Genomic DNA, 114,048 nt, shown 5'->3' with positions numbered 1-114,048 from the left:
GCGAGCGCATCACGCAGTTCACTCCTGCCGAGCGGATCGGTGTATCCGAAGGCCTCGAACGGTGCGGTGCCGACCGTCCGCTTCACCGCGCGAATCCACTCGTCCCGTGGGAAGGACGACAGATCCGGACGTCCGGGACGCAGATCGTGCACCGGCGGCGGGTGCGCACCAGCCGGCCGCCGTCGTGGTCGTTCGCCCGCCAGCTCCGCCGCACGCTGCGACACTTCGGTGCCGGAACCGTGCCGCCCGGTGAGCCATCCTTCGCTGATCAGCTCCGAGTAGGCGCGTACGACGGTGTTCCTGCCCAGTTCGAGGTCGGCAGCCAGCACCCGGCTCGAGGGCAACCGCGTCCCCGGTGCCAGCCGGCCGGTACGGATCGCCTCACGGAAGGCATCCATGAGCCCGGCGCGAACGTCCCGGCCGATGTCGCCCAGGTGCAGGTCGAGGCCGGCCGCCCGGGTACCGGGCCGCACTTGATCAGTCACATCGCAGCACGATACGGGACGTCCCTGCTGGTCAGCAGGGATGTCGAGGTGGTGCGCCGCCGGTGGCCCGAACTCCGGCCCCGGCAACAGAAAGCCCACGGGCCCGACCGCGGTGATCTTGAAACACGGTGCAATTGCAGGGCTTCCACCCGCGCGTGGTTCGACCTCCGCTCGTCGCGACCCTAGAAGGCGTCCTGTTCGGGGAGCAGGACGAGCTTGCCCCGGGGGTGGCCGGACATGCTGAGCGCGACGGCGGCCCGCCACTCATGGAGTGGGCAGGTGCGCGCGATCGGGATGCGGAACGCGCCGTCGGCTGCGAGCGAGGCGTAGTGGGGCAGGAACGTCGTGGCCGGTGCTGGGTCGATGGACTCGTCGAGGTTGACGCGTGCGCCGAGTCGTCTCGCCTCGTCGTGGTTGCTGATGGTCATGACTCGGCGCGGGTCCCCGGCGATGGCGACGAGTTCGGGGATGGACCCCGCCTTCGGCGGCGGAGCGTCGAATACGAGGTCGACCGGGCCACCGGCGAGCTCGCGCACCCGATCAGCCATCCCGGTGCGGTAAGAAGTGACCTGAGCGCCCAACGCGCTGAGCTCCTTGGCGTAGGTGGGGCCGGCGGTGGCGATCACCCGTGCGCCGCGTCGAAGGGCGATCTGAACGGCGGCGAACCCGACCGTCGCACCGGCGCCGTTGACCAGCAACGTGGTTCCGGCCTCGACGCCCATCGCATCGAGGGTCCAGGTGGCGGTTTGGACGGCCATCGGCAAGACGGCAGCCCGGACCGGATCGAGCCCGTCGGGCACGCGGTACCAGCTGTCGAGAATCGCGACGTCGGCGGCGCCGGCGCTCGGCTGCCCGAGGAAGTCCGCCGTTCCGAACACGAGGTCTCCGATCGCGACGTCGTCGACGTGCGCACCCACCGCGTCGACCACCCCGGCGACGTCGTAGCCGATGCCGCGCGGCAAGCTGCCCGGCAGGAATCCACGGCAGAGTTCCCAGTCGGCCGGGTTGAGCCCGGTCGCGGCCACCCGTACGCGGACGCGGCCGGCCGTGGGATCGGCAATCTCGACATGCTCCTCGCGTAGTACGTCGGCCGGTTCGCCGTAGTCGTGAAAGCGGATTGCAGTTGCCGGAACGGGGCTCATCGGTTCTCCTTGCACCCGGACGTATCGTCAGTCACTGACTATACCACGTTACGTCAGTCGCTGACACTACGTATTCTGTGCGCACGCCCTCGCCGCACCCCTGGTGGGAGCGCGAGATCGGTCGAAGGCTCCTGCGCGCGGGACGGCCGGAGTCAGCTGACCGGGCTGCGGCGTTCGAGCAAGACGGTGTCGTGCCAGGTGCCGTCGCGTTGGGCGATGCGTTCGCGGATGCCGACGGTGCGGTAGCCGGCGGAGTGGTGGAGGGCGAGGCTGGCGCGGTTGTCGGTGAAGACCGAGGTTTGCAGGGTCCAGATGTCGGCTTCGTCGGCGGCCGTGACTTGCCTGCGCAGCAGTGCTTTGCCGACGCCGCGGCCGCGGTGGCTTTCGGCGACGTAGACCGATGTCTCGGCGACACCGGCGTAGCAGTCCCGTGTGGACACGGGGCCGGCGGCGGTCCAGCCGACGACCTGGCCGTCGGCTTCGGCGATCCAGCGGTGCCCAGGCAGCCACTTCGCGTCGAGGCTCGCGCGGGTGGGCACGGTGGTTTCGAAGGTCGCAGTGCCGGTGGCCAGCCCCTCGGCGTAGATGCGGCGCACGGCGGCCCAGTCGCCGGCTTCAAGGGCGCGGACGGTGACGTCGCCGGGCACGTCCTCTGGGCAGCAAGGGCGGGGGCCGAGCAGGCCCATGACGGCATCGGCCGCGTGCGGGAGCCCGGAGCAGCAAGCCTCGTTCACGGTGACGACGGTCGCCGTGCCTGCCTTCGTCAGGCGCACGAATCCGACGTCTGCCAGCCGGCGCACGTGGTGTGAGGTCGTGGACTGGCTGGTGCCGAGGATCTCGGTGAGCGCGCCGACGGTGAGACCGCGCGGGGTGGTCGCCACCGCGTGCAGCAGCCGCACGCGCACGGGCTCGGCCAGGCAGGCAAACCACTCGGCGTAGGTGGTGGCGTCCGTGGTGGGCAAGACCTGGGCCCGGGGCAGCGCGATCGGCATGTCCGTCAGTGTATCGATCCGAATCGATGCTTGCATCCATCGATGTCGGTCGATACTGTCTGATCGAGTTAATCGAGCGGGATCGATGGAGGTATGGGGGATGAGCGAATACCCGGTCGTGGTCGTCGGTGCAGGCCCGGTGGGGCTGGCGGCCGCAGCGCAGCTGCGGGAGCGGGACCTGGAGCCACTGGTCCTGGAACGGGGTGCGCAGGCGGGTGCGGCGGTCGCGGAGTGGAACCACGTCCGGTTGTTCTCGTCGTGGTCGGAGCTGGTCGACCCGGCCGCGGGCCGGCTGCTGGAGCCGGCGGGCTGGGTGCGCCCGGACGGCAGCGGGTATCCGACCGGGCGGGAGTGGGCCGAGTCCTATTTGCAGCCGCTCGCGGACGTTCTGGGCGAGCGAGTGCGATTCGGTGCGGAGGTTGTGGGTGTCGCGCGCCGGGGCCGGGACCGGGTGGTCGACAGCGGCCGTGACGCCGAGCCGTTCTCCGTGCACATCCGGCGCGTCGACGGCTCCGAGGAACGCATCTTCGCGCGGGCGGTGATCGACGCGTCCGGCACCTGGGCCGGCCCGAATCCGCTTGGCGGGGAAGGACTCCCGGCCATCGGCGAGGCCGCGGCGGCGGACCGGATCACGTACCGGGTGCCGGATCTCGCCGACGCAGCGACGCGGGCCCGGTATGCGGGCCGGCACATCGTGGTGGCCGGCAGCGGACATTCGGCGCTCACGGCGCTGGTGGCGCTGTCCGGGCCGGCCCAGCAGGACCCCTCGACGCGGATCAGCTGGGTGCTGCGGCGCGGCGGGCTCGGGAACACCTTCGGTGGCGGTGACGCCGACCAGCTGCCGGCCCGCGGCGCGCTGGGAAGGCGCGCGCGAGCCGCGGTGGAGGAGGGGCTGATCACCGTCCTGACCGGGTTCCGCACCGAGTCCGTCGAGCGCGACGTCGCAGGGCGGCTGACGCTGGTGTCGGCGGCCGGACAGCGACTTGAGGACGTGGACCGGATCGTGTCGCTGACCGGATTCCGTCCACAGCTGGCCTGGCTCTCGGAGATCCGGCTGGAGCTGGACCCGACGTTGCAGGCGCCGGTGCAGCTGGCCCCGTTGGTGGATCCGAACGTGCACTCGTGCGGCACCGTCCGCCCGCACGGCGCGAAGGAACTCGCACACCCGGAACGGGATTTCTACCTGGCAGGGATGAAGAGCTACGGCCGCGCTCCGACGTTCCTCGCCCGGACCGGTTACGAGCAGGTCCGCAGCATCGCCGCCGAACTGGCCGGGGACCACGAGGCCGCGGCGAGGGTGGAGCTGATCCTGGCCGAGACCGGGGTGTGCGGGGGCGCCGGCCTGTTCGACGAGCAGGGTTCCGGCGCCAGTGGCTGCTGCGGTCCCGCGGCTGTGCGGGAGGAGCTGACGCTGTCGGCGCCGCCCGCACACCGGAACTGAGCGGTGCGTTTGCCGGACAGCGGGTAGCCACGCGGAGAGTCGTCTGGCACGAAAAGCTCGGGCCTGGGAAGACGGCCATACGTCAGCTTCGCGGTCACCGGGCCGGAAGGCCGGCGCGACCCACGACCGGCTGCACACCCGGCCTACGTCTCAATACCCAGCCGTAGTTCGTGGTCCTCCTGCGCCATCAGGAATGTCGCCACCGCGTCTTGTACCTGTGGTGCGGCTGGTGTGGCGCAGTGCCCGAGCCCGGGGATGCGCACGAGCCGGCCGGTCGGCAACGCCGCGGCCAGTTCGTCGGGTGGCCCGGCGATGGGGTCGTCCTCGCCGACGACGAGCAGTACCTGCGCCTCGATGCGCTGCAGGGCCGCGTGGTCCAACAGCCGTGTCGGTCGGCGGATCACCGCGGCCAGCGCGTGCGGATCGTTGCCTGAGGTCCGCGCTTCGGTCATCAGGGTGCGGAACTCCTCCGGTGCCCCGTCGGGTGTGCCGTCCAGCAGCGCGGTCGCGATCAGCTCGGCGTTTTCCGGCGCGAAGGCGTTGTGCCCCACCCCGAGGATCACCAGCCGTCGGAACCGGCCGGGGGCATCGGCGGCGAGCCGGAGGAGCAGCTTCCCGCCAAGCGAGAAGCCGACCGCGTCCAGCGGCCGCCGCGACGGCAGCGTGGCGGACAGCTGCTCGGCGAGGTCGGCGTAGTCGCCCGGATCGTGTGAAGCGCGGCCGGGCCCGTGCCCGGGAAGGTCGACCGCGACGACCGTCCGGCCCGCGTCGACGAGCGCGGACTCCAGCAATGAGCCACGCCAGGTACGGGCGGCGGAGCCACCCCAGCCGTGGGTCAGCACGACGGGAGGCAAGCCCGGCCGATCGTCGTGCGGGCGGTTCATCGTGGCTGCCGCAGCATGACCGAGTCCGTGGCCTCGTCGAGGAAGACCGCTTCCAGGCGCCGGTGGGCGATCAGCAGCTCCGTGCCGGACCGGACGAATCGGTCCGTCACGTCGCACACGGCCTGCGGGGAGCGAAGGGGCAGTGGCGCAGTTCCGGTTCCGGCGTAGAGGACGAGGCCGTACGCCGCCTCCCACGAATCACTGGAGGTATCCCTGATCAGCAGGTTCGTCACCAGATGCCGGGACAGGCGGGCACCGGCGGCCTGGCGGGCCGCGTAGCCCGCGGCGATCTCCGCACGACCGGTCATGGTTCGTGCGGGCATCTCGCACACGCCGTCGGGCGTGAAGAACTCTTCACCGCCGAGCCCGGCTTCCCGGTCGGCGTTGTGCCAGCTGCGCAGCACGAGATCGGCGGCGATCACGTTCGGATCGGACATGGTCTGGTTGCCTTTCGACGAGGACGCACCGGCGTGCGGCGCGAGTGCGGACCGGGCTCCGCCGCGGCGTTGCGCACACCGTCGGCGCACTCGGTCTGGGGGATCGCCAACGCCCGCTCCGCCGTGCCGCGGTAGTCGGCGATGCCGATCGGGGCGTGCTCCATGTCGAGGTTCACGAAGTCGCCGCCGGCCAGTGCGAGCAGGTCGACCACGTCCGGGTGGGCGAGCTTCACCCACGTGCCGAGCGCGCACCGGCCGAACCGAGTGCGGACAACCACCATGCCGGCTGCCTCAGGAGCCCTGTGTCATGAAGGTCTGCGGCATGTTGTCGGCCCAGCCGTTCATGATCACGCCGAGCTCGTCGGGGCCGAACTCGCGGATGAACGACTCGGAGTCGTCGAACTCGCCCATGCCCGAGCTGAACTCGTTCCGGTTCCCGGTCGGGTCGAACGCGTAGGCGAACAGGTTCGTGCCGAACCCCGTGGTGTCTCGGGGCCGCGAGGCCATGTGCCGGCCCGGTCCGAACTCCCAGCTGTGCCCCGTCTCGGCCAGCCGGTCGGACAACCGGTAGTAGTGGTTGCCGTCCTCGACCGCGAAGGCGATGTGGTGCAGCCGGTCGGCGGGCCGCTGCGCGGCCATGTAGGCGAGGTCGTGGTCCATTCTGGTTGCGCGCAGCCAGGATGCGGCCCATTTGCCGGCGGTGACCAGTGCCAGCGACTGTTTGAAACCCAGCACGACGTTCATGAACTCGGAGAACTCACGCGGGTCGGTCTCGCCGAGCAGGTTGATGTGGTCGATGTCGGTCGGCCGGTAGGTGCCGTCGGACGCGGTCTCGGTCGTCCCGGCGCGGCGGTTGCCGTCGGCGACCACGAACTCCATCCGGTGGCCGGAGGGCAGGTCCAGGCCGAGGACCTCGTCGTGTCCAGGACGGTCCGGGTTGCGGTAGCGCTGGTACCCGACGCCGTTGGCGTCGAGCCGGCTCACGATCTCGTCGAGGTCGTCGGTGTGGTCGACGCCGAATGCGAAGCTCTCCAGGCTCTGCCCGCCCGCGATCAACGTTACGTCGACGGCGGTGCCCGAGCAGGCCAGCAAGGCCCGCTCCGGGTTCTTGTCCAGTACCGTCAGGCCGAGAACGCCCTCGTACCAGTCGAGGGATTCAGCCAGCTCCCGGACGCGGACGGCGGCGTGATCGATGCGGTTGATCGCCATTGCTGTCGTTCCTCCTCATTCGTGGCGGGGTGCCGCGGGGTAGCCGGCGGCTTCGAGAACCCAGCCCTCCTGCGCCGAGAAGTCCGCTCGCGGAGGGCAGAAGATGTCCCGGGATGGGAGTGCGGGGACAGCGCGCTGGTGCTGACTATGCTCCGTCTCAGCGGGCCGGGAGGCTGGTCCGGCGGCTTCCGGGTGGGGGCCGCCGTCTCGAACGCTAGGCGTGGTGGATCCGGTGTGGACCCCACGTGGCCCCATGGGAATTCGGCCCACCCGGGGGTGGCGGACGCTCTGGTTTGTGCCAGGGTGCGATCGCTGAACGGGAGGTCGGGAGACGTATGGCAGGGCCGGACGTCGCTTCCGGGCCACGCACGACGGGTGCCGCCGACCGGCCCGTCCGTAGCGCAGCCGAGGCCGATCTCGTCGAGCGGAGCGAGCAGCTCTCGGCGCTGACCCGGGTGCTCGACGAGGGGCTGGCCGGGGCCGGGCGGCTCGCGGTCGTCGAGGGTCCGGCCGGGATCGGGAAGACGCGTCTGCTCGGCGAGGTCCGGCACCTGCTGGGCACCCGGGACGTGGACGTCCTCGACGCCTGCGGCGGAGAGCTCGAGCAGGGTTACGCACTGGGGTTGGTCCTGCGGCTGCTGGAGCGCCGGCTCGCGCAGGCCGCCGAGGAGGAACGCGTCGGCATCTTCCGCGGGCAGGCCCGGCTGCTCGCGGAGATATTCACCGGTACCCGTGGTGAGGGCTCGGCGGAGTTGAACGACGAGTTCGCGCTCGTGCACGGCCTCTACTGGCTGATGGTCAACCTGAGCGAACGCCGTCCGGTCGTGATGATCGTCGACGACGCGCAGTGGGCCGACGCCCCGTCGCTGCGCTTCCTGGCCTACCTGGCGCAGCGGCTCCGGGGCCTGCCGGTCGTGCTCCTGATGGCCGTCCGCAGCGGCGAGCCGGCCAGTGACGGGCCGGAGATCTCCCGCATGCTCCTGCAGGCCGACGTGTCGGTGACGCTGCAGGGCTTGACCGTCGACGGGGTCCGTGCCGTGCTGTCGGCCACCCTGCCGCCGAAAACCCTGCCGCCGGACACGGACCTCGACGTGCTGGCCCGCGACACCTGGTCGGCGACCCGGGGCAACCCGTTCATGGTGCACGAGCTCGCCGCCGCGGCGCGCAACGGAGAGCGGTCCGCGACGGCCGTCGGTGCCGCGCCGGCCAGCGTCGCCCGCGCCACCATGTTGCGGATCTCCGCACTCGGCGAGGCCGCGGTCGCGATGGCCAGAGCCGTCGCCGTACTCGGCGGCTCCGCGACACTGACGACATCGGCCCATGTCGCCGGGCTTTCGCACGAGGAAGCGTTGCGAGCCGCCGAGCAGCTGGCCGCGGTGGAGATCTTCACCGCGGGACCGGAGCCGGCGTTCCACCATCCGTTGACCTATTCGGCGGTCTATTCGAAGATCGCCGCCGACCAACGGGCCCGAGCCCACCTCGACGCGGCGCGACTGCTGCACGACTCCCGCGCCGACCCCGAGGACGTCGCACTCCACCTGATGCGGAGCATCCCGGTCACCGACCGGTGGTCCCAGACGGTCCTGCGGGCCGCGGCGCGCAGAGCCGCGAGCAAGGGCGCCCCCGGTGCGGCGGTGGGGTTCCTGCGCAGGGCGCTGGAATGGTCGGGCGACGACGACGTCGACGCCGGTCTGTTGATCGAGCTCGGCACCATGGAGGCCGCAGCGGGGGAGACCGATTCGGTGCGGCATCTGGAACGTGCGCACCTCATCGCCCAGCCGCACGATCGGGCCGGCGCGAGGTATGCGCTGGCTCAGACGCTGTTTCGCTACGGACGGCCGGCCGAGGCGTTCACCGTCTTCCGCCGGGGCGCCGACGAGTTCGCCGACCACGACCGGGACCTGCGGCTGCGTTTCGTGGCCGGCTGTCTTGCCTCGGCGGCCTACCAGCTCACCGAGATCCACCGCGGGGACGCGGTCGCTCTCGGGCAACGGCTCGCCGCGGAGTTCGACGGTGCAGCGCAGTCCACCCCGGCCGAGCGTCTGCTGATGCTGCACCTCGCCCTGTTCCGCGCGATGTCCGAACCGGACCCGAAGGTGGTCGAGCAGACGGTGGTGGCGCTGGGGGACAGCGTCCAGCTCTGGCGGGACACCTCCGACGGGATGGCGCTGAGCCACGCGGTGCTGACCCTCACCTGGTGCGCGGCCCCGTCGGAGGCGGTCGTGGTCGCGGACACGGTGCTGGCCGAGGCCCGCAGGCGCGGCGACGCGCTGGTCTTCGCGGAGGTGTCCCTGACCCGCGGCCTCGCGATGTATGCCCGGGGCCGGGTGAGCGATGCGATGGCCGACGCGCAGGCGGCCGTGACCGGTATGAGCCGGGGATGGAACGCGACGGTCCCGGCACCGCAGGGCCTGCTCGCCTACTGCCATCTCGATCGCGGCGAGACGGACGAGGCCGGCCGGGTGCTCACCATGGCCGAGCCGTACCTGCGCGACACCAACGGCTCGGGGCTGAACGTGTGGTTCTACCTGGCGCGCGGCCGGCTGGCACTGGCCCGCCAGGACCTCCACCGCGCCCAGGACGACTTCCGGCTGGTGGGACGGCTCCTCGAGGCACACGGTTTCGGCAACCCCGGCTTCGCGTTGGTGTCCTGGCGCTCGCTGGCGGCGCTGGCCGCACACGAGCTGGGACAGGTCGACGAGGCCGATCGGCTCGTGCAGCGGGAGATCGAACTGGCCACCCGGTTGGGGCTGCCGACCGTGCTGGGTGTCGCCCTGCGGTGCCGGGCGCTGATCGCGCCGGGCGGGGTCGACCTGGAGCTTCTCCGGCGTTCGGCCGAGGTGCTCGACCATCGGGAGGCCTCGCAGCTGGAACTGGCCGCCAGCCTGATGGAGCTGGGCAGCGCGATGCGCCGCGCGGGCCGCCGCCGTGAGTGCCGGGACGTGCTCAAGCGGGCACTCGCTCTGGCTCACCAGGCGGGCGCGCTGGCAGTCGAGGCGCGGGTGCACGCGGAGCTGCTCGCGGCGGGGGCCCGCCCGCGACGACCGATGATCGACGGACCTGCCGCCCTGACTCCGAGCGAGCGGCGTATTGCCGATCTCCTGGCGGAAGGTGTGACGGCCCGGCAGGTGGCCGAGTCCCTCTACCTGACGATCAACACCGTCGAATGGCATCGGCGCAACGTCTACCGCAAGTTGGGTGTGACGTCTCGGGAGGCGCTCGCGGACGCCCTCACCGCCAGTGCGGACGACGTCTCCCGCTGAGGCGGCAACCTGATCGGCACGGGCCGGTCTGCGCTCACCCCGGCCCGGATCGGCGCGGCTGCCCCCGGGTGGACCGAATCCCCATGGGTCCGGATGGGTGCCGCCCCGGGGCCGCGGCTTCTAGCGTTTCGGATGGCGCCGCTCAGCCGAGTCGCCGGTCCGGACGGGCCAGCCGCCGGACCCTGCCGCAGGAGGAGACATGGGAGCAGAAGTGACGAAGGGGTTCCTGGAGATCGACGGCGCGTCGATCTATTACGAGCGACGGGGTGCGGGCCCCGCGCTGTTGCTCATTCCGGGCGGCGGCGGTGCTGCGGACCAGTACGCGCTGGTGGCGGACGAGCTGGCGCGTGACTACACCGTGCTGAGCATGGATCGGCGCGGCAACGCACGCAGCAAGTGGCGTACGCCGGTGCGCGAGTTCAGGCTGCAGGAGCATGCCTCGGATGCGGTCGCGGTGATCCATGCGAACGGCTTCGAGTCGGCGACGGTGTTCGGGAGCAGTGGCGGCGCCGCGATCACCCTGGCGATGATCGCCGCGTTCCCGCGGGTGGTGAACCGGGCGATCGCGCACGAGCCCCCGATCATCAGCGGGCTGCCCAACCGCTCGGAGATCTTCGATTGGTTCGATCACCTCGAGGCGCTGGGAGTCGAGGGGAAGCCGCAGCAGGCCCAGGACGAGTTCATCGAGGCCTGCGGGCTGACCGATTCGATGGCCCCCGATGCCGGCAACTCGGACCTGGCACCGCTGATCGAACACTGGGGTGACGGTGTCCCGTACTTCGTGAACGAGGAAATGCAGGGGTTCACCTACTTCCGTCCGGACTATCCGCGGTTGATCGCGTCGGACGTTCCGCTACAGGTCGCCATCGGCCAGGAGAGCGCCAACATGCACGGACCGGACAAGCCGGTGTTCTACGCGCTCGCCGCGCAGCGCGTCGCCGCACGCATCGGCGCGCCGACCGTCGAGTTCCCCGGTAACCACCTCCCGTTCCTGGTCGACCCGAAGACTTTCGTGAAAACACTCCGCGACGTGTTGAGCCGTCCGGCGGCCTGAGGCCGAAGCGGTGCCCCGACGGCAGGTGTCCGCCCGCTCGACGGCGGCCAACGGGATCGCCGGCGTGCGGTCTCCGGCCACACGCCTCGCTCGTGGCCGCCACCCGAGCCGGGGACCTCCGGCGCCGGAGCGTGCGCAGCTCTGCCGAAGACCGCGCCGGAACACCGAGAAAGTCGTTGAGCGCTGCACGGCCGACCAACGAAGGCGGAAAGTCACGTGCGTTCGAGACCTCGCCGACCGGTCCCCGCTCGGGAGATTCCAGGTCGTTCTGATCGCCGTCGGCGGAATCCTCGACATGGTCGACGGTTTCGACATCCTGGTGCTGTCGTTCGCGGCCTCCGGGGTCGCTGGACAATGGACGCTGACCGGCTCCGAGACCGGCCTGCCGCTCAGCTCGGGGCCGGCGGGCATGGCGGTGGGCTCGGCATCCGTCGCCCCTCTCGCCGACCGGATCGGGCGCCGTCCGCTGACCGTTGCCTGCCTCGAGCTGTCGACCGTCGGGATGGTCACGCGCCTTCCCGTACTGCTTGCCGAGTACTCGCCGCGGCGCAAGCGCGGCACCGTCATCGCCCGCTATTCGATGGGCCTGCCGCTTGGCGGTGTGCTGGGTGGTGCGATCGCCGCGCTGCCGGCCGCCGAGTTCGGCTGGCGGGGGCGGTTCGTGGCCGGCGCAGTGATCACGGCACTGATGCTGCTCTGGCTCGCGTTCCTCGCCATGATGGCCGGCTTCTGCTTCGCGTCGAGCTGGATGCCGCGGTTGCCGGAGCAGCAGCGGGCTCTCGGCGCAGCAGGGCCTCAGCGGTGGGGTGCTGCTCAACCTCGGGGGAGTGGTTGCCACCCTGGACTTCAGTCTGCTTGCCCTGATCACCTCCAGCCGTGTGCTGACGCTGTGCGCATTAGCCGCCGGCGGCGCGGCCGGCCTTTACGCCCTGACCCCGACCCGTGGTGAGTGCCTGCCCCTCGTCGGACAACCGGAGGAAACATCATGAGCGACGTGAGCGACGTGGCGACCGTCGTCCTGCGAGAGCGACAGGGCCGCGACCGGGGCTGGTGGGACCGGATGCACGAATGCATCCATCCCCGCGCGGTCATCCGGCTCTCCTGGTTCCGGGGCACCGGCGAAGACTTCGTGCGCGAATCCGAGACGATGGCCACCCGCGGACAGCGGGCCACCCACCGTCTGTCCCCGCCCGTCGTCTCGCTGCACGGCACCAGGGCTGTCGTGGAGATGCCCGCGAGCATCGAATTCCGTGACGTCATCGGCGGGGTGGAAGCCGACCTGGCCTCCCACACCCGCCTCGTCTACCGGCTCGAGAAGGACAACACCGGGTGGCAGGTGGTCACCCTCGACTGCATCTACGAGCGGGACAGCCTGACCCCGACGATGCCCGGTGAGACACCTCGAGTCGACCGGGACGAGCTGGCCGGCTTCCGCGAGCCCTACCGTTTCATCGGCTACTACCTCGCCTCCTCCGGCTACGACATCCCGGACGACCTCTACGCAGACGATCGCCCCGACGAGGTCGAGGCGCTGTACCGCCGGTCCTTCGACTGGCTTCGGGAGCAGACCGGCCACGACGGCTGACCCGACGACCGCACTGTCCGTGCAGATCGCCGGGGCCGTCGCCCGAACGTCATCGAACCGACCTCGCAGAGCCAGCCCGGTCGATACTGCTTCCCGGCAGCCGCGCCGATAAGACCGCACGTGAGTACTCGCCGGTCGACGGCAGAACGCCGCAGTCGACACCATCCTTTTCGCCCTGCCGCGGACGGTGTCCGGCAGCAGCCGGGACCGGCCGATCAACCCGACCTCACTCATTCTGTCCAGTACCGCGCGGTGAAGACGGAACCCCCGCCCTTGCCCAGATCACGAACGCGGCGAATACCACCTCGTCACCGACATTCCGCATCCCACCACCATGTCGGACACGGTCTTAACGCGTGTCTCATTTGGATACCCAACGGGTGCGCCCGGCGGCATCAGCCGCCCGGGTTCGGGACCGCGCATCGCCGGTTTGCCGAATGAGACCGCCAAGCCAACCGTGCTCTGCGCGCGGTTCGAGAGGCAGGGGCACTTCCACCCGGCATTGCCGGGGCGGCGGCACCGCGCTGTCGGTGAGGCGGCCGCCCCGGCGACTGCGCGAGCCCGGCCTGAGTGTCACCGAGGATCCGGCTCGGTCGAGACGGTGGTCTCGAGCGGTCCGTGCAGACTGCGTAGCGCGAGATCGACGAAGCGCTGGGAGGCCACCTTCTCCTGGCCCGGAGAATTCACGACGACGCCTGCGTTGGCTTTGAGGATCAAGAACACGTCCTCGAGTGAGATGTCGTCACGCAGTTGTCCTGCTTCCATCGCGCGGGTGGCCAGGTTGGTGAAGACTTCGGTGATCGGCTGTCCGATCGCCGGGTCCGAGGTCTCGGCGAGAACCTGCGCCAGCGATGCCGCCAGGCCCGGGGCGTTCGCCTGCTGAGCGCAGCAGGCACGGATTGGAGCTGTGAACGCTTTCCACGGGTCGGCGTTCTCCTCGACGCGGGGGATGAGTTCCTCGAAGTGTTCGAGCTGCTCGCGGACCACTTCGGCGATGAGTGCCTCCTTGGTGGGGAAGCGGCGTTGCGCGGTGGCGAAGCCAACGCCGGCTCGTCGGGCGATCTCGGCCATGGAGACGCCGATCCCCTCCTCGGCGAACGCTGCACGCGCGGCATCGACCACTGCGACGCGGTTACGCTCCGCGTCCGCCCGAAGTCCGGGCGTGCTGTCATTCATCACTCCTCCTCGTGAACTGGTGAACGCACTCCACATGATACCTTGGGCGATAAGTGGATAGCCTTCACCACATCCGCTGGGTTCGCGACCGACATCGAAAGGATTGGCATGGCACGGCTCCTCGACCGCCTCGGGCGCTTCGGCGCGCGCCGAGCATGGACAGTGGTCCTGGCCTGGCTGGTGATCCTCGCCGCGATGGTCGGCGCGCTGACCGCTTTCGGCGGGTCCCTGACCAACGGCGTGTCCATTCCCGGAACCGAGACGGAGCGGGTCACCCAGCAGTTGGAGAAGTCGTTTCCGGAGCTGACTGGAGGGACCGGGCAGGTCGTGTTCTCCAGCGACCACGGCGCGTTCACCAAGGACCAGCAGGCCGCCATCGGCCGGCAACTCTCGGGCGTCGGGAAGCTGGATGGAGTCAAGGGAGCCATGTCGCCCTTCGCCCCGCCCACCCCGCAGACGGTGTCCGAGGACCAGACCGTCGCCGTCGGCACGATCATGTTCGACGCCGACACCTACGACATTCCCGAGCGCGTCCACCAGGACGTCGTCGACGCTCTCGAACACGCGGACATCCCGGGCGTCGACGTGTCCTACTCCTCGACGATCGCTATGCAGAACGGGGGGCTTCTCGGCGCGACCGAAGTGATCGGCGTCCTCATCGCCGTGCTCGTGCTGGTCGTGATGATGCGTGCGCTCCTGCCGGCCATGATCCCCCTGATCGGCGCGCTCGTCGGCGTCGGCGTCGCGGTGGCCGGATCGATGGCCTTCTCCGGGGTGATTGACATGAGCGAAACCACCCCGCTGCTCGGGGTGATGCTCGGGCTGGCCGTCGGCATCGACTACGCCCTGTTCATCGTCAACCGGCACCGTCGTCAGCTCGCAGCCGGAACCGATCTGCACACATCGATCGGGCGGGCCAACGGCACCGCAGGCACCGCCGTCGTCTTCGCCGGGACCACAGTGGTCATCGCGCTGCTCGCCCTGAACGTGGTCGGGATCCCCTTCCTCGGCGTCATGGGTACCGTCGGTGCCCTCGGCGTCGCCATCGCGGTGCTCGTGGCGATCACCCTCACCCCCGCCCTCCTCGGCCTCATCGGACCCCGAGTCCTGGGACGAGGTTCGCGCCGACAACACGAGGACGCGGAGAGTGCACGTCGGCCGATGCGCACCGGCCGGGCGATCGCGATCGCGCTCGTGTCCGTCCTTGCTCTCGCCGCACTCGCGATCCCGGCTTTCGCCATGCGCCTCGGACTGCCCGACGGATCCGCCGAACCCGTCGATTCCCCGCAGTATCGGGCACAGGAGCTCATCGGCCAGAAGTTCGGGGCCGGGACGAACGGGCCACTGCTCGTCCTCGCCGACCTCCCGGCTCCTGTCGACAAGAGCACAGCCGCCCAGACGCAGCAGCAGCTGACCGGCACGCTCATGAAACAGGACGACGTGGCCGGGGCAGCGCCACTGGCGGTGTCCGAAGACGGCACGAGCCTGGTCTTCCAGGTGATCCCGGACGATGGCCCCAACAGTCAGTCCACCGAAAGGCTCGTGCATTCGCTGCGCGCGCTCTCGCCACTCGACGGCGGCATCCATCTGGGCGTGGCCGGCCAGACATCGGGCAACATCGATGTGTCGACGAAACTCGCCGACGCCCTGCCCATCTATCTGGCTGTGGTCGTCGGACTCTCGCTGCTCATCCTCATCGTCGTCTTCCGCTCCCTGCTGCTCCCGTTGATCGCCACCGCCGGATACGTCCTCTCACTGGGCGCCGCGCTCGGTGCGCTCACCGCGATCTTCCAATGGGGCTGGCTCTCCTCGATCTTCGGCGTGCACGACCCGGGGCCGGTGCTCAGCTTCGGCCCGATCCTCCTCATGGGCGTCCTGTTCGGCCTGGCCATGGACTACCAGATCTTCCTCGCCACCGGCATGCGCGAGGCCTACGCGCACGGAACCTCCGCTCGGGCGGCAGTCACCGCCGGGGTGCGCAACGGACGCGGCGTGGTCACCGCCGCGGCCATCATCATGACCGCCGTGTTCGGCGGATTCGTCTTCTCCGACCTGGCACTCATCCGCCCGATCGGATTCGGCCTGGCGATCGGCGTGCTCTTCGACGCGTTCATCGTCCGCATGCTGCTCGTTCCCGCCATCATGACCTTCCTCGGCGAGGCCGCATGGTGGTTACCCGGCTGGGCGAACCGGCTTCTGCCTCACATCGACGTCGAGGGTTCCGCCCTGAAAGACACCGCACCGGCTGTGTCCTCGACCGCGAAGGGTTAGTCCCCGCCGGGACCCCCCCGACGCACCGCGCGTTCAACAACGACACCAAGCAAAGGAAGAGCCATGGCAACCATGCGCGCAGCCCTCTACGACAGTTACGGCGGCCCGGACGTGCTCTACGAAGGAACCTTGCCGATACCCGAGGTCGGCGACGACGACGTCCTCGTCCGCGTCGCGGCCACCACCGTCAACGGCGGTGAGCTGCTGATGCGGTCCGGACGCCTCAAACTCATCACCGGCTCGAAGTTCCCCCTCCCGCTGGGCATCGACTTCGTGGGTACCGCCACGAAGATCGGCAGCAAGGTCAGCAACGTCGCCGTCGGCGACCCCGTCTGGGGGATGGTCGAAGAACGCCGTGGCCTCGGAGCCAACGCCGAATACGCGATCGCCACCAGTAATCACCTCGCCTCGGCTCCTACGAATCTGACTCCTGTCGAAGCAGCCGGCCTTCTCGTCGGAGGTACCACCGCACTGACCGGGCTGCGCGACAAGACCAACCTGCAATCAGGTGAACGCCTCCTCGTCCGCGGCGCCGCCGGCGGGGTCGGCACCATGGCCGTCCAACTCGGCAAACACCTCGGCGCGCACGTCACCGCCCTTGCCAAGGAGGAACAAATCGAGGCACTGCGCGACCTCGGCGCAGACGATGTTCTCGACTACCGCACCACCAAACCGGACCAGGTCGGCAAGTACGACGTCATCTTCGATACCAAAGGCACCCAGCTGCCGGCCTTCCGACGGCAACTACGCCCAGGCGGCCGCATGGTCGCCATCGCCTTCGACATCACCCGCCTCGTCTCCAGCCTCGGCTACATCGGTCTTTCGAGCATCCACGGCAGCGGGCGCGTCCGCTTCTTCCGCGGAAAGCCCACCAGGCCGCTCTTCGAGCAGCTCACGCGACTCGCCGAAACCAGCGCCCTGCGCCCGGTCGTCGACAGCACCTACCGACTCGACCAGATAAGCTCCGCCCACGCAGCACTCGAAGCCGGCGGCATGTTCGGCAAAGCGGTCATCGACCTCAGCTGAGCGGCGCCAGTCTCAGGACAGCGGAGGCGAATACGACACGGCAGTGGCCCAGGCCTATTTCTACGCTGAGGCGGGGGTTCGGACGGTCATCACCCGCGCGGCGGCGGGCCAGTGGGGCACCGCGATCGCCGCGGCCGCGGCCCGGTTCGGACCGGACTGCATGGTGCCCGGCAGCTACGACCGAAAGCCCGGCCGGCGGATCGCGATGGAACTGCTCGGCGCGGATGTGCGGCGTGGCACCGAAACCGCGCCAGGACGCTCGACCGCGCTGAGCGATGTGATCGAACACGCCGGGCGGACCAAGACAGCGTGGTGGATCTTCGGAGGCAGTGAACCCTTCGCCATCCTGCACTCGACCGTAATCGGCCAGGAAACCCGTGCGCAGTTGCGAATGCTGGGCGAGGACCGGAAGCCATTGTTGATCGGCTACCTCGGCAGCGGCAAGGACGTCGAGGGCCTTGGCCTGCTGTATCTGGCCGAAGGTGGCAGCGTTCGGCTCCTCGCCGCCGAATCGACGTTCTGCCCGATTCCGCTATAACGCCACGGATCGGGCCGGGCGCAGCGCATCGGCGAAGATGTACACGCTGGGCAGCGCGTTCGCCGGTGCGCCCATCCCCAGGCGGAGAGCATGCGGTACCACGCGGCGCCGAAGCTGGCGTTGCCGAGCGGTCGCGCCGGTGACTGGGCTGGAGGCTGAGCACCCGCCTGCCTCGCGATCATTGCGTCCGGCCGGATTCCAACGATGATTCGGCCCACTCGCGCGTGGTTGACTGCCGGGTCCGGGTCGCTGCAGATCTCGCCGAGGTGGTGGTGCCCTGCGACAGCACAGAGGTCGCCTGGCATTCCCGCTGCTGGGCCGATCATCAGAGCAGCACCGACCCGGCTCGATGCGGCCGCAGCGGCCCGGATGCGCAGAGTTCGCCGCCTGTTCGCGGTCCCCCCCCGATACGAGCGTTAAGCACCGGGCCTTGGCTGGCTACGACCCCCGGTTCGGTCTCGCTGGCCGCGACGAGGAGATTGCCCGATGACCACCGCGAAAACGACCGCGAAGGCCAGCGGCCGCAACGGCGAGGCCAGATCGCGCAACTCACCCGCGCGCTGAAGGTCCCGCCGCTGGGTCAGGCAGAGCGGCTGCCCGAACGGCCCCCGGGCCGAATCCTGAACGATGATGTGGTGTTCCTCGGCCCGCTTCCTCGGCCCGCCCGGGACCGGGAAGACGCACCTTCCGATCGGGCTCGGGATGCGGCGTGTCGCACTCAACCAGGCCGGGTCAACCTTGCGACATTCCCCCGCTTCATGTCCTCCGCCACGGGTCGCCCCGGTCGAAGACGTTCGGCCTGCAGCTAGCCGGTCGCCGCCTGAACGCGGCGAATGCCGGCTTGTCGCATGCTTGTCCAGGACAACCACATGATCGGCGACATCTTCTGGAGCACAACGTGCGCCCTAGCTGAATTGAGGTCAGGTCCCGCACCAGGATTGCTCCAGTTGCTGAAAGCCAACTGAAGCTATCGGAGGCAAACCCAAGATCCGGAGCACGAAAAAACCGCCCAACCAAAACCTTCGGATCCGGCGAGCGGTGTTTCGTCACGGTGGAGCTTACGAGGCCTTACTCGAACACGGACTGCGAGGCGGAGCCTCGCCCGCGGGGGTCTGGGGGTCGTCCCCCAGAAGACACTGCGGAACGCAAAAGGCTCGCGCTCTTTGCGAGCACGAGCCTCCGATGCGTGGAGCTAAGGGGATTCGAACCCCTGACCCCCTCACTGCCAGTGAGGTGCGCTACCAGCTGCGCCATAGCCCCGGAGCGGAGGTGGGCTCCGCGTCTCGTAGGGAACACAGTACACCCCGCGTTGGGGTGGGTTCTGGTGGGGTCTGCTCTCTGGTGGTGGGGGGCGCTTGCCTAGGTCGAGGCGGTTTTCATGACTTATTTTTAGCTTTGTATTGACTCTGCGTGTGGTCGCCGTTACGTTTTTCGGCGGTTGTGGTGCTGGGGTCCATGCCTGCCACGCCGCGTCTTGCTGGGTTGTGCCTTGTCGTTCCTGCTCGGTGGGTGCCGTGCTGTGGCGGAGGTGGTTTCGGTGCGACGTCGGACACGTAGGGTGTGCACGGCTGTTCTTTTCGTGTTGGTGGCGGTGGTGGTTTGTCCGCCGGTGGCGCGGGGTGCGGTCTTGTCCGGTCAGTGGTACGCGGTGCGGTCGGTGGCCAGTGGGAAGTGCCTTGGCGTGGGGGCCGCCGGTGGTGTGGCGAGCGCGCTGGTCCAGCAGTACACCTGTAACGGGACAAACGCGCAGAGCTGGCAATTCGATCATCTCGGCGGCGGCCACGTCCGGGTGCATTCTCGGCTCGACGGGGTCCTCGGCGCGGGGGTTGCGAACGGTTCTGGTGCCGATCGCGAAGCAGTGCGGGTGTCGTCTGACTCCGGTGGCTTTGACCAGCAGTGGCACGTGATCTCGGAGCCCTCCGGTGCGTACCGCGTCGTGGACCGTGACACCGGACGGTGTCTCGATGTGGCCGATGGCCCAGTCGTGACTGAGCACTCTCTTCGGCAGTACGCCTGTAATGGCTCCAGCGCTCAATCGTTCACACTGGCTCCTGTGGGTGGCGCTACTTCTCCGAAGGCCGCGGAGCCGGACCTCGGACCGAACGTCGTGATCTTCGATCCCTCGATGCCGAGCGAGAGTATCCAGCGCAGGCTGGACGAGATCTTCTCGAAGCAGGAGAAGAACCAGTTCGGCAGCGAGCGGTACGCGGTGCTGTTCAAACCCGGCACGTACGCCAACGACGTGAACGTCGGCTTCTACACCCAGGTGCTCGGTCTGGGCAGCACACCGGACGCGGTCACCATCAACGGCGCGGTGCACGTGGAGGCCGACTGGTTCCCGCCGAACAACGCGACCCAGAACTTCTGGCGCGGTGCGGAGAACTTGTCCGTGAACCCGGCAGGGGGCGCGGATCGCTGGGCGGTTTCGCAGGCCAGCCCGTACCGGCGGATGCACGTCCGCGGTGACCTGCAGCTCGACGACGGCGGCTGGTCCAGCGGCGGGTGGATGTCCGACACGAAGATCGACGGCCAGGTTCGCTCCGGCTCCCAGCAGCAGTGGATCTCGCGGGACTCCGAGTTCGGCAGCTGGGACGGCGCCAACTGGAACATGGTCTTCGTGGGAGTCGACGGTGCTCCGTCCGGCACTTTTCCCTCCCCGCCGTACACCACGGTCGACCGCACCCCGGTGGTACGGGAGAAGCCGTTCCTCCACGTCGACGACGCCGGGAACTACCAGGTCTTCGTGCCCGCGCTGCGCACCGGGACCTCCGGGGTGAGCTGGGCGAACGGCACCGCACCCGGCACATCGCTCCCGATCGACCGGTTCTACCTCGCGAAGCCGGGCGCGACCGCGGGTGAGCTCAACGCGGCGCTCGCGGCGGGCAAGAACCTGCTGTTCACCCCCGGCGTGTACCACCTCGACCGGACGGTGCACGTGACCCGGCCGGACACCGTGGTGCTCGGTCTCGGCATCCCGACCCTGGTCCCGGACGACGGGATCACCGCGATGGACGTGGACGACGTGGACGGGGTGAAGATCGCCGGTCTGCTCGTCGACGCCGGCACCACGAACTCGGACACCCTCATGCAGGTCGGGCAGCCCGGCTCGGACGCGAACCACGCCGCCGACCCGACGTCGCTGCACGACGTGTTCTTCCGGGTCGGTGGCGCGGCCGCAGGCAAGGCGACCACCAGCCTGGTGCTCAACAGCAACAACGTGATCGGTGATCACATGTGGATCTGGCGTGCCGATCACGGTGCCGACGGCGGTTACGTCGGGTGGGACACGAACACCGCGGACACCGGCCTGGTGGTGAACGGCGACGACGTGACGACCTACGGCCTGTTCGTCGAGCACTACCAGAAGACCCAGGTGGAGTGGAACGGCGAGGGCGGGCGCACCTACTTCTTCCAGAACGAGATGCCCTACGACGTCCCGGACCAGGCAGGCTGGATGAACGGCTCCACCGAGGGGTACTCCGCCTACCGGGTCGCTCCGGACGTGACCAGGCACGAGGCGTGGGGGCTGGGCAGCTACTGCTTCTTCAGCACCAACCCGTCGGTGGCCAGTGCGCACGCGTTCGAAGCGCCGGACGCGCCGGGTGTCCGGTTCCACGACATGGTGACGGTGTCGCTGAACAACCAGGGCACCATCACGCACGTGATCAACGATGCCGGCGAGCCGACCCCGGAAGGGACGAAGCCGGTCAACCTGGTGAGCTACCCGTAGCCGCCACTCGGACCACCGGTGCACGCCGTGGTGGCGGCCGCGGTGTGCACCGGTCCCCGAGGTCGCGGTCCGGGTACGCGCACAGGTCGTAGGCTGTCGACTGTGAGCCAGCCGATCCTGATGACCGTGGACGACGATCCCGCTGTGTCGCGGTCGGTCGCGCGGGACCTGCGTCGCCGCTACGGCAGGGACTACCGCGTGATCCGTGCCGATTCGGGCGCGGACGCGCTCGACGCGCTCCGCGAGATCAAGCTGCGTGGCGATGCCGTCGCGGCCATTCTCGCCGACTACCGCATGCCGCACATGGACGGCATCGTCTTCCTGGAGAAGGCGATGGACCTGTTCCCCAACGCCCGCCGTGCGCTGCTGACCGCCTACGCGGACACCGACGCGGCGATCCAGGCCATCAACGTGGTCGATGTGGACCACTACCTGCTCAAACCCTGGGACCCGCCGGAGGAGAAGCTGTACCCGGTCATCGACTCCCTGGTGGAGGCATGGCTGGCGGTCGGTGACCGGCCGGTGGAGGAGACGAAGCTGATCGGCCACCGGTACTCCGCGCCGTCGTTCCGGATGCGCGACTTCCTCGCCCGCAATGCGGTGCCCTACCGCTGGTACTCCGTCGACGACGAAGAGGGCGGTCGCATCCTGGAGGCGGCCGGCGCATGCGACACCGACATCCCGGTGGTGGTCACGCCCGGCGGCACGGTGCTGAAGCAGCCTTCCGGCAGCGAGATCGCCGACGCGGTCGGCCTGTCCACACGGCCGGCACAGGACTTCTACGACCTCGTGGTGATCGGCGGCGGTCCGGCCGGGCTCGGCGCGGCCGTGTACGGCGCGTCCGAGGGCCTTCGCACGGTGCTGGTCGAGCGGAAGGCCACCGGCGGCCAGGCGGGCACCAGCTCCCGGATCGAGAACTACCTCGGATTCCCGGACGGTGTGTCCGGTGCCCAGCTCACCGATCGGGCCCGGCGCCAGGCGCAGAAGTTCGGTGCCGAGGTGCTCACCGCGCGAGACGTCGTGGGCCTGGAGGCACGCGGTTCGAGTCGCGTGGTCACCTTCGGCGACGGTTCCGAACTCGCCGCGCACTCCGTGATCCTCGCCAGCGGGGTCACCTACCGGGCACTCGAAGCGGACGGCATCGAGCATCTGACCGGCCGTGGCGTCTACTACGGCTCCGCGGCGACCGAGGCGCCCGAGTGTCACGACGAGCACGTGTACATCGTCGGTGGCGCGAACTCCGCAGGGCAGGCCGCAGTGTTCTTCTCCCGGCACGCCGCAGACGTGACACTGCTCGTGCGCGGCCCCTCGCTCGAGGCATCGATGTCGCACTACCTCATCGAGCAGCTCGCCGCGATCGACAACGTCCACGTGCGCACGCACACCACTGTGGTCAAGGCTCATGGCGACGACCACCTCGAATCCATCACGGTCTGCGAGAACGGTGCGACCGAGGATCTCGACACCGGGCACCTCTTCATCTTCATCGGGGCCGCCCCGCGTACGGGGTGGCTGGGGGACGCGATCCTGCGGGACGGACACGGTTTCGTCCGGACCGGCCCGGACCTGATCGAGGACGGCCGCCGCCCGGCGGGGTGGCACCTCGACCGGGATCCGCATTATCTGGAAGCGTCCGTCGCCGGAGTGTTCGTGGCGGGTGACGTCCGCTCGCAGTCGGTGAAAAGAGTGGCCTCCGCCGTTGGGGAAGGCGCGATGGCCGTGACCCTGGTCCACCGTTACCTGGAGGAACAGTGACCGCATTGTCGCGTGAGGAACTGCGCAGTCTGTTCCTGTTCGAGCACTTCACCGCCGAGCAGCTCGACTGGATCGAAGAGCACGCTGCGGTGGAGGAGTTCAAGGCCGATTCCGTGGTGATCCGCGAGGGCGACCCGGCAACCTGCTTCTACGTGCTGCTCGGCGGCGCGCTGCGGATGACGCGCCAGGTGGCCGGCGCCGAGGTCGAGACCAAGCGATCGGACCAGCGTGGTTCCTACTGTGGCGCCACGCAGTTCCTGGCGTATCAGGACAGCGAATCGACCTACAGCACCACGATCTACGCGGTGAGCGACCTGACCTTCCTCACGCTGCCCGCGGCCGAGTTCGCGGTGGAGTTCCGCCGCTGGTTCCCGATGGCCGCGCATCTGCTGGAGGGCATGTACCTCGGCTGGCGCAACAACGACGCCCTGGTCTCCTCGCGCCGTCGGCTGGTCGCACTCGGCGAACTGTCGGCAGGGCTCATGCACGAGCTGAACAATCCGGCCGCCGCTGCCGTGCGGGCCACCTCCGCGCTGCGCGAGCGGGTCGCCGGGATGCGGCACAAGCTCGCCGTCCTCGCGAAGAAGGACATCGACCCCGATCTGCTCCAGCTCCTGCTCGATGTGCAGGAACGGCTCGTGAAGCAGGTCGGCGACGCGCCCAAGCTGAGCGCGATGCAGCAGGCCGATCGCGAGGACGAGATCGGCGACTGGTTCGACGAGCGCGGGATCGACCAGGGCTGGGACCTTGCCAGCATCTTCGTCGCCGCGGGGCTCACCTCGGAAAGCCTGGACCACGTGCTGGAATCGGTCGGCGAAGGTCTGCTCGACGGCGCTATCCGCTGGCTCGCCTACGCCCTCGAAACCGAGATGCTGATGGGCGAGATCGAGGATTCCACCGCCAGGGTCTCCACGCTCGTCGGTGCGGCGAAGCAGTATTCGCAGATGGACCGCGCGCCGCACCAGTTCATCGATGTCCACGAAGGACTCGACTCCACGCTGGTGATGATGTCCGGCAAGCTCGGCGACGGCATCCGCGTGGTCAAGGAATACGACCGCTCGATCGCCCGCGTCCCTGCCTATGCGGCGGAGCTGAACCAGGTGTGGACCAACATCGTCGACAACGCAGTGTGCGCGATGGGCGGCGAAGGCACGTTGACCTTGCGCACCTGGCAGGTCGGCAAGCAGATCCGGGTGGAAATCGGTGACACCGGCCCGGGAATCCCGGAGGAGGTGCGGCTGCGCATCTTCGAGCCGTTCTTCACCACGAAGGGCGTGGGCGAGGGAACCGGGCTGGGACTGGACATCTCGTGGCGGATCATCGTGGACCGGCATTCGGGCGACATCAAGGTGACCTCGGCGCCGGGCGACACGCGATTCGAGATCTGCCTGCCGGTGGAGGAACAGGCCTCGCTCTGAACCGGTACGCGGACACAGGCCGGCGGCCGGTGCGGACTTCGCCCGGGGTCTTCGGGATCGTTCGGTGGAGACTGGCATCGGTGGTACCCCCCTCGAAACGGTGTGGTGCTCGATCCCGAGAGTAGCCCTGCGTTCCGGCCGGAATATCGCGACTATTCGAACTTTCCTTGTGCCCCAACGGTTTTCACGGAACAAAATGCCCTGATCAGGTGATTATGGCGGCGGAGTCATGGTCCCTCTCGGCACCCCGCATCGACCGCCGCGGTCACCCAGGCAGTGCGCCGGTGTCAGGAGCGCGGACGTATTCCGGGCAGGGTCAGGGTCATCGCGGCCGTCGTGAGCCAGGTCAGGATGTCGGGCAGCGGGATGCGCGCCAGGTGGCCGGGCCATTCGTCGGCGGCGGTGGTCAGTACCAGCTCGTCCTCGCCTGGTTGCACCCCGGTCAGCCGCAGGCCCTTCGGCAGATCCGGCAGGGGCAGCACGATCGGCCGGATCCGGTGCGGGAGCCGTGTCTTCCAGCGTCCGATGTGGACGGTAGTGGGGGTCAGGACCACTCCGCAGTCCTCGACACCGGCGACGAAAGCCAGGTGTCCCCAGTGCGGCCGTTTCCGCCAGCGCACCCGGAAACCGTCCGGATGCGGGGTTGCGAGCAGCGCAGGCCGTGTCCGGGCCACTCGCTGCCCTACGACGTCACCGCTCACCGCGATGTGCAGTTCCACGGCGGTCGGTACGAAGGTGGGTGACGGCAGTCCGCGTACTCGCACATCCCGTGCCAGCACGGTCACGCGGCGCAGCGGAATCCGGCTTACCGGGGGATGTTCGGCCGGGTCGGTGCCGGATGGCCGCTCCGGCCAGTCGACGTCCTCTGCGACGATGCGGACGTCGCCGACGCGGCCGGTCGCCAGCCGGAGCGAATCGGCCGGGTAGTCGAGTTCGGTCAGGGTCAGGCCGGCCTCGTGGCCCTCCACCGTGGTGGTGAGACGGCGGCCGACGAGCTGTTCGGTGACCATCCGGACGAGCGTGGCCGGCGTCGCGGGCACCGGCGGCAGCAAAGCCCGCCCTGCGGCGGCGAGGCCCGAGAGTTCGGGCCAGGGCACCCAGGCGTCGAACCACCGGTTTTCGCTCATCGGCTCATCGTAGGTCGGTCGCCGGACGGTCGCTCCCGGCTGTGGTGTTCGCCGCGTCGCCCAGCGCGGTGAGCCGGTTACGCAGGGAAGAAGAACCGGAGGTGGCTGCCGGGGTCAGGAGCCGGATCGCGATGACCGGGGTACCGCCGGAAAATCCTGCGTCCGGGTGACTGCGAACCGCCCGGGACGGGAATCCCGGTGGTGCGACGGGCTACCCTTGCCAGGTGCCTGCACGGGAGCCGGAACTGTCCGGTGTCGAGACGGTGGAGGAACGCGTCTACCGCCGGGAAGACTGGTATGCGGAGCAGCTGACCGCGCGCCGGTTCGTGCGGTGCGAGTTCCGCGAGATCGACTTCACCGAGTCGGAAACGCGGGGGGTCACGTTCACCGACTGCAGGTTCGGGAATGTGCGGTTCAACGCTTCACGGCACACGGATTCGGCGTTCACCGGATGCGTGTTCACCCGGTGCAACCTGTTCGACACCGAGTTCACCGGGTGCAAGTTCGTGGGCAGCCGGTTCGAGGAGTGCGAACTGCGGCCGATGCGGGTGACCGGCGGCGACTGGTCGTTCGTGGACCTGCACCGCGCGGATCTGCGTGGGGTCGCGTTCCAGCGCGTGCGGTTGCGCGAGGCGAATCTCACCGCGGCGAACTGCGTGGGTGCGGAGTTCTCCGACGCCGACCTGTCCGGGGCCGAACTGGAGAACGTCGATCTGACCCGTGCCGAGCTGCGGGGCAGCGACCTCTCGGCGCTCGATCCGGTGCGTGCGCGGCTGGCCGAGGCGATCGTTTCCCCGGAACAGGCCACGGTGCTCGTCACGTCGCTTGGCCTGCACGTCCGCGGGTAGGCTCGGGGCGAGCAGTTCGCCGGGCCGGGAGGAGCGCGATGCGAGTCGTCACGCCGGGGTTCACCGGGCGCGCGCGGGGGAACAACCCCCGGTTGCCGCCGGGGCAGCACCTCACCGAGGACTTCCCGGTGCTGTCCGTCGGTCCGACGCCGCGGGTGAACCGGGACCGGTGGGAGTTCGCCGTGGTGACCGAGCGCGGTGCCCGCCGCTCGTGGACGTGGCGGGAGCTGCTCGCGCTGCCGAGTGAACAGTTCACTGTGGACATTCACTGCGTCACGCAATGGTCCAAACTCGACACTCGCTGGCGCGGTGTGCGGGTGGACACGCTGCTCGGTGATCTGGACACCGCTGCCGACTACGTGCTGGCGCGGTCCTACGGCGGCTACACCACGAACATCCCGCTTGCCGATCTGCTCGGACCGGCCTGGATCGCCTACGAGTACGCCGGACAGCCGCTCGTGCCCGAGCACGGCGGGCCTGCTCGGCTGGTCGTGCCGCAGCTGTACTTCTGGAAGTCCGCGAAATGGATCCGCGAACTGCGGCTCGGCACCAAGGACGCCCCGGGGTTCTGGGAAACGGCCGGTTACCACGACTACGGAGATCCATGGCGGGAACAGCGGTATCAGGGCGATTAGCGTGGCGGGTGGCCCGGCTCGCGGAGATCCGGCAGGAGACGGCGACGGCGCGCACGCTGGTGTTCCACGTGGCCGGCTGGCCGGGACACCTCGCCGGCCAGCACGTCGACGTTCGGCTCACCGCGGCCGACGGGTACACCGCGCAGCGCAGCTATTCGCTTGCCGCGCCGCCGGATCGCGATCGCGTCGAGCTCACCGTGCAACGGGTTCCCGACGGCGAGGTTTCCGAACACCTCACCGGGCCGTACGCGATCGGCGATCCGGTGGAGATCCGCGGGCCGATCGGTGGCTGGTTCATATGGCAGCCCGTCGAACCGGAGCCGGTGCTGCTCGTCGCGGGCGGGTCGGGCATCGTACCGTTGATGGCGATGATCCGCGCCCGGCGTGCGGCCGGGAGCCGGGCGTTGTTCCGGCTGCTGTACTCGGTGCGGACTCCGGCCGAGCGGTACTACGCCGAGGAACTTCGCACGCCGTACGCGGGTCTGGACATCACTTACGTCTACACGCGTGAGTTGCCGGAGGGCCGTGCCGGCATCCCGCGGCGGATCGACGCGGCCACGCTCAACGCGGTGGCGTGGCCGCCGGAGTTCGGGGCTACCACCTACCTTTGCGGACCCACCGGATTCGTCGAAACCGTGGCCGACCTCCTGCTCTCGCTGGGGCATGCAGCGCAGTCGATCCGGACCGAACGGTTCGGCCCGAGCCGGGACTGAGCCGCGCGCCGGGGTCAGGGCCGGGCGGGTTTGGCGAGCAGCTCACGCAAGGTGGCCAGCAGCTCCCTGCGGTCCGAGGCGCCGAGTTTGCCCCGGATGCGGGCCATGTGGTGTTCCACGGTCTTGCCCGAGATGAACAGTTTGCTGCCTGCCTGTTTGTAGGTCAGGCCGTCGACCACCAGGCGGGCGACCTCCAGTTCCCGTTCGCTCAGAGCGCTTGGCCCGGGGGCGCTGCCGGTCGCCGGGGCAGGGGAGTCGGGGCGTCCCGTGGTGCCCTGGAACTGACGGGCCGCTTCCAGCAGCTGCACCATCGCCTTGCGGTCCGACGTGCGGATCGCGGCCTGGCCCGCCAGCCGGGCGGCGTCCCAGCAGAGGTCCAGCTCGTGCAGTTCCGCGGCGGCCCCGGAGATCTCGTCGGGATCGAACGTGCCGCCGACCACCGACAGCCAGCAGGTGGCGGCGCGCGCGAGCGCGGCCGGGTAGCGGCCGCAGTCCGCGAACTGGGTCAGCGCCCACAACTGCCGTTCGGCCGCCGCCCGATCTTCCGATGTGATCGCGGCGTGTAGTTCGTGCCAGTACAGCGAGACTGTCCACAACGGAGGATTGCCGAGCTGGTCGAGCATCGTGTGCGCACGTTCGAGGCGGTGGGCGAGCTTGGCCTGCGCGCCGGTCCGTGCAGCGGCGATGGCCAGTTCTCCCAAGGGAAGCAGGGTGAACAGGTCCACCTGCTGGCGCATCGATGCCTGGTAGGCGCGATCCCACGAACGCTGCAGGCCGACGAGATCGCTCGCCCTCCTGGCCAGCCCCAGTTCGAGGGCGGTGAAGAACAGCTCGTCGCGGGCCTCCAGTTTCGTGCCTGCCACGGCGGCCCGGTGTTCGGCCGCGGTGGCGAGGTTCCCGCTGGTCATGGCGACCCAGCCGAGCAGCAGCCGGTGCCGGGTGGTGAGCAGGTCGCCGCCGACACCGTTCGTCAACGCACGCTGCAGCACCGACTCGGCGAGTGCCAGTTCCCCGGAATGCAGTCCGGCGAGCCCGGCAAGGGCGGCCGGGCTGTCCGGCAGCGGTGCCCCGCCCATGGCGGGTTCGAGCATTGCGGCGGCACCGACCAGCTCCGGCAACGCCTCGGTTCCGTACCCGGTCACCGATTCCACGATGCCGTTCGCGGTACGGGCGGCGGCTCCGGTGAACAACGTCGGAGCAGCCCCGCGTGCGGGCGAGGCAGCGAGCGCCCGCCCGCCGTCGGCCTGGCCGGTCCCGACGAGCGCGATCGCGGCGAACGCGTCGACCGCACCCGGCCCGGCCCATCGGTAGCCCTCGCTGGGGGCTCGGCTGCCGGTGAGCTCTTGCGGGTGGCGGAAACCGGAGTCCGCACCGGAAAACTGTCCAGGCACGGTGCGTTCGGGCCGGCCGGAATGTACGGCGGACGACGGTTCGTGGCTTGGTACGGAGTCCGCCACCGGGTCGCCGTGGGTGTTTTCGGCCGGCTGAGAGTGGCTTGGTGGCGTGACGGCGGTTCGGGGCGTGGCGTCGGCCGGTGTCGGGGTGGGGTGTTGGGTGCTGTCGGTCGCGGCTGCCCACCGGTACAGCTCTGCGCTCCGGGCCAGTTCGCCTCGGTGGGCCAGGACAGTGGCCGCGATCTCCGCTCCTGCGGCGCGGCATTCGGGGTCTTCGTCGGACAGCATGCCGTCGCCGAGGCGCAGGGCGGTGTCCAAGTCTCCGGACAGGGCTGCGGCTCGGGCCCAGCCGGTGGTGGTCGCCGCCTCGCGCGCACCCGCGTCGGCGGCGGCTTCGAAGAGACGGGCAGCCAGTTTCGTGTCGCTCGACAGCGCTTCATGGGCCGCGGTGGCGAAAGCGGTTGCCGCGGAGGCACCGGAGCTGCCCGCATCCAGTAACGACCGGGCGAGGTCGAGGATGGGCAGTCCCCGGAGCAGCTGGGTTTCCACCAGCTGCTGGACGGCCGCCAGGCGTCGCGCGGGTGGGGCGTAGGCGCGGACGGCTTCGGCGGCAACCGGCAGCAGCGCGTCCTCGGTGTCCAGCAGGCCGGTTGCGCGGGCGCCGTCCACCACCTCCGCCAGCGCGTCGGGGGAGCGGTCCAGCAGCGTGCCCAACAGGTCCAGATTGCGCCCGGCGCCGGCTTCGGCGGCGATCAGGTAGCGGAGGACGTCGTCGTCGAGGTCGGCCAGTTCGGCGCGGAAGGCGTCCAGCCGATCGGTCACGACGCGTTCCACCAGCCTGGGGACGCCGCCGGTGCGGGCGTGCAGTGCGGCGGCCGCGGCGGCGTCCAGCGGGTGGCCGGTGCGGTGCCGGGCGAGCTTGGCGACTTCGTCGACGTCCAGTGGCGGCAGCCGGAAGGTCTCGCCGAGGCTGCGCAGCGCGTCCGCACGCGGGCTCGGGCGGTGTGCCAGCACCAGCGGGCCTTCGGCGGCGGCGGCCAGTGCGGTGAGTCTGGCCAGGTCCTCGTCGTCGAGCTGGTCGGCGTCGTCGATGACGGTGGCGTCGACGCCGGCCGCGCGGTACCCGCGGTCCAGCGCGCCGAGCAGGGCGGTTTTGCCGTAGCCGCCGGGGGCTATGACGACCAGCCGGACCGGGGTCGCGGCCGCGTCGTGCTCCGCGAGGAGCCGGCGGGCGGCAGGGTGCACAGTGTCGGTTTTCGCCAGCAGTGCGTTCAACAGTGACCTTCACCGGAGGGAGCCGTGGCCGGGTGGGTGCACGAGCTCGGGGGAGGGGGAGGAGGAGTGGATTCTCGGTCCGCGGTCGCTTCGTGCGACGTCAGGGTGGCGATCAGGATGGTCGAGGCGATGGCGAGCACGGCGGCGGTGGCCGCCAGCGGACGCCAGCGGCGGAGCAGCTTCGCGGCGCCTTCGGGTTCGGGCAGCGTGAACGGGGTGATCTCCACCGGCGGCCGTTCGGGCCGTTCGGGAAGTTCGGGGGATTCGTCGAGCCGGGGCAGCAGCGTGGTTTCGGCGGCGGGCTCGAGCCGGGTCAGCGCGCTCGTCCGTGCTGCGACGGCGCCGGTCCGCTGGGAGGCGAGGACACTCGCGCCGATCGCCGCGGTCAAGGCGGGCCGGGGGCCGGCGAACACCGGGCACGGCAGGCGACCCGGCAGCACACCGGGTCCCGGCTCTCCGCAGAACACGATGCCTGCCAACGTTTCCGGGCTGACGTTCGCGGCGTGTGCGAGACCGAAAGCGCTGCTCACCGCGGCCGTGGGGGCCACACCTTCGGTGCTGCTGCGGGATATCCAGCCACTCGCGCCGGAAGCGGTCGCCAGCGTGACGGTGACGCCGTCCGGCCCGAACTCGCACACCGCCGCCGCCCGGTCGCCCGGCTCGGGTTCCGGGAGGTGGGCGTACAGCGCGGCGAGCGCACTGGGTACGAGCGTCACCGCCGCGAAGCCGCCATCGGCCAGCGCGTGACGCAGGAGTTCGCGCCGGTAACCACCCCAGTCACCGGGGTGGGTGACGACGAGATGCCGGGGTGTTCCGCCGAGATCCCTGCCCGCGAGTTCGGCCACACCGTCCACGACGACCGTGCTCAGCGATTCCGGGGTGAACGGCTCGCCGCCGACGAACACCGGCACGTCGTCGCCGATCCGCCGGTGGAAACCGGTGAGCAGCCTGGCCGGCACGGTGGCCCCGGCCTGCGCGGCCGCGTCGCCGGTGAGCAGGTAGCCCTCGTCGTCGAGGAAGAGCGCGGTCGCCGCGGCCGGACCGGATTCGCCCAGCCACAGCGGCTCCGGATCGGCCCATGGATCACCCTGCCTGCGGCGGGTTGCGGCGTGGGTCCGGGCCGGGCCGACATCGATGCCGAGCACGTAGGGCACCGCCGCTTCCTCCCTTCGTCGCATCACGGCTGGGCCGAGGGGCGCAATCACGGAACGCGTACGCATCCTCACCCGGTTGAGGGAGTCGGGCAAGAGTGGGGTGGGATTTAACCCAACCGGGTTCCGCGTGTCCGAGCCCCTAACTCCCTAACGATCTCATATCGACCCCCTAACGGCTGATCGAGGCGCGACTGGGTGTAAACCCCGATGTGAGCGGGGGTGCCCCCTCCCTACCTTGATCGCCAGCCCGGACGGGGAGGTCCGGGCTTTCCCCGTAAGAACGACAAGTGGAGATCCCCCCATGGACCCGGTGCAGACTCTGCACGACTTCACGCTCAACCTGCTCAGTGATCCGGCCGCGCTGGCCGCGTTCGGCCAGGACCCGCAGGCGGCGCTCGGCGCCGCCGGACTCGGCGACGTCAGCGCCGCCGACGTGCACGACGTCCTCCCGCTGGTGCTCGACTACGTCCCGGTCGACAGCCTTGCCGGGCTCGGCCAGCTGCCGCAGGCCGGCGACCTGACCGGCGCCGTCTCCGACGGCCCGCAGGGTGCCATCGACCAGCTGCAGGCCCTCACCGCGTCGCTCGGCCTCCCTGCGGTCGACGCTCCGGCCGGCCTGCCCTCGGCCGGTGAGCTGCCGGGCCTGTCTGCCATCGGCGAGCCGTCCTCGATCCCCGGCGTGCCCGCGCTCCCCGGCTTGCCGGGTATCCCGGCGATCCCGGGTGTTCCGGCCGGTTCCGGTGCGCCGGGTGTGCCCGCGGTGCCGGGTGTGCCCGCGGTCGATCTGCCGGGCGTCGGCGAGGTGCAGAACACCGCCGCGTCGGTGACCGCGCTCGCGCAGGACCCGACCAGTGCGCTCGCCCTCGGCCAGGACCTGGCCCACGGTCTGGACGCGGCCCCGGTCGCGCAGGCGGCGGGCGGTGCGGTCGAGCAGGTCCAGGACGTGGTCGGCGGTGCGGTCGACCAGGTTCAGGACGTGGCAGGCGGCGCCTCGGCCGCGGCCCCGGTGTCGGCCGGCGACGTGGCGGCTGCCGCCCAGCCGGCGAGCGAGACTGCCGGTCACCTTGCCGAGGCCGGTGGCGGCGTGGCCGGCCACGTCAGCGACCTCGTCGGCACGGCCACCGAGCACGTGGGCAGCCTCAGCGGTGCGCTCAGCGCGCAGAGCCTGAACCACGTCGCGGGCACTGCCACCCACGAGGTGCAGTCGCTCACGAACGGCGCGCCGGACCTCGGTACGGAGCGTGCCGGCGCCGACACCGCGGTGCACAGCGGTACCGATGCGGGCGCCGGCGCGGTGCACAGCGGTACCGACGCGGGCCTCGGTGCGGTCCACGACACCGTTTCGTCGGTGTCCGACGCTGCCCACCAGGGCCTCGGCATTGACCTGCACGCAGGCGCCGAGACCCCGCACGGTGGCGGCGAGCTGCACCTTTCCCTCTGAGCAGAGGCGTTCCGGTGGTGGCTTCGCGGGCTGGGTGCGCCCGCGGAGCCACCACCCGCTTTCGATACTCCCCGTACCTGGGGGACACTGCATCGTCGTGACGGCTCCTGCTTGGCTCGACGTGCTCGACGAGACCTTGGATGCCTGCCGGACGCACGGCCGTGCGGACCTGGCGCAGCGGTTGCTGCGGCGCCGGGACCGGCCGCCCGGCGGCACCCGGATCGCGGTGCTCGGCTTCGCGAAACAGGGCAAGGGTTACCTGGTGAACGCGGTGCTCAACGCCCCGGTCTGCGCGGTCGGCGACGCATCCACCCCCGCGGTGCCGGTCGAAATCGGCTACGCCGCCGAACCCGGTGCGACCCTCGTCGGACGTGCCGACGAGCGCATCCCGGTGCCGGTCGAACGGTTGACCGGGGAGGTCGGCGCCCGGCCTGCCGGTTCCCTGCGCCGGGTCGAGGTCGGGGTTCCGCGGGATCTGCTGTCCAGTGGCCTCGTCCTCGTGGACACGCCCGCGGTCGGGGATCCGCGTTCGCCGCGCACGGCCGCTGCACTCGACGTGCTGGCCGACGCCGACGCCGTGGTCCTCGTCTCCGACGCCACGACCGCCCTCAGCCCGGCCGAACTCGCACTGGCCCATCACATCCGCACCTGGTGCCCGCACGTCGTGCTGGCGCTCACCAAGATCGACGTCTGTCCGAGCTGGCGTGCGGTCGCCGAACGGAATCGCACGGCGCTGTCCGAGGCCGGGATCGACGCGGCCGTGCTGCCGATGTCCTCGACCGTGCGGTTCGCCGCGGCGACGGCGGGGGACCAGGAGCTCAACGCGCGGTCCGGATTCCCGGAGCTGCTCGGCTGGATCGCCGGCCAGGTGTCGCGAACACCGGAGAGCCAGGCCGCGCTGCTCGCCGCGGTGAGCGTACGGGCGGCGGCTGCCGAGCTGGTGGAGACGTTGCGGGTGCGGGCGGAGGCGGCCGGACAGGAGGCCGGGGTCGACCAGACGACGTTGCTGCACCGCGCCCAGCGCCGGGCCGACGACCTGCGCAGGCGCAACAGCCGTTGGCAGAACCTGCTTTCCGACGAGATCGCGGACCTGCAGTCGGATGCCGAATACGATCTGCGGGAGCGCACGCGGCGCATCGTGGAGACGATCGACGAGACCTTCGACCGTGGCGATCCGGTGAAGGTGTGGGACGAGTTCGGTCCGTGGCTCGATCGCACGCTGGCCGAAGCCGTCGAGACCACCTACACCTTCACCGCGGAGCGCGCGGAATGGATTGCACAGGCGGTCGCGGTGAGCTTCGGGGTGCAGTACGACCTGGAGGAGGTGACCTCCCCCGACTCCGGCGCGGATCGGATCGCCCAGGTCCGGCAGCCGCGGATCGAGCGGTTCAAGATCGGCCAGAAGGCGTTCACCGGACTGCGGGGTTCCTACGGCGGTGTGCTGATGTTCGGGCTGGTGACCGGGCTGGCCGGATTGCCGCTGCTCAACCCGATCTCGCTCGGCGCAGGTGTCGCGTTCGCCGCGAAGACGATCAGCGACGAGGGCGGGATGCGCCGGCAGCGTCGGCAGGCAGTGGCGAAAATGACCGCGCAGCGCCATGTCGATGACGTGTTCCTGCAGTTCAGCAAGGAGTGCCGGGACGCGATCCGGCATGTGCAGCGGAAGCTGCGGGACCACTTCACCGCGCTCGCCGAGGACCTCGCCGACGAGCTGACCCGGGAACGCGAGACGATCATCGCCGGTTCGGCCGAGCGGGAACGGCGCACTGCCCAGCTGCGCCGGGAAATCGACCGGCTGGCCGGATTGCACCAGCGTGCCGGCGAACTCGGCCTGCGCGCCGGACGAGCGCCGAAGGAGCTTTCCGCGTGACTGAAGACGTCCGCGCGCTTCTGGCCGACGCGTGCGCCTTCTATCGGGGCAGTCCACGCGCGTCCACGTTGTTGCGCGAAGCGCTCGACCATCTCGACGAGCCGCTACGGGTCGGCGTCACCGGCGCTGCGGGGACTGGGAAGTCCACACTCACCTCAGCACTCGGTGATTGGCCGTCTCGCCCGCTTCGTGACCTGGAGCTCGTTGACGACCCTTCGCCGGCGACGCGCACCGACGCCTCCATACGGCTGCTTCGCCACCTCGAACCCGACGAACTGGCTGGGCTTCGCCCGACAACGACGTCTACGTTTGCGCGGCAGACTGCAGTCGACACGGTGCTGGTCCTTGCGCGCGCTGACGAAACGGGCGCAGGGCGGATCGACGCGCTGCTGTCCGCGAAGCAGCTCGCACGGCGCGCCTGGCGTGAAGATCCGTTGTGCAGTGGCTTTCAAGGCGTGATCGCAGTGGCCGGGCAACTCGCGTACGGCGCTCGCGCGTTCACGGAAGACGAGTTCGAGCTGCTGGCCGCCTTCGCGGCAGTGCCACGCGAGGAGCTGGAGCGGTACCTGATCTCCGTCGACGCGTTCACTGATCCGGCTTTCCCGGGCCCGGTATCGGCTGAGACGCGACGTTCGCTCGTGACGAGGTTCGGGCTCTTCGGCTTGAAGCTCGCGCTCACGTTGATTCGCACGGGTTGTGACAACCGGCTGAAGCTGTCCAACGAACTCGTCCGGCGCAGTGGCCTCGGCGAACTGCAGGACACCGTCGCGGGCTGCTTCGCCGCGCGCGCCGAAGTGCTCCGCGCGCGCACCGCGGTGATCAGCCTGGAGACAGTGCTGCAGGCTGAACCACGCCCGCACAGCGACCGCCTTGCTGCGCGCGTCGAGCGCTTCTCCGCGACCGCGCACGATTTCCGCGAACTGCGTTTGATCGCCGACATCCGGGGCGGCCGGACCGCGCTGTCCGGCGATCCGGCCGACGAAGCGGCAAAGCTGATGGGCGCGCAGGGCACCGCGCCGGAGGAACGGCTCGGTCTGGAAATCGGCAGTGATCCCGGTGCGGTCTACGACGCCGGGCTCGATGCCGTTCTCCGCTGGCGGCACGAGGCAGAACGGCCGGACCGGCCCCCGGCCGAGCGGGCCGCCGCGCACGTGGTGGTGCGCAGTGTGGAAGGTGTGCTGGCGCAGTTCACCGGTTGACGCCGGCGGGGCGGGCGCGCACCATAGAGCTCTCTATGGTGCCAGTGCCGGCCGAAGGGATTGCCGCATGCCCGCAGACGTCCGCCCCCGATTCCGCATACTGGGCGAAGTTCTCTCGCACTGGGCCGAGCAGCGCGGTGACCGTCCGGCGCTGACCTTCGGCGAACGCACGCACACCTGGGCCGAGTTCGACGAACGCGTGCGGCGGCTGTCTGCGGCGCTCGCCGGCGCGGCCATCGGCAGGGGTGACCGGGTCGCGTTCGTGGACAAGAACCACCCGGCCTGCGTCGAGGTCACCTTCGCGGCAGCCGGCCTCGGCGCGGCAACGGCGATCGTCAACTGGCGGCTGTCCGCGGAGGAACTGGTCTACGTGCTGAACGATTCGGGTGCGCAGATCGTGTTCGTCGGGGCGGAGCTGATGCCGGTGGTGGCGGGTATTCGCGACCGGCTTCCGGCGGTGCGCGAACTGGTCGTGGTCGGCGGAGCGGACGACGAGTTCGAGGCCTTCGTGGCCAGTGCACAACCGCGTACCGAAGCGCCCGAAGCGACTCCGGACGACGGCGTGCTGGTCATGTACACGAGTGGTACCACGGGTTTTCCGAAGGGGGCAGTGCTCACGCATCGCAGCGTGCTCGCGCACGGGGCAGCGACCGGCACTGCCTTCCCGCTGGGGTCCGGTGACCTCAACCTGGTCGCGATGCCACTGTTCCACGTGGGCGGAAGTTGTTACGCCATCGTCGGTTTCCTCTCCGGCGAGCCGACCATCATGACCCGCGAACCGGATGCCGCGTCGTTGTTCGCGGCACTCGCGGCCGGTGCCACGCACGCGTTCCTGGTGCCCGCCGTGGTTGCTGCCGTGGTGCAGGCGGGGGAGCAGGCGATTGCCGCGTTCTCCCGGCTCAAGTACCTGGGCTACGGGGCGTCGCCGATGCCGTTGCCCTTGCTGCGCAAGGCTTTGGCGGCCTGGCCAGCGACGAACTTCGTCCAGGTCTACGGCATGACCGAACTGTCCGGTGCGGTGACCACATTGGACCCGCCCGCGCACCGCGATCCGGCGCACCCGCAGCGGCTGGAGTCGGCGGGTACCCCGTTGCCGGGGGTCGAGGTGCGCATCGAGGGTTCCGGTACCAGTGGCGAAGTGTGGGTCCGCACCGGCCAGCGGATGTCGGGATACCTCGGTAAACCGGAGGCGACCGCGGAGACCATTGTGGACGGCTGGGTGCGTACCGGCGACGTCGGTCGGCTCGACGACGGCGGGTTCCTGTTCCTCGAGGACCGGGTCAAGGACATGATCATCACCGGTGGCGAAAACGTCTACTCACCGGAGGTGGAACGGGTGCTGGCGGAGTTCCCCGGGGTGGCGGAGGTGGCCGTGATCGGGGTGCCCGACGACCGCTGGGGCGAGCAGGTCAAGGCCGTCGTCGCACCGCTGCCGGGGGAATCCGTCGACGGCGGCAAGCTGATCGAGTACTGCCGGGAACGGCTGGCGCACTACAAGTGCCCGCGGACGGTGGACGTACTGGAAGCGTTGCCGCGCAACGCAACCGGCAAGATCCTCAAGCGGACGCTGCGGGAACCGTACTGGCAGGACCGCAGTCGGCGCGTCTGATGCCTGCCGTCACCAGGCAGCAGTACTTCGACGCGGCGCTGGCCTTGCTCGCCGCGAACGGGTTCGCCGGGCTCAACGTCGGCAGGCTGTGCGGCGAACTGGGAGTCACGAGCGGTTCGTTCTACCACCATTTCGGTGGCTGGCCCGGGTTCGTCGGGAGCCTGCTGGAATTCTGGGAGCAACGCCAGGTCCGGATCCTCGCCGAGGGGCACTTCGGCACCGAAGGTCCGGAAGCCGACTTCGCCGCGCTGATGGACCTCACGCTCGGCCTGCCGCACCAGGCCGAGGCGGCGATCCGGGCGTGGTCGATGAACGACGAGACCGTGCGAGCAGTCCAGAAACGTGTGGACGAGGCCAGGGTAGGCACGGTCGGCCGCGCGGTGCAGGGACTGGTCGGCGACGCGGCGCTGGCCGGCACCCTCACCTCACTGGGCCTGGCGATGCTCGTGGGACACCAGCAGTTGCTCGCCGAAGGCGCGCACACCGACCTGGCCGCACTGCTGGCCGAATACACCCGCCTGGTGCACTCGAGGGTGCCTTAGCGCGTGTCTCCGGATGAGTTGTGGGTGTTGGTGGGGCCGCTGATTCCGGTGCATGGGGTTCGCCGGCAGGGTGCCGATTCGAGCAGGAAACTCGGCAAACACTGCTGGGTCATCGAACGATCCGTCGCCGGGCTCTTCGGCCACCACCGACTCGCCACCCGATACGACCGCTACACCAACCGCTTCTGCGCATTTCTCACCCTCCGCAGCTGCAAGAAAACCACTCGCTTAGCGCAGTTTTGCCTCCGCTGCCCACGTGGCGAAGGTCGTGAGCGGCAGGTCGAGCGCGCGGGCTTCGGCGGGGCTGCCGGGCTGGCCGACCTCGTTGAGCCATACGTGGCCGAGCCCGAATTCCGGCATCCCGGCGGCCAGCGCCTCGTCCGGGGTCAGGTCCGGCGCGGTCAGCGGGGTGCCGAGGGTGCGGGAGAGCACGTCGGCGATTTCGGTCATCGTGAGCCGATCGCCTGCCAGGTCCAGTTCGACCCGGTGGAACCGTTCCGGGGCGGCGAAGGCGGCGGCCGCCGCGGTGCCGATGTCGGCAACCGCGACCAGGGGGACCTCGACGTGCGGTTTGATGACCGTCACGAGTCCGCCTTCCGGGCCGTTCGGGAGCAGGAACAACGGCGGCAGGAAGTTTTCCATGAAGAAGGCGGGCTTGAGCAACGTCCAGGACGGGAAGCCTGCTTCGCGGACCCGGTCCTGTAGTGCGGTCTTCGTCTCGTAGTAGTGCTCCATCGCCGCCCAGCGGCCCTCTTGCCAGCCGGGTGCTTCGCGGTGCTCACCGGCGCCGGCCACCGACGTGTGCACGAATTGCGGCACGCCGGCGGCCTGTGCCGCGTCGACCAGATTGCGGCCCTGCACCCACTCGGCATCGCCTTGCAGGTCTTCCAGGTCAGGCATCTGCACGGAGAAGACCCCGCGGACACCCTCGACCGCGCGGCGGACCGAATCGAAGTCGAGCAGATCGCCGGTGACCAGTTCGGCGCCGAGTGCCGCGACGGCACGGGCCCGGTCACTTGCCGGATTGCGGACCAGCGCCCGGACCGGGACGTCCGCCTTGCGCAGGGCGGCAGTCGTGGCGCCGCCCTGCTTTCCGGTGGCGCCGGTGACCAGTACGGGCGCGGGAGCAGACATCGGGGATTCCTTTCCGAGGCTTAACCGGCGGGGCCCGCCACTTATGCCTGCTACCGTACACCTAACTGGCGGGCCCCGCCGCTTGCTGTTCGGAGGTGAACCGGATGACCGTCCGGCGTGCGGATGCCCGGCGCAACTACGCGCGGATCCTCGCGGTGGCCGAGCAGGAGGTCGCGGCGCACGGGGCGGACGCCTCGCTGGAGCACATCGCGCGCGTCGCCGGGGTCGGCTCGGGAACTGTACGGCGGCACTTCCCCGGGCGGCGGGCGCTGCTGGAGGCGGTTTTCCGCGATCGGGTCGAGAGTTTGTGCGCTCGCGCCGGTGAGCTGGCCGAGACGGCGGACGCGCGCGCCGCGTTGCTGGAGTGGCTGGAACTGCTCACCGACTACGCGATCGACGCGCGGGGGTTGGCGAACGCCCTGCTCGCGGACCACGACAGCGCATCGAACGAGGGCTGTGCGGCGACGGTGGCCGAGGCGAGCGCACCCCTGCTTTCCCGCGCGGTGCGGGACGGCGTCGTGGCGCCCGAAGTGACCGCCGAGGACCTGCTGACGGTGATCGCCGGTCTCGCGCTCGCCACCGAACACGATCCTCCCGCGGCACGACGGCTGCTCGCGCTGGTCGTGGCGGGGATCAGCCCGCCACGGTGAGCGCTACGCGACGGACGCCGGTTCGTGGTGCCCGGTCTCTCCCCTGGTCACCGCGTGGTGGGCGCGGGCGAGGCGGCGGACCGCCTCGGTGAGCTGGTCGTCCGGGAGTGTGTAGGGGAGCCGGACGTTGCGTTCGAACGCGCCGCCGACGCCGAACCTCGGCCCGGCGGCGATCGTGACCCCGTACTCGGGCGCGATGGCCGCGAGCCGCGAGCTGATCGGTTTCGGGAACGTCGTCCACAGCGCCAGCCCGCCCGGCGGCTGCGGGACGGCAAGCTGCGGTAGCTGTCCGGCAAGCGCCGCGCGCAGGGTTTCCCGCTGTGCGCGCACTTTCTCCAGCCGCGCGCTCTGGTAGGTGTCCGGCCCGTCCAGCAGCACCGCGGTGGCGAGCTGTTCGAGCACCGGGGTGCCGAGGTCGAGGCCGGACCGGAGCTGGGCGACGCGATCGAGCAGGGCGGGACGCGCCCGGATCCAGCCGATCCGCAGTCCGCCCCAGATGCTCTTGGCGGCAGAGCCGATGCTGATCGCGGACGGGTGGTACCGCGCGAATGCCTCCGGAACGGGCTGGTCCAGTGCCAGCTCGGCCATCGTCTCGTCGACCAGTACCGGACAGCCGGGGGAAAGCCGTTCCCGTACTGCCGAAGGCATGCACCGGCCGGTCGGATTGTGGAAATCCGGGATGAGGTAGGCCAGGTCCGCGTCCCGGCTCACCGCGCGGAGCTGTCCGGCGTCCCAGCCTTCCGGGGTGAGCGCGACCGGGAGCAGCCGGGCGCGTGCGTCGGTGAATGTCCGGATCGCGTGCGGATACGTCGGGTGGTCGAGCACGATCCGGTCGCGTGGCGAGACGAGGGTCCTGGTCAGCAGGGCCAGTGCGTGCTGGGCGCCGTTGGTGATCAGCACATGGTCGGGTGAGGTGGGCAGGCCACGGCGTTCGTACCGGCGGGCGACCGCTTCCCGCAGCACCGTGATCCCGTGCCGGTCGTAGCCGTGCCGGTCGAAGTGCCGGGGCAGCTGTTGGAGCGCGGCCGTGTACGCGGAGTGCAGGACCTCGACGGGGGCGGGCGGGGCGGCGACCGACAAATCGATCGTCTCGCCCGGCGAAGCGGAGGGCAGGTGAGGCGCCTGCCCTCCGGGAAGCCGGACGGTTGCCCGGGACCGTGGGCTGGTGGCGAGGTACCCGTGGTCGACCAGGGCGCGGTAGGCGGTGCTCACGGTGGTGCGGCTCGCGCCGAGCGCGGTGGCCAGGTCGCGTTCGCCGGGCAGCGCGGTGCCGAGCGCCAGCCGGCCGTCCAGGACCAGCAACCGCAGCCGGTCGGACAGCGCTCGGTGTGCTGGTCCCGGTCCGTTCCGCCAGGTACCGAGCATCCGGACGACGGCGTGTGCACTGATTCGCATAGCGCCAGTATCGCGGATCTGGCTATGGAATAAGTGGCCAGAGGACGATCAGGCTGGAAAGGTGACTTCTCCGATCGTCCGCATGGGCGCGCTCGCGCAGCTGCGTGCCGGGCGCAAACTCCGCCGCATTCCGCAGCTGCTGGTCGGCCTCGTCGGTTACGGGGCTTCGGTGATGGCCCTTGTGCAGTCCGGGCTCGGCGCGGCGAGCTGGAACGTGCTGACCGAGGGGATCGCCGGGATCACGCAGCTGTCGTTCGGCTGGGCGTCGAACCTGGTCGCGCTGACCGTGCTCGTCGCCTGGATCCCGATCCGCGAGCTGCCCGGGATCGGCACCGTGCTCAACGTGGCGGTGATCGGGATCTCCGCGGACGCCGCGGCGCGCTTCCTGCCGGTGCCGCACGGGTTCGCCGCCCAGCTCGGTTACCTGCTCGGCGGTCTGGTGGCGCTGGCGTTCTTCGACGCGCTGTACCTCGGCGCGCAGTTCGGCTCCGGACCGCGCGACGGGCTGATGACCGGTCTCGTCCGGCTCACCGGGAGGCCGGTCGCCGTGGTGCGCACCGGGATCGAGGTCCTCGTTGCGGTGACCGGCTGGCTGCTCGGCGGGACGGTCGGCTTCGGCACCGTGGTGATCGCGGTGTGCTTCGGCCCGCTCGTCGGCCTCTTCCTGCCCTGGCTGACGGTGCGGCTGTCCACATCGGAACCGGACAAGGCATGACGCAGTGTCACTGGTGGTGCGGCGGCAGGTGCGCAATGCTGGGGGCCGATCCGCCGCCCCGACCCCGGAGACCCAGCCATGCAGCCCAGCCCACCGCACACGGCGGACCGGCGATCCGGATCGGCGACGCAGGAGCGGCTGCGCAAGCTCAACCTCCTCTCGTTGCTCCCGCCGCTCGCCGTGGTGGGGATCCTGCTGCTGGCGGTCGGCAGCAAGACCTGGTGGCACGCGGTCGTGCTGTCGGTCGCGCTGCTGGCCGCGATGATCGTCGTCGTGCAGTGGGCGAGCGGAAAGGTCTTCTCGGTCGCGTTGCCCTGCGTGCTCGTGACCGCGGCGGTGTGGCCGGTCGGCGCGCTGCTGATGAACGTGACCACGGCGTTCTACAGCTTCAACATCGCCGCTTCACTGGTCATCCCCGAGCTGCGGCGGCACCGGGGCCTGCTGGCGGTGGGACAGGTCGGCTACGTGGCCGCGGTGGGGGTGGTGCGTGTCTTCACCGGCCAAGGCGAGGGGTCTCACGCGCTGATCGGGTTCGTCGTCTTCCCCACCGGCGCGACCGCGCTGGTGGCCGCACTCATGTTCGTCAGCAAGCGGTTCTACGACCTCGTGACGGAGCTGGACCTCGCCCGTGGCCGGGAAGCGGAGCTGGCCGTGATGCGCGAACGGATGCGGTTCGCCAGCGATCTGCACGACATCCAGGGGCACACGCTGCACGTGGTGAAGCTGAAGATCACCCTCGCCGAGAAGCTGTTGCACCGGGACCTCGACCGGGTAGCGCAGGAACTGCGGGAAGTGCACACCCTGGTCGGCGACACCATCACGCAGACCAAGGAACTCGCGCACGCGCAGCGCAGGCTCAATCTGGCCACCGAGCTGGAAAACGCGAAGAACCTGTTCGAGGCGGCCGGCATCCACGTGCGGATCGTGCGTGCGGCCGAGGCCGACCCCCGCGTCGGCGAGCTGCTCGGTCAGGTGCTGCGCGAGACCACGACCAACATCCTCCGGCACGCGCAGGCAAGGCAGGTGCACATCGTGCTCGCGGAATCGAGCATTTCCATCGTGAACGACGGCGCACAGGACGCCCCGCTCCCGCAGCTGCGTGGGCTTTCCACGCTCGGCCAACGGCTGGCCGACAACGGAGGCGAGTTGAAGGTCGAGCAGAACTCCGGACGGTTCCGCACTGCCGCCGGCTTCCCGCAAGTCCGTGCGGATGCCGTTCCGGCGATGTCCTCGGCGGGTGCGGACCGCCGATGACCACCGTGGTGCTCGCCGACGACGAAGCGTTGCTCCGCAAGGCACTCGCCGCCCTGCTGCCGCTCGAAGGGGACATCACCGTGCTCGCCGAAGCCGAGGACGGTGAATCCGCCACCGAGGCCACCCTGGCGCACGAGCCCGACGTGCTCGTGATCGACCTCGAGATGCCCGGCGTCGACGGACTCGGCGCGGTCGCGGCGATCCGCCGGGTCCGCCCGGACCAGGTGATCCTCATGCTGACCCGGCACGCCCGGCCGGGCGTGCTGCGCAAGGCGCTCAAACTGGGGGTACAGGGTTTCGTCAGCAAATCGGCGGAACCGGCGCACATCACGTCGGTGATCACGGCACTGCACGAGGGCAGGCGCTGGATCGACCCGGACGTGTCGGCGCTCGCGGTGGTGGACGACTGCCCGCTGACCGATCGCGAACTCGACGTGCTGCGGGGAACCGCGGAAGGGTTTTCGGTGGCGGACATCGCCACGCAGCTGCACCTGGCGGAGGGGACGGTGCGCAACTACCTCTCGAACGCCATGCAGAAGACCCAGACCCGAACCCGGCACGAAGCGGCCCGCTACGCGCGCGAACACGACTGGCTGTAGGGCAAGGCTGCCGGGTGGGACGGCGGTGCTCCCCGCATCGGCACCGCGTTGCCACGGGCCGTGGTGGCTGGCTCAGGGGACACCGGTGGCACGGCGGTGACCTTGAGGGCGTCGGCACCGCGCTGCCACGGGCCGTCCAGCAGCGCTGCGGCCGGATCATCGACGGCATCCGGACTGCGCAGGCGGTGGTTCAGGCGTTGCCCAGCACCCGGGTCACGGTGAGTTCCAGGACCACGCGTTGTGGGTTCTCCCGGGGCTGCCGGTAACGGCGGGCGTGGCGTTCCTCGGCGTCCTGTACCGAAGCGGGGTCGTTGCGCAGGCGGAGCCTGCCCTCCAAAGTGGACCACTTTCGGCCTTCGAACTGGCAGACGGCGGCGGCCAGGCCTGCTTCGCCCGCGGAGCGGACCAGGCGGGCTTTGTGCGAGGTGCCCGAGGTGATCACCCTGGCGAGGCCGTGCTCGAAATCCACCGTCACGCTCACTGCGACCACGTGCGGACTGCCGTCCGGGCGCACGGTGGTGAGCGAAGCGTGCCGGCGTTCGGTCCAGAACTGCCGGAAGGCTTCGCCGCGATCGAGGTCCATGGGCGGCACGCTAGCCGAGAGAAAAATTCAACCGTGTGTTGACCTCTTCAACATGCAGTTGTAGCGTTCCGCGCACCACGACGCCCTGGAGGTTCCGCATGTCGTCGCCGCTTCGTTCCCGTGGCCGGCAGGCCGCCCTGCTCGCCGGTGTGCTCGCGCTCGTCACCACCGCCTGCGGCGGCGGCCCCGACGGGGCCGGCGGCGGGCAGCAGACCGCCGAGTCCGGCGCCATTCCGGACAACCACGCCGTGCTCGAGTCGGTGCAGGCGGATCCGCAGCTCACCGCCGCGTTGCCGGCTGCGCTGGCCAAGTCGAAGACGCTGCGGCTGGCGTCCAACATCCAGTCCGCGCCGAACAACTTCTACTCGGCCGACGGCAAGACCCCGATCGGCTACGAGGTCGACATCGCGAAGGCGATCGGCGCGAAACTCGGCGTCACCGTGACCCATCAGGATCTGGCGTTCGGCTCGCTGATCACCAGCCTGCAGTCCGGCCGGGTCGAGGCGACCATGGCCGCGATGAACGACACGGCGGAACGCCAGCAGCAGATCGACTTCGTGGACTACTTCTCCTCCGGCATCACGATCATGACCCGCAAGGGCAACCCCGACGCGATCACCGGGCCGGACACGTTGTGCGGCAAGAACGTTGCCGTGGTGCAGGGCACGAGCCACCAGAAGTTCGCCACCGCGCAGAGCACGAAGTGCACCCAGGCGGGCAAGCAGGCGATCACCGTCACGGCCACCGACAGCGACACGCAGAACCAGAACCAGCTGCGCACCGGCCGGGTCGCGGCGATCCTGAACGACCTGCCCAGCGCGGTCTACATCTCCCGCACGGCAGGCGAGGGCAAGTTCTTCGAAGTCGTGCCGGGGCAGCCGATCGAGGGCGGGCCGTACGGCATCGGGTTCGCCAAGAACAACGCAAAGCTGCGCGACACGGTGAAGCAGGCGTTGCAGGAACTGATCACCGACGGCACGTACGGCAAGATCCTCCAATCCTGGGGCGTGGAGCAGGGTGCGGTGAAGGAGGCGGCGGTCAATGGCGGAAGCTGAACCGCTGCCGATCGTCCGGCTGCGGCACTGGGGCCGCTGGGTCGCCGCGGCGGTGATCGTCGCACTGCTCGTGCTGCTCGGCCTCGCACTCGCGCAGGCGCAGATCGACTGGGCCTCGGTGCCGGATTTCGTGTTCTACCGCGTGATGGCGCTCGGATTGCTCAACACGGTGGTGCTCGCGGTGATCGCGCAGGCTGTCGCCATCGTGCTCGGCATCGTGATCGCCTTGCTGCGGCGCAGCGCCAATCCGGTGGCGAGGTGGTTCGCGGCGGCCTACATCTGGCTGTTCCGCGGACTTCCGGTACTGCTGCAGATCCTGATCTGGTACAACCTCGCGCTGATCTTCCCGGTCATCTCGGTCCGGCTGCCGTTCGGCGGTTATCTGGTGCACGAGCAGACGAACCTGTTGATCAGCGCGTTCACCGCGGCGCTGCTCGGCCTGGCGCTGAACGAGAGCGCGTACATGGCCGAAATCGTGCGGGCCGGGTTGAACAGCGTGGACACCGGACAGACCGAGGCGGCCAAGTCGATCGGCATGACGCCCGGCGCGACGCTGCGCCGGGTGGTGCTGCCGCAGGCGATGCGCGTGATCATCCCGCCGACCGGCAACGATTTCATCAACATGCTCAAGGGCACGTCGATGGCCTCGGTGATCGGCGTGACCGAGCTGATCCACGCGGCCAACAACATCTCCTCGAACAACCTGCTGGTGATGGAAACGCTGATCGCTGCGGCGATCTGGTACATGGTCGTGGTCACCGTGGCCGGTGTCGGGCAGCACTATCTGGAGCGGGCCTTCGACGCGAGCGATCGCGGACCCGCCGCGCGGGCGGGCAAGGCGCTGCGCGGGATGCCGCTGGTACGGAGTGCCGGTGTCTGAGCCATTGCTGCGAGCGGTCGGGGTGCGCAAGGCCTACGGCCACACCGAGGTGCTCAAGGGCATCGATCTGGAAGTCCGCAAAGGACAGGTGGTGTGCCTGCTCGGTCCTTCCGGTGCGGGGAAGAGCACCTTCCTGCGGTGCCTGAACCACCTCGAGACGATCGATGGCGGGCAGGTGTGGGTGGACGGCGAGCCGATCGGCTTCCGGCTGCGCGGCGGCAAGCTCTACGAGCTGCGGGAGAAGGACGTCGCCAGGCAACGGCGGGACATCGGCATGGTGTTCCAGCGGTTCAACCTGTTCGGGCACCGCACGGTGCTGGAGAACGTGGTCGAGGGGCCGGTGCGGGTACTCGGCACGCCCGTGGGCAAGGCCCGGTCCGAAGCGCTGGAGCTGCTGGAACGGGTCGGGCTCGCGCAGCGCGCGGACGCCTATCCGGCACAGCTGTCCGGCGGCCAGCAGCAGCGCGTGGCGATCGCCCGGTCGCTGGCCATGAAACCCAAGCTGATGCTGTTCGACGAACCGACCTCGGCGCTCGACCCCGAGCTGGTGGGCGAGGTGCTCGCGGTGATGAGTACGTTGGCGAGGGAGGGGATGACGATGGTGGTCGTGACGCACGAGATGGCTTTCGCCGCGGAGGCCGCGGACGAGGTGGTGTTCCTCGCCGACGGCGCGGTGGTCGAGACCGGGCCGCCGGAGAAGGTGCTGAAGGATCCGGCACACGAGCGCACCCGCCAGTTCCTCGCGCGGGTCCTGCCGTGATCCGGCTCCCGCCGCGTTATCTGCTCCAGTTCGACGAATCCGCAGGCTACCTGGACTTCGCCCGGTTCGGCCCGCCCTCGCACGCGGTGCTCGACACCACGGCGAGCCTGCTGGACGCGGCAACCAGGGCCGGTCCGTCCACTGTGGACGAGTTGATGCGGCAGGAGACCAGGGCCAAGGCGGCGGCCGCACGGCTGTGCGGCAGCGACACCGACCACACCGTGCTGCTCCCGCACACCAGCCTCGGGTTGTTCCAGGCTGCGTTCAACAGCAGCGGGGAAGTGCTGGTGTCGGCCGCGGAATTCCCGGCGAACACCTATCCGTGGGCACGGGCCGAGCAGCTCGGCCGGGTCCGCACGCGGTGGCTTGACGGCGGCTACGTGACACCCGAGCGCGTCGCGGCGGCACTCACGCCGGAGACCACGGTGGTTTCGGTCAGCGCAGTGGATTTCCGCACCGGCTTCCGCGCGGATCTGGCCGCGTTGCGCGAGGTCGTCGGCGACCGGTTGCTGATCGTGGACGGGATACAGGGCTTCGGCGTGCTCGACGCGCCGTGGGAGGTCGCCGACGTGCTGGTGGTCGGTGGCCAGAAGTGGCTGCGGGCGGGCTGGGGCACCGGATTCGCGGTGCTGTCGGACCGGGCGCTGGACCGGATGGACCCGGTGCTGTCCGGCTGGACCGGCGCCCGCGATCCGGGCCTGTTCGACGACAAGATCCATCCGGCCGAGCCGACCGCGGCGGGCTGGTCGATCTCCAACCTCAGCCCGATCACCTCCGGTGCGTTCGCCGTGGCACTCGAACTGGTCGAGGAAGCCGGGGTCGCCGCGATCGCGGACCGGATCGGCCGGCGCGTCGGGGAGCTGGAGGACGTACTGCGCTCGTGCGGGGCGGAGATCGTGTCGGCGACCGAACGGCGGGCCGGGATCCTCGCCTTCACCCTGCCCGGCCACCCGGCCGAGCAGGTCGGTGCCGCGCTGAACGCGGCCGAGATCGCGGCGACGGTCCGGCCGGAGCACGTCCGGCTCTCCCCGCACGCGTCCACCCCGGCCGCCGCTGCCGAGCACCTGCGTTCGGCGCTGGAGACCCTGACCCGGCCACGGAAATCGTTTGCGGTGACGGCACCCGCGCACACCGGTGCCACGCACGAACTGCTCACCGCGCTGATCCCCGCGGTCGAGGGCCTGGCCGCGATGCTCGGACCCGGCAACGAGGTGCTGCTGCACGACCTGTCCCGGCTGCCCGATTCGATTGTCGCCATCGCCGGCGACCTCACCGGCCGCACGGTCGGCGGCCCGATGACCGACCTGCTGCTCGGCCTGGTCCGCCGCGGCACCACGCAGGACCTGACGAACTACCGCACGCACGGCCCGGACGGTCGCGCGATCCGCTCGTCCACGCTGTTCCTGCGTGATGCCGACGGCGTGGCGATCGGCTGCCTGTGCGTGAACAGCGAACTGCCCGGCGCGGTCCCCGCGGAAACCCCGGCGCGCGACGAGACGTTCCCCCCGGACGTCGACAGCCTGCAGCGGTTCCTCGTGACCCGGGCGATCGGCAAGGCCGGGATTCCGGTGGAGCTGATGAAGAAACGGCACAAGGCGGCCGTGGTGTGCGAACTCGAGGAGGCCGGGTACTTCCTGATCAAGGACGCGGTGGACCACCTGGCCGGCCACCTGGACGTGACCCGCTACACGATCTACAACTACCTCAACGAGATCCGCGGCTGAGCGGTGCACCCGGCCGGGTCGCGTGCTCGGTGATGAGGTTCCGCACCGTGTGGTAGGCGGGCTTGGGCCGGTAGTCGTCGCGCAGCAGGCCGAAGCGGTTCTCCCTGGGGCCGGTGGTGCAGCCGTCGCGCAGGCCGAAGAGTTCGTAGGTGTCGACGTGGAGTTCGGCCGCCAGGCCGAAGACCGTTTCGGCGACCGTACGCAGGACCCTGGCCTGCGCCGGCTCGCCGTGATCGGGTCCGGTGGGCCAGCCGGTTTCCGTGACGTGGATGGGTACGCGCGCGGGAATGCCGATGGCTGAAGCGGATTCGCGGAACGAGCGCAGGACGTGCGCCACCGCGCCGGGCAGGACGTCCGGTGGCGCCGGGCGGAACACGTCGGGGAAGAAGTCGAGGCCGAGATAGTCGATGCGGTCGAGCACCCCGGGATCCACCCTGGACTGCACCGAAGGCCAGAACGGGTCGCCGGGCAGCGCGACCGCGGCGTTGAACCCGACGGCCACCTCGGCGCCGAGCCGGTCCCGTTCGGCCACTGCCGCGGTGATTCCCGCGGCGAGGGCGTCGTAGCAGCCGGGACGTCCGCCGTCCAGCGGCGCCGGCACGTTGACCTCTTCGCAGACCTGGAGCTTGCCGCCGCCGAGTTCGGCGACTTCCCGGACCGCGCCGCGGATCGCGGCGGCGAACCCCGCCGGATCGGGCTGGTCGCTGCCATAGCCGAACACGACGTCCGCGACCCGGCCTCCGCCGAGATAGGGCGAGAGGTCTTCCGGTGTCGGCGGCTGGGTACTGCGGTAGCTGCGATAGCCGCGCACGTAAAACCGGGTGGTACCGGCGGACAGCTGCCGCAGTGCCTCGGTGGTGCGCTCGATGTCCTCCGGCGGCGCCGGGATGAACGTGTCCAGCCGCACGAGGTCGCTGGGCACGACGCCGGGCCAGATGCCGAACGTGATCATCGGTCTCCCTCGTCTCGGATAGTCGTATACGAGCAGCGTACTCGTATACGACTATTTGCGCTATCCTGTCCGGGTGCCGCAGAACGCCTTGGACAACCCGCTCGTGCTGCCGATGCTGGGGCTGCTCGTGGAAAGCCCCCGCCATCAGTACGCGCTGCTGCGCGAACTGCGCACGAGGTATGCCTTCCTGCCGGTGAAGACCGCGACGGTGTACACGCTGGTGCAATCGCTTGCGCAGGAAGGGCTCGTGTCGGTGGCGGAAACGGGGGAGCGCCAGCAGGTCACCCTGACCGAGGCCGGGCTTGCCGACTTCCGTGCGCGGGTGGAGCGGCAGCTGGCAGAGAGCGATCCGAACGCCGATGCCCGGTTCCTGATCGCGCTGGCCTACCTCGGGGTGCTGCCCCGGGACCGAGCGGTGGGTCTGCTCCGGGAACGGGCCGACGGTCTGCGTGCCGACCGGCAGGCGCTGACCGCCACGATCGAACGGGCCGGGGTCGAGGAACTGCACATGATCGAGGCGCATTTCCTCGCGTCCCGGCTCCGGCACGACGCCACCTGGCTCGCCCGGCTGGCCGGCCGGCTCGAGGCGGGCGAACTGGACCGGCGCTGACCCGGCCCGCGGCTTACCCCGCCGCGGGCCGGTGCGGAATCGGGTGGCTGGTTACCGGTCGTATGGCGGGTGCGGAATCCGGTGGTTGTCACTGACCGTGTGGCCGGCTACCAGTCCAGCGACCCGGTCTGTGTCGAGCCCGGCGGCGAGTTCTCGTGCCGGACACCGTGGCCCGTCCCGTGGTCAGCGCAGGAAGTCCTCCACTGCGGTCGCGGCTGTGGTGATTCCGCCGTGTGCGCGGATTTCCTTGCGCAGTTCGGTCAGGCGGGCGGCTGTCTCGGGGGAGCCGGCCACGCTGTCGACGGCTTCGCGCAGGGTTTCCGCGGTGACCTGGTCGGCGGGCAGGTGCTTGCCGACGCCCAGTGACTCCAGTTGTGCGGCGTTGCCGAACTGGTCGACGGCCTGCGGGATGGCGACCGTGGGCACGCCGTACCACAGCGACTCCGTGCAGCTGCCCATCCCGGCGTGCGTGACGAACGCCGATGCGGCCTCCAGTACGGCCAGCTGCGGCACTCGCTCGTGCACCTCGAACGACGACGGCAGCGGGCCGAGGTCGTCGGCGGACACGTGCTTGCCGATCGTCAGCACCACGTGCCAGCGACCGTCGGCGAACGCGGTGACGCACGCGCGGTAGACGTCGAGCTGGTCGGTGTAGGAGGTGCCGAAAGACACCAGCAGCACCGGTTTCCCGTCCGACGGTGGGGTCCAGCCGCCCTCGGTGAGCCGTTCCGGATCGAGGCACGGCCCGACGAACCGGACATTCGACGGCACGCGCTCGGCATTCGGCTGCATTGCGCGCGGGATCAGCGACAGGATGTGCGCCGGATGGCCGAGCCAGTCCCAGCCGTCTTCCTCGATGCCGTTTTTCCGCAGCCACGCGGTGTTCGCCCGGTCGTAGTCCATTCCGGACGGTGAGCTGCGGATGGCCTGCAGGGTCTCGGCCAGGTCCTGCTCGTAGCCGTCCCACGCGACGAGCGCGGGGGAGAGCTGGACCGCGGGCACGCGGTAGCGGTGGCCGAGCACCGGTGCACCGAGGCCGCCGATGTCGTAGAGCAGCAGATCCGGCCGGTCCTCGTCGAACCTCGCGGTGAGCTGCGGGTGGATGGTGATCGCCTCGTCGAGGAACACACGCATGGCCGTGGCGGGGTCGTCCGGCCATTCGGCGGACGGGCCGAACGGGAAGATCGTCGGATGCACCACCACGTCCGCACCGGTGCTCGCGACCAGTTCGGCCAGCGGCTCCCCGACGACGTAGCTGACCCGGTGCCCGCGCCGGACGAGCTCACGGATGAGGGCGAGGGAGGGATAGACGTGGCTGGGTGCACTGCAGCCGACCATGACGATGTGCTTGCCCACGAAGAGTCCTTTCCGGACGGAGAAGCGCCCGGCGCGCAGGAAGGGGACCGCCCGAACGGCGAGCGGCCCGAAGAGTCACGCCGGGATCAATGCCGGCGCAAGCGCACGAAGATCGTCATGGGAGACACCGTACCGGCGGGCCGGAGAACCGGCCAGCCGTTTTCCCGGCGCCCGGGTAGCGGACAACGACGACGGACCGGTTTCCCTGGCGTGACAGGGGTTTACTTGGTTGCACTGTGGCGCCGCTCGGGTGCGGTTGGTCTGTCGGCTGCGGGCAGGGCGCCGCCGATTTCGAACGTGACGAATCCGTCGAACACCGGGCGTTGCCGACAGGCCGCCGTCTACGCGTTTGAACCGGCAGGTGGTGGGCGTAGCGAGCCGATCCTGATGGACGACCGCATTCCCGCGGATCCGGCGATCACCCGGACCCACTTCCTGTCCGGCGTAGGGCAGCACACCTGGAACGGTCTCGACGACAACAACCAGGCCGCCGAGGTGATCATCACGTTCCTCGGCGGTGGGCCCGCGCCCCTGCCCGTCCGCCCCGGCAAGATCCACCGCGGTCCGCTTCGGGATGCGCACTACTTTTCACAGCCGTGGACTTTGTGGTACAAACTCCATACGTCGCACACCTGGGGGTTGGCATGACGGAAGCGTTCAGGCTGCGTGGCCTGGTCAAGAGATTCGGGGCGGTGCCTGCCGTCGACGGGGTTTCGGTGGATGTTGCGCGCGGGGAGGTGGTAGCGCTGCTGGGGCCGAACGGGGCGGGCAAGTCGAGCACCATCGACCTGCTGCTCGGGCTCAGCACGCCGGACCAGGGGGAGGTGCGGGTGTTCGGCGGCACCCCGCGCGCGGCACTCGACTCCGGGCGGATGGCGGCGATGGTGCAGAACGGTTTCCTGCTGCGGGACCTCACACCCGCCGAGCTGGTTCGGCTGCACCGGTCGATGTTCCGCACGCCGTTGCCGGTCGGGGAGATCTACGCGCGCGCCGGGATCGGGGAGTTCGCCGGGCGGCGGTGTGGCAGGTTGTCCGGCGGGCAGCTCCAGCGGGTCCGGCATGCGATCGCGCTCGCCGGTGATCCGGAACTGCTGGTGCTCGACGAGCCCACCGCGGCACTGGACGTGGACGCGCGGCGGACGTTCTGGGCGTCAATGCGGGAATTCACCGCTGGCGGGCGCACTGTGCTGTTCGCCACGCACTACCTCGCCGAAGCCGAGGACTACGCCGACCGCGTCGTGCTGATGCGCCAGGGACACGTCGTGGCCGACGGTCCGGTGGCGCAAGTGCGTGCGAACGTCACCGGTCGCGTGCTGCGGGCCCTCGTACCGGGGGCAGTGGAGAAGGACCTCGCCGCGTTGGACGGCGTGGCCAGCGCCCGATGCCAAGGCGAGCGTGCCGAACTCGCGTGCACCGATTCCGATCTCACGATCCGTGCGTTGCTGCGTGCGTTCCCGCGGGCGAGCGCGATCGAGATCACCGCCGCCGGTCTGGAGGAGGCCTTCCTGGCACTGACCGCGCAGCAACCGGCGCCACCGGAGTCGTCGGAGCAACCGGAACATCCGCAGCCACGGGAGGTGCTCCGATGAACCTCGTCTACCTCCGGCTGGAGATCCTCCGGATCATCCGCAGCCCGCAGTTCGCGTTGTTCACGATCGTCGTCCCGGTGGGTATGTTCCTGCTCTTCGGCGGCCTGTTCGGGGACGAGACCGGGCCGGGCGGGCTGAAGGCGAGCGTCACCACGATGATCAACATGGCCGCGTACGGCGCGATGAGCGGCGCGCTGTTCACCGGAACCAGAGTCGCGACCGACCGCACCGACGGCTGGCAACGGCAACTGCGTCTCACCCCGATGCGCGGGCCGGGCTACCTCGCGGTGAAGATCGCGTCGGCGATGGCGATGGCGCTGCCCGTGGTCGTGATCGTCTACCTGACCGGCGCACTGCGCGGGGTACAGCTGGACCTCGCGCAGTGGTTGCTCACCGCGGTCGCGCTGTGGCTGGGCGCGCTGCCGTTCGCGGTGCTCGGGTTGCTGCTCGGGTTGTTCGGCAAGGGCGACACGGTGGGTGCGATGACCGGCGCGCTGATGCTGCCGCTCGGGGTCTTCGGCGGGCTGTGGATGCCGCTGGCCTTCATGCCGGAGTGGATGTCCGACGTGGCCCATTTCACGCCGACCTACTGGCTCGGCCGGCTCGGCACGGTGGCGCTCGGACCCGGCGGTGGGCTCGGACCGGCGGTCGGCGTGCTGGCCGCGTGGCTGGTGCTGCCCGCGCTCGTGGTGCTGCGCCGGTTCCGGCTGGACCAGGGGAAGGTGGCCTGACGTGTTAGCTTCCGTGCTGTCTGTGGGGTCGGCACGGGGGAAGGGCATGAGGTGAACGAGGACGAGGTGGATCCGGCCGGCGAGGGGCAGTCGCTGTCCGCGGCCGAATCGCTGGACCTCATCGCCCGGCAGCACGAGCGGACGCGTCGTGAGCTTCGGACCAGCCCGGCGCGTCTGCTCGGGGTCTGGGCGCTCGCCTGGCTGGTCGGCTGGGGACTGGTCTACCTGTCCGACCACCGGGCCGGTGCACTGCTGCCCGGCTGGGCGGCGGCGGTCGTGGTCGGCGTGCTGTTCGTCTGCGCGATCGGCTACACCGCCTGGCACAGCACCCGGGTGAGCCGCGGCATCCGTGGTCCGTCGCGGCGGATCGGGCGGATGTACGGCTGGGCGTGGGTGATCTCGTTCGGCTCGATGTACCTGGTCGACCTCCGGCTGACGGATCTGCTCGGGGACCGGCCGGACGTGATCGCGCTGCTGTGGTCGGGCACCTCGATGTTGCTCACCGGCGCGCTCTACCTCGCGGGCGGGATGCTGTGGCAGGACCCGCTGCCCTACGGGTTCGGGGCCTGGATTTCGGTGTGCGGCGGGCTGAGCGTGCTGATCGGCGTACCGGGCAACTTCCTGGTGCTCTCGCTCGCAGGCGGTGGCGGTTTCGCGGTGGCCGCGGTGGTTTTCGTGGTGCGTGACCGGAAAGGCCGGGCCGCGCGGTGACCGGTCCCGCGCTGCCCGAGCTCGACCCGGTCATCCACGCGCAGGCCCGGCTCCGGGTCACCGTCGCGCTCGCCGGGCTGCGGCCCACCGACCAGATCACCTTTCCCCGGCTGCAGCAGCTGCTCGAAATGACCGCGGGCAACCTCTCCACGCACCTGCGCAAGCTGGAAGACGCCGAGTACGTGGAGATCACCAAAGCCTACGAGCACCGCACACCGGTCACGCTGGTGCGGCTCACCCGCAAGGGACGGACCGCGTTCGAGAGCTACACCGAGGCGTTGCACCGGCTGCTGGACGCCGGGACCTGACGTGGCTCGCTGGGTCGTGCACCTGGACCTCGACGCGTTCTACGCTTCGGCCGAACAGCTCACCCGGCCGACGCTGCGCGGGCGCGCGGTCGTGGTCGGCGGAACCGGATCGCGAGGGGTGGTGGCCGGTGCGAGTTACGAATCCCGCGAATACGGCGTGCGCTCGGCGATGCCGATGTCGCAGGCCCGCCGGCTGCTGCCGCCGGGCGCAGTGGTGCTGCCACCGCGGTTCCGGCTCTACGAACTGCTGAGCAAGCAGGTCTTCGACGTCGTCAGCGAGGTCGCGCCGGTGCTGGAACGGATCTCGCTGGACGAGGCGTTCGCCGAGCCACCGGGGCTGGCCGGTGCGTCGCCGCCGGAGGTGGCGGAGTTCGCCGAGCAGCTGCGGGCACGGATCCGTGAGCGGACCGGGCTGACCGCGTCGATCGGCGCGGGTGTCGGCAAACAGGTCGCGAAGATCGGTTCGGACCGGGCGAAACCCGATGGACTGCTGGTCGTGCCACCGGGCACCGAACGGGAGTTCCTGGCACCGCTGCCGGTGCGCGCGCTGTGGGGGATCGGCCCGGTCGCGGAGGCGAAACTCCGCACCATCGGCGTGCTCACCCTCGGCCAGCTGGCCGAACTGCCGGAGCCGGACGCGGTGTCGACGCTCGGCGGGGTCGTCGGACGGGAGCTGCGCCGGCTTGCCGGCGGGGCCGACGACCGCCCGGTCGCCGAACGCGGCGAGGCCAAGCAGGTAAGCGCGGAGACCACCTTCGAGACGGACGTGGTCGACTTGGCACGGTTGCGGGCCGAGGTCCGCAAGATCGCCGGCGCGGCGCACGCACGCCTGGTGAAGGCGGGCCGGGTGGCGCGCACCGTGGTGATCAAGCTGCGGCATACGGACATGAGCACGGTGACCCGTTCGGAAACCACCGCCTCCCCCACCGACGACCTCGACCAGCTTGCGGCCACCGCGGAACGGCTACTGCTCGACCCCACGGAGTTCGGTGGCGTCCGGCTGGCAGGTGTCGCATTCAGCGGCCTGTCCGTACCGCACCAGGACGCGTTGTTCTCGCTGACTGTCCCGGCGGCGGCCGCGCCGGTGCTCACCTCGGCACCGTCGCCCGGCGGCAGCGCGCCGTCGTCGACCTCCGGCTGGCGCCCCGGTGACGACGTGGTGCACGCGGAGCACGGCACCGGCTGGGTCCAGGGCGCGGGCCACGGCCGGGTCACCGTGCGGTTCGAGACGCGCACCTCCGGCCCGGGATCGGCCCGCACCTTCGAGCAGACCGATCCGGCGCTGACCCGCGGTCAGCCGTCGGACTGCTTGGCCTGAGCCGTCGTGGCCGCTGCCGCAGGCGAGGTCGACCACGGCGGCGGGCACAGCCGGCCACCGAGGGCTACGGAGGGTGCTGGTGTGCACGGTGCTGTCCTGATTTTTCCGGCGTGACCTGGGTGTCGGCCGATCGGTGTGCGGTGCCTGGCCGGGCCGGTCGGGCCGATCGGCGGGCATGCGGCAGGATGTGCCGCGCAGCCGGGCAAAGGGGATGAATGATGACGGGTTTCCGCCGCGAGCGTGGCGCGGCAGACGCCGGCGCACCGGACTCGGTCAGGATGAGCCCCGCCGACGCGGGACCTGCCGGGAGAGCAGGCATGCTGCGGGTGGGTGCGCTGGCCGGGGTGGCGTTGCTGCTCGCGGGGTGCGGCGGTGGGCCTGCCGCGCAACCGGCGCCGGACTCGCCGGGCGCGCCCGCCGGATCGGCTTCACCGGAGCCGGACGGGTTTTCCGTTGCCGCGACGGGTGATGTGCTGATCCACCCGCGGCTCACCGATCAGGCGAAGGCCGACGGCGGCGGCACCATCGACTACCGCCGGCTGCTCGCCGGGGTGAAGCCGGTGGTGTCCGGGGCCGATCTGGGGATCTGTCACCTCGAGACGCCACTTGCCCCGGAGGGTGGGCCCTACCACGGGTATCCGTCGTTCAGTGCGCCGCCGGAGATCGCGGATGCGTTGCGGGACACCGGGTACGACACCTGTTCCACGGCCTCCAACCACACCCTCGATCAGGGGACCTCCGGAGTCACGCGCACGCTGGACAAGCTCGACGAGACCGGGCTGAAGCACACCGGGTCCGCGCGGTCGTCCGAAGAGGCCGCGAAGCCGTTGATCCTCGACGTGCACGGGGTGAAGGTCGCCCAGCTGTCCTACGCCTTCGGCTTCAACGGTATCGAGCGGCCGGCCGGGAAACCGTGGCTGGCCAACGAAATCGACGCGGACGAAATCCTGGCCGCAGCGCACGCGGCGAAACAGGCCGGTGCCGAAGTGGTGATCGCGAGCATGCACTGGGGCGTCGAGTACCACCACGAGGTGACCGACGAGCAGCAGCAGCTGGCCGAAAAGCTGCTCGCCTCCCCGGATCTGGACCTGATCATCGGACACCACGCGCATGTGGTGCAGCCGTTCGCCAAAGTGGAGGGCAAGTGGGTCGCATTCGGACTGGGCAACGAGGTCGCCCGGCACGACGAACCGCGGGGCTCCACCGAAGAGGGCGTGGCGGCCCGCTTCCACTTCACCCGCGCCGGCGGGCACTGGAGCGTCGACCGCGCGGAGTACCTGCCCACCCTGATCGACCTCGGTCCGCCGATCCGGCTGCGGGATCTCACCGCCGCGCCGCCGACCCCGCGTGGCCAGGAAGCCTTGTCGAACACCGACAAAGTGGTCCTGTCCCGCGACGCCGGCGACGAAGGCCTGACCCGCCCGGGGCGCTGAGGCGCCCGGGGGTTGCTGGTGCGCCCGGGGTTGTTTGTGCGGCTGGGGTTGCTGGTGCGGCGTGGCTGGATTGCTGAGGCGCCCGGGGTTTGTTGGTGCGGCTGGTGGTTGTTGGTGCGCTGGGGGTTCTTGGTGAGCCGGGGGTTGTTGGTGCTGCGTGGCTGGATTGCTGGTGCGTCCGGGGTTGTTGGTGCGCCCAGGGGTGTTGGTGCGCGCGCCCGGGGTTGCTGACGCGCTCGGGACTGCTGGTGCGGTTAGGTTTGTTGGTGTGGCTGGGGTTGCTGGTCCGGTTGGGGTTGGTGACGCGTCCAGGGTGCTGGCGCGCCCAGGTTGCTGACGTGTCCGGGTTGCTGACGTGTCCAGGGTGTTGACGCGTCCGGGTTGGTGGTGCGGGTCAGTGGTCCCTTCGGGTGATCAGGTGCGCCAGTGCGGTGAGCTCCGCGGTCGGCCGCGGGGTCGGGCCTGCTGCGGTGAGTGCGGCCAGCGCGTCGTTCAGCAGGCCGTCGGCCTGGGCGTGGCTCCACCTTCGGCCGCCTGCACTGTCCACAAGCGACGCGGCGTGCGCCAGTTCGTGGTCCGGTAACGGTTCCCGGTACAGGGCGGCCAGTTCGTCGCCTGCCGTGGTGGCGGAGGTGAGCGCCGCGACGATCGGCAGTGATTTCTTGCGGCTGCGCAGATCCGAGTACACCGGCTTCCCGGTCACCGCCGGATCGCCCCAGATCCCCAGCAGGTCGTCGACGTGCTGGAAGGCCAGTCCGAGGGAACGGCCGAAGCGGCCGAACCGTTCCACGTGCGTACCGCGGCCGCCGACGACCAGCACGCCGAGCGTGCACGCCGCACTCAGCAGTGCGGCCGTCTTGCCCTGCGCCATCCGCACGCATTCCTCGGTGCTCACCTCATCCCGCCGCTCGAACGCGAGGTCCTCGTGCTGCCCGTGCAGCAGCTCGAGTACCGCGGTGCTGAGCAGCCGGGTTGCCGCCGGACCGTCCGCGGACAGCACGTCGAAGGCGAGGGTGAGCAGCGCGTCTCCGGCGAGGACGGCCGATCCGGTGCCGAAGACCGTCCACGCAGTCGGCCGGTGCCGCCGGGTCTCGTCGCCGTCCATCACGTCGTCGTGCAGCAGCGAGAAGTTGTGCACCAGCTCCACCGCCACGGCCGCGGCGATCGCGTCCGCCGGATCCCCGCCTGCCGCCTCCGCGCACAGCAGCACCAGCGCCGGGCGCAGGGCCTTGCCCCCGGAACCGGACACCGGTTCGCCGGTCGCGTCCCACCAGCCGAAGTGGTAGCCGGCGATCCGCCGCATCGAGGCGGGCAGCCGGTCGACCGCCGCCCGCATCGCGGGTTCCCACCGGCCCCTGCTCCAGTCCAGCACCTCCGCGACCGCACGGGCCCCGGCGTGCGCGTCCACCGTCGTCATCGCTCCTCCCCTCCGGAGACCGGGATCAACGCCCGATCTCCACGTCGTCGAGCACGCCGAGCGCGTCCGGCACCAGTACTGCGGCGCTGTGGTACGCACTGACCAAATAGGACGTCACACCCCGGTCGTGCAAGCCCATGTACCGCACGGTGAGGCCGGGCCGGTACTCGTCCGGCAGGTCCTTCGGCCGCAGCCCGATCACGCCGTGGTCGTCTTCTCCGGTGCGCAGCACGAGAATCGACGTGGTGCCCTGCGGGGAGATCGGGATCTTGTCGGACGGCAGCAGCGGCACCCCGCGCCAGGTGGCCACCCGCCGTCCGTCGAGCACGGCGGTCGCCGGGTACAGCCCGCGGGCCGAGCACTGCCTGCCGAAGGCCGCGATCGCCTTGGGGTGGGCGAGGAAGAACCTCGGCTTGCGGCGACGGCAGAGCAGCTCGTCCAGGTCGTCCGGGGTCGGCGGGCCGGTGCGGGTGGTGATCCGCCGGCCGTGCTCGACGCTGGGCAGCAGGCCGAATTCGGTGCTGGTCAACAGTTCCTGCTCCTGCCGCTCGAGCAGCGCCTCGGTGGTGAGCCGCAGCTGCTGTTCCAGCTGGTTCATCGGCTGGTTGTACAGGTCGGTCACCCGGTTGTGGGTGCGCAGGATGGTCTGCGCCACCGCGAGGTCGTACTCCCGCGGCGCCGGATCGTAGTCGGCGAAGGTGCCGGGGAGCGCGATCTCACCGTCGTGCCCTGCGGACAGGTCGATGCTCGCCTCACCGGCCTTGTTGTGCGAACGGGACGGCTCGGCCGGCGTCGCCCGGACGTGCGCACGCAGGCTCTCGATGCGGCCGTTGAGCACCGAGAACGCCGCAGCCGACAGCACGAGCACCGTGCACCGGGTGGCTGCCCGTGCGGTGAACTTCCAGGTTTCCCCGCTGCTGCCGAGCAGTTCGCCGCCGAAGTGGGCGCCGCCGGCGAGCGTGCCGAGGTGTGCCTCGCCGCCGTACTGCCCGGCAGCGGTCCGGTGCACCTTGCCGGAGGCGATCAGCACGACGGTGTCCAGCGGTGTGCCTGCCTCGACGATGGTGTCCCCGGCCGCGTACTCGCGTTGCTCGAACGCCCCGGCCAGCGCGGAAAGCGCTTCGGCGTCGGCGAATCCACGCAGCAGCGGCAGTTCGGTGAGTTCGGCCGGGACGACCTGCACTCGCGCCCCGGTGCTGAAGAAGGTGAGCCTGCCGTCGCCGACGGTGTAGGTGAGCCGCCGGTTCACCCGGTACGACCCGGCTGGCACCGCCACCCACGGCAGCTGCGAGAGCAGCCACCGCGGGGTGATCGCGCGCATCTGCGGCAGCGATTTCGTGGTGGTGGCGAGGGCGCGGGCGGCCTTGGTGGACAGCGACAGTGCCGGTTCGCCGGTGCCGGTCATCCGGGTCCTCGCTTCCCGGAGCCTGGGGGTCGTGGCACGATCCGCGCGGCGGTGGTGCCGAGCCCGGTCGGTCCGGCCGCCGAAGGCGGCAGCGGCGGGACCGGCTCGGCGAGCGGCCGCTTCGGCGGTTCGGTCTCGGGCGGACGCGGGGGAGTGGCCGGTGCGGACATGTCAGTCCCCACGGCCGATCTCCGCGTTTTCCAGCACTGCCAGCGCATCCGGCACCAATACCGCGGCCGAGTAGTAGGCGCTCACCAGGTAGGAGAGGATGGCCTGCTCGCTGATGCCCATGAACCGCACGTTCAGCCCCGGCTGGTACTCGTCCGGCAGCCCGGTCTGGTGCAGGCCGACCACGCCCTGGTCCTGTTCCCCGGTGCGCAGCAGCAGCACCGAGCTGGTGCGGGTGCCGGTGACCGGGATCTTGTTGCACGGCAGGATCGGCACCCCGCGCCACGCCGGTACCTGGTGCCCGCCGAGGTCGACCGCGTCCGGGTACACGCCGCGACGGTTGCACTCGCGGCCGAACGCGGCGATCGTCTTCGGATGCGCCAGGAAGAACCCGGGGTTCTTCCACACCAGCGACAGCAGTTCGTCGAAGTCGTCCGGCCCCGGTGCACCGGTGCGGGTGGACACCCGCATGCCGAAGTCGGCGTTGTGCAGCAGGCCGAAGTCGGAGTTGTTGATCAGCTCGTGCTCCTGGCGTTCGCGCAACGCCTCGACGGTGAGCCGCAACTGCTGCTCGATCTGGTTCATCGGCTGGTTGTAGAGGTCCGCGACGCGGCTGTGCACCCGCAGCACGGTCTGCGCCACGCTCAGCTCGTACTCGCGCGGTGCGGTGTCGTAGTCCACGAACGTGCCCGGCAGCTGCGGTTCGCCGTCGTGGCCCGAGGCGACGTCGATCACCGCCTCGCCGTGGTCGTTGGCGGCGAGTGCCGAACTGGCGGAGATCTCGTCCAGGTGCGCACGCAGTGTCTCGGACCGGTCGAGCACACCCTGGAACTCCGTGCGCGGCAAGGAGAGCACGGTGCACGCGGTGATCGCCTTCGCGGTGTACTCCCAGATCCCGTCCGCGCTGGCGAGCACGTTCTCGCCGAAGTAGTCGCCGTCGGCGAGGGTGCCGAGCACGGTCTGGTCGCCGTACGCACCGGTGCCGACCTTGCTCACCTTGCCGTGCGCGATCAGGAAGACCCGGTCGGCCTGGTGGCCGAACTCGACCAGTGCGTCGCCCGGCTCGTACTCGTGCTGGACGAACCGGCCCGCCAGCTCGGTCAGCACCTCCTCGTCGTCGTATCCGCGCAGCGGCGCCAGTTCGCCGAGCTCCGGCGGGATCACCCGGATCTGCGATCCGGTGGCGGTGAACGTGACCCGGCCGTCGCCGACCGAATAGCTCAGCCGCCGGTTCACCCGGTAGGCGCCGCCGGAGACCTCGACCCACGGCAGCAGCTTCAGCAGCCAGCGCGAGGTGATGCCCTGCATCTGCGGGACGGATTTCGTCGTGGTCGCGATGGTTCGGGCCGCGGCTCGGCCGAGGCTCAGTTGCGGTTGTTCCGGATTCGCGGAGTCGACGGGGTCCGTGACGGTCACAGCGAAAACCACCTAACGTCGAATTGTCCGGCGGGCGGACGGGATTTTCGGCGGAAATTGCATCATTCGGTTCGCGGAATGCGATTCGATAGTGGCGCCGCGAATCAACATAGCAAGTGCGTCCGGCACGACAATCCCACGATCGGGTACCCGCGTCCCGTTCACCTGTTTGCCGTGTCGTTATTCCGGACATTCCCCGCGCTGTTGTCGGGTGGCCAGTTCCGGTAGCGCCCGCGCGGGTCACCGTGGGTCGAACAGCGCTCACCCGGCCCGGGTGCCGGATGCGAGTCCCGGTGGAGTTTTTCCGGTCGGGGAAAGGCGCAAAGCAGGTGTCCGGCGGGTGGGGCTGCTCCGTTCCGGCGAATCGCGGAGGCGGTACACGGCCACCCGGCTGAATCGCCGTGCGCCCGGTTGTCCGGTCCGGAATCGCATGGCTAGCGTCACCGGCATCCCGCAGGCGATCAGCCGAACGCGCGGCGAACGATTTCTCCCCGGGTGGGAAAGGAAGCGGATGAACGTCTACCTGACCGGTGTGTGCTGGGTGATCGGTGCGGCCGGGTCGGCCGCGGTGATCGGTTATCTGGTGCGGCGCTTCGGCTGGGACGAGGGGAGACGGGACAACAACGACGCGGCCGGGCAGGTGTTCACCATTGTCGGCGGCCTGCACGCGGTGCTGGTCGCGTTCGTGCTGATCTCGCTGTTCGACGGGGTCGGCACCGCGCGGGACGACTCGTACTCCGAGGCGGACAGCCTGGTGGCCGCCACCTGGGCCGCACAGGCGCTGCCCGGCGACACCGGCGAACAGGTGCGCACGCTCGCCATCGCTTATGCCGACACGGTCGCCCGGCAGGAGTGGCCACGGCTGGCCGACCGCGGGCCGCAACCGGAGACCGGCTGGACCCAGCTCGACCGGATGCGCCGCGCGGTCGCCGCGGCGACCGCGTCGGACGACTGGGAGACCGACCGCAAGAACGAGGCGACCGACGAACTGTGGCAGGTCTACCAGGACCGCCAGTCCCGGCTGACCGGGGCGCAGGCACCGGGCGTCGGTTCGGTGATGTGGTTCGCGCTGATCCTCGGGAGCGTGATCTTCGTGTTGCTGCCCAACCTGTTCGGCGGTACCCGGATGGCTGCGCACCTGGTGCTCGTGTCCACTCTCGCGGCGACGATCGCGTTGCTGCTGTACGCGATTTTCCAGCTGCAGAACCCGTTCGCCGGCGGGGCGAGCGTGCACCCGGACGCGTACACCTCCGTCCTCGCGCGGCTCGGCTGACCCGTGCGCCTCGTCGTGGTGGCCGCGGTCGCGGGACTGCTGGTGATGTCCGGCCTGCCGGGTCCGCCCGGACGCCGGTCCGCCGCCGCACCGGCGTCCTGTTCGGTGCTGCAGGTGGAGAGCGTAGGCAGGCAGGCGTCCGCACTTGTGCGGCTGTCCTTGCCTTCGGGCGCCAGGCGTCCGCTGGGGACCAGCCGGTTCGCGCTGAACGCCATTGCCTACTCGGCCGGGCAGAACGTGACCTACGGCGTGGCCGACGGCTCGTTCCCGGACGGCTCGCACGCGGTCCGGATCGACGCGAACGGACGGGTGCGGGACCTCGGCGCAGTGGGCCGCCGCGGCCATCACGGCGGGTGGAGCTGGGTCACCGGAGCCACCGGCGGGGCGATCTCCGGGAGCTCGTGGTACCTGCTGCGGGCGAACAGTCTGTACACAGTGGACATCGATCCGCACAGTCCGGACTACCTCACCGCGTCCGGGCCACGGCTGTTGCACCCGTGGCTGCCGGCGTCCGGAGTGGACGACTTCGCCTACGACCCGTCCGACGGATTGCTTTACGGGGTATCGGTTTCCCCGGCCGGACGAGGATCGGTGGTCACGCTGGATCCGGCGACCGGCCAGGTGCACGCGGTCAGGGGACGGCGGTTTCCGATGGCCTCGGCGTACGGGTCGGTGGTGTTCGGGCCGGATCACGCGCTGTATGCGACGGCGAACCGGATCGGGTACCGCAGTGTCACCTACCGGCTGCCCGCCGGTGGCCAGCCGGCCGAAGTCAGCACCGGACCGGCTCTCACCGCTTCGGACGGCGCAGGCTGCCTCACCACATCCAGGCCTACGCCACCACCCACGCCCTCACCGACACCCACGCCACCACGGCCATCCTCGCCCTCGCCGTCACCAGTGCCTCCGCTGCCCTCGTCGACGCACCCTTCGCCGCCGTCGTCCGCATCGTCACCGGCGCCGTTGCCGTCGAGTAAGCCGGCTGCGAGTGAACCGTCGCCCAGCTCGTCGTCGCCGAAGCTCCGGAGAGCCGCGGAGAAGCGAGCCGCCGACAAGGATGAGCGGGTGGAGAAGCAACGGCGCTGGGGCCTGGCCGTGGTGCTCACGGTGGTCGGTGCCGGAGCGGTGGCCGCGCGGCTACGGCGTGCTCGTTAATGCGGACGTCGTCTCGATGACGGCCGGTGTCCAACTCGGGCATCAAGACTCCCACCGGTGCCGGACGGCGCCGGAGGAGGAGAACACGGATGAAGCGCGTGAAAATCGGGGTGGCCGCCGGGATACTGGTGCTGCCCCTGGCGGCCGGAGGAACAGCGGCGGCACAGGGCGACGGGCATTCCGCGGTGCCCGCCCGCGACGGGCACTACCGAGTCCATGCGGGACAGAGCGTGCACGGGGATCTGGCCCGCAACGGCGGTGGCGCCGTGGTGCGGCACACCGCCACAGCGCACGGCACCGTCACCGTCGGCGCCGACGGTTCGTTCCACTACACCCCCGCGGACGGTTTCACCGGACGTGACTCCTTCACCTACACCACGTCCGACGCGGTCCGGCTTTACCGTACGGACCTGCCGCCGCTGGCGACGGTGGGTGGCGTGCCGATCACCGGTGGCGCCTACGGGTCCGCTCTCACCGCGGTGCCCGGTTCGCGCACCGAGTTCTACGGCCTCACCGACCGCGACCCGAACGTCGACGCACCGGACGGGGCGAAGGTCGAGCCGATCCCGTCGTTCACCCCGGCCGTCGGCAAGTTCCGGCTCGTCGGCGGCAAAGCCGTGCTGGAGAAGCGCATTCCGCTGCGCGCCGCGGACGGTTCGCCGTACAACGGCCAGGTCAGCACCGTTGCCGACACCGGGGAGAAGATTGTCGGCCTCGACGGCAAACCGCTCCCGGCATCGCCGAACGGCTACGACCCGGAAGGCCTCGTGGCGCTGCGCGACGGCACCTTCTGGGCCTCCGACGAGTACGGCCCGTTCATCACGCACTTCCGCACCGACGGCCGGGCGATCGAGCGGCTCTCGCCGTTCGACGGTTCGCTGCCCGCGGAGCTGAAGTACCGCGTGCCGAACAAGGGCATGGAGGGCCTCACCGTGACGCCGGACGGCCGGACGCTGGTCGGCATCATGCAGTCGGCGTTGCAACAGCCCGATCTGACGAAGAAGCCCGGCAACGTGGCGACCGTGCGGATCGTGACGGTGGACCTGAAAACCCGCGCCACGCACGAATACCTGTACCTGCTGGACAACCCGGACGACACCGGCACGGCGGTCAGCGAGATCACCGCACTGTCCGCGACCAGGTTCGTCGTAGACGAGCGGGACGGCGAGTTCGAACCGGGCGCGTACAAGAAGCTGTACGAGATCGACCTGAGCAAGGCGTCTGACGTGAAGGGGCAATCGGTCGACGGTGGGAAGAGCATCGAGGCGTACGTCGGCAAAGACACCACCGAAGAGGCGACGGCGGATCTGGCAAAGGTGGGCGTGAAGGCGGCTTCGAAGAAGCTGTACCTCGACATCGGCGCCCTGGTGACGAAGCTGGACCCGAGCGGTGGTTTCTTCGGCCACGACAAGGTGGAAGGCGTTGCCACCACGGACGGCGGCCGCACTCTGCTGATCAGCAACGACAACGACTTCGGCATCGACGGCGTCGCCAACTCGGCACCCCCGTACACGCTGCACGCCAAGTCGTTGCCGAACGGGCAGCAGGACGACGGTGAATACCTGAACGTCGACACCACGAAGCTGCCTGCGCGGACCAGCACGGCCACCGTGACGTTCGACGTGCGGTGAGACGGGGTCAGTACTTGTACTGATCCACGTTGTCCTGAGTGATCAGCAGCGGGTTGCCGAGCAGGATCGTGTGGGTGGCCGCGTCGTACTTCACCGCCGGGAGCTCCGGGCTCACGTTGTTCCTCGGTTTGAGCGCGCTCCCGTCGGCGAGCTGCTTCGCGGTCCACGCGGTGAGGTAGCCGAGCGACTCGACGTTCCACAGCACGGTCATGGAGCAGGAACCGTCGAGGAGGTACGGCTTCATCGTCTGGGGTGTGCCCGCGCCGACCGTGTACACCTGGCCGATCTTCTGCTGGTCACGCACCGCCTGCGCGACGGCGGGCGCGGAGGTGGTGCACTCGCCGATCAGCCCGGTGAGCTGCGGATGCCGGTCGAGGACCTGCTTCGCCAGCTTCGTGGCGGTGGTGATGTCCTCGCCCGCGTACACGGTCTCGACGAGTTTCGCCTTCGGGTAACGCTGGGCGGCGTAGGCCGTCTCCGCGTCGATCCATGCGTTGAGGTTCGCCGCGGTCTGGCCACAGGACACGATGGCGAACTCGCCGGTGCCGCCGGTCTTGGCCATCAGCGCGTCGACCACGGCCGAGCCGATCCCCTCGGGGGTGGCCTGGTTCACGAACACCTCACGCTGTGACGTGGCGGCGTCGGTGTCGGTGGTGAGCACGTGGATGCCCTGTGCGCGGGCGTCCGCGATCACCGGGGCGAGCGAGGCCGGATCGTTGGGCGCGACGGCAATCGTGTCGACCTGCTCGCCGATCAGCTGACGCAGGATCGCCGCCTGTGCCGCCGGGTCCACCGACGCCGGCGCGCGGGTGCTCCAGTGCGCGCCGAGTTCGCGAGCGGCCTGCAGTCCACCGGCGTTCATCGCGTCGAAGTAGGCGATCCCGCCGACCTTCGGCACGAACACGATCCGGGCCGGTTCCGGGCCCGGTCCGGGCCGTCGATCGGCCGAACAGCCGCCGAGGGCCAGCACTGCGCACAGCAGCAGTGCCATGCGCGCTTTCGTTCGCCCTCGCATCCTCACCGTTCCCCGGGTCCCTGATCTGGCTGCCGAAACCTAAGGCCACCGATCACGGCGGTCAACCGGATGTGTGCAAAGGGTTACGGAAGTGAGTTCAACCGCCGAACGGCGGCCGCGTGGCTGTCCGTTCGGGGTATCTGTGCGGGCATTCGGCCGGCCGGTCCGGCTAGAGTGCGGTTTGATGCCTGCCCCGCCCGTCCCCGCCCCGGCGCTGCCCGGATCGGCGCGGTCCTCCCGCGCCGCCCCGCTTGGCTCGGTGTCGTCTTCGCGGGCGCTGTCCGGGCCGTTCCGCTGGTTGCTGCTCGGCCTGCTGGTGGTGGGCGTACTGGCAATGCACCACGTTCCGACACCGCACGAGATGCCCGCCCCGCCCGGAATTTCCGAACATGCAGGGATGCCGGACGAGGCGGCACGGCCGTCCGGCCACCTCCCGATGCCCACGCCACCGACCACGACAGCGACGGCGGAAGTGCTGGACAACGCTGGAGCGGCCGGAGCGCTGGTGTCCGGCTTTGCTGGTGGTGTGCATTCGATGGGGCACCTCTGCTTGGCTGTGCTGCTGGGGGTTGCGGGGCTGGTGCTGGCGCTCGTCGCGCGTGGCTGGTCGTGGCGGGGCCGGGCGTTCGCGTCCGGCAGGGGTGCCGGGGGCGTTCCGGCCGCGCGGGCGCCGCCATGGCCGGCGGGACGTGGGGTGCTCGGCGTGTGCTGCGTGCTGCGGATCTGATCGGACGGCGGTGTCCCGCTCGTCCGATTCCATTCGCAGTACCCAGTGAAGGAACAAGAAATGAACCGCAAGATCCTCGTGGGCTTCGTGCTGCCCGCGGTCGCTGCCCTGCTCGTCTCGTCGTGCTCCGGTGAGCAGGAGGCGGAGCACAACGCCGCCGACGTCACGTTCGCCGAGGGCATGATCCCGCACCACCGGCAGGCCGTGGAAATGTCCTCGGACGTCCCGGCGCACACCGCGAATCCGCAGGTCCGCAGCCTGGCCGAGCAGATCGGACGGGCCCAGCAGCCGGAGATCGACCAGCTCACCCGGTGGTTGACGGACTGGGCTGCCGCACCGTCCGGGAACCCCGTCACGGGCAACGACGACCCCGGTCACCGCGGCATGGACCACGGCGACCCGGGCGGCAACGGTATGTCCGGCATGGTCGATACCGCTGGTCTGGACCGGCTTCGTGATGGTGCGTTCGACCGCCGGTGGCTCGAGTTGATGGTCCGGCACCACACCGGTGCGGTCGGGATGGCCCGTACCGAGCTGGCGCAGGGCCGGGACGCCGGGGCGAAGGCGATGGCCCGGCGGATCGTCGACACCCAGCAGGCGGAAATCGCCACCATGCGGGGCATGCTCGGCTGACAAAAATACCCTGTGGGGGTATCGTGAAGGGATGAGCGAACGCCAGCACGGCGCGTCCTGGGCCACCGCCGTCCAGGCGACCCTGCACTGCCTCACCGGCTGTGCCATCGGCGAAGTGCTGGGCATGGTCCTCGGTACCGCGTTCGGGTGGCACAACGCGGCCACCGTGGTGCTCTCGATCGTGCTGGCGTTCGTCTTCGGTTACGGGCTCACCGCGCGCGGGGTGCTCAAATCCGGTCTCGGCGCCGCGGCCGCGTTCAAGATCGCGCTCGCCGCGGACACGGTGTCGATCGCGGTGATGGAGATCGTCGACAACACCGTGGTCGTGGCCATTCCGGGCGCGATGGACGCGGGGCTCACGAGCGGGCTGTTCTGGCTCTCACTGGTGGTCTCGCTCGCAATCGCCTTCGTGGTCACGGTGCCGGTGAACAAGTGGATGATCGGCCGCGGCCGAGGGCACGCCGTCGTACATGCCCACCACCACTGATCCGGGAAGCCGGACCGGACACGCCGCTGACCCCGGCGGCTCAGGAACACGGGCGGCTCAGGAACACGGCGGCGCGGCGGAGTCCGTGCGCAGGTAAGCCTGCGCGAGATACTGTCCCGGCCCGAGCCGGGCCCAGGTCGTGCTGGTGCCGAACGCACCGGACACCGGCTCGCCCTGCACGGTGCACTCGACGGGGACTTTCGCGTAGTTCGCCGCGTAGCCGACCGCGGCGGCGGACGTCGTGGCGTCCGCGCGCAGGTTCAGCGGGGCGCCCGCCGTGGTCACCACGCCGCTTGCCGTCGCCGCGCCGGTCCACAGGAAGGTGACGTCCACGTAGCTGCTGCCGGTCAGGCCGAGGCCGTCCCAGAACGTGCCGTCGGCCAGGTCGATCCCGGCCGGATTGCGCACAGTCCGCCCGCGGGAGTCCTTGCCGCCGTTGAAACCGTCCAGATAGGCCGCCTGTGCTTCCGGCACGCCCGGTGGCAGCGACCGGAACTGTGCCCGCTCGGCGGACGGGTTCCAGTAGTCGTCGTGTTCGTTCCACGGCCCGACCTCCCACACCGGCGCGTACTCACAGCGGGCGGCGTCGGTGCGGCACACCCGGGCGGTGTAACTGCCGGTTGCCAGGGGAGACACCGACTTCGTCGACGGAAAGGACACGAAGTGGTCGCGTTCGGTGATCCGGTGCCCGTTCGAGGTGGTACCGCCGACGAGGCCTTCCCTGGTGGCGTAGATCCGGTAGCTGGACGGCGCCCCGCCGGCCGGGGCGTCCGCCCGTGCGACCCGGTCCGCGGACAAGGTCACCGCGTGCACGGCGGCCGGACCGGACAGCGAGATTCGTGCCTGCACCAGGGTTACCGCGTGTGGGAACGTGGTGCCCGCCGGTAGCCATTCCGTCCAGGCCTCGCCGGTCGCGCCCCGCACGTCCACCTGAACCTCGGCACCGGCGGGCAGTTCCGCGTCGACGCGTGCGCTCACCCGGTCCGCGGCGGGGGAGAGCCGGTGCTCGGCGGTCACGAGCACACCCGGTCTGTCCCCGGCCGCGCCGTCCGGTCTCAGCGTGCCCCCGACGGTGGCGACGCCGAAATCGGCACTGTCCACGGTGGACAGGTCGACCTGCCAGTCGTGCGTGGCCGGCGCCGGCAGCACCGAGGCCGCCCCCAGCAGCACCGTCAGTACTCCGTATCGGATCACGTTCCGCTCCTTTCCCGGACCTGGGACGAATCCTGGTCCGGGAACGGGCCGAAACGGGGTATCCGGGTCCGCGCGTCAGGCGGACACGATGCGGTGCGGTTTGCCGATCTCCGGCAACCGGCCCGACGGTTGTGGCGGTGCGGACGACTGCGCTGCCGGCGGGGCGAACGGTTGTGGCCGGGCGGACAGCTCGTGGCGGATCGCCAGCGCGCGCTCGGCGTAGTGGCGCGAACGTTCCGGTTGGCCGAGCGCGGAGTGCAACTCGCCGAGCAGCTGCGACACGGTCGCCTCGGAACGGCGGTCGCCATTGCGCCGGTGCACGCTCAGCGAGTTGACCAGCAGCAGCCGGGCGTGTGCGAAATCGCCGCTGTACAGGCAGAGCTCACCGAGATTCTGATTGGCGTAGCCGACGCAGTGGTCGTCACCGAGATCGGTGAACACGGCGATCGCACTGGTCACGTGCTCGCGTGCCTGCGCGAGATTGCCCTGGCGCTGGTGCAGCAGCCCGAGCCGTTGCAGCGCATGCGCTTCGCGGTGCCGGTCGCCGATCTCGCAGGACAGCTCCAGCGCGTCGGTGAACCAGCGGCGGGCGGTGGCGAAGCACGCGCGGGCCATCCAGATCGCGCCGATCGAGATCCGGATGACCGCTTCCCCGTGCCGGTCCCCGGCCTCCTCGAACAACCGGAGCGCCTCGTGGCAGGGCGCCAGCGCGCCTTCGTGGTCGCCCTGCATCCGCAGGACGGTGGCGAGCCCCGCGTGCGCGACGCCGAGCCCTTGCCGGTCGCCGATGCGCTGGTACTGCTCGCGTGCGGCCTCGAACGCGAGCAGTGCGTCCGCGTCGTTGTCCTGGTAGAGCAGCACCTGCCCGAGGTTGCGCTGGATGATCGCCTCGCCACGGGTGGCGCCGCAACGCCGGGCGGCGGCCAGCGCGACCGCGTGGGTGGCGTGCCAGTCGTCCTGGTGTCCGCGCAGGTCGAAGAACGGGGTGAGAGCCGCGCTCAGCCGCCAGGCCGGTTCGTCGAAGCCCTGTCCGGCGGCCAGCCGGACCAGTGCCACGCAGGCTGTGTGTTCCGCGGCGAACCAGGCGGCCGGATCGGCAGGCCGCCGGTGCACGGGCAGTGCAGGCGGTTTGCCGCAGCGGTACTGGCCGAAGAAGCGGATCGGCATCCGGTCCGCGGCTTCGACCGCGAGCGCGAGGTACCCCTGCAGGACCCGCCCGATGGCTTCCCTCGTGCGGCCGGGGGCGTCGCGTTCGGCCAGCTCCGCCGCATACACCCGCAGCAGGTCGTGCAGCCGGTACCGTGGCTGGCCCGCGACGTCGGTCGCGACGAGCTCCACCAGGTGCGCGTCGACGAGCACGTCGAGCACGTCGTCGGCGGACGGCCTGCCCAGTACCGCGGCAACCACCCAGGCCGGGAAATGCACCGGGCCCAGCGTGCCCAGCCTGCGAAACGCGGTGGCCGCGGACATCGGCAGCAGGTCGTAGCTCAGTGCCACGCTCGCGCGGACCGCGAGATCACCCACGCGCAGCTCGTCGAGCCGCCGGTGCTCGTCGTGCAGCCGCTCGGCGAGGATCCGCAGCGACCAGCTCGGCCGGTGGGTCAGCTTCGCGCCGGCCACCCGGATCGCCAGCGGGAGGTGCCCGCACTGGCGAAGGATCGCGGCCGCGTCGGCCGGTTCGGCGGCCACCCGCTCCCTGCCGACGATGCCCTCCAGCAGCCGCGCGGCCTCCGGTTCGGGCAGCAGGTCGACGTCCACCGGCAGCGCGCCGTCGAGATCGGGCAACCGGACCCGGCTGGTCACCAGCACCGCGCAGGCACCCGCGCCGGGCAGCAGCGGGCGCACCTGCGCGGCGCCGGCGGCGTCGTCGAGCACCACGCACATCCGGCGCCCGGCCAGCGCCGAACGCAGCAACGCCGAACGCTCCGGCAGCGCACGCGGCATTCCGGAGTCCGGGATGTCGAGCGCGCGCAGCAGTTCGGCCAGTACGCCCATCGGCGTCCGCGGTGCCGGCGAAGTCCCGGCCAGGTCGACGTGCAGCTGGCCGTCGGGGAACGCGTCGCGGACCGCGTGCGCCACCCGGACCGCGATCGCGGACTTGCCGACACCGGGTGCGCCGGACAGCACCACCACTGCGGGGCGAGCATCCGCACCGTGCTCGCGCAGCCGCGTGACCAGCTGCCCGACCAGGTCCTGCCGGCCGGTGAAGTCCGGAAGGTCGAGCGGCAGCTGGCACACCGGCGAGCCGGTGGCGGGGCGGGGGAAAGCGGGTGGCGGGACCAGGGTGGCGCGCAGTTCCTGCAGCCCGGCGCCGGGCTGCGCGTCCAGTTCGTCGGCGAGCGTGCGCTCCGCGCTCCGGTAGGCCTCGAGTGCTTCGGCGACCCGGCCGTCGTCCCGCAGCGCGGTGATCAGCTGGTGCCACAGCTGCTCGCGCAACGGGTGTTCGGCGACGAGCCCACGCAGCTCGGCGATCGCTTCGCTGCGTCGGCCGAGGGCGAGCCGGGCACGCAAGCGCTTGCGCTGGACTGACAGGCGCAGCTCCGTCAGCCGTGCGACGGCCGGCTCCCAGCCCGGATCGTGCGGCAGGCCTTCCAGCACCGCACCGCGCCAGAGCCCGTTGGCCCGGTCGAGCAGCCCGAGCGCGGCCTCCGGTTCACCGCGTTCGAGCGTCTCGTGCGCCTGTGCGGCGAGCCGGGCGAAGACGAGGTGGTCGAGCTCTTCTTCCGGCACCGCCAGCAGGTAACCCGACGAGCGGCTGCCGATCCGGTCGCCGAGCTCGGGTGCGGTTTCGGCGAGCCGTCTTCGCAGCGAATGCACGTAGGTCCGGATGTTCGCCGCCGCGGACCGCGGCGCGGAGTCCGGCCAGAGCACTTCCACCAGCGCTTCGGTGGACACCACGAGATTCGGCTGCAGGGCCAGTGCGGCCAGCAGCAGCCTCGGCTTCGGACCGCCCAACGGCACGGTCCGTCCTCCGGCGACAACCTCCAGCGGCCCCAGGATCCGGAAGGTCAGCGAAGTCAATTTACCCGCCTTGGCGGCAAGGTCCCCATGTCCGGGCATGCTAGGAGCGTCCGTCCCGGTTAGCTAGCGCCAATCGGTGCCGGATACCCCTTAAGCAGCGGTTTGTACGGGTTGTGGACGCCGTTCGCACCTGCGGTGGCCATGCCCCGTTCGGGGATCCGGGCCAGGATGCCTCGTCGATTTCCCTGCCTGCGCGGATTTCCCACCGTCTGGAAAGGACTTCCGCAAGGGTGGTGAACCTGCCCGGCACCCGACCTTCGTAGGTACGGCAGCTGCGGAGCTGATCCGGACTTTTCGCCGTCAACCGGGCAATCAACCCGCAGACGGTGCGGACGAATCGGACGTTGCGTGCGGAATGTCCCGGCCTGCGGCGGAATGATCAGATAACGGTTCCGCACCGGCAGGTGGGACGGCTCCCGTGCGGCGGGGTGCCGACTTAGTCTCGGGCGGACGTGCGAGCCGCCCCGGGCCGCGATTCACGAGGGAGTTGCCTGTGCGAAGAAGTGTCACCGTGTTCCTGTCGCTCGCGGTGGCGGGCGGCCTTGCCGCGACGCCCGCTGTGGCCTCGGCTGACAGCCGGGCGGACATCCCGCAGTCGCACCCGTCGTGGGCCAGTCCCACGGCGAAGGTCGCGGACGCCGCCTCCTCGTCCACTGTGGACTTCCGGGTCTACCTGAACCTGCGCGACCAGTCCGGTGCGGAGGCCGCGGCGCAGGCGGTGTCCGATCCGCAGAGCCGGACCTACCGCCAATACCTGACCCCGGACCAGGTCCGCGACCGCTTCGCCCCGTCCGACCAGACGGTGTCCGCGGTGCGGAACTGGCTCACCTCCAGTGGTTTCCGCATCGGCCAGGTGCCGGCCAACCGGGCTTACGTGGAGGCGAAGGGCTCCACGGACCAGGTGCAGCGCGCGTTCGCCGTGACGCTCGGCAAGTACGCGGTGAAGGGGCAGACCCTGCGTGCCGCGGACAAGAACCTGTCCGTGCCCGCATCGCTCGCCGGTGCGGTGCTCGGCGTGGTCGGTGTGGACCAGGCCACCAACCTGTTCAAGCCCAACCACACCGACGGTGCCGACACACCCGCGGCGAAGCAGGACAAGGCGGCCGGGCCGGCCACCGCACCGCCGTCGACCGGATTCCGCAACTCCGGCCCCTGCAGCGCCTACTACGGCGAGAAGGTCGACTCCACCGACCCGGCCTACCAGGGCAAGCAGCTGCCCTACGCGCCGTGCGGGTACACGCCCGCGCAGCTGCGTTCGGCCTACGGCCTGGACCAGGCGGCGAAGCTCGGCGCAGACGGCAAGGGCACCACGATCGCCATCGTGGACGCGTTCGCGTCGCCGACGATCTACGCCGACGCCTCCGAGTACGCCAAGCGCAACGATCCGGCGCACCCGCTGACGAAGGCGCAGTTCTCGCAGCACATCTTCCCGGCGAATCCCGATCAGGAGCCGCCGGACCAGTGCGACGCCTCCGGCTGGTACGGCGAGGAGACCCTGGACGTCGAGGCCGCACACGGGCTCGCACCCGGTGCGGACATCCTCTACGTCGGCGGCGCGGACTGCCAGGACCTGTCACTGGACACCGCGCTGAACTACGTGGTCGCCGGGCACAAGGCGGACATCATCTCGAACTCCTACGGCGACACCGGCGAGGACATCCCGGCGGACGAGGTCAAGGCGTTCAACCAGATCTCGGTGCAGGCCGCGCTCGAGGGCATCGGCGTGTACTTCTCCTCCGGGGACAACGGCGACGAGGTCGCGCGGCTGGGCGAGCCCTCCGCCGACTTCTCCGCCTCCGCGCCGTGGGTGACCGCGGTCGGCGGCACCTCGCTCGCGGTCGGCAAGGACGGCAAGCGGCAGTTCGAAACCGGCTGGGAGACCGGCAAGTCCACGCTCACCGACGGTGCCTACGATCCGGCGTTCCCCGGCACGTTCAACGGCGGCGCGGGCGGCGGTACGAGCAGACTGTTCGAACAACCCTTCTACCAGAAGGGAATCGTGCCGGACGCACTGTCCACGAAGAACCAGACCGGTGGTGCGAAGGGCCGGGTGGTCCCGGACATCTCCGCGGTGGCCGACCCGAACACCGGTTTCCTGGTCGGCCAGACGCAGACCTTCCCGGACGGCGCGTACTACGACCAGTACCGGATCGGCGGCACCAGCCTCGCGTCGCCGGTGTTCGCGGGGGTGATGGCGGTGGCCGACAACCTCGACCACGTTCACCACGGGTTCATCAACCCGGCGCTGTACCAGCTGACGTCGCACACGTCGGCGATCAAGGACGTGCAGCACGTGGACGGTGCGGTGCAGCGGGTGGACTTCGCCAACGGGGTGGACGCCTCGGAGGGGCTGCTCACCTCGGCGCGGGTGCTGGACTACCCGAACCTGACCATCCACACGACGAAGGGCTACGACGACGTGACCGGCCTCGGCGCGCCGGACGGTCTCGCCTTCCTGCTGCTCGTCTGATCGGCTGAGTTCCGGCCCCTTCTCCGGGTTACCGGGGGAGGGGCCGGTTGCTGCCGGTGGGTGGGTGACGCATCCCGCGTACGGCGGGGGAACGCAGCGGAGCCAGTGCGGCGAGGGCCAGTACGACCCCGCCGGCAAGTACCACGACCCGGTCGCCGAACGCGCTGCCGAGCGGGCCGGCGAGCAGCTCGCCGATCGGAATACCGGCGTAGGAACCGAAATCGTCGAACGCGGCCATCCGGGACAACAGGTGGTTCGGGATGTTCTCCTGCATCGTGGTGTCCCAGGCAATGCCGGACACGCCGAGCCCGGCGCCTGCCGCCGGCGCCGCGGCGAGCAGCAGCGGATAGCTTCCGTGCAGGCCGAGTACGAGTAACGGCACTGCGGTCACCGCCGCGCAGATCTGCCCGAGCCTCAGCAGCCGGTGCACGGCGAGGCGGTACATGACCAGCCCGGCGACCAGCACCCCGATCGCCCGCACGCTCAGCACCACGCCCCATCCGGCTGCGCCGACCGTCTGCTGGGCGATGCCAGGGCCGAGGACCAGCCATCCGCCGGAGTGGACGATGTTGACCACGGTGAACGCCGTGACCACCCGCCACATCCACGGGATGTGCCGGAATTCGCGCCATCCGGTGCGTACGCCGTGCAGCACGCCTTCCCGGTGAGCCGATTCGGTGGGCGGAAGCGTGATCGTCCGGTACAGCAGCGCAGCCACCAGGAACGAGATCCCGTCGGCGGCGATCGCCCAGCCGCCGCCGGTCGTGGCCACCAGGACGCCGGCCAGTGCCGGGCCGCCGACCTTCGTGCCGTTGCGTGCGGTGGCGAGCAGGGAGTTCGCCTTGCGGAGGTGTTCCGCGGCAACCAGCTGGACCACGATGCCGCGCAGCGCGGGAGTGGTGAAGGCGGTGCAGACGCCGCCGAGGAACTCCGTGGCCGCGATCGCCGGTAGCGAATAGTGCCCGGTGAGCAGGATCGCGGCCGCGATCAGCTGGGCCGCGCCGGCGCCGAGGTTGGACAGCCGCAGCACCCGGTTGCGCGGGAACCGGTCGGCGACCGAACCGCCGACCAGCACCAGTGCCAGCATCGGCACCATCCCGGCGGTGAGCACGATCCCGAGGTCGGTGGCGCTCCGGCTGCTGCCGAGCACCGCGAACGACAACGCGACAGGGGTCATCGAACTGCCCAAAAGGGACACCAGGCGTCCGGTGCAGAACACCGCGAACCGCCGGTGCCGCAACGGCGCGGGCAGCCGCAGGCGTTCCCCCATGCGGCGAGCCTGGCACGGGCCGGGCGTGCGGTGCAGCCGATTTCGCCCCCGGCGATCGGCGGGGGATCCGGGTCGGGAAGGACACACCGGCTTGGCCGGGTGCCCGGAACCGGGACACACTCACCTCCGCAACCGGGAGAAGGGCACAAGCATGAGCGGGATCGACGCCGACGTCTTCGGTGGCCGGATGCCTTCCGGGGCAGGGGACCTCGCGATCGAGTCACACGGGATCGCACCGGTTCCCGAGGCGAACCGGTTCGGCAGGCCGTGGCGGCTGGCCGGGGTGTGGTTCGCCCCGAACCTCACCATGACCGCGGTGTTCACCGGGACCCTCGGCGCCACGCTCGGGCTCGGCTTCACCACCGGGTTCGTGGTCGCGCTGGTGGGGACGGTGCTCGGCTCGCTGCCGGTCGCCTGGCTCTCCACCTGGGGACCGCGCACCGGCACCGGCCAGCTTCCGCTCGCGCGGCTGCCGTTCGGCCGCGGGGTGGTACTGCCGGGACTGGTGCAGTGGCTGGGGTCGATCGCCTGGGACGCGCTGGTCGGGTTGTTCGGCGGCGAGGCGCTGGCCGAGCTGACCGGGCTGCCGTTCTGGGCCGCGATGCTGGTGGTGCTGGCACTGCAATGCCTGCTCGGGGTGTTCGGCTACGCGGTGATCCACCGGGTGCAGGCGGTGATGAGCGTGCTGCTGCTGGTGGCTTTCGTCGGTATGGCGGTGCGGGTGGTGCTCGACCACCCGATCACGTTCGCGGACGCGGCGAGCGGTGGTGACCTCGCGGGCGCGATCGTGCTGTTCTCCACGATCACGCTGAGCCTGGCCATTTCCTGGGCACCCTACGCGGCGGATTTCAGCCGTTACCTGCCCTCGTCCACGCGGCCGTCGGGGGTTTTCTGGTTCACCCTGCTCGGCCTCGTCGCGTCGTACGCGCTCGGCGAGGGCATCGGGCTCGCACTCGGCACCGCACTGGGCGACCAGACCGCGGCCGGAGTGTCCACACTGGTCGGTGGTGGTCTGCTGGGCAACCTGGCGCTGCTGGTGATCGCGCTGGTCACCGTGTCGTCCAACGCGATGAACGACTACAGCGGCTCACTCGCGCTGCAGACGGTCGGGGTGCGGGTGCGGCGTCCGGTGTCCGCGGTGGTGGTGACGGTGCTGGCGTTCGCGCTGATCCTGTGGATGCACAGCGGCGACCTGTCGGCCAAGTTCGAGAACGTGCTGCTGTTCGTGAGCTACTGGATCCCGCCGTTCCTGGGGGTCGTGGTGCCGGACTGGCTGCGCCGTACCCGGGGCGGCCGCCGCCTCGACGTGCGGGCCGAGCTGAACCGGCCGGTGCGCGGTTGGGCCGCGCTGGTCGCGTTCGTGGTGGGTTTCGCCGCTGCGGTGCCGTTCGTGAACACCACCGTCTACACCGGACCGGTGGCCGCCGCCCTGCACGGTGCGGATCTGGCTTATTACGCGGGATTCGTGGTTTCGCTTTTGGTGTACACGCTGCTGCGGGGCCACCGTCCGGTCGAGCCTCGGTAATTCGGGAATAAGATAATGGCCGCGGATCCGAACCGGGATTCGTGGCCATTATCTTTTCCGGCCAGCCAGGTCCTGCGCGGAACCCGGCAGAATCCGGGCTCAGCCGTAATAGCTCCAGAGTTCGATCCGGTCGGTCTTCGTGCGGCAGTTGTACGGACGACCGGTGGAGTTGTTCAGGCTCCGGGCATCGACCGTGCACTTGAGGGCACCGGTTTGCGATTTGGCGTACGGCTGGATGTAGACCCAGGTTCCCTGCACGGTGACCTGGTCCGAAGCGGCCGAGGCCGAGGCGGGCGACGGGGCTGCGGAGGCGGCCATGGGCGCGGCGGCCGCAAGGCCGAGCGCTGCCATTGCGGCGCCTGCGCCGAACGCGATCTTGCGAAGCACGTGAATTCCTTTGTTCGTCACGAAATCCGATACGAGTGTTACGAAACGAACATTAACAACCGGCCGTCCGGAGTTGGTCGGTGCATACGCGTTCGGTCATCGACTTTGCCCGAACCGACAGGGTTGTGTCCGGCCGGTCACTGTCGATCACCACGGCGCACGGACCGTCCTGTCGAATTCTTTCTCGCCCGGTTGCCCGGTACCTGTCTGCCTTTCCTGCGTCGTATTGCCGGACAAGCGCGGCCTGCGGCGCAGGCATAAGGTCTTGCCTATGACGCAAAGCGATGCCGAGCTGGACAGTCTGGTGCGCAAACGCATCCGGGCCTTGCGGGTCGCGCAGGGCCGGTCGCTGGAGGAACTGGCCGAGCGGGCGCGGCTCAGCCCGTCCTCGCTCAGCCGGATCGAGAACGGGCAGCGCCGGCTCGCGCTGGACCAGCTCGTCACCCTCGCCAGGGCATTGGACACCTCGCTGGACCAGCTCGTCGAGATGGACACCGACGACGTGCTGTCCCATCCGACGATCGACAGCGCGCACTCCGCGATGCGGTGGCCGATCAAAGCCGACCCCGGGATGACCGTCGTGCGCCGGCGGATGACGGAGCCGCCGCCGGCGAGCGCCGCGCGGATGCGTGCCCACCCCGGCCGTGAATGGCTCGTCGTGCTCTCCGGCACTGCCGTGCTGCTGCTGGGCAACCGCCGGTTGCGCGTGGAGACCAACCAGGCCGCGGAATTCCCCACCATGCTGCCGCATGCGATCGGCACCGCGGGTGGACCGTGCGAGATCCTGGGCATCTTCGACCGCGATGCCCGTCGCGGTCACCAAACCGAACGGGCGGCTTCGAAGGCGCAGTGACTTCCTCGTGCACTGCCTCTCGTGCACTGGCCTTTCGTGCACTGCCCCTCGTGCGGGCTGACCTTTCGGGCGGGTCCGGCAGCCGCCATTCGTGCGTGTCCGGCAGCCGTCAGGTCGATCGGCTTGCCTTCTGCGCAAGAAGCTGTGCGGCTGGGGCATGAGGTTCCTACCGTGGCGGTATGCCGCACACAGCCCACGGACATCAGCACGACAGCCAGGCCGAGATCCTCGACCTCGATGCGGAAGTGCTCGCGGAACACACCTCGTCCATCACCGCATGGCTGCCCGTCACGGCAGCGCCTGTCCAGATCGTGGACTTGGGCAGTGGTACCGGCGCCGGTACCTTCGCGCTGCTCGCCCGTTTCCCCGAGGCGCAGGTGACCGCTGTCGACTCCTCGGCCGACCACCTGCACCGGCTGCGGGAAAAGGCGCGCGAGGACGGGCGGGCCGACCGTGTGCGCACCGTGCAGGCCGACCTCGACGGGCAGTGGCCGGATCTCGGCGAGCCCGACCTGGTGTGGGCGTCGGCGTCCCTGCACCACATGGCCGACCCCGGCGGTACGCTGCGCCAGGTCCACGACCTGCTCACCCCGGGTGGGCTGTTCGCCGTGGTCGAGCTCGCCGGGTTCCCGCGGTTCCTCCCCGACGCTGCTCCGGAATACCGGCCCGGCCTGGAACAACGCTGCCACGAAGCGAGCGAGCGTCACCACGCCACGCACGTGCCGCACCGCGGTGCCGACTGGGGTCCGATGTTGACCGCCGCCGGCTTCGCCCTCGAAGGCGAACGCACGATCGCCGTCAACATCGAAAACGCCCGCTCCGCGGCGGTCGGCCGCTACGCGCTCAGCAGCTTGCGTCGCATGCGCGGCTCGGTCACTGGCGAGCTTTCGGCCGAAGATCTGGCTGCGCTCGACGAACTGCTCGACACCGATGGTCCGCGCAGCATCCTGCGTCGTGCCGACCTCGCTGTCCGCACTGAGCGCGCCGTGTGGGCCGCCCGCCGCCCCAACAGGTAAGCCGCCGATCTGTCAAGCGATCCCACACAATTTCCCGGGATGCGGATGCCGATGCACGCAACCGGGTGACCGTGCGAACCTCGCGGGGACCGGCCGTTTCCGAAAGGGCACCCCTGTGCGCACGTTCCCGAGATCCCGTCTGCTCGCCTCCGCGCTCGCTGCGCTCACCGTGGTGGGGGCGGTTTCCGCCTGTTCGCGCGCGGACCGCACGGAGGACACGACCAACCAGGGTGCCGCCTCGGAGGTACGCGTCGGCTTCTTCCCGAATGTGACGCACACGCCCGCCCTGCTCGGAGTGAAGAAGAACTTCTTCGCCCAGAACCTGGGCGGTGCGAAGCTCACCACGCAGACGTTCAACGCCGGCCCGGCCGAGGTGAACGCGCTGCTGGGGAACTCGCTCGACGTGGCCTTCCTCGGATCGGGGCCGGCAATCAACGGATTCACCCAGTCCAAGGGCGCCATCCAGCTGGTGTCCGGTGCGGTCTCCGGCGGCGCGCAGCTCGTGGTGAAGCCGGACATCGCGTCGGTGGACCAGCTCAAGGGCAAGAACATCGCGACGCCGCAGCTGGCCAACACCCAGGACGTCGCGCTCAAGAAGTTCCTCGCCGAGAAGCACCTGACCGGCCAGGTGCAGGTGACCAACACGGACAACCCGAAGACGCTCGACGCGTTCCGCAAGGGCGAGGTCGACGGCGGCTGGCTGCCGGAGCCGTGGTCCTCGCGGCTGGTCGTCGACGCGGGCGCGAAGCCGCTCGTGGACGAGAAGACCCTGTGGCCCGGCGGCCGGTTCCCGACCACCGTGGTGGTGGTGCGCAGTCAGTTCCTGAAGGAACACCCGGACACCGTGCGTGCGCTGCTGAAGGGTGAGCTGCAGGCGATCGACTGGGCCGAGAAGAACCCGGCCGAGGCGAAGTCCGTGGTCAACAACGCGTTGAAGGAGCTCTCCGGCAGCACGCTCAGCCCCGCGGTGCTCGACCGCGCGTTCCAGAACATCGAGCTGACCACGGATCCGATCGCTGCGCAGTTCCCGCAGCTGGCCAAGGACTCGGTGACCGCGGGCGTGGTGGATTCGGCGCCGGACCTGAAGGGGTTCGCCGATTTCGGCCCGCTCAACGAGGTGCTCAAGGAACAGAACCTGCCCGCCGTCTCGGCTCCCGAACTGGCCAAGTGACGTCCCGACCGGAAGGCGATCCCCCGATGACCACCACCCTGCCCGGCCCGGCGGCCACCACCTCCGCTGCCGTGCACCTCGACGGTGTGCAGAAGGTGTTCGGCTCGGGCGGCGGCGCGGTGCAGGCTCTCGACGGCGTCGACCTGACCGTGGCGCCGGGCGAGTTCGTGTGCCTGCTCGGCGCGTCCGGTTGCGGCAAGACCACGCTGCTGAACCTCGTGGCCGGGCTGGACGAGCCGTCCGCGGGGCAGATCACGCTCACCACTTCGCGGCCCGCGGTGATGTTCCAGGAGGCCGCGCTGATGCCGTGGCTGACCGCGACGCGCAACGTCGAACTGCCGTTGCGGCTGGCCGGGTTCGGCCGCAGCGAGCGGCAGGAGAAGGCGGCCGACCTGCTGGAGCTGGTGCGCTTGGCCGGTGCCGGCCGGAAACGGCCGCACGAGCTGTCCGGTGGGATGCGGCAGCGCGTCGCGCTGGCCCGTGCGCTGGCCGCGACGCACCGGGTCGGCGGGGACGACGAGCAGGCGTTGCTGCTCATGGACGAACCGTTCGCGGCCTTGGACGCGATCACCCGTGACGTGCTGCAGAGCGAGCTGCTGCGGGTGTGGCGCAGCACCGGGACTTCCGTGCTCTTCGTGACCCACGACGTGCGCGAGGCGGTGCGGCTGGGCCAGCGGGTGGTGCTGCTGTCCTCACGCCCCGGCCGGGTGGTGCACGAATGGCAGGACGTTCCGTCCGCGGACCCGGAAGAGCTCGCCGAGGAGATCACGGCGGATCTGCGTGAGGTGATCAGCACCCATGCCGCAGCCTGACCAGGCGGCCCCTGACCTCGACGAAGCGGTCGGCGCCGGGCTGGACCGGCTCGACGCGCCGGTCGGACCACGACCGGCGTCGCTGCGGCGCCGGTTCGTGCGCGGCTTCCTGCCGCCGGTGGGTGCGCTCGTGCTGCTCGTGGTGGTGTGGCAGATCCTGTGGGCCGCCGCGTTCTGGCCGGAGACGAGCCTGCCTGCGCCACTGGACGTGTGGAACGAATTCGCCGGCACGGTCGCGGACGGTTCGGTGTTCGGCTTCATCTGGACCTCGGTGCACCGTGCCGCACTGGGGTTCGCGGCCGGGGTGGTGCTGGGCACGCCGCTGGGCGTGCTGGTCGCGAAGGTACGCGTGGTGCGGGCGGCGATCGGGCCGCTGCTGTCCGGGCTGCAGAGCCTGCCGTCGGTGGCCTGGGTGCCCGCGGCGGTGATCTGGTTCGGTATCAACGACGGGGCGATCTACTTCGTGGTGCTGCTCGGCTCGGTCCCGTCGATCGCCAACGGCCTGGTGTCCGGGATCGACCAGATCCCGCCGATCCTGCCGCGGGTGGGCAAGGTGATGGGCGCGGGCAGGCTGGCCGCGGCCCGGCACATCCTGCTGCCCGCCGCGTTGCCGGGTTTCCTCGCCGGGTTGAAGCAGGGCTGGGCGTTTTCCTGGCGTTCGCTGATGGCTGCCGAGCTGATCGCCCGCTCGCCGAGCCTCGGCGTCGGCCTTGGCACCTATCTGAACGACGGCTCGTCGTACAACTCGATGCCGAAGGTGATCGCGGCGATCTTCCTCATCCTGTTCGTCGGGGTCGCGATCGAACTGGCGGTGTTTCGGCCATTGGAGCGTTCGGTCCTGCGTGCACGGGGGCTGACCGGCGCGCTGTGACCGCGGACCTCGGCGAGCGGGTTCCGAGCGCACCCGACAGAATGCCTGATCATGGTCGCCGGGCTGTTCGCGTTGTTCACCGTTCTCGTGTTCGTGGTGCGGCTGGTCCGGGAACCGCGGCGGTTCGGGAATGCCGTGTGGTTCGCGATCGCGTTGCTGTTCACCGGCATGTGGCTGCTCAGCTTGCTGAACGGCTCCGGCTGGGTGCAGACCGTCGTGGTCGTCTTGATCACGGTGCTGGCGGGCATGTCCGCGCTGGTGCTGCCCTGGGCGCTGATCGTCAACGGTGTGGTGATGCTGCGCCGTGAGGGGCGCCGGCTCGCGAACCTGCTGTCCTTGCTGGCCGGGCTGGCCATGCTCGGGATCTACGTGCTGACGGTGAGCTCGCTGGTGTTCTCGCACCGGATCTTGCTGCTGATGCTCGCCAGCTCGGCCCTGCTCGTGGCCGGTTACCTGGGTTTCGTGTTCACCGGTCTGCTGTTGTACTCGGTGCTCTACAGCCGGCTGAACCGCCGGGCCCGCGCCGACGCGGTGATCGTGCTCGGTTCGGGGCTGCTGGGCGATCGGGTGCCGCCGCTGCTCGCGAGCCGACTGGACCGCGCGGTCGAGGTGCGGCAACGCTCACCGCAGGCGCTGCTGGTGGTTTCCGGCGGACAGGGACCGGACGAGTCGACGTCGGAAGCCGCCGCGATGGCCCGGTACCTGACCGAGGCCGGGGTGCCGGAATCCCAGGTGGTGCTCGAAGACCGGGCCACCACCACCGACGAGAACCTGCGCTTCAGCGCGGACCTGCTGGCGGCGAGGGGACTCGAGGGCCGGATGCTCGCGGTGACGAACAACTACCACGTCTTCCGCACGGCCGTACTGGCCCGCCGACTGGGCTTGCGACTGGACGTGATCGGAGCGAAGACCGCCTCGTACTTCGTGCCGAGCGCCTTCCTGCGGGAATTCGTGGCATTGCTGGCCCAATACCGCAAGACCAACGGAGCCGCACTGATCGTGCTGGCAGGCGGCCCGATCCTGCTGACGATCCTGGCAAACCTCTGACCACAACCAACCGGCGGTGCGCTGCGCTGCGCTCGAACGGGTCGGGTGGCGTTCTGCCGGTACGAGACAGCGGCGCGCGACCTCGCCCGCTCGACCCGCGGCGACCCGGCCGAGTCCGCTTGGCCCGTGGTGGTCCGGCCGAGTCCGCTTCGCCCGTGGTGGTCCGGGGTGGTCAGGCGGGTCTGGGCGGCGGGGTTGGGTGGCTTTTGGCGGTGTGCACCGGCGGGTCGGTTGCGGTTGGCCGGTGAGTGGTCGGGGTGGGTGGCTTTCTGGCGGTGCGGATCGGGGGCGTGGCCTTGCCCCGCTTGGCTCGTGGTGGTCCGGGGTGGTCAGGCGGACCGGGGTGGCGGATCGGGTGGCGTTCGGCGGTGCGAAACCGTGGTATGCGGTTGGGTCGGTTGCCTGGCTGGGGCTCGGTCGTTCCTGGTTGCGTGAAACCGGGGGCGCGCGGCTGGGTCCGGTTGTTCGGGCCCGGCCGCGGTTGCCGGTTTCGTTCGCGGAGGACAGTCGGCGGGCGCGGAAGCCGGCGACTGTCGGCGTGCTCAGTTGCCGGGCTGACGGCGGCTGGTCGAGCCGGTGCCTGCGCGGCGTCCGCGTGCGGAGCGGGTCGGCATCGAGCGGTCGCCGCCTCGGGTTGCGCGGTGGTCGCCTGCCTGGCTGCGCCGACTGCTCTGTCCGCTTCGGACTGCTTGCTGGTCGGCCTGCCGGGCACCTTGGCGAGTACCGCCCTGACCGCTGTGCCGGGCGCCGCCTTGGCCGCCCTGCCTGGCGCCGCTCTGGACGGTCTGCCGGGTGCCGCTCTGCGGGGACTGCCTGGCGCCGCCTTGGCTGCCCTGCCTGGTGGCACTCTGGCCAATCGGACGGGCGCCGCGCTGGGCGGTTTGCCGGCCGCCGCCTTGGCCGCCCTGTCGAGTGGCACCCTGGCCGGCCTCCCGGGCGCTTCCCCGGCGGGCGCCGGCGGACTGGGTGCCTCGGCGGGAGTCTCCTCGGCTGCCGTCCCGGCGGGAGTCACTGCGGTTGCTGCGGTTCTTCGGGGGCTGGCCGTCGCGGCGGCCGGGGCCGGAATCGGCGGTGGCGGCCTTTGCCGGTCGGGTGGTCGATCGCGGGGCGGACGCACTGAACGTCCGCTCGCCGGGGGCCAGTTCCGCGAGCAGCGGATGGTCCGGGCCGATCCGGGTGGTGGTGGGCCGGATGCCCGCCTTCCTGGTCAGCGCGCGGACGTCGGCGACCTGCTCGTCGGTCATCAGGGTCACCACTGTCCCGGAGGCACCGGCCCTCGCGGTCCGGCCGGAGCGGTGCAGGTAGGCCTTGTGCTCCACCGGCGGGTCCGCGTGGATCACCAGCGACACGTCGTCCACGTGGATGCCGCGGGCGGCGATGTCGGTGGCCACCAGTGTCCTGGCGGTGCCGGTGGAGAACGCTTCCAGATTGCGGGTCCTGGCGTTCTGGCCGAGGTTGCCGTGCAGTTCCACCGCCGGTACGCCGCTGGCCACCAGCTTCCGGGTGAGTGCCTTCGCACGGTGCTTGGTCCGGGTGAACACGAGCGTGCGGCCGGGGGCCGCGGCCAGGTCCACCAGCACCGGCAGCCGGTGCGGTTCCTCGACGTGCAGTACGTAGTGGGTCATCGTGGCGACCGGGGACTGCGCCGAATCCACGCTGTGCAGCACCGGATCGTGCAGGAACTGCTTGACCAGCACGTCGATGCCGCCGTCGAGGGTCGCGGAGAACAGCATCCGCTGGCCGCGTTCCGGGGTGGCCGCCAGGATGCGCCGCACCTCGGGCAGGAAGCCCAGGTCGGCCATGTGGTCGGCCTCGTCGAGCACGGTGATCTCGATCCGGTCGAGCTTCACCTCGCCGGAACGCATGTGGTCGGCCAGCCGCCCCGGACAGGCCACCACGATGTCCACGCCGTCGCGCAGCCGGGTGATCTGCGGGTTCGCGCTGACCCCGCCGAAGATCGTGGTGGTCCTGAGCCCCAGCACCTTGCCCAGCGGCAGGATCGCCGCCTCGATCTGGGTGGCCAGCTCCCGCGTCGGCGCGAGGATCAGCGCACGCGGACGGCCCGGACGGCGGCGGGTGGGGCCGTCGGCGAGCCGGGTCAGCAGGGGCAGCACGAAGCCATAGGTCTTGCCGGAACCGGTCCGTCCGCGGCCGAGCACATCCCGGCCGGCGAGCGTGTGCGGCAGCGTGGCCGCCTGGATCGGGAAGGGCTCGGTCACGCCGTTGGCGGCCAGCGCGTCCACGAGCGGTGCGGGCAGGCCGAGTTCGGTGAAAGTCGTCATGAGCGGTACGGGCACGCGGGGCGCCCTGATCTCCATACCTGAGAAGGGTTGTCCTGCCCGGCGCGGACGAGGTGGCCGCGGCGCGTGGTAGTCGACAACGACGGCCCGAGGCAGAACTGAGCGGGCCGCGCCACCCACTCTACCCCGGCACCCGTACGGATTGCGCGTGAGTTTGCCCGCACCCTGTACGGCTTGATAAGTTACCCGTCGGTAATCACGGAGGAGGGGTCATGCGCGCGACGTCGTTGCTGCTGAACCCGCACGGGTACGACCCGCAGCGGTTCGACCAGGAGACCCGGCGGCTGCTGCGCGCCACCGTCGACTGGTTCGAGACCAGGGGCAAGCGCAAGCTCACCGAGGATTACCACGAGCGCGTGTTCTACGCCGATTTCCTCGAGTTCGCCGGACGGGAAGGGCTGTTCGCGACTTTCCTCACCCCCGCGCCGGATTCCGCGGGCAATCCGGACAAGCGCTGGGACACCAGCCGGATCGCCGCACTGTCGGAAATCCTCGGCTTCTACGGGCTCAACTACTGGTACCCGTGGCAGGTCACCATCCTCGGCCTCGGCCCGGTGTGGCAGAGCGCGAACAGCGCCGCCCGCAAGCGAGCCGCGGACGCGCTCGACGCGGGCGGCGTCGGCGCGTTCGGACTGTCCGAACGCGAGCACGGCGCGGACATCTACTCGTCCGACCTCGTGCTCACCCCGGACGGCGCTGGCGGCTACCGCGCGAACGGCTCGAAGTACTACATCGGCAACGGCAACTGCGCGCGCACCGTGTCGGTCTTCGGCCGGATCGACGGTATCGAGGGCCAGGACCAGTACGTGTTCTTCGCCGCCGATGCCGAGCACCCGAATTACCACGTGGTGAAGAACGTGGTGCCCTCGCAGATGTTCGTCGCCGAATTCCGGCTCGAGGACTATCCGGTGCGGGCGGCGGACATCCTGCACACCGGTGCCGAGGCGTTCAGCGCGGCGCTGAACACGGTCAACATCGGCAAGTTCAACCTGTGCTTCGGCGGCATCGGGATGGCCACGCATTCGCTGTACGAGGCGATCACGCATGCGCACAACCGGGTGCTCTACGGTAAGCCGGTCACCGATTTTCCGCACGTGCGCAGGGAATTCGTGGATGCCTTCTCCCGGCTGGCCGGGATGAAGCTGTTCTCCGACCGCGCGGTCGACTACTTCCGCACCGCGAGTCCCGAGGACCGCCGTTACCTGCTGTACAACCCGATCACCAAGATGAAGGTGACCACCGAGGCACAGAAGGTGATCGGGCTGGTCGCCGACGTGGTGGCGGCGAAGGGCTTCGAGGCGGACACCTACCTGGCGATGGCGAAGAACGACATCGACGGACTGCCCAAACTGGAGGGCACGGTCGCGGTGAACCTCGGGTTGATCGCGAAGTTCATGCCGGCCTACCTGTTCTCGCCGCAGGAGTTCCCGTCGGTGCCGACTCGCGACGATGCCTCCGACGACGGGTTCCTGTTCCGCCAGGGCCCGGCGCGCGGGCTGTCGAAGGTCCGCTTCCACGACTGGAAAGCGGCCTACGAGAAGGCCTCGCGGATCCCGAACGTCGCCCGTTTCGCCGAACAGGCGCATGCGCTGGTCCGGCTGCTGACCGAGGCCGCGCCGGACGAGGCGCAGCAGGCCGACCTCGACTTCGGGCTCGCGCTCGCCGAACTGTTCACGCTCGTGGTCTACGGCCAGCTGATCCTCGAGCAGGCCGAGCTGACCGGCATCGAGGACGACCTGCTCGACCAGCTTTTCGCCGTGCTGGTACAGGATTTCAGCACCGGCGCGGTGGACCTGCACGGCAAGGCGAGCTCCACCGACGCACAGCAGCGGCTGGCACTCGCCGCGGTGCGCAAGCCGGTGGTGGACGACGAGCGGTTCGACCGGGTGTGGGAGATGGTGCGCGGCCTCTCCGGTGCCTACGAGATGAACCGCTGACTCCGGCAGAACCAGGCCCCGTACCGGCGGATCGGTGATCTTCGATCCGGAAACCGCAGGTCCGGCCATGATCGTCGGCGCGATCCCGGCGTAACCGGGCGCACCGCCTGCGGACACACCCCGGCAATACCCCGTGCCTAGCTTTTCGGCCCAGCAGGCCGGAAGGAGCGGACATGGGGCTCGCCGACAATCCGCACATGGAGGACTACTCACTGCGCTACACGCCGGCGTCGTTCCGGAAGTGGTCGCCGTGGATGGTCTTCCTCAGCTGTCTGGTGGGGATCTCGGCGATGGCCGGGTACGCCCTCGACGCGGCGTTCGTGGACGCCTTCGGGTTCACCAACGCGATGATCGGCTTCCTCGTCGCCGCCGCGGTGACGTTGCCGCTGACCCTGGTGATCGCGTTCGCGATCGCGCGCAGGCACGTCGACATCGACCTGCTGACCAGGGGTTCGGGCTTCGGCTACCTCGGTTCCACGCTCACTTCGCTGGTCTACGCCACCTACACGCTGATCTTCCTCGCCTACGAGGGCGCGATCATGGCGCAGGCGGTGACCGCGCTCACCCGCCTGGACATCCATCTGTCCTATGTGGTCGTTTCCGCGGTGATGATCCCGTTGACGCTCTACGGGATGACCTTCAGCTCGAAGTTCCAGGCATGGACGTGGCCACTGTGGATCGCGTTGATCGGACTGGCCATCGGCACCGCGGCGACCGCGCCGGACGCCGGGCACCACATGGTGCACCCGGCAACCGTGTCGCCGGCCGGGCTCGCCGGGCTGAGCGTGCTGGCCGTGTTCACCATCGCCGCGGCGCAGCTGTCGCTCGCCACGCAGGTGGGGGAGCAGGGGGACTACCTGCGCCTGATGCCGGATCCGAAACCGGCGACGCGCGGCCGCTGGCGGCTCGCGGTGATCATGGGCGGTCCCGGTTTCGCGTTGTTCGCCGTCGGCATCTTCTTCGCCTCGACGCTGCTGGTCGGCTACGCGGCGACGAAACTGGGGCCGGACCAGGTGGCCGTGCCGGTGGACCTGTTCACCGCGGTCTACGAACGGCTCACCGGGAACCACACGGTCGCACTCGTGCTCGCCGGACTGCTCGTGCTGCTGTCCCAGATCAAGATCAACATCATGAACACCTACTCGGGTTCGCTGTCGTGGTCCAACTTCTTCTCGCGGCTGCTGCACCGGCACCCCGGGCGCGCGGCATGGGTGTTCCTGCAGGTGGGGCTCGCGCTCGTGCTGATGGAGCTGGACATCTTCGCGCACATCGTGGAAGTGCTCGCCTGGTACTCGAACGTCGGCGTGGCCTGGATCGCCGCGATGGTTTCGGATCTCGTGCTCAACCGGCGGGTGCTGAAGCTGGCGCCGCGGGATCTCGTGTTCCACCGCGCGCATCTCTACCACGTCAACCCGGTCGGTTTCGGCTCGATGGTCGTGGCCGGTGCGTTGTCGATGGTCGCCTACTACGGCGTTTTCGGGCCGACGATGGCGGCTCTGTCACCGTTCTTGGCTCTCGTGCTCGCTTTTGTCCTGCCGCCGCTGATCGCGCTCGCGACCCGGGGCCGCTGGTACGTGGCGAGGCGCTCGGAGCTGCCCGCGGACGCGACCGAACTGCCCTGCACGGTGTGTTCGGGCACTTATGACGTCGCAGACATGGCGACCTGCCCGTTCCACGGCGGCACGATCTGTTCGCTGTGCTGCTCCACCGACGGCGAGTGCAAAGACGCGTGCAAACCCAGCGCCTGGCGGCCGGTGCGGACGGAGCTGGGTATTCCGGCGGTGCCGCCGCGCGGCCCGGAGCTGACCGCTGCGTCCGAGGCGGCGTCGTGAGCGCCCCGGGGTCGCTTAACACCCGGGTGACGTCCGGGACCTCCACCGGCAACGCCCGCTGCCTACGGTCCGGCGGAGTGAGGGATGCGGCGCGATCGCACGACGTACGCAGGTTGCGTGACCTGCTGCGCTCGGCCGTGCAGGGGGACCGCTTGCCCGGCGGGCAGCTGCCCGGTGAGGCGGAGCTGATGGCCCAACACGGCCTGCCCCGCGCGGCCGTGCGGGAGGCACTCGCCCTGCTGCGGGCCGAAGGCCTGATCGAACGGACCCAGGGCATCGGGACACACGCCGTGACGCACCCGGTCAGCACCGGGATCACCGAGGCACACGGGACCAGCTCACCCGCGCCGACGAGCGTGCTCAACCGGCGCACCCGGCCGCGGGTGCTGGACCGATCCGTCGTGCCGCTGCCTGCGGTCGCCGCCGAACGGCTCGGCGCACCGCCCGGAACCCCGTGTCTGCGCCTGGAGTACGTGGCGCTGCACGAGGAGGAGCCGTTGTGGCTCGCCACCAACTACGCGCTGTTCCCGGAAGCGGAAAAGCTGCGCGACTGTCCGTTCATCACGGATTGGTACGCGCTGCTCGCGGACGCGGGCGTCGAGTTCGGCGCCTCGGAGTTCGTGATCGGTGCGGAGACCGCCGATCCGCACACCGCGGCCGTGCTGACCGTGCCCGCAGGCGCACCGGTGCTGGCCATCGAACAGACCATCGTCGACGTCGCCGGCCGGCTGTTCGACCTCGCCTTCATCCACACCCGCGCGGACCGGTTCCGCATCGTTTCGCGCGGAACCCGCACCCCGACCCTGGAGGAACTGTCATGACCGAGATGCCCTCGACCCTCACCGACGCCGCCGCTGCGCTGCGCGCCGGAACCGTCACGTCCGCGCAGCTGACCGAAGCCGCGATCGGCCGGGCCGACCTCGCCGATGCCGAGGTCGGGACGTACCTCGCCCGGTTCGACGACTACGCCCGTGCCCGCGCCGCGCAGGCCGACGCGGAACTGGCCCGCGGCGAGGACCGTGGTCCGCTGCACGGGATCCCGTTCGGGGTCAAGGACATCCTCGCGATGGCCGAGGGGCCGACCACTGCGCAGAGCCTGATCCTCGACCGTGCGTGGGGTGCCGGAAAGGACGCGCCGGTGGTGGCGCGGCTCAAGGCGGCCGGAGCGGTGATCACCGGGAAGACCACCACGATGGAGTTCGCCTGTGGTATGCCCGACGAGACCAAGCCGTTCCCGATCCCGCGCAATCCGTGGGACACCGCGACCTGGCCGGGCGGGTCCAGTTCGGGCACCGGCAGTGGTGTGGCGGCCGGGATGTTCCTCGCCGGGCTCGGTACGGACACCGCGGGCAGTATCCGCATCCCGGCTGCGTTCTGCGGGGTGAGCGGGTTGATGCCGACCTTCGGCCGGGTGCCGAAGTCCGGATGCGTGCCGCTGGGCTACAGCCTCGACCACATCGGCCCGCTCGCGCGCAGCGCGGAGGACTGTGCGGCGGTGCTGGCCACCATCGCCGGTCCGCACGGCAGCGACCCGGACTGTGTCGACGCGCCGTTCGCCGCGCCGGAGCTGGGTGGTGACCTGACCGGATTGCGGATCGGCGTGGTGCGTGAACACCACTTCCCCGCGGACGCGGATCCGGCCCTCGCCGGGGTTTTCGACGCCGCGATCGCCGAACTGGGCGCGCAGGGTGCCGAGGTGGTCGAGGTTTCGCTGCCGTACTGGACCGAGATGGTCACCGCGGACATGGTGACCATGGGCTGTGAAGCGCTCGCCTACCACCGCACCGACCTCGCCGGCCGGTGGGACGACTACTTCGTGGCGACCCGCGCGATGCTCGCACTCGGGGCCACCGCGTCCGGCGCGGACTACGTGCAGGCCCAGCGCGTGCGGCGAGTGGCCCAGGACGCGCTCGCGCGGCTCTACGAGACGGTCGACGTGGTGGTCAGCCCCACCGCGGCGGTCGGCGCGCCCGCGTTCGAAACCCTGGTCGGCGCGGACGGGTCGGTGGACATCGGCGGGCTGTTCTCGGTGATCTTCACCCCGTATTGGGACAGCGTCGGGAATCCGGTGCTGGCCCTGCCGATGGGGTTCACCGCGGCCGGGCTGCCGCTTTCGATGCAGCTTGCGGGCCGCCCGTTCGAGGAGGCCACCGTACTGCGCACCGGAGCCGCCTTCCAGCGCGCGACGGAATGGCATCTGCGCGCACCGGACCTGGCCGCAACCGCGGTCGCGGCCTGAACCTGTTCACCGGAAAGGGGAATCGAATGTCCGAAGTGGAGTCCACGGTCGTGGTGCGGACGCTGCTCACCGCGGCGGGCCTGCCGGCGAGTGAATCGGAGGTGGCCGCATACGCAGCGGGTTACCCGGCTCAGCGGTCCGGATTGGACGCGCTGTACGAACTACCGGCGGCCCGCTACGCCGACCCGGCGCTGCGCTTCCGCGCCGGAGCGACGATCGAGGACTGGGCCTCGTGACGGCCGCGCTGATCAGAGCGTGACGACCAGCTTCTTCGCGGAGACCCCGCTGCGGAGCTGCCGGATCGCGTCCGGGATGGCTTCGAGCCCCTCGCCGACGACGACCGCCTCCGGCGCGGCACGGTAAGCGCCGGAGGCGAGTGCGCCCGGCAGGAAGCCGGCGTAGATCGCGGGGCCGACTTCGTTGTCCTTCAACGTGCCGCCCCAGATCCCGCTGACGTGCACCCCCGGGCGCCGGGCACGCGGCGAGCGCAGCCGGACCACCCGCTCGGGCTGCGCCGACGTGACACGTTTGCGGCCAGGCACCTTGGCCGCGATCGCGACCGACGGCGCCAGTGACCTCCGCCCGATCGCGAGGGCACCGGCGAGCGGGCTGGTGCCGATCCGCTCCACCAGCTCGTCCACGGCGGTGCTGCTGTGGTAATCGACCGCCTCGGCCGCGCCGAGTGATTTCACGTAGTCGAAGTTGTGCGGCGAAGCGGTGGTCACGACCCGGTAGCCGGCGTTGCGGGCGAGCTGGATCGCGTTGCTCCCGACGCTCGTCGAACCGCCCCACACGAGCACGGTCTCGGATCGCTCGGGGGGATCGGCCACCGGCAGCGCCAGTCCGAGGTGGTCCTGCTGGAACAGCCCGGTGGCCGCGGTGGACAGCGTCAGTGGCAGCACCGAGGCCTGCTCGTAGGACAGCGTGCCGGGGATGGCGGAGACCAGGTGCTCCAGCAGCACGGTGTAGTGCTGGAAGGCGCCCTCCGCGGCCCGGTTGTGCGACTTCTCGATGCCGACCGCGTGCCCGAGGACGCGATCACCCGGCTTCAACCGCGTCACCCCCGAACCGACTTCGACGACCTCGCCCGCGACGTCCGAGCCGACCACTGCCGGGAACTGCAGCCAGGGCACGACCGCCAGGAACTGGACGCCGTGCAGGGAGTCGATCGGATTCACCGCGACCGCCCGCACCCGGACGACGACCTCGTTCGCCGCCGGTGCGGTGACCTGGGCGGGCCCGGCTTCGAACGGCGCACTCCGCTTCGCGAGCCACAGCGCCTTGTTCTGTTCGCGCTTGCCGTGGCCGGTCCTGTTCCCGCCGGCCTGGTACTGACCGGCGTTGTTCCCGCCGGTCGTGTTCTGTTCGGTCATTTTCGGATCTCTCCTGGGTGGGCGGTGGGCCTTCCCCACCAAACTAGACGCTGTCTAGTATCTAGTCAACGACTAGTTGTGCGGTATCATCCACAGGTGTCCGAACGGCCTTTCCATCACGGCAACCTCCGTGCCGTGCTCCTCGACGAGGCGGAGGCGGTGCTCCGGGAGCGGGGGACCGAGGCGCTGTCGCTGCGTGAACTGGCGCGCAAAGCAGGCGTCAGCCACGGTGCGCCACGCAGTCACTTCATCGATCGCAACGCGCTGCTCGACGCCTTGGCGGAGCGGGGTTACCTCCGGCTCGTCGACGACCTTCGGGAAGCCACCTCGCGCGCGTCCGGGGGCTACGCGGCCACACTGCGCGCGGCAGCCGCGGCGTACGTCAAGTACGCGACCAGCAACCCCGCGTTACTCGATCTCATGTTCGCGGCCAAGGTGGACCGGTCCTCGGCGGCGGTCCGCAGCGCCGCCGAGCGTCTGTTCACCACCATGACCGACATTCTGGGGGAGGGGGTCGAAGCGGGGGCCTGCGAACCACACGAGGTCGGCAGGCTGGCCTTGCTGCTGTCCTCGACCATGCAGGGCATCGCGGCGCTCGTCACGTCCCGGCGGATCACCGGGCCGCAGAGCGACGCGGTGATCGACGATGCGATCGCCGTCTTCCTCGCCGGCATTTCGGCCGGCGCACTGACCCCGGGCAGCGAAACGGCCTCCTCGCCGCACGGGTGAGGAGGCCGTTTTCACCGGCTACTTGCCGAAGCCGGCCCGCCGCAGCGCGTCCGCCATGGCGCCGCCGCCTCCGGCGGCCTGCCGTCCGCCGCGGTTCTGCTGGGCGCGGCGCTGTCCGCCACCCTGTCCGCCCTGTCCGCCGCCGCTCTGTCCGCGGTCCCGGCCGCCACCGCCGCCGCGGCGTTCACCGGACGGGGCACCCGGCTCGTCGTCAAGGCGCAGGGTCAGCGAGATCCGCTTGCGCGGCACGTCGACGTCGAGCACCTTGACCTTCACGATGTCGCCCGGCTTGACCACGTCGCGCGGGTCCTTCACGAAGTTCTTCGACAGCGCCGACACGTGGGCGAGCCCGTCCTGGTGCACGCCGACGTCGATGAACGCGCCGAACGCCGCCACGTTGGTGACCACACCCTCCAGCCGCATGCCCGGCTTCAGGTCGCCGATCTTGTCCACGCCCTCGGCGAAGGTCGCGGTCTTGAAGGCCGGCCGCGGGTCGCGGCCCGGCTTCTCCAGTTCGGCCAGGATGTCGGTGACCGTGGGCAGTCCGAAGGTGTCGTCCACGAACTGGGCGGGCTGCAGCTTCTGCAGCGTGCGCGCGTTGCCGATCAGCTCGCGGATGCCGCTGCCGGTGTGGTCGACGATCCGCCGCACCACCGGGTAGGCCTCCGGGTGCACCGACGACGCGTCGAGCGGGTCGGCTCCGTCCGGGATGCGCAGGAAGCCCGCGCACTGCTCGAACGCCTTCGGGCCCAGCCGTGCGACATCCTTGAGTGCGTCGCGGGTACGGAACGGGCCGTTGCTGTCGCGGTGCGCCACGATGTTCTCGGCCAGTCCGGTGGTGATCCCGGAGACGCGGGTCAGCAGCGGCGCCGACGCGGTGTTCACGTCCACGCCGACCGCGTTCACGCAGTCCTCCACCACCGCGTCCAGCGACCGCGACAGTGAGGATTCCGCCAGGTCGTGCTGGTACTGGCCGACGCCGATCGACTTCGGATCGATCTTCACCAGCTCGGCAAGCGGATCCTGCAGCCGCCGTGCGATCGAGACCGCGCCGCGCAGCGACACGTCCATGCCCGGCAGTTCCTGGGAGGCGAACGCCGAGGCCGAGTAGACCGACGCGCCCGCCTCGGACACCACGGCCTTGGTGAGCTTGAGCTCGGGGTGCTTCTTGATGAGTTCGACCGCGAGCTTGTCGGTCTCGCGAGAGGCGGTGCCGTTGCCGATCGAGATCAGGTCCACCTGGTGCCTCGCCGACAGCGCGGCCAGCTCGGCGATCGACTGGTCCCATTTGTTGGCGGGCTGGTGCGGGTAGATGACGTGGGTGTCCACGACCTTGCCGGTCGCGTCGACCACGGCCACCTTCACCCCGGTGCGGAAGCCGGGGTCGAGGCCCATCGTGGCGCGCGTGCCCGCGGGTGCGGCCAGCAGCAGGTCCCGCAGGTTCGAGGCGAACACCCGGACCGCGTCGTCCTCGGCCGACTGGCGCAGCCGCATCCGCAGGTCGATGCCGAGGTGCAGGAGGATCTTCGTGCGCCAGGCCCAGCGCACGGTGTCGCCGAGCCATTTGTCCGCCGGCCGCCCCTGCCGGCTGATCCCGAACCGGGCGGCGATGCGCTGTTCGTACTCGGTGGGCCCGACCCGCGGCGCGGCGTCCTCGGCGGCGGGCTCCTCGGACTCCATGGACAGGTCGAGGACTTCCTCCTTCTCGCCACGCAGCATCGCCAGGATCCGGTGCGAGGGGAGCTTGGTGTAGGGCTCGGCGAAGTCGAAGTAGTCGGCGAACTTCGCGCCGTCGGTCTCCTTGCCCGCCCGGACCTTCGAGGCCAGGTGCCCTTCGGTCCACATCTTCTCGCGCAGCTCGCCGATCAGGTCGGCGTCCTCGGCGAACCGCTCGACCAGGATGGCGCGTGCACCGTCGAGTGCGGCCTGTGCGTCGGCCACGCCCTTGTCCGCGTCCACGAACACCGCCGCGGCGGGCTGCGGGTCCGTGGCCGGATCGTTCAGCAGGCCGTCGGCCAGCGGCTCGAGCCCGGCCTCGCGGGCGATCTGCGCCTTGGTCCGCCGCTTCGGCTTGTACGGCAGGTAGATGTCCTCCAGCCGGGACTTGGTGTCCGCGGCGAGGATCTGCGCTTCGAGCGCTTCGTCCAGTTTGCCCTGACTTCGGATCGACTCCAGCACGGCGCCCCGCCGCTCGTCGAGTTCCCGCAGGTACCGCAGCCGCTCCTCGAGCGTGCGCAGCTGCGCGTCGTCGAGCATCCCGGTGACTTCCTTGCGGTACCGGGCGATGAACGGAACGGTCGACCCCCCGTCGAGGAGATCGACGGTGGCCTTGACCTGTCCTTCGCGCACCCCCAGTTCTTCGGCGATCCGTTGCTCGACCGACTGCACGCTCACTACCCGGCTCCTGCTTCGTCTCGGCTGCTCCGAGCCTGCATTCTGCCGTCAGTGGCCGCCACGGTCGCGGATGGCCCCGCGAAGCCGTCCCTGGCAGGGCCTTGACATCCGCATTGGTCTAGTCCACCTTGGGGTGATCTTCCCCATGGTCGCGGAGGTGCTTCCCGTTGTCCCCAGAACGGTCCCGCCGGCGCAAGCCGGTTCTCCTGTCCCTGCTGGCCGTCATGGCCGCATTCCTCGGCGTCACGGTCGCCACCGGCAGCGCGACTGCCGCACCGGCCGCCGACCTGCCCAAACACGTGCTCACCGGGTACTGGCAGAACTTCGTCAACGACGCCAAACCGCTGAAGCTCGCCGATGTGCCGGACAAGTACAACATCGTCGCGGTGTCCTTCGCCGACGCCACCGACAAGCCGGGCGAGGTCAAGTTCAGCCTTGATCCCGACCTGTCCTCCGCGCTCGGCGGCTATACCGACGACCAGTTCCGCGCCGACGTCAAGACCCTGCAGTCGCACGGGCAGAAGGTCGTGCTCTCGGTCGGCGGCGAGAAGGGCACGATCAGCGTGACCGACGATGCGTCGGCCACCAGCTTCGCCGATTCGATCAAGGCGGCGATCTCCGACTACGGCTTCGACGGCGTGGACATCGACCTGGAAAACGGTGTCGACGCCACGTACATGGCCCAAGCGCTGAAGAGCATCCACGACGGCGGCGGCTCGGTGATCACCATGGCGCCGCAGACGATCGACATGCAGTCCCCGGACGCCGGCTACTTCAAGCTCGCGCTGAACGTCAAGGACATCCTCACGATCGTCAACATGCAGTACTACAACTCCGGCACGATGAACGGCTGCGACGGCAAGACCTACTCACAGGGCTCCGTCGATTTCCTCACCGGGCTCGCCTGCATCCAGCTCAAGGGCGGTCTGCGGGACGATCAGGTCGGCCTCGGCCTTCCCGCGTCGGCTTCCGCGGCAGGCGGTGGCTACCAGGATCCGGCGAACACCGTGTCCGCGCTGAACTGCCTGGCCAAGGGCAGCGACTGCGGTTCGTACAAGCCGGATGCCACCTACCCCGGCATCCGGGGCGCGATGACCTGGTCGATCAACTGGGACGCCTCGGCGGACTACGCCTTCTCGAACGCGGTCAGTTCCGGACTGGCCGGGCTGCCCTGACCGGTCCTGCCACCCGATAGTCGGCCGGGTCGAGCACCCTGGTCCGCCGGTCGTATTCGACGACCGGGCCGGGCCAGTTGGTGCTCACCCGGCCGTCGGCCTGTCGGTACCAACTCGTGCACGCGCTCCACACGCTGCCGCCGAGGCGCCGCTGCACCTCGCGGTCGTAGTGTTCCTCGACCTCCGGCCGGACGTCCATAACGGACACTCCGGGCCTGGCGAGCAGTTCCACCGCCTGGCGCAGGTAGCGGGCCTGCCGCTCCAGCAGATACACGATCGAGCCTGCCCCGACGTTGGTGTTCGGGCCGTAGAGACAGAACAGGTTCGGGAATCCGGGCACGGCCAGGCCGAGATAGGCGCGCGCGCCGCCCCGCCACGCCTCGGCCAGCGAGCGGCCGTGCCTGCCCAGCACCTTCATCGGGCCGAGGAACTCGGTCGCCTTGAACCCGGTGCCGTAGATGAGCACGTCGGCCTCGTGCTCGACGCCGTCCTCGGTGCGCACGCCGCGTGGGGTGATCTCCCGGATCGGGGCGGTCACCACCGCGACGTTCGGCTGCGCCAGTGCGGGCAGGTAGTGGTTGCTGAACAGGATCCGCTTGCAGCCCATCGGGTAGTCCGGCTTGATCCGGCGCCGCAGCCCGGGATCCTTGACGTGGCGGCGGCGCAGCTGCGCGGTCCGCAGCTCGAAGACCTTGAGCAGCCAAGGATGTCCGCTCATCGCGTAGGTCGCGTACTCGGCCAGCAGGAAGACCCGCAGCCTGCCGAGCAGCTGGGTGGCCGGCACCCGCCGGAAGAGCCACTTCTGCCAGCGGGCGTAGCGGGCGTCGTGCTTGGCCAGGAGGTAGGGCGGGGTGCGCTGGAAAACGGTGAGCCGTGCGGCGCGTTTGCGGATCTCCGGCACGAACTGCACGGCGCTCGCCCCGGTGCCGATCACCGCGATGCGCTTGCCTGCCAGCGGCACGTCGTGGTTCCACTCCGCGGAGTGGAACGCGGGCCCGGTAAAGCTTTCGCGGCCGGGGATGGCGGGCAGCGCGGGCCGGGAAAGCTGTCCGACCGCGGGCACGAACACGGTGGCCTCGAAGGTTTCGCCCTGTGCGGTCTCGACGCGCCAGTGGTCTTCGTCGAACGTTGCGGTGGTGACTTCGCGGCCGTAGCGGATGTGCCCTTCGATGCCGTACTTGGCGATCACGTGCTCGAGGTAGGCGTGGATGTCCGGCTGCGTGGAGTACCGCCGCGGCCAGTTCGGATTGGGCTCGAAGGAAAAGGAGTACAGCGGCGAGGGCACGTCACAGGCCGCGCCGGGGTAGGTGTTCGCGCGCCAGACCCCGCCGGGCTCGTGTGCACGCTCCAGTATCGTGAAATCGTGGAAGCCCGCGCGCTTCAGCTCGATGGCCGCGCCGATTCCGCCGAACCCGGTGCCGACGATCAGCACCGACGGCGTCCCTGCCGTATCGCCCATTCCCCGAAGCTACCCAGGCGGGCGTCCGCGGCGGAAGGCACGAACGGTCAGCGAATCGAGAATTCCGGCCAGGTGAGCGCGTGCTCGACGCCGGGTTCGGCCCAGGCCAGCAGCCGTCGTCCGGCACTGTCCAGCGCGGCCGTATCGCGTTTCGACAGCCGCTCGAACGGGGTCAGCCGCAGCGTCGCGGTATCGCGCGTGGTGCTGATTTCCCATGACCCCCGCACGTACCCTCCGACCAGCAGGGTGCCCTTGACCAGGCCGTTCTGGGTGATCACGCGTGCGCGGTACTCGTCGGAGATCAGCCGGGTGCGGTCGGCGTAGGAAAGCAGCGTCTGGTCGAACGGGCCGAGCAGCCGCGGCGGCGCGGGCGTGTCCTCGTCCGGCAGGGTGGCTTCGGGCAGGTCGTACAGGGTCCGTCCCTCGGGGTCGAGGTACCTGCGCAGCTCCATCCGCTCGACCACCTCGCCGAGTTTCGTGATGCCGGCCCAGATCTGCGCGTCGGCGACGGTGGCCGGGCCGAACGCGGCGAGGTAGCGGCGCACGAGCGCGGCCGGCTCCGGCCGTGGTTGCGGTTGGTCGCCCAGCCAGTGCCGGGCGAGCTGGTACGTCGGCTGCCCGGCCTTGCCCCACACGCCGCGCGGTGGGATCTGCACGAGCGGAAGCGCGTTGCGGGCGAGGAACATCAACGAGGCCGCCGGCACGTCCGGATAGTGCTCGGCGAGTGCCGTGCCCAGCTGTCCGCTCGAGTGCGGTCGCTCGCGCAGGAGCGCACCCGCGGTGGCCGCCACAGCGGCGTGGTCGACGTGTGACAGCGGGAGCCGATGTTCATTGTTCGCCTTGAGTGCGCGGTCCATGACCGGTTGCACCAGCGGCCGCCACGCGAGCGCATCGGCTGCCGGGACGAGGTGCACCGTGCCGCGCATCAGCGCGATCCGCACTACCTTCCGGTCGAGCAGCAGCTGCGCCAGCTCCTCCGGGCGGAAGCCGTGCAGCCGCGCCCACAGCGCGTAGTACGGCGGAACCGGCGCCTGCGCCTGCAATCCCGCGAGGTGCGCGACGGCGTCGAGCGCGGGCAGCTTCGCTCGTCGCAGCAGCAGTTGCCGGTCAAGGGTCGCGCGGTTCAGCACACGCCGGGAGAGATGCACGTGAGAAGCGTAATCGGCAACCAGGACAGCCTCGGTCCTCGACGAGCCGGAAACGCTGATCCATAATTCCGGCCATGACGGAGCTGGCCACCCCCGCGATCCGCGACTGGGATTATCCGCGTGGTACCGCGAGCGTGCTGCTCATGCTGCAGTTCGCCGAGGAGCACGGGATTGCGCCGGACCGAGTGCTGCCCGGAACGCCGCCGGAGGTGTTGCACGCGCCGGAACGACAGGTGGACGCCCGTCAGGAACTCGCCGTGGTGCGTGCGCTGTGCTCGACGATCGGCTCCGGTGACGACATCGCGCTCGACCTCGGCAGCCGCTACCGCGCGAGCACCTTCGGCATCTTCGGTTTCGCCTGCCTCAGCAGCACGACCATGCGTGCCGCGATGGAGTTCGCGCTGCGCTACCTCGACCTGAGCTTCACCTTCTGCGTTCCGCACGTGGAGCTGGCCGCCGACGGAATCCGGTTGGTGATGGACGATTCCCGGGTGCCCGCGGACGTGTCACGGTTCCTGGTGTTGCGTGATCTCTGCGCGATCCACACCGTGATGCGGGACCTGCTGCCGGACGTCTCCCTGCAACGGCTGGAGTTCCGGTATTCCGCACCGGCCACTGTGGACTCCTATGCAGACACCTTCGGGCTGGTGCCGGCGTTCGATGCCGGGCAGTGCCGGGCAACGCTCGACGCGGCGATGCTGAACCGTTCGCTGCCGCAGGCGAACGAGCAGACCGTGGCGTTGTGTGCCGCCCAGTGCGACGCGCTGGTGGCCCAGCGCCGGACCCGTTCGGGCACTGCGCAGCTGGTGCGGGAACGCCTGGTCCGGCTCGGCGGCGTGGACGCCGGGATGGATGCGATCGCCGGGCAGCTCACGATGAGTGCGCGGACCCTGCGCCGTCGCCTGACCGACGCCGGTACCGGGTACCGTCAGCTGCTGGACGAGGTCCGGCAGGCGCTCGCCGAGGAAATGCTGAACACCGGTGTGCTCTCGGTGGAAGATGTCGCACTGCGCCTTGGTTACGCCGAGGCGTCCAGCTTCATCCACGCGTTCAAGCGGTGGAGCGGGACGACGCCTGCCTCGTACGTGCGTCGTTCGGTTCCGCGAGTACCGCCGGGTAGGTGACTTCGAGCAGCTGCACCAGCGATTCGACGAGAAAGGTGCGCAGCTCCTCGCGCCGCAGCGTGCCGCGGACCAGCCATTCGCGGGATGCGGCACGCAACATCCCGCCGTAGGAACGGATCATCGCGCGCAGCTGAGCACGTCCCTCGGCAACGTCGGTCAGCAACGCCGCGGACAGCACCCGGTCGGCGGCGACCTCGTCGGCCTCCAGCACGATGCGCTCGATCTCCGGATCGTGCGCGGCCGTCTCCGGTCCGATCACGGTGAGCCATGCGTCGCGATTGCGCTCCACCACGTCGATCCAGCGGTCGATGCCGACCTCCAGCCGGGTCCGCACCGGCCCGTCCGGTAACGCGTCCACCACCGGTGCGGGCACGATCATCAGCTGCCGTACCACTTCCAGGTAGAGCTCGCGTTTGCTGCCGAAGTAGTGGTTGATCAGCGGCCGCGCCACCCCTGCCGCCTCCGCGATGTCCGAAGTGGACACCGCGGAATAGCTGTCCGCGCCGAACAACCGGCGTGCCGCGGCAAGGATCTCGGCCCTGCGCTGTGCCGGTTCCAGCCGGCGCCGGGGTCCGCCTGTCATCCGGCCAGCCTTGCCGCCGGTTGCCGGGCTTGTCAACCGGACGGTCGACAAGTTGCCCCCTGCCGCATGCCGTGGTGGCCAGGTGTCGTTACGCAACCGGAACAACCCGCGGGTAACTTCCGTGCACCCGCGGACGACGGACCGGGCGACACCGCGGGCAGGAGCACCATGGACGGTACCGAGCACGGCCCGGGTACGCCCGGACGACGGGTCCGCGTGTGCCTCCAGCACCGGCAGGTCCGCATCGACGGCGCCGCACTGTCCTACCCCGGCGTCCTGATCCGCAGCTACGACAACGACGAGCTGGTCGCGCAGCACTGGATCCCGCTCGGCACCGACCCGAGCGAGGAAGACGACGAACGGTTCATCGAGGAGCTGCACCGGGCACTCCGGTGGCAGTCCGGGCCATCCCGGCGTCCGCCCGGAGCGGAGTGAGGATACTGATTCCGCAGTTTTCCCGCAGGACGTGCTCCGGAGTCGTACCCTCCTTCCCAAGGAAATTCACGGTGACCACCAAGAGGGTTATCCGGAGGAGGCGACATGACCGACGGCCCGTCGGCGGCACAACCTGGTCAGGAGCGGCTCGCCGCCGTTCAGCAGGACCTGCTGCAGGCACTCGAGCGTACGCAGCGGGAAAGCGAGCAGGCCGCCGACGCCAGTCAGGCCCTCGACCGCATTTCCGGCCGGGCGAGCAGCCAGGACCAGGCGATCACCGTCGTGGTGAATGCCGGCGGGGCGCCACGGGAGATCAGTTTCACCGAGAAGATCGACAAACGCAGTCCGGCGGAACTCGCGGCCGAACTCATGGCCTGCTTCCAGCGGGCACAGGCGACGCTCGCGGAGGAATTCACCCAGCAGGCGGGGGACAACCCGTTCGCGGGCCGGATCGCGCAGAAGTTCCAGGAACGCTTTCCGCCGCCGGAGCCCGATCCGGGCACCGAGCAGGTGAACGAGGCCAGGATCGGCGAACTCGCCGAACAGGAATCCGCGCAGGCACCGGCCGAGCCTCCCGCGGCCGCACGAAGGCCGCGGTACGAAGAGGACGAAGAGGACTTCGGCGACACGAATTTCCTGCAGGAGCCGGACAGCGGGCGGGGGTCGGACCATGCCTGAGGGATACACCGTCGACCCGGCGAAGCTGGACGCGCACCGCCACGACCTCGAGCAGGCGGTGGCCGGGGGAAACCAGGTCGTGGACGCCGGGAACCAGGTGACCCCGGGTGGCTGGGACAACGCCTACGGCCTGATGTTCCAGGCGTTCCCGCAAGCCACCCGGCCGATCGCGACGGCGTTCATCTCCTTCACCAAGGACGCCGTGCAGGCACTGGAGACCACTTCCGCCGCGCTCGGCCAGGCGGCCGTCGAGTACCAGACCAACGAACACCATGCCGCCGAAGCGTTGCAGGAACTCGAACGGAAGATCGCGGACCTGCCGGGGATGCAGGTGGGCAGTGGCGCACTGCCACCGGATGACGTGCCGGAGCCGGGTACACCGGTGACCGGCGCCGGGTCCTCGCCGTCGGACGGGCAGGAGGCGCAGCACGATGCCTGAAGGCAACCCACTGGTCGACAAGAACGCGAAAACGGACTGGCAGCAGTACAACCCGCTCTCGTCGCACACCGGCTGGGGCCCGTTCATGCCAGGCCCCGGTGCCGACGACAAGAACCCGCATTGGGCGTCCGGGCTCCCGGTCGACGGCTCCGTCGAGAACCTCGCGCACGACCTCGAGCAGAGAGACTGGTTCAGCTACGTTTTCGACGGACTGAGTGCCGCACTCGATGTCGGTGGCTTCGCCGCGAGCGCGGTGGACGCCACCACCTCGCTCGGCGGCGCAGTCGGTTTCGCAGTGCAGCCGCTGATCGCGTGGATCATGGACCACGTCAAGCCGATCCGGCTCGTCATGGACGAACTGGTCGGCAATTCGGCGACCGTGAAGGGGGTCTCCGCGACCTGGACCAATATGGGCCGGGCGCTGGGGCAGACCGCGCACAAGTACCACGACGCCGCGCAGCGGACCCAGCAGTACTGGCAGGGCAAGGCCGCCGAGCTCTACCGGAAGCGGGCGCGGGCACTGGCCATCGGCCTCAACAGCCTCGGGCTGCTGTGCGAGCTGTGGGCGAACCTGCTCGACGTGGTCAGCAACATGGTCCAGGCGGCACACGACATGGTGCGCGATCTCCTTTCCGGGCTGCTCGCCACCCTGGTCGAGGTGGCGATCGACTCGATCGCCGAAGGACCGCCCCCGGTGGACCTGGCGTTCATGGCGAAGGACGGCGGGATGTACATCGTCAAGGCCGAAACGGTGCTCGGCAAGGCGCTGACGGAACTCGGCGAAGGCATGACGGACGTACTGACCGTGGTCACCAAGGTCCTGTCCTGCATCACGCAGATCGCCGCCGCGATCAAGAACCTGATCGAGTTCGCGAAACAGGGCGGCAACGCAGCGGCCGCGCCCTCGTAGGGGCGTGTCCGGTGGGTCATCGGGGCCAGTGCCCGGCGCGCCCGCCGTCCGGCGCGGGACGACGGTTCAGGCGCGCAGTCCCTCGAAGGCCATCTTGCACACCGCGTCCGCCAGGTCCTCGGCCGGTGAATCGCGGCGGGGGCGGTACCACTCGATGAGCGAGTTGACCGTGCCGAACAGCAGCCGGGCGGCGACCGCGGGGTCGAGGTCCGGGCGGACGTCGCCCTCGGATTCGGCCTGCTTGACCAGGTCGGCGACGAGGTGATCGAACTCGCGGCGACGGGCGAGCGCGGCACGTTCGATCTTCGTGTTGCCGCGCACCCGCAGCAGCAGCGTGACGAACGGCAGCCGGTCGGCGAGCACCAGGACACTGCCGCGCACCAGGTGGGTCAGCCGGTCGATCGCAGGGCCCTCGAGTGCCGTGGTTTCGTCCGCGACCTCGAACAGCCCGTCCAGTGCCCGGTCCACGGCCAGCCGCAGCAGTTCCTCCTTGCTCGGCACGTGGTGGTAGATCGCGGACTTCGTGATGCCCAGCTTGCGCGACAGGTCCTCCATGCTGGTCCCGTCGTAGCCGCGCTCGTTGAACAGTTTCACCGCGACCTGCAGCAACGATTCGAGGTCGTAGCCGGGCCGCCCGCGCCGGGCAGGGGCGGTACTCACCCGCGGTCCCGTTCGTCGAGCACGCGCCGCATCTTGCCGACGGAGCGCTCCAGCGTGTCCGGTTCCACGACCTCGGCCGTCACGCTCACCCCGACGCCGTCCTTGACCCCGGCGACCAGTGCCGCCGCGGCGGCCTCGCGGGCTTCGGCGCTCGTGTCGCGGGCGGCCTCGACCCGCACGGTGAGGTGGTCGAGCCTGCCGCGGGTGGAGCGCACGAGCTGGAAGTGCGGACTGAGCGCGGCGGTGCGCAGCACGATCTCCTCGATCTGGGTGGGGAACACGTTCACCCCGCGCAGGATGATCAGGTCGTCGCTGCGCCCGGTCACCTTCTCCATCCGCCGGAACGCCGGCCGTGCGGTGCCCGGCAGCAGCCGGGTCAGATCGCGTGTGCGGTAACGGATGATCGGCAACGCCTGTTTGGTCAGCGACGTGAACAGCAGCTCGCCGCGCGCGCCGGAGGGCAGCACCTCCTCGGTGAACGGATCGATCACCTCGGGGAAGAAATGGTCCTCCCAGATGTGCAGGCCGTCTTTGGTTTCCGCGCACTCCTGCGCCACGCCCGGCCCCATCACCTCGGACAGGCCGTAGATGTCCACCGCGTCGATCGCGCACCGTTGCTCGATCTCCGCACGCATCTGCTCGGTCCACGGCTCCGCGCCGAAGATGCCGACCTTCAGCGAGCTCTCGCGCGGGTCGACGCCCTGGCGTTCGAACTCGTCCAGCAGGGTCAGCAGGTACGACGGGGTGACCATGATGATCTCCGGCCGGAAGTCGGTGATCAGCTGGACCTGCCGTGCGGTCATCCCGCCGGACGCGGGGATCACCGTGCAGCCGAGCTTCTCCGCGCCGTAGTGCGCGCCGAGCCCGCCGGTGAACAGGCCGTAGCCGTAGGCCACGTGCACCTTGTGTCCCGGGCGCCCGCCCGCGGCGCGGATCGAGCGCGCCATCACGGTGGCCCACACGTCCAGATCGTCCTCGGTGTAGCCGACCACGGTCGGCTTCCCGGTGGTGCCGCTGGACGCGTGCAGCCGCCGGATGTCCTGCTGCGGCACCGCGAACATGCCGAATGGGTAGTTGTCCCGTAGATCGGCCTTGGTAGTGAACGGGAACTTCGCGAGATCGGCCAGCTCGTGGCAGTCCTTCGGATGCACCCCGGCCTGGTCGAACTTCGCGCGGTAGCACGGAACGTTGTCGTACGCGTGCTGCAGTGTCCACTGCAGACGTTCCAGCTGGACGGTGGCGAGCTCGTCGGCGTTCAGCTTCTCGGCACTGTCGTTCATGAGCGTTCCCGGGTCTTCTCGACGACGCGGCTGCGGCCGCGGAACTCGGCGACGACCTCGGGCCCGCCGGGGGTCTCCCGGTGCACCGTGACGTCGTAGATGCCGTTGCGGCCGTAACGGGTGCGCTCGTCGGCAGTGGCGACCAGGTGGTCGCCGAGCCGCCCGGCCGCGACGAAGGAGATTTCCGCGCCGGACGCGACGGTCACCGGACCGTGCGAGTTGCAGGCGCAGGCGAATGCGGTGTCCGCGAGCAGGAACAGGTAGCCGCCGTGGGCGATCGCGTGCCCGTTGACCATCGATTCGGTGATCGTCATGGTGGCCACTGCCCGGCCGTCCCCGGCCTCGGCCAGCTCGATGCCGAGCGCGCGAGACGCCTGGTCGAGCGCGAACATGTCGTGTGCGGCGTTGCGTGTCACGGGCCCCGCGTCCTCCTGCGCTGTACATCAACTTACTGACCGAATGGCCGGTAAATCGCGGATGCGCTCAGTAAATGCGGTGCACCGGGCGGTGTCAAGCAGGTGCGGGCTTCCGATCGGGCGCCGGACCGGCTACCATGCGAATTACTGAACGTCCGGTTGGTAATTCGGCGAGAGGGTCGGCATGGTTCTGCTCCGCAGCTACGTCTCCGGGGAATGGCACACGGCGCCGGACGAGGGCGCCCCGCTGCACGACGCGGTGACCGGGGAGGAGGTCGCGCGGGTTTCCTCGACGGGTGTCGATTTCGCCGGTGCGCTCGGTTACGGCCGGCGGGTCGGCGGTGCGGCGCTGCGTGAGCTGACGTTCCATCAGCGGGCGGCTCTGTTGAAGGCGCTGGCTTCGCACCTGCGCGAGCATCGCGAGGAGCTGTACGCGCTGTCCGCGAAGACCGGCGCCACGCTGGGCGATTCCAAGTTCGACATCGACGGTGGCATCGGTGTGTTGTTCAGCTACGCCTCGAAGGGCAAGCGTGAGCTGCCCAATGACACGGTGTACGTCGAGGGTGCGGTGGAGCCGCTGGGCAAGGGCGGCACGTTCGTCGCCCAGCACATCGCCACGCCGTTGCGTGGGGTCGCGGTGCAGATCAACGCGTTCAACTTCCCGGTGTGGGGGCCGTTGGAGAAGCTGGCGCCCGCGTTACTGGCCGGGGTGCCGAGCATCGTCAAGCCGGCCAGCCAGACCGCCTACCTGACCGCGCGGCTGGTGGAGCTGATCGTCGAATCGGGCATCCTGCCGGAAGGTTCGGTGCAGTTCATCGCGGGCAGTGTCGGTGATCTGCTCGACCACGTCACGGCGCAGGATCTGGTGTCGTTCACCGGTTCCGCGGCGACCGCGCAGAAGCTGCGGGCGCATCCGGCGATCGTGCGGAATTCGGTGCGGTTCAACGCCGAGGCCGATTCGCTGAACTGCTCGATTCTCGCGCCGGACGCGCGTCCGAGCACACCGGAGTTCGACCTCTTCGTGAAGCAGCTGGTCACTGAGATGACGGTGAAGGCGGGGCAGAAGTGCACTGCGATCCGGCGTGCGTTCGTGCCCGCGGAGATGCTGGACGACGTCGCCGAGGCGGCTTCCGCGCGGCTGGCGAAGATCACCGTTGGCAACCCGTCCGCCGAGGGTGTCCGGATGGGTGCGCTGGCGAGTCTGGAGCAGCGCGAGGAGGTTCGTCGTTCGCTGAAGGCACTGCTCGACGCGGGCAGTGTGGTGTTCGGGGACCCGGAGCACGTCGACGTGGTCGGCGCGGACGAGGCGACGGGTGCGTTCCTTTCGCCGGTGCTGCTCAAAGGTGATCCGGAGCGGGCCGAACCGCATGAGGTCGAGGCGTTCGGACCGGTGTCCACGCTGCTGCCTTACACGTCGGTCGAGCAGGTCATCGAGCTGGCCGCGCGGGGTGGCGGCAGTCTGGCCGGTTCGGTCGTGACCGGTGATCCGGATTTCGCGCGACGGATCGTGCTCGGTGTCGCGCCGTATCACGGTCGGCTGCTGGTGCTCGACAGCGACGACGCGAAGGAGTCGACCGGGCACGGTTCGCCGATGCCGCAGCTGGTGCACGGTGGTCCCGGTCGTGCCGGCGGTGGCGAGGAGATGGGTGGTATCCGCGGCGTGCTGCACCATCTGCAGCGCACTGCTGTGCAGGGCAGCCCGAAGGTACTGGGCGCGGTCACCGGCCGGTGGGTCCAGGGCGGCCCGCGTACCGAAGGTACGCATCCGTTCCGCAAGTCGCTGGCGGAGCTCGGTGTTGGTGACACGGTGGTGGCCGGTCCGCGTACGGTCACGCGCGCCGACATCGACCACTTCGCCGAGTTCACCGGCGACACGTTCTACGCGCACACCGACGAGGCAGCCGCAACGGCGAACCCGCTGTTCGGCGGGATTGTGGCGCACGGCTATCTGGTGGTTTCGTTCGCCGCGGGGCTGTTCGTTTCGCCCGAGCCGGGTCCGGTGCTGGCCAACTACGGTCTGGAGAACCTGCGCTTCCTCACGCCGGTGAAGGTGGACGACGCGCTGACCGTCACGCTCACCGCCAAGCAGATCACCTCGCGGATCGACCAGGACTACGGCGAGGTCCGCTGGGACGCCGACGTGACCAACCAGAACGGGGAATCCGTCGCCAAGTACGACGTGCTCACCCTGGTCTCGAAGGAGCAACCGTGACCGCAACGCTTCCCGAATCGGAACTCGAAGCGCACTTCGAGCACACCATCGAACGTGACCAGCGGGTGGAACCGCGGGACTGGGTGCCCGAGGGGTACCGCAAGACGATGGTCCGCCAGATCGCGCAGCACGCGCATTCGGAGATCATCGGCATGCAGCCGGAGGGCAACTGGATCACCCGCGCACCCTCGTTGCGGCGCAAGGCGATCCTGCTCGCCAAGGTGCAGGACGAGGCCGGGCACGGGCTGTACCTGTACTCGGCGGCGGAGACGCTGGGCACCGATCGCGGCGAGCTGACCGAAAAGCTGATCGCCGGAGGGCAGAAGTACTCGTCGATCTTCAACTACCCGACGCTGACCTTCGCCGACGTCGGGGTGATCGGCTGGCTGGTCGACGGGGCGGCGATCTGCAACCAGGTCCCGCTGTGCCGCTCGTCCTACGGTCCGTACGCGCGGGCGATGATCCGGATCTGCAAGGAGGAATCCTTCCACCAGCGCCAGGGCTACGAACTGCTGATGACCATGATGCGCGGCACCGCGCAGCAGCGGGAAATGGTGCAGGAGGCGGTGAACCGCTGGTGGTGGCCGTCGCTGATGATGTTCGGCCCGCCGGACGCGGATTCGCCGAACACCGCGCAGTCGATGGCCTGGAAGGTCAAGCGGCACACCAACGACGAGCTGCGGCAGCGCTTTGTCGACATGTCCGTGCCGCAGGCCGAGGCACTCGGGGTGGTTTTCCCCGACCCGGAGCTGCGCTGGAACTGCGAACGCGAGCACTACGACTTCGGCACACCCGACTGGGACGAGTTCAAGAACGTGCTCAAGGGCAACGGCCCGTGCAATGCGCAGCGCGTCGCGCACCGGCGTCGTGCGCATGAAGACGGTGCCTGGGTCCGGGAAGCGGCGATGGCGCACGCGGCGAAGAAAGAGGTCCCGGCATGACGCACGATTGGCCGTTGTACGAGGTGTTCGTGCGGGGCAAGCGCGGGTTGAACCACGTGCACGTCGGCTCGCTGCACGCGGCGGACGACGAGATGGCGCTGCACCACGCACGGGACCTCTACACCCGGCGCAACGAGGGCGTGTCCATCTGGGTGGTCAGAGCATCCGACATCACCGCGTCGTCGCCGGACGAGAAGGATCCGTTCTTCGCGCCCAGCGGGGACAAGGTGTACCGGCACCCCACGTTCTACGAAATCCCCGACAACGTTCCGCACATGTGAGGCTCTGATGTCGTTCGACAACGTCTACGAAGCCATCACCGAGGACAACGACTCGCGCTGGGCGTTCGGCAGCGGGTTCGAGGACCCGCTCTCCGGTGTGGACACCTCGGTTCCGTCCGGGGTGGACGGTGCGCGGCTCGCCGCGTACTGCCTGATGCTCGGCGACGACGCGCTGGTGTTCTCGCACCGGCTGCAAGAGTGGATCACCCGCGCACCCGAGCTGGAGGACGAGGTCGCGATCGCGAATATCGGCCTCGACCTGCTCGGCCAGGCCCGGCTGCTGCTGGCCAGGGCCGGTAAGGCGGACGGCACCGGCCGATCCGAGGACACGCTGGCGTTCCTGCGGTCCGAGCACGAGTTCCGCAACGTGCGCCTCGCCGAGCTCGGCGGCGGGCACTTCGGGCACCTGATCGCCCGGCTGTTCGTGTTCGCCACCTGGCGGCTCGCCCTGTTCCGGCAATTGGAGTCCAGTGCGGACCCGGTGCTGTCGGCGATCGCGGTGAAGAGCGTCAAGGAGCTGACCTACCACCGCGATTACGCGGCGCAGTGGCTGGTCCGGCTCGGCGACGGCACCTCGGTGTCGCGCGAGCGGATGGCCGAGGGGCTGGCGGCGGTCTGGCCGTACGTCGACGAGTTGTTCGCCACGCACCCGGACGAGCTGGTGGACGCCGAGACGCTGCGCCCGGAATTCGACGCGGTGCTGGACCAGGCGCTCGCAGTGGCCACTGTGGACCGGCCGGAGCTGGCAGCGGTCGCCGGCGTGTCCGGCCGCACCGGCCGCGACGGCGTGCACACCGAGCAGATGGGTTTCCTGCTCGCCGAACTGCAGAGCGTGGCCCGCGCGATGCCGGGGGCGAAATGGTGACCACGATCCAGCGCGACGCTCGCGCGGTCGCAGAGACCGTCACCGATCCGGAGCTGCCGATGCTCACGCTGGCGGACCTCGGCGTACTCCGTGAGGTGTCCGAAGTAGACGGTCGGGTGACGGTCGCGATCACACCCACCTACTCCGGCTGTCCGGCGATGGACACCATGCGCGACGACCTGGCGCACGCACTGCTCGACGCCGGCTACGGCGACGTCGAGATCCGCACGGTGCTGGAGCCGGCGTGGTCGTCGGACTGGATTTCGGCCGCCGGGCGGCGGAAGCTGGCCGAGGCCGGGATCGCACCGCCCGGTGCCGCGCCGCGCCGGGCGGCAGGCCCGATCCCGTTGACGCTGGCGCCGCCTGTTGCACGGGTGGCCTGTCCGCAGTGCGGTTCCCGCGACACCGAGGAGCAGTCGCGGTTCAGCGCGACGGCGTGCCGGGCGTTGCGGCGCTGCCGCTCGTGTCTGGAACCGTTCGAACACGTCAAGGAGATCTGAAGTGACCACCGCGGTTCCCCGGCGTACCGGGTTCCACTCGCTGCGTGTCGCCGACGTCGAGCGGCTCTGCGAAGACGCTGTCGCCGTCACCTTCGACGTGCCGCCTTCGCTGGCGGAGACGTTCGCGTTCGCGCCAGGGCAGTCGCTCACGCTGCGGCGGTTCGTCGAGGGCCGGGACGAGCGCCGGTCGTACTCGATCTGCGCCCCGGCGGGCGCACGGCCGCGGGTGGGCGTGCGGCTGGTGCCGAAGGGAGTGTTCTCCTCCTGGCTGGTCAACGAGGTACGGCCGGGCGACACGGTCGACGTCGCGGGTCCGACCGGGACTTTCACACCCGATCTGAGCACGGGCGGTCACCACGTGCTCGTCGCGGCCGGCTCGGGGATCACGCCGGTGCTCTCGATCGTCTCGTCGCTGCTCGCGACACCGGACGCCACGGTGACCGTGCTGTATGGCAACCGCCGCACGGATACGGTGATGTTCGCCGACGAGCTGGCGGACCTCAAGGACCGTTGGCCGGCGCGGCTGGAGCTGGTGCACGTGCTCTCCCGCGAGCCGCGCGAGGCGGAGTTGTTCACCGGCCGCCTCGACGTGGACAAGCTGCGTGCGCTGTTCGACTCGCTGGTCCCGGTCGACGAGGTGGACCAATTCTGGCTGTGCGGGCCGTTCGGAATGGTGACGGGAGCCCAGGAGCTGCTGTCGTCACTCGGGGTGCCTGCCGAGCGGGTGCACCAGGAGCTGTTCTACGTCGACGACGTCCCGCCGGAGCCGGTGAAGCACGTGGACCCGTCGGTGCCCGGCACGTCCTCGGAGGTCACGCTGGTCCTCGACGGCCGCTCGACCACCATGAGCCTGCCGCGCGATTCGTCCATTCTGGACGGTGCGCAGCGCTTCCGCCCGGACCTGCCGTTCGCCTGCAAGGGCGGCGTCTGCGGCACCTGCCGGGCCAGGGTGACCTCCGGCGAGGTGGACATGCGCCGCAACTTCGCGCTGGAGAAGTCCGAAGTGGCCGCGGGGTTCGTGCTCACCTGCCAATCCCACCCGGTTTCGGACCGGGTGGGCGTGGACTACGACGAGTGACACTCAGGCGAACAGCAGCGGGAGCACGGTGCCGAGGCCGTTGTTGACCGCGTGCACGATGACGCCCGGCCACACCGACTTGGTGCGTACCAACAGGATCCCGTTGATCGCACCGACGACGATCGC

Annotated in this window: 101 protein-coding genes, 1 tRNA gene and 2 pseudogenes (2 of these 104 only partly in view); 69 read left to right on the top strand and 35 right to left on the bottom strand. The window is 70.0% G+C overall.

What is annotated here, in order from left to right; all coding sequences use genetic code 11:
• The 3 genes from pdxR to ABD793_RS13910 form a co-directional block, all read right to left on the bottom strand.
• Positions 1-485, bottom strand: the beginning of a protein-coding gene (gene pdxR / locus ABD793_RS13920) for a MocR-like pyridoxine biosynthesis transcription factor PdxR (RefSeq protein WP_344859635.1). Its footprint begins 928 nt before the window's first position; the window shows 485 of its 1,413 coding nt (coding positions 1-485); it begins with the start codon at positions 483-485; the stop codon falls past the left edge of the window.
• Positions 486-667: 182 nt separating this feature from the next.
• On the bottom strand, positions 668-1,627 hold the full coding sequence (locus tag ABD793_RS13915) for an NADP-dependent oxidoreductase (RefSeq protein ID WP_344859633.1): 960 nt from the start codon (positions 1,625-1,627) through the stop codon (positions 668-670).
• Between the two features lie 152 nt (positions 1,628-1,779).
• Entirely contained in the window at positions 1,780-2,619 is an 840-nt protein-coding gene (locus tag ABD793_RS13910) for a helix-turn-helix domain-containing GNAT family N-acetyltransferase (protein ID WP_344859631.1), read from the bottom strand.
• A 100-nt stretch (positions 2,620-2,719) separates the two neighbouring features.
• Between ABD793_RS13910 and ABD793_RS13905 the strand changes: the two genes are divergently transcribed.
• Positions 2,720-4,060, top strand: a complete 1,341-nt coding sequence (locus tag ABD793_RS13905; protein WP_344859629.1) for an NAD(P)-binding domain-containing protein — start codon at positions 2,720-2,722, stop codon at positions 4,058-4,060.
• A gap of 143 nt (positions 4,061-4,203) precedes the next feature.
• Here the strand turns inward: ABD793_RS13905 and ABD793_RS13900 are convergent, their stop codons facing one another.
• Genes ABD793_RS13900 through ABD793_RS13885 form a run of 4 tightly spaced genes read right to left on the bottom strand, consistent with a single transcriptional unit; the run spans position 4,204 to position 6,590 of the window.
• A complete protein-coding gene (locus ABD793_RS13900) occupies positions 4,204-4,944 on the bottom strand; it encodes an alpha/beta fold hydrolase (RefSeq protein ID WP_344859627.1) in 741 nt (246 codons plus the stop codon).
• A complete protein-coding gene (locus ABD793_RS13895) occupies positions 4,941-5,381 on the bottom strand; it encodes a nuclear transport factor 2 family protein (protein ID WP_344859625.1) in 441 nt (146 codons plus the stop codon). Before ABD793_RS13895 ends, ABD793_RS13900 begins: the two co-directional genes overlap by 4 nt.
• Positions 5,363-5,662, bottom strand: coding sequence for a hypothetical protein (locus ABD793_RS13890; RefSeq protein WP_344859623.1), 300 nt, complete (start codon positions 5,660-5,662; stop codon positions 5,363-5,365). The genes ABD793_RS13895 and ABD793_RS13890 overlap by 19 nt, the downstream gene beginning before the upstream one ends.
• Positions 5,663-5,672: 10 nt before the next feature.
• Complete coding sequence (locus ABD793_RS13885; protein WP_344859621.1) at positions 5,673-6,590, bottom strand: VOC family protein; 918 nt, start codon at positions 6,588-6,590, stop codon at positions 5,673-5,675.
• Positions 6,591-6,925: 335 nt separating this feature from the next.
• On the opposite strand from ABD793_RS13885, the gene ABD793_RS13880 reads away from it, so the two are divergent.
• The 4 genes from ABD793_RS13880 (at position 6,926) to ABD793_RS13865 (ending at position 12,492) form a co-directional block, all read left to right on the top strand.
• A complete protein-coding gene (locus ABD793_RS13880) occupies positions 6,926-9,853 on the top strand; it encodes an ATP-binding protein (protein ID WP_344859619.1) in 2,928 nt (975 codons plus the stop codon).
• A gap of 199 nt (positions 9,854-10,052) precedes the next feature.
• Entirely contained in the window at positions 10,053-10,907 is an 855-nt protein-coding gene (locus tag ABD793_RS13875; RefSeq protein ID WP_344859616.1) for an alpha/beta fold hydrolase, read from the top strand.
• A gap of 295 nt (positions 10,908-11,202) precedes the next feature.
• Positions 11,203-11,856 carry an MFS transporter gene (locus tag ABD793_RS13870; protein WP_344859614.1) on the top strand — a complete coding sequence of 218 codons (654 nt, stop codon included), beginning with the start codon at positions 11,203-11,205 and terminating at the stop codon, positions 11,854-11,856.
• Positions 11,857-11,892: 36 nt separating this feature from the next.
• On the top strand, positions 11,893-12,492 hold the full coding sequence (locus ABD793_RS13865; RefSeq protein WP_344859612.1) for a nuclear transport factor 2 family protein: 600 nt from the start codon (positions 11,893-11,895) through the stop codon (positions 12,490-12,492).
• 573 nt (positions 12,493-13,065) lie between these two features.
• Here the strand turns inward: ABD793_RS13865 and ABD793_RS13860 are convergent.
• Positions 13,066-13,668 (bottom strand): TetR/AcrR family transcriptional regulator, encoded by a 603-nt coding sequence (locus ABD793_RS13860; RefSeq protein WP_344859610.1) that lies wholly within the window; start codon positions 13,666-13,668, stop codon positions 13,066-13,068.
• A gap of 108 nt (positions 13,669-13,776) precedes the next feature.
• Between ABD793_RS13860 and ABD793_RS13855 the strand changes: the two genes are divergently transcribed.
• From ABD793_RS13855 to ABD793_RS42680, 4 genes are all read left to right on the top strand, one after another.
• Positions 13,777-15,939 carry an MMPL family transporter gene (locus tag ABD793_RS13855; protein ID WP_344859607.1) on the top strand — a complete coding sequence of 721 codons (2,163 nt, stop codon included), beginning with the start codon at positions 13,777-13,779 and terminating at the stop codon, positions 15,937-15,939.
• A gap of 63 nt (positions 15,940-16,002) precedes the next feature.
• Positions 16,003-16,965, top strand: coding sequence for an NAD(P)-dependent alcohol dehydrogenase (locus ABD793_RS13850; protein WP_344859605.1), 963 nt, complete (start codon positions 16,003-16,005; stop codon positions 16,963-16,965).
• A 43-nt stretch (positions 16,966-17,008) separates the two neighbouring features.
• A complete protein-coding gene (locus ABD793_RS13845) occupies positions 17,009-17,503 on the top strand; it encodes a pyridoxal-phosphate dependent enzyme (RefSeq protein WP_344859603.1) in 495 nt (164 codons plus the stop codon).
• Positions 17,504-17,646: 143 nt separating this feature from the next.
• Positions 17,647-18,312, top strand: coding sequence for a Mu transposase domain-containing protein (locus tag ABD793_RS42680; RefSeq protein ID WP_425548708.1), 666 nt, complete (start codon positions 17,647-17,649; stop codon positions 18,310-18,312).
• Positions 18,313-18,690: 378 nt separating this feature from the next.
• Here the strand turns inward: ABD793_RS42680 and ABD793_RS13840 are convergent.
• A tRNA-Ala gene (locus ABD793_RS13840) sits at positions 18,691-18,763 on the bottom strand.
• A gap of 298 nt (positions 18,764-19,061) precedes the next feature.
• Here ABD793_RS13840 and ABD793_RS13835 point away from each other — a divergent pair.
• The 3 genes from ABD793_RS13835 (at position 19,062) to ABD793_RS13825 (ending at position 24,406) form a co-directional block, all read left to right on the top strand.
• The gene (locus tag ABD793_RS13835) at positions 19,062-21,233 is read left to right on the top strand and encodes an RICIN domain-containing protein (protein WP_425548701.1); all 2,172 of its coding nucleotides are present in this window, start codon (positions 19,062-19,064) and stop codon (positions 21,231-21,233) included.
• Positions 21,234-21,335: 102 nt separating this feature from the next.
• A complete protein-coding gene (locus ABD793_RS13830; protein ID WP_344859601.1) occupies positions 21,336-22,988 on the top strand; it encodes an NAD(P)/FAD-dependent oxidoreductase in 1,653 nt (550 codons plus the stop codon).
• Positions 22,985-24,406, top strand: a complete 1,422-nt coding sequence (locus ABD793_RS13825) for an ATP-binding protein (RefSeq protein WP_344859599.1) — start codon at positions 22,985-22,987, stop codon at positions 24,404-24,406. The genes ABD793_RS13830 and ABD793_RS13825 overlap by 4 nt, the downstream gene beginning before the upstream one ends.
• A gap of 287 nt (positions 24,407-24,693) precedes the next feature.
• Here ABD793_RS13825 and ABD793_RS13820 read toward each other — a convergent pair whose 3' ends face one another.
• Positions 24,694-25,533, bottom strand: a complete 840-nt coding sequence (locus ABD793_RS13820) for a hypothetical protein (RefSeq protein WP_344859597.1) — start codon at positions 25,531-25,533, stop codon at positions 24,694-24,696.
• A gap of 224 nt (positions 25,534-25,757) precedes the next feature.
• On the opposite strand from ABD793_RS13820, the gene ABD793_RS13815 reads away from it, so the two are divergent.
• From ABD793_RS13815 to ABD793_RS13805, 3 genes are read left to right on the top strand one after another with little or no spacing between them, the layout of a single operon-like run.
• The gene (locus ABD793_RS13815; RefSeq protein WP_344859595.1) at positions 25,758-26,381 is read left to right on the top strand and encodes a pentapeptide repeat-containing protein; all 624 of its coding nucleotides are present in this window, start codon (positions 25,758-25,760) and stop codon (positions 26,379-26,381) included.
• Positions 26,382-26,419: 38 nt separating this feature from the next.
• Positions 26,420-27,016 (top strand): molybdopterin-dependent oxidoreductase, encoded by a 597-nt coding sequence (locus tag ABD793_RS13810; RefSeq protein WP_344859593.1) that lies wholly within the window; start codon positions 26,420-26,422, stop codon positions 27,014-27,016.
• Positions 26,986-27,729 (top strand): ferredoxin reductase, encoded by a 744-nt coding sequence (locus tag ABD793_RS13805; protein WP_344859591.1) that lies wholly within the window; start codon positions 26,986-26,988, stop codon positions 27,727-27,729. The genes ABD793_RS13810 and ABD793_RS13805 overlap by 31 nt, the downstream gene beginning before the upstream one ends.
• Before the next feature lie 14 nt (positions 27,730-27,743).
• On the opposite strand, the gene ABD793_RS13800 is transcribed toward ABD793_RS13805, so the two are convergent.
• Both ABD793_RS13800 and ABD793_RS13795 read right to left on the bottom strand, forming a co-directional pair.
• Positions 27,744-30,398 carry a helix-turn-helix transcriptional regulator gene (locus ABD793_RS13800; protein WP_344859589.1) on the bottom strand — a complete coding sequence of 885 codons (2,655 nt, stop codon included), beginning with the start codon at positions 30,396-30,398 and terminating at the stop codon, positions 27,744-27,746.
• Positions 30,395-31,552, bottom strand: coding sequence for a molecular chaperone DnaK (locus ABD793_RS13795; RefSeq protein WP_344859587.1), 1,158 nt, complete (start codon positions 31,550-31,552; stop codon positions 30,395-30,397). Before ABD793_RS13795 ends, ABD793_RS13800 begins: the two co-directional genes overlap by 4 nt.
• 301 nt (positions 31,553-31,853) lie before the next feature.
• Between ABD793_RS13795 and ABD793_RS13790 the strand changes: the two genes are divergently transcribed.
• The 6 genes and pseudogenes from ABD793_RS13790 to ABD793_RS13765 all read left to right on the top strand — a co-directional run.
• Entirely contained in the window at positions 31,854-32,993 is a 1,140-nt protein-coding gene (locus tag ABD793_RS13790; RefSeq protein ID WP_344859586.1) for an IniB N-terminal domain-containing protein, read from the top strand.
• Between the two features lie 97 nt (positions 32,994-33,090).
• Entirely contained in the window at positions 33,091-34,863 is a 1,773-nt protein-coding gene (locus ABD793_RS13785) for a P-loop NTPase family protein (RefSeq protein WP_344859584.1), read from the top strand.
• Positions 34,860-36,062, top strand: a complete 1,203-nt coding sequence (locus ABD793_RS13780; protein WP_344859582.1) for a P-loop NTPase family protein — start codon at positions 34,860-34,862, stop codon at positions 36,060-36,062. The genes ABD793_RS13785 and ABD793_RS13780 overlap by 4 nt, the downstream gene beginning before the upstream one ends.
• A gap of 67 nt (positions 36,063-36,129) precedes the next feature.
• On the top strand, positions 36,130-37,671 hold the full coding sequence (locus ABD793_RS13775) for a long-chain-fatty-acid--CoA ligase (RefSeq protein WP_344859580.1): 1,542 nt from the start codon (positions 36,130-36,132) through the stop codon (positions 37,669-37,671).
• The gene (locus ABD793_RS13770; protein ID WP_344859578.1) at positions 37,671-38,213 is read left to right on the top strand and encodes a TetR/AcrR family transcriptional regulator; all 543 of its coding nucleotides are present in this window, start codon (positions 37,671-37,673) and stop codon (positions 38,211-38,213) included. The genes ABD793_RS13775 and ABD793_RS13770 overlap by 1 nt, the downstream gene beginning before the upstream one ends.
• 69 nt (positions 38,214-38,282) lie before the next feature.
• Positions 38,283-38,417 (top strand): annotated as a pseudogene (locus tag ABD793_RS13765) (IS5/IS1182 family transposase); the annotation flags it as partial.
• A gap of 24 nt (positions 38,418-38,441) precedes the next feature.
• Here ABD793_RS13765 and ABD793_RS13760 read toward each other — a convergent pair.
• On the bottom strand, positions 38,442-39,347 hold the full coding sequence (locus tag ABD793_RS13760) for an NmrA family NAD(P)-binding protein (RefSeq protein ID WP_344859576.1): 906 nt from the start codon (positions 39,345-39,347) through the stop codon (positions 38,442-38,444).
• A gap of 104 nt (positions 39,348-39,451) precedes the next feature.
• On the opposite strand from ABD793_RS13760, the gene ABD793_RS13755 reads away from it, so the two are divergent.
• A complete protein-coding gene (locus ABD793_RS13755; RefSeq protein WP_344859574.1) occupies positions 39,452-39,997 on the top strand; it encodes a TetR/AcrR family transcriptional regulator in 546 nt (181 codons plus the stop codon).
• Positions 39,998-40,000: 3 nt separating this feature from the next.
• Here the strand turns inward: ABD793_RS13755 and yczR are convergent, their stop codons facing one another.
• Positions 40,001-41,392 (bottom strand): MocR-like transcription factor YczR, encoded by a 1,392-nt coding sequence (gene yczR / locus ABD793_RS13750; protein WP_344859572.1) that lies wholly within the window; start codon positions 41,390-41,392, stop codon positions 40,001-40,003.
• A 61-nt stretch (positions 41,393-41,453) separates the two neighbouring features.
• Between yczR and yczE the strand changes: the two genes are divergently transcribed.
• The 3 genes from yczE (at position 41,454) to ABD793_RS13735 (ending at position 43,960) form a co-directional block, all read left to right on the top strand.
• The gene (yczE, locus tag ABD793_RS13745; protein WP_344859571.1) at positions 41,454-42,107 is read left to right on the top strand and encodes a membrane protein YczE; all 654 of its coding nucleotides are present in this window, start codon (positions 41,454-41,456) and stop codon (positions 42,105-42,107) included.
• 78 nt (positions 42,108-42,185) lie between these two features.
• Positions 42,186-43,361, top strand: a complete 1,176-nt coding sequence (locus tag ABD793_RS13740) for a sensor histidine kinase (RefSeq protein ID WP_344859569.1) — start codon at positions 42,186-42,188, stop codon at positions 43,359-43,361.
• Positions 43,358-43,960, top strand: a complete 603-nt coding sequence (locus tag ABD793_RS13735) for a response regulator (RefSeq protein WP_344859567.1) — start codon at positions 43,358-43,360, stop codon at positions 43,958-43,960. The genes ABD793_RS13740 and ABD793_RS13735 overlap by 4 nt, the downstream gene beginning before the upstream one ends.
• Before the next feature lie 190 nt (positions 43,961-44,150).
• On the opposite strand, the gene ABD793_RS13730 is transcribed toward ABD793_RS13735, so the two are convergent.
• Positions 44,151-44,543 (bottom strand): pyridoxamine 5'-phosphate oxidase family protein, encoded by a 393-nt coding sequence (locus ABD793_RS13730; protein WP_344859565.1) that lies wholly within the window; start codon positions 44,541-44,543, stop codon positions 44,151-44,153.
• A 98-nt stretch (positions 44,544-44,641) separates the two neighbouring features.
• On the opposite strand from ABD793_RS13730, the gene ABD793_RS13725 reads away from it, so the two are divergent.
• Genes ABD793_RS13725 through ABD793_RS13710 form a run of 4 tightly spaced genes read left to right on the top strand, consistent with a single transcriptional unit; the run spans position 44,642 to position 48,962 of the window.
• The gene (locus ABD793_RS13725) at positions 44,642-45,598 is read left to right on the top strand and encodes an ABC transporter substrate-binding protein (RefSeq protein ID WP_344859563.1); all 957 of its coding nucleotides are present in this window, start codon (positions 44,642-44,644) and stop codon (positions 45,596-45,598) included.
• A complete protein-coding gene (locus ABD793_RS13720; protein WP_344859561.1) occupies positions 45,585-46,478 on the top strand; it encodes an amino acid ABC transporter permease in 894 nt (297 codons plus the stop codon). Before ABD793_RS13725 ends, ABD793_RS13720 begins: the two co-directional genes overlap by 14 nt.
• Positions 46,471-47,238 carry an amino acid ABC transporter ATP-binding protein gene (locus ABD793_RS13715; RefSeq protein WP_344859559.1) on the top strand — a complete coding sequence of 256 codons (768 nt, stop codon included), beginning with the start codon at positions 46,471-46,473 and terminating at the stop codon, positions 47,236-47,238. Before ABD793_RS13720 ends, ABD793_RS13715 begins: the two co-directional genes overlap by 8 nt.
• On the top strand, positions 47,235-48,962 hold the full coding sequence (locus ABD793_RS13710; protein WP_344859556.1) for an aminotransferase class V-fold PLP-dependent enzyme: 1,728 nt from the start codon (positions 47,235-47,237) through the stop codon (positions 48,960-48,962). Before ABD793_RS13715 ends, ABD793_RS13710 begins: the two co-directional genes overlap by 4 nt.
• On the opposite strand, the gene ABD793_RS13705 is transcribed toward ABD793_RS13710, so the two are convergent.
• Positions 48,943-49,914, bottom strand: coding sequence for a hypothetical protein (locus ABD793_RS13705; RefSeq protein WP_344859554.1), 972 nt, complete (start codon positions 49,912-49,914; stop codon positions 48,943-48,945). The two genes, ABD793_RS13710 and ABD793_RS13705, sit on opposite strands and share 20 nt — an antisense overlap.
• Positions 49,915-49,987: 73 nt before the next feature.
• Here ABD793_RS13705 and ABD793_RS13700 point away from each other — a divergent pair, with 73 nt between their 5' ends.
• Positions 49,988-50,524, top strand: a complete 537-nt coding sequence (locus ABD793_RS13700; RefSeq protein WP_344859552.1) for a PadR family transcriptional regulator — start codon at positions 49,988-49,990, stop codon at positions 50,522-50,524.
• 183 nt (positions 50,525-50,707) lie between these two features.
• Here the strand turns inward: ABD793_RS13700 and ABD793_RS13695 are convergent, their stop codons facing one another.
• Positions 50,708-51,880 (bottom strand): macrolide family glycosyltransferase, encoded by a 1,173-nt coding sequence (locus ABD793_RS13695; protein WP_344859550.1) that lies wholly within the window; start codon positions 51,878-51,880, stop codon positions 50,708-50,710.
• On the opposite strand from ABD793_RS13695, the gene ABD793_RS13690 reads away from it, so the two are divergent.
• The 7 genes from ABD793_RS13690 to ABD793_RS13660 all read left to right on the top strand — a co-directional run bounded on the left by ABD793_RS13690 (position 51,869) and on the right by ABD793_RS13660 (position 57,970).
• Complete coding sequence (locus tag ABD793_RS13690) at positions 51,869-52,528, top strand: hypothetical protein (protein WP_344859548.1); 660 nt, start codon at positions 51,869-51,871, stop codon at positions 52,526-52,528. The genes ABD793_RS13695 and ABD793_RS13690 overlap by 12 nt on opposite strands.
• A complete protein-coding gene (locus tag ABD793_RS13685; RefSeq protein ID WP_344859546.1) occupies positions 52,525-53,469 on the top strand; it encodes an ABC transporter ATP-binding protein in 945 nt (314 codons plus the stop codon). The genes ABD793_RS13690 and ABD793_RS13685 overlap by 4 nt, the downstream gene beginning before the upstream one ends.
• Complete coding sequence (locus ABD793_RS13680; protein WP_344859543.1) at positions 53,466-54,200, top strand: ABC transporter permease; 735 nt, start codon at positions 53,466-53,468, stop codon at positions 54,198-54,200. The genes ABD793_RS13685 and ABD793_RS13680 overlap by 4 nt, the downstream gene beginning before the upstream one ends.
• 51 nt (positions 54,201-54,251) lie before the next feature.
• A complete protein-coding gene (locus ABD793_RS13675; protein WP_344859540.1) occupies positions 54,252-54,911 on the top strand; it encodes a hypothetical protein in 660 nt (219 codons plus the stop codon).
• On the top strand, positions 54,908-55,219 hold the full coding sequence (locus tag ABD793_RS13670) for a winged helix-turn-helix domain-containing protein (RefSeq protein WP_344859538.1): 312 nt from the start codon (positions 54,908-54,910) through the stop codon (positions 55,217-55,219). The genes ABD793_RS13675 and ABD793_RS13670 overlap by 4 nt, the downstream gene beginning before the upstream one ends.
• A gap of 1 nt (position 55,220) precedes the next feature.
• Positions 55,221-56,537: a DNA polymerase IV gene (locus tag ABD793_RS13665; RefSeq protein WP_344859536.1), complete on the top strand. Its 1,317-nt coding sequence runs from the start codon at positions 55,221-55,223 to the stop codon at positions 56,535-56,537.
• 317 nt (positions 56,538-56,854) lie between these two features.
• Complete coding sequence (locus tag ABD793_RS13660) at positions 56,855-57,970, top strand: CapA family protein (protein ID WP_344860190.1); 1,116 nt, start codon at positions 56,855-56,857, stop codon at positions 57,968-57,970.
• A 394-nt stretch (positions 57,971-58,364) separates the two neighbouring features.
• On the opposite strand, the gene ABD793_RS13655 is transcribed toward ABD793_RS13660, so the two are convergent.
• From ABD793_RS13655 to ABD793_RS13645, 3 genes are all read right to left on the bottom strand, one after another.
• Positions 58,365-59,387: a family 2 encapsulin nanocompartment cargo protein polyprenyl transferase gene (locus ABD793_RS13655; RefSeq protein ID WP_344859535.1), complete on the bottom strand. Its 1,023-nt coding sequence runs from the start codon at positions 59,385-59,387 to the stop codon at positions 58,365-58,367.
• Positions 59,388-59,412: 25 nt separating this feature from the next.
• Positions 59,413-60,792 carry a family 2B encapsulin nanocompartment shell protein gene (locus ABD793_RS13650; protein WP_344859533.1) on the bottom strand — a complete coding sequence of 460 codons (1,380 nt, stop codon included), beginning with the start codon at positions 60,790-60,792 and terminating at the stop codon, positions 59,413-59,415.
• Between the two features lie 171 nt (positions 60,793-60,963).
• Positions 60,964-62,376 (bottom strand): family 2B encapsulin nanocompartment shell protein, encoded by a 1,413-nt coding sequence (locus ABD793_RS13645; protein ID WP_344859531.1) that lies wholly within the window; start codon positions 62,374-62,376, stop codon positions 60,964-60,966.
• Positions 62,377-62,887: 511 nt separating this feature from the next.
• Here ABD793_RS13645 and ABD793_RS13640 point away from each other — a divergent pair.
• The 3 genes from ABD793_RS13640 (at position 62,888) to ABD793_RS13630 (ending at position 66,435) form a co-directional block, all read left to right on the top strand.
• Positions 62,888-63,649 carry a bestrophin-like domain gene (locus ABD793_RS13640; protein ID WP_344859529.1) on the top strand — a complete coding sequence of 254 codons (762 nt, stop codon included), beginning with the start codon at positions 62,888-62,890 and terminating at the stop codon, positions 63,647-63,649.
• 3 nt (positions 63,650-63,652) lie between these two features.
• Positions 63,653-64,804 (top strand): DUF6923 family protein, encoded by a 1,152-nt coding sequence (locus ABD793_RS13635; protein WP_344859527.1) that lies wholly within the window; start codon positions 63,653-63,655, stop codon positions 64,802-64,804.
• A gap of 89 nt (positions 64,805-64,893) precedes the next feature.
• Positions 64,894-66,435, top strand: a complete 1,542-nt coding sequence (locus tag ABD793_RS13630; RefSeq protein ID WP_344859525.1) for an esterase-like activity of phytase family protein — start codon at positions 64,894-64,896, stop codon at positions 66,433-66,435.
• A 7-nt stretch (positions 66,436-66,442) separates the two neighbouring features.
• On the opposite strand, the gene ABD793_RS13625 is transcribed toward ABD793_RS13630, so the two are convergent.
• Positions 66,443-67,426, bottom strand: a complete 984-nt coding sequence (locus ABD793_RS13625; RefSeq protein ID WP_425548700.1) for an autoinducer 2 ABC transporter substrate-binding protein — start codon at positions 67,424-67,426, stop codon at positions 66,443-66,445.
• A gap of 208 nt (positions 67,427-67,634) precedes the next feature.
• On the opposite strand from ABD793_RS13625, the gene ABD793_RS13620 reads away from it, so the two are divergent.
• The 3 genes from ABD793_RS13620 to ABD793_RS13610 are packed head-to-tail and all read left to right on the top strand — an operon-like array spanning position 67,635 to position 69,297.
• Positions 67,635-68,177, top strand: a complete 543-nt coding sequence (locus ABD793_RS13620; protein ID WP_344859521.1) for a hypothetical protein — start codon at positions 67,635-67,637, stop codon at positions 68,175-68,177.
• 60 nt (positions 68,178-68,237) lie between these two features.
• Complete coding sequence (locus tag ABD793_RS13615; protein WP_344859519.1) at positions 68,238-68,810, top strand: DUF305 domain-containing protein; 573 nt, start codon at positions 68,238-68,240, stop codon at positions 68,808-68,810.
• Between the two features lie 31 nt (positions 68,811-68,841).
• Positions 68,842-69,297, top strand: coding sequence for a DUF4396 domain-containing protein (locus ABD793_RS13610; RefSeq protein ID WP_344859517.1), 456 nt, complete (start codon positions 68,842-68,844; stop codon positions 69,295-69,297).
• A 57-nt stretch (positions 69,298-69,354) separates the two neighbouring features.
• Here ABD793_RS13610 and ABD793_RS13605 read toward each other — a convergent pair whose 3' ends face one another.
• Both ABD793_RS13605 and ABD793_RS13600 read right to left on the bottom strand, forming a co-directional pair.
• Positions 69,355-70,491, bottom strand: coding sequence for a hypothetical protein (locus ABD793_RS13605; protein WP_344859515.1), 1,137 nt, complete (start codon positions 70,489-70,491; stop codon positions 69,355-69,357).
• A 75-nt stretch (positions 70,492-70,566) separates the two neighbouring features.
• On the bottom strand, positions 70,567-73,551 hold the full coding sequence (locus ABD793_RS13600; protein ID WP_344859511.1) for an AfsR/SARP family transcriptional regulator: 2,985 nt from the start codon (positions 73,549-73,551) through the stop codon (positions 70,567-70,569).
• A 454-nt stretch (positions 73,552-74,005) separates the two neighbouring features.
• Between ABD793_RS13600 and ABD793_RS13595 the strand changes: the two genes are divergently transcribed.
• Positions 74,006-75,982 (top strand): S53 family peptidase, encoded by a 1,977-nt coding sequence (locus tag ABD793_RS13595; protein ID WP_344859508.1) that lies wholly within the window; start codon positions 74,006-74,008, stop codon positions 75,980-75,982.
• 28 nt (positions 75,983-76,010) lie between these two features.
• Here ABD793_RS13595 and ABD793_RS13590 read toward each other — a convergent pair whose 3' ends face one another.
• Positions 76,011-77,252: an MFS transporter gene (locus ABD793_RS13590; RefSeq protein WP_344859505.1), complete on the bottom strand. Its 1,242-nt coding sequence runs from the start codon at positions 77,250-77,252 to the stop codon at positions 76,011-76,013.
• Positions 77,253-77,403: 151 nt separating this feature from the next.
• On the opposite strand from ABD793_RS13590, the gene ABD793_RS13585 reads away from it, so the two are divergent.
• On the top strand, positions 77,404-78,777 hold the full coding sequence (locus ABD793_RS13585) for a purine-cytosine permease family protein (protein ID WP_344859502.1): 1,374 nt from the start codon (positions 77,404-77,406) through the stop codon (positions 78,775-78,777).
• Positions 78,778-78,876: 99 nt separating this feature from the next.
• Here the strand turns inward: ABD793_RS13585 and ABD793_RS13580 are convergent, their stop codons facing one another.
• The gene (locus tag ABD793_RS13580) at positions 78,877-79,164 is read right to left on the bottom strand and encodes a hypothetical protein (protein ID WP_344859500.1); all 288 of its coding nucleotides are present in this window, start codon (positions 79,162-79,164) and stop codon (positions 78,877-78,879) included.
• Between the two features lie 271 nt (positions 79,165-79,435).
• On the opposite strand from ABD793_RS13580, the gene ABD793_RS13575 reads away from it, so the two are divergent.
• The 6 genes from ABD793_RS13575 to ABD793_RS13550 all read left to right on the top strand — a co-directional run bounded on the left by ABD793_RS13575 (position 79,436) and on the right by ABD793_RS13550 (position 84,934).
• Entirely contained in the window at positions 79,436-80,017 is a 582-nt protein-coding gene (locus tag ABD793_RS13575; protein ID WP_344859498.1) for a helix-turn-helix domain-containing protein, read from the top strand.
• 179 nt (positions 80,018-80,196) lie between these two features.
• Positions 80,197-81,033: a class I SAM-dependent methyltransferase gene (locus ABD793_RS13570; RefSeq protein WP_344859496.1), complete on the top strand. Its 837-nt coding sequence runs from the start codon at positions 80,197-80,199 to the stop codon at positions 81,031-81,033.
• A gap of 115 nt (positions 81,034-81,148) precedes the next feature.
• Positions 81,149-82,204, top strand: coding sequence for an ABC transporter substrate-binding protein (locus ABD793_RS13565; RefSeq protein ID WP_344859494.1), 1,056 nt, complete (start codon positions 81,149-81,151; stop codon positions 82,202-82,204).
• A gap of 26 nt (positions 82,205-82,230) precedes the next feature.
• Entirely contained in the window at positions 82,231-83,016 is a 786-nt protein-coding gene (locus ABD793_RS13560) for an ABC transporter ATP-binding protein (RefSeq protein WP_344859491.1), read from the top strand.
• Positions 83,003-83,887: an ABC transporter permease gene (locus ABD793_RS13555; protein ID WP_344859487.1), complete on the top strand. Its 885-nt coding sequence runs from the start codon at positions 83,003-83,005 to the stop codon at positions 83,885-83,887. Before ABD793_RS13560 ends, ABD793_RS13555 begins: the two co-directional genes overlap by 14 nt.
• A gap of 51 nt (positions 83,888-83,938) precedes the next feature.
• Positions 83,939-84,934 carry a YdcF family protein gene (locus tag ABD793_RS13550; RefSeq protein ID WP_344859484.1) on the top strand — a complete coding sequence of 332 codons (996 nt, stop codon included), beginning with the start codon at positions 83,939-83,941 and terminating at the stop codon, positions 84,932-84,934.
• 542 nt (positions 84,935-85,476) lie between these two features.
• Here ABD793_RS13550 and ABD793_RS13545 read toward each other — a convergent pair.
• Complete coding sequence (locus tag ABD793_RS13545) at positions 85,477-87,216, bottom strand: DEAD/DEAH box helicase (protein ID WP_344859482.1); 1,740 nt, start codon at positions 87,214-87,216, stop codon at positions 85,477-85,479.
• Positions 87,217-87,446: 230 nt separating this feature from the next.
• Between ABD793_RS13545 and ABD793_RS13540 the strand changes: the two genes are divergently transcribed.
• The 5 genes from ABD793_RS13540 (at position 87,447) to ABD793_RS13520 (ending at position 93,478) form a co-directional block, all read left to right on the top strand.
• A complete protein-coding gene (locus ABD793_RS13540) occupies positions 87,447-89,171 on the top strand; it encodes an acyl-CoA dehydrogenase family protein (RefSeq protein WP_344859480.1) in 1,725 nt (574 codons plus the stop codon).
• Between the two features lie 173 nt (positions 89,172-89,344).
• The gene (locus tag ABD793_RS13535) at positions 89,345-91,003 is read left to right on the top strand and encodes a purine-cytosine permease family protein (protein WP_344859478.1); all 1,659 of its coding nucleotides are present in this window, start codon (positions 89,345-89,347) and stop codon (positions 91,001-91,003) included.
• Between the two features lie 77 nt (positions 91,004-91,080).
• The gene (locus ABD793_RS13530; protein WP_344859476.1) at positions 91,081-91,824 is read left to right on the top strand and encodes a GntR family transcriptional regulator; all 744 of its coding nucleotides are present in this window, start codon (positions 91,081-91,083) and stop codon (positions 91,822-91,824) included.
• 5 nt (positions 91,825-91,829) lie between these two features.
• Complete coding sequence (locus ABD793_RS13525; protein WP_344860187.1) at positions 91,830-93,242, top strand: amidase; 1,413 nt, start codon at positions 91,830-91,832, stop codon at positions 93,240-93,242.
• A 26-nt stretch (positions 93,243-93,268) separates the two neighbouring features.
• Entirely contained in the window at positions 93,269-93,478 is a 210-nt protein-coding gene (locus tag ABD793_RS13520) for a hypothetical protein (RefSeq protein WP_344859474.1), read from the top strand.
• A 12-nt stretch (positions 93,479-93,490) separates the two neighbouring features.
• Here ABD793_RS13520 and ABD793_RS13515 read toward each other — a convergent pair whose 3' ends face one another.
• A complete protein-coding gene (locus tag ABD793_RS13515; protein ID WP_344859472.1) occupies positions 93,491-94,615 on the bottom strand; it encodes a zinc-binding alcohol dehydrogenase family protein in 1,125 nt (374 codons plus the stop codon).
• A 96-nt stretch (positions 94,616-94,711) separates the two neighbouring features.
• Here ABD793_RS13515 and ABD793_RS13510 point away from each other — a divergent pair, with 96 nt between their 5' ends.
• Positions 94,712-95,344: a TetR/AcrR family transcriptional regulator gene (locus ABD793_RS13510; protein ID WP_344859470.1), complete on the top strand. Its 633-nt coding sequence runs from the start codon at positions 94,712-94,714 to the stop codon at positions 95,342-95,344.
• A gap of 18 nt (positions 95,345-95,362) precedes the next feature.
• Here ABD793_RS13510 and ABD793_RS13505 read toward each other — a convergent pair whose 3' ends face one another.
• A complete protein-coding gene (locus ABD793_RS13505; protein ID WP_344859468.1) occupies positions 95,363-97,738 on the bottom strand; it encodes a Tex family protein in 2,376 nt (791 codons plus the stop codon).
• 281 nt (positions 97,739-98,019) lie between these two features.
• Here ABD793_RS13505 and ABD793_RS13500 point away from each other — a divergent pair.
• Positions 98,020-98,913, top strand: a pseudogene (locus ABD793_RS13500) (chitinase); the annotation flags it as partial.
• Here ABD793_RS13500 and ABD793_RS13495 read toward each other — a convergent pair.
• Both ABD793_RS13495 and ABD793_RS13490 read right to left on the bottom strand, forming a co-directional pair.
• Positions 98,885-100,372 carry a flavin-containing monooxygenase gene (locus ABD793_RS13495; RefSeq protein WP_344859466.1) on the bottom strand — a complete coding sequence of 496 codons (1,488 nt, stop codon included), beginning with the start codon at positions 100,370-100,372 and terminating at the stop codon, positions 98,885-98,887. The pseudogene ABD793_RS13500 and the gene ABD793_RS13495 sit on opposite strands and share 29 nt — an antisense overlap.
• A gap of 47 nt (positions 100,373-100,419) precedes the next feature.
• Positions 100,420-101,520 (bottom strand): winged helix DNA-binding domain-containing protein, encoded by a 1,101-nt coding sequence (locus ABD793_RS13490; RefSeq protein WP_344859464.1) that lies wholly within the window; start codon positions 101,518-101,520, stop codon positions 100,420-100,422.
• Between the two features lie 74 nt (positions 101,521-101,594).
• Here ABD793_RS13490 and ABD793_RS13485 point away from each other — a divergent pair, with 74 nt between their 5' ends.
• Positions 101,595-102,644, top strand: coding sequence for an AraC family transcriptional regulator (locus ABD793_RS13485; protein ID WP_344859462.1), 1,050 nt, complete (start codon positions 101,595-101,597; stop codon positions 102,642-102,644).
• On the opposite strand, the gene ABD793_RS13480 is transcribed toward ABD793_RS13485, so the two are convergent.
• Complete coding sequence (locus ABD793_RS13480; protein WP_344859460.1) at positions 102,571-103,227, bottom strand: TetR/AcrR family transcriptional regulator; 657 nt, start codon at positions 103,225-103,227, stop codon at positions 102,571-102,573. The genes ABD793_RS13485 and ABD793_RS13480 overlap by 74 nt on opposite strands.
• Positions 103,228-103,395: 168 nt before the next feature.
• On the opposite strand from ABD793_RS13480, the gene ABD793_RS13475 reads away from it, so the two are divergent.
• From ABD793_RS13475 to ABD793_RS13460, 4 genes are all read left to right on the top strand, one after another.
• Entirely contained in the window at positions 103,396-103,662 is a 267-nt protein-coding gene (locus ABD793_RS13475; protein ID WP_344859458.1) for a hypothetical protein, read from the top strand.
• 105 nt (positions 103,663-103,767) lie between these two features.
• The gene (locus tag ABD793_RS13470) at positions 103,768-104,340 is read left to right on the top strand and encodes a YbaB/EbfC family nucleoid-associated protein (protein ID WP_344859456.1); all 573 of its coding nucleotides are present in this window, start codon (positions 103,768-103,770) and stop codon (positions 104,338-104,340) included.
• A complete protein-coding gene (locus tag ABD793_RS13465; RefSeq protein ID WP_344859454.1) occupies positions 104,333-104,779 on the top strand; it encodes a type VII secretion target in 447 nt (148 codons plus the stop codon). The genes ABD793_RS13470 and ABD793_RS13465 overlap by 8 nt, the downstream gene beginning before the upstream one ends.
• Positions 104,772-105,689: a hypothetical protein gene (locus tag ABD793_RS13460; RefSeq protein WP_344859452.1), complete on the top strand. Its 918-nt coding sequence runs from the start codon at positions 104,772-104,774 to the stop codon at positions 105,687-105,689. Before ABD793_RS13465 ends, ABD793_RS13460 begins: the two co-directional genes overlap by 8 nt.
• Before the next feature lie 66 nt (positions 105,690-105,755).
• On the opposite strand, the gene ABD793_RS13455 is transcribed toward ABD793_RS13460, so the two are convergent.
• Genes ABD793_RS13455 through paaI form a run of 3 tightly spaced genes read right to left on the bottom strand, consistent with a single transcriptional unit; the run spans position 105,756 to position 108,021 of the window.
• Entirely contained in the window at positions 105,756-106,349 is a 594-nt protein-coding gene (locus tag ABD793_RS13455) for a TetR/AcrR family transcriptional regulator (RefSeq protein WP_344859450.1), read from the bottom strand.
• A complete protein-coding gene (gene paaK / locus ABD793_RS13450) occupies positions 106,346-107,629 on the bottom strand; it encodes a phenylacetate--CoA ligase PaaK (protein WP_344859447.1) in 1,284 nt (427 codons plus the stop codon). The genes ABD793_RS13455 and paaK overlap by 4 nt, the downstream gene beginning before the upstream one ends.
• Complete coding sequence (gene paaI, locus ABD793_RS13445) at positions 107,626-108,021, bottom strand: hydroxyphenylacetyl-CoA thioesterase PaaI (RefSeq protein WP_344860184.1); 396 nt, start codon at positions 108,019-108,021, stop codon at positions 107,626-107,628. The genes paaK and paaI overlap by 4 nt, the downstream gene beginning before the upstream one ends.
• A gap of 208 nt (positions 108,022-108,229) precedes the next feature.
• Here paaI and paaZ point away from each other — a divergent pair, with 208 nt between their 5' ends.
• From paaZ to paaE, 6 genes are read left to right on the top strand one after another with little or no spacing between them, the layout of a single operon-like run.
• On the top strand, positions 108,230-110,257 hold the full coding sequence (gene paaZ / locus ABD793_RS13440; RefSeq protein ID WP_344859445.1) for a phenylacetic acid degradation bifunctional protein PaaZ: 2,028 nt from the start codon (positions 108,230-108,232) through the stop codon (positions 110,255-110,257).
• On the top strand, positions 110,254-111,198 hold the full coding sequence (paaA, locus tag ABD793_RS13435) for a 1,2-phenylacetyl-CoA epoxidase subunit PaaA (protein WP_344859443.1): 945 nt from the start codon (positions 110,254-110,256) through the stop codon (positions 111,196-111,198). Before paaZ ends, paaA begins: the two co-directional genes overlap by 4 nt.
• The gene (gene paaB / locus ABD793_RS13430) at positions 111,195-111,479 is read left to right on the top strand and encodes a 1,2-phenylacetyl-CoA epoxidase subunit PaaB (RefSeq protein WP_344859441.1); all 285 of its coding nucleotides are present in this window, start codon (positions 111,195-111,197) and stop codon (positions 111,477-111,479) included. The genes paaA and paaB overlap by 4 nt, the downstream gene beginning before the upstream one ends.
• Before the next feature lie 7 nt (positions 111,480-111,486).
• Entirely contained in the window at positions 111,487-112,344 is an 858-nt protein-coding gene (gene paaC / locus ABD793_RS13425) for a 1,2-phenylacetyl-CoA epoxidase subunit PaaC (protein WP_344859439.1), read from the top strand.
• Complete coding sequence (gene paaD, locus ABD793_RS13420; protein ID WP_344859437.1) at positions 112,338-112,844, top strand: 1,2-phenylacetyl-CoA epoxidase subunit PaaD; 507 nt, start codon at positions 112,338-112,340, stop codon at positions 112,842-112,844. Before paaC ends, paaD begins: the two co-directional genes overlap by 7 nt.
• Position 112,845: 1 nt before the next feature.
• Complete coding sequence (gene paaE / locus ABD793_RS13415; RefSeq protein WP_344859435.1) at positions 112,846-113,922, top strand: 1,2-phenylacetyl-CoA epoxidase subunit PaaE; 1,077 nt, start codon at positions 112,846-112,848, stop codon at positions 113,920-113,922.
• A gap of 3 nt (positions 113,923-113,925) precedes the next feature.
• Here the strand turns inward: paaE and ABD793_RS13410 are convergent, their stop codons facing one another.
• Positions 113,926-114,048: the 3' portion of a CPBP family intramembrane glutamic endopeptidase gene (locus tag ABD793_RS13410; RefSeq protein WP_344859433.1), read on the bottom strand. It continues 594 nt past the right edge of the window; only the last 123 of its 717 coding nucleotides appear in the window; its start codon lies off the right edge, out of view — the gene reads right to left on this strand; its stop codon occupies positions 113,926-113,928.

The organism is Amycolatopsis ultiminotia, from assembly GCF_039536925.1.
Lineage (GTDB): Bacteria > Actinomycetota > Actinomycetes > Mycobacteriales > Pseudonocardiaceae > Amycolatopsis > Amycolatopsis ultiminotia.
Note: the sequence above shows the minus strand (reverse complement) of the source record. Positions and strands in the feature narration are given on the sequence as shown.

Bases quoted from the DNA above. Each gene is read 5' to 3' on its own strand.
- ABD793_RS13915 (WP_344859633.1), bottom strand. From the start codon at position 1,627: ATGAGCCCCGTTCCGGCAACTGCAATCCGCTTTCACGACTACGGCGAA.
- ABD793_RS13910 (WP_344859631.1), bottom strand. From the start codon at position 2,619: ATGCCGATCGCGCTGCCCCGGGCCCAGGTCTTGCCCACCACGGACGCC.
- ABD793_RS13905 (WP_344859629.1), top strand. From the start codon at position 2,720: ATGAGCGAATACCCGGTCGTGGTCGTCGGTGCAGGCCCGGTGGGGCTG.
- ABD793_RS13900 (WP_344859627.1), bottom strand. From the start codon at position 4,944: ATGAACCGCCCGCACGACGATCGGCCGGGCTTGCCTCCCGTCGTGCTG.
- ABD793_RS13895 (WP_344859625.1), bottom strand. From the start codon at position 5,381: ATGTCCGATCCGAACGTGATCGCCGCCGATCTCGTGCTGCGCAGCTGG.
- ABD793_RS13890 (WP_344859623.1), bottom strand. From the start codon at position 5,662: ATGGTGGTTGTCCGCACTCGGTTCGGCCGGTGCGCGCTCGGCACGTGG.
- ABD793_RS13885 (WP_344859621.1), bottom strand. From the start codon at position 6,590: ATGGCGATCAACCGCATCGATCACGCCGCCGTCCGCGTCCGGGAGCTG.
- ABD793_RS13880 (WP_344859619.1), top strand. From the start codon at position 6,926: ATGGCAGGGCCGGACGTCGCTTCCGGGCCACGCACGACGGGTGCCGCC.
- ABD793_RS13875 (WP_344859616.1), top strand. From the start codon at position 10,053: ATGGGAGCAGAAGTGACGAAGGGGTTCCTGGAGATCGACGGCGCGTCG.
- ABD793_RS13870 (WP_344859614.1), top strand. From the start codon at position 11,203: ATGGTCGACGGTTTCGACATCCTGGTGCTGTCGTTCGCGGCCTCCGGG.
- ABD793_RS13865 (WP_344859612.1), top strand. From the start codon at position 11,893: ATGAGCGACGTGAGCGACGTGGCGACCGTCGTCCTGCGAGAGCGACAG.
- ABD793_RS13860 (WP_344859610.1), bottom strand. From the start codon at position 13,668: ATGAATGACAGCACGCCCGGACTTCGGGCGGACGCGGAGCGTAACCGC.
- ABD793_RS13855 (WP_344859607.1), top strand. From the start codon at position 13,777: ATGGCACGGCTCCTCGACCGCCTCGGGCGCTTCGGCGCGCGCCGAGCA.
- ABD793_RS13850 (WP_344859605.1), top strand. From the start codon at position 16,003: ATGGCAACCATGCGCGCAGCCCTCTACGACAGTTACGGCGGCCCGGAC.
- ABD793_RS13820 (WP_344859597.1), bottom strand. From the start codon at position 25,533: ATGAGCGAAAACCGGTGGTTCGACGCCTGGGTGCCCTGGCCCGAACTC.
- ABD793_RS13810 (WP_344859593.1), top strand. From the start codon at position 26,420: ATGCGAGTCGTCACGCCGGGGTTCACCGGGCGCGCGCGGGGGAACAAC.
- ABD793_RS13805 (WP_344859591.1), top strand. From the start codon at position 26,986: ATGGCGGGAACAGCGGTATCAGGGCGATTAGCGTGGCGGGTGGCCCGG.
- ABD793_RS13790 (WP_344859586.1), top strand. From the start codon at position 31,854: ATGGACCCGGTGCAGACTCTGCACGACTTCACGCTCAACCTGCTCAGT.
- ABD793_RS13775 (WP_344859580.1), top strand. From the start codon at position 36,130: ATGCCCGCAGACGTCCGCCCCCGATTCCGCATACTGGGCGAAGTTCTC.
- ABD793_RS13770 (WP_344859578.1), top strand. From the start codon at position 37,671: ATGCCTGCCGTCACCAGGCAGCAGTACTTCGACGCGGCGCTGGCCTTG.
- ABD793_RS13760 (WP_344859576.1), bottom strand. From the start codon at position 39,347: ATGTCTGCTCCCGCGCCCGTACTGGTCACCGGCGCCACCGGAAAGCAG.
- ABD793_RS13755 (WP_344859574.1), top strand. From the start codon at position 39,452: ATGACCGTCCGGCGTGCGGATGCCCGGCGCAACTACGCGCGGATCCTC.
- yczR (WP_344859572.1), bottom strand. From the start codon at position 41,392: ATGCGAATCAGTGCACACGCCGTCGTCCGGATGCTCGGTACCTGGCGG.
- ABD793_RS13740 (WP_344859569.1), top strand. From the start codon at position 42,186: ATGCAGCCCAGCCCACCGCACACGGCGGACCGGCGATCCGGATCGGCG.
- ABD793_RS13735 (WP_344859567.1), top strand. From the start codon at position 43,358: ATGACCACCGTGGTGCTCGCCGACGACGAAGCGTTGCTCCGCAAGGCA.
- ABD793_RS13730 (WP_344859565.1), bottom strand. From the start codon at position 44,543: ATGGACCTCGATCGCGGCGAAGCCTTCCGGCAGTTCTGGACCGAACGC.
- ABD793_RS13725 (WP_344859563.1), top strand. From the start codon at position 44,642: ATGTCGTCGCCGCTTCGTTCCCGTGGCCGGCAGGCCGCCCTGCTCGCC.
- ABD793_RS13720 (WP_344859561.1), top strand. From the start codon at position 45,585: ATGGCGGAAGCTGAACCGCTGCCGATCGTCCGGCTGCGGCACTGGGGC.
- ABD793_RS13705 (WP_344859554.1), bottom strand. From the start codon at position 49,914: ATGATCACGTTCGGCATCTGGCCCGGCGTCGTGCCCAGCGACCTCGTG.
- ABD793_RS13685 (WP_344859546.1), top strand. From the start codon at position 52,525: ATGACGGAAGCGTTCAGGCTGCGTGGCCTGGTCAAGAGATTCGGGGCG.
- ABD793_RS13680 (WP_344859543.1), top strand. From the start codon at position 53,466: ATGAACCTCGTCTACCTCCGGCTGGAGATCCTCCGGATCATCCGCAGC.
- ABD793_RS13660 (WP_344860190.1), top strand. From the start codon at position 56,855: ATGCTGCGGGTGGGTGCGCTGGCCGGGGTGGCGTTGCTGCTCGCGGGG.
- ABD793_RS13655 (WP_344859535.1), bottom strand. From the start codon at position 59,387: ATGACGACGGTGGACGCGCACGCCGGGGCCCGTGCGGTCGCGGAGGTG.
- ABD793_RS13650 (WP_344859533.1), bottom strand. From the start codon at position 60,792: ATGACCGGCACCGGCGAACCGGCACTGTCGCTGTCCACCAAGGCCGCC.
- ABD793_RS13640 (WP_344859529.1), top strand. From the start codon at position 62,888: ATGAACGTCTACCTGACCGGTGTGTGCTGGGTGATCGGTGCGGCCGGG.
- ABD793_RS13630 (WP_344859525.1), top strand. From the start codon at position 64,894: ATGAAGCGCGTGAAAATCGGGGTGGCCGCCGGGATACTGGTGCTGCCC.
- ABD793_RS13625 (WP_425548700.1), bottom strand. From the start codon at position 67,426: ATGGCACTGCTGCTGTGCGCAGTGCTGGCCCTCGGCGGCTGTTCGGCC.
- ABD793_RS13620 (WP_344859521.1), top strand. From the start codon at position 67,635: ATGCCTGCCCCGCCCGTCCCCGCCCCGGCGCTGCCCGGATCGGCGCGG.
- ABD793_RS13615 (WP_344859519.1), top strand. From the start codon at position 68,238: ATGAACCGCAAGATCCTCGTGGGCTTCGTGCTGCCCGCGGTCGCTGCC.
- ABD793_RS13610 (WP_344859517.1), top strand. From the start codon at position 68,842: ATGAGCGAACGCCAGCACGGCGCGTCCTGGGCCACCGCCGTCCAGGCG.
- ABD793_RS13600 (WP_344859511.1), bottom strand. From the start codon at position 73,551: ATGCCCGGACATGGGGACCTTGCCGCCAAGGCGGGTAAATTGACTTCG.
- ABD793_RS13590 (WP_344859505.1), bottom strand. From the start codon at position 77,252: ATGGGGGAACGCCTGCGGCTGCCCGCGCCGTTGCGGCACCGGCGGTTC.
- ABD793_RS13585 (WP_344859502.1), top strand. From the start codon at position 77,404: ATGAGCGGGATCGACGCCGACGTCTTCGGTGGCCGGATGCCTTCCGGG.
- ABD793_RS13575 (WP_344859498.1), top strand. From the start codon at position 79,436: ATGACGCAAAGCGATGCCGAGCTGGACAGTCTGGTGCGCAAACGCATC.
- ABD793_RS13570 (WP_344859496.1), top strand. From the start codon at position 80,197: ATGCCGCACACAGCCCACGGACATCAGCACGACAGCCAGGCCGAGATC.
- ABD793_RS13560 (WP_344859491.1), top strand. From the start codon at position 82,231: ATGACCACCACCCTGCCCGGCCCGGCGGCCACCACCTCCGCTGCCGTG.
- ABD793_RS13555 (WP_344859487.1), top strand. From the start codon at position 83,003: ATGCCGCAGCCTGACCAGGCGGCCCCTGACCTCGACGAAGCGGTCGGC.
- ABD793_RS13550 (WP_344859484.1), top strand. From the start codon at position 83,939: ATGGTCGCCGGGCTGTTCGCGTTGTTCACCGTTCTCGTGTTCGTGGTG.
- ABD793_RS13545 (WP_344859482.1), bottom strand. From the start codon at position 87,216: ATGACGACTTTCACCGAACTCGGCCTGCCCGCACCGCTCGTGGACGCG.
- ABD793_RS13540 (WP_344859480.1), top strand. From the start codon at position 87,447: ATGCGCGCGACGTCGTTGCTGCTGAACCCGCACGGGTACGACCCGCAG.
- ABD793_RS13535 (WP_344859478.1), top strand. From the start codon at position 89,345: ATGGGGCTCGCCGACAATCCGCACATGGAGGACTACTCACTGCGCTAC.
- ABD793_RS13525 (WP_344860187.1), top strand. From the start codon at position 91,830: ATGCCCTCGACCCTCACCGACGCCGCCGCTGCGCTGCGCGCCGGAACC.
- ABD793_RS13520 (WP_344859474.1), top strand. From the start codon at position 93,269: ATGTCCGAAGTGGAGTCCACGGTCGTGGTGCGGACGCTGCTCACCGCG.
- ABD793_RS13515 (WP_344859472.1), bottom strand. From the start codon at position 94,615: ATGACCGAACAGAACACGACCGGCGGGAACAACGCCGGTCAGTACCAG.
- ABD793_RS13495 (WP_344859466.1), bottom strand. From the start codon at position 100,372: ATGGGCGATACGGCAGGGACGCCGTCGGTGCTGATCGTCGGCACCGGG.
- ABD793_RS13485 (WP_344859462.1), top strand. From the start codon at position 101,595: ATGACGGAGCTGGCCACCCCCGCGATCCGCGACTGGGATTATCCGCGT.
- ABD793_RS13480 (WP_344859460.1), bottom strand. From the start codon at position 103,227: ATGACAGGCGGACCCCGGCGCCGGCTGGAACCGGCACAGCGCAGGGCC.
- ABD793_RS13475 (WP_344859458.1), top strand. From the start codon at position 103,396: ATGGACGGTACCGAGCACGGCCCGGGTACGCCCGGACGACGGGTCCGC.
- ABD793_RS13470 (WP_344859456.1), top strand. From the start codon at position 103,768: ATGACCGACGGCCCGTCGGCGGCACAACCTGGTCAGGAGCGGCTCGCC.
- ABD793_RS13465 (WP_344859454.1), top strand. From the start codon at position 104,333: ATGCCTGAGGGATACACCGTCGACCCGGCGAAGCTGGACGCGCACCGC.
- ABD793_RS13460 (WP_344859452.1), top strand. From the start codon at position 104,772: ATGCCTGAAGGCAACCCACTGGTCGACAAGAACGCGAAAACGGACTGG.
- paaK (WP_344859447.1), bottom strand. From the start codon at position 107,629: ATGAACGACAGTGCCGAGAAGCTGAACGCCGACGAGCTCGCCACCGTC.
- paaI (WP_344860184.1), bottom strand. From the start codon at position 108,021: ATGTTCGCGCTCGACCAGGCGTCTCGCGCGCTCGGCATCGAGCTGGCC.
- paaZ (WP_344859445.1), top strand. From the start codon at position 108,230: ATGGTTCTGCTCCGCAGCTACGTCTCCGGGGAATGGCACACGGCGCCG.
- paaB (WP_344859441.1), top strand. From the start codon at position 111,195: ATGACGCACGATTGGCCGTTGTACGAGGTGTTCGTGCGGGGCAAGCGC.
- paaC (WP_344859439.1), top strand. From the start codon at position 111,487: ATGTCGTTCGACAACGTCTACGAAGCCATCACCGAGGACAACGACTCG.
- paaD (WP_344859437.1), top strand. From the start codon at position 112,338: ATGGTGACCACGATCCAGCGCGACGCTCGCGCGGTCGCAGAGACCGTC.